The organism is Pseudalkalibacillus berkeleyi (assembly GCF_021608225.1).
GTDB classification, from domain to species: Bacteria; Bacillota; Bacilli; order Bacillales; family Fictibacillaceae; genus Pseudalkalibacillus; species Pseudalkalibacillus berkeleyi.
In genome coordinates, this window is record NZ_JAKIJS010000001.1 from 115,344 (window position 1) to 230,686 (window position 115,343).

118 protein-coding genes, 1 pseudogene and 1 other annotated feature (2 of these 120 cut by a window edge) are annotated in these 115,343 nt (G+C 39.8%); of the genes and pseudogenes, 85 read left to right on the plus strand and 34 right to left on the minus strand.

Features of this window, described 5'->3' with window-relative positions; translation table 11 throughout:
- The 5 genes from L2716_RS00645 to L2716_RS00665 form a co-directional block, all read left to right on the plus strand.
- Positions 1–502, plus strand: partial view of a sugar ABC transporter ATP-binding protein gene (locus L2716_RS00645; RefSeq protein ID WP_236330515.1) — the 3' portion only. 989 nt of this gene lie to the left of the window's left edge; the window shows 502 of its 1,491 coding nt (coding positions 990–1,491); its start codon lies beyond the left edge, outside the window; the stop codon is at positions 500–502.
- The gene (rbsC, locus tag L2716_RS00650; protein ID WP_236330516.1) at positions 495–1,448 is read left to right on the plus strand and encodes an ABC transporter permease subunit; all 954 of its coding nucleotides are present in this window, start codon (positions 495–497) and stop codon (positions 1,446–1,448) included. The genes L2716_RS00645 and rbsC overlap by 8 nt, the downstream gene beginning before the upstream one ends.
- Before the next feature lie 10 nt (positions 1,449–1,458).
- Positions 1,459–2,397 (plus strand): ribose ABC transporter substrate-binding protein RbsB, encoded by a 939-nt coding sequence (gene rbsB, locus L2716_RS00655; protein WP_236330520.1) that lies wholly within the window; start codon positions 1,459–1,461, stop codon positions 2,395–2,397.
- Between the two features lie 211 nt (positions 2,398–2,608).
- Positions 2,609–4,729: a HelD family protein gene (locus tag L2716_RS00660; RefSeq protein ID WP_268963913.1), complete on the plus strand. Its 2,121-nt coding sequence runs from the start codon at positions 2,609–2,611 to the stop codon at positions 4,727–4,729.
- Between the two features lie 68 nt (positions 4,730–4,797).
- Positions 4,798–4,977, plus strand: coding sequence for a hypothetical protein (locus L2716_RS00665; protein WP_236330523.1), 180 nt, complete (start codon positions 4,798–4,800; stop codon positions 4,975–4,977).
- Between the two features lie 40 nt (positions 4,978–5,017).
- Here the strand turns inward: L2716_RS00665 and L2716_RS00670 are convergent, their stop codons facing one another.
- On the minus strand, positions 5,018–5,662 hold the full coding sequence (locus L2716_RS00670) for an SDR family oxidoreductase (protein WP_236330525.1): 645 nt from the start codon (positions 5,660–5,662) through the stop codon (positions 5,018–5,020).
- 270 nt (positions 5,663–5,932) lie between these two features.
- Here L2716_RS00670 and L2716_RS00675 point away from each other — a divergent pair, with 270 nt between their 5' ends.
- The 16 genes from L2716_RS00675 (at position 5,933) to paaX (ending at position 20,452) form a co-directional block, all read left to right on the plus strand.
- Positions 5,933–6,670, plus strand: a complete 738-nt coding sequence (locus tag L2716_RS00675; protein ID WP_236330529.1) for an MBL fold metallo-hydrolase — start codon at positions 5,933–5,935, stop codon at positions 6,668–6,670.
- A gap of 19 nt (positions 6,671–6,689) precedes the next feature.
- Complete coding sequence (gene lplA / locus L2716_RS00680) at positions 6,690–7,685, plus strand: lipoate--protein ligase (RefSeq protein WP_236330532.1); 996 nt, start codon at positions 6,690–6,692, stop codon at positions 7,683–7,685.
- A 210-nt stretch (positions 7,686–7,895) separates the two neighbouring features.
- Positions 7,896–8,255 carry a hypothetical protein gene (locus L2716_RS00685; protein ID WP_236330534.1) on the plus strand — a complete coding sequence of 120 codons (360 nt, stop codon included), beginning with the start codon at positions 7,896–7,898 and terminating at the stop codon, positions 8,253–8,255.
- Positions 8,256–8,579: 324 nt separating this feature from the next.
- Positions 8,580–9,893 carry a phenylacetate--CoA ligase PaaK gene (paaK, locus tag L2716_RS00690; protein ID WP_408005315.1) on the plus strand — a complete coding sequence of 438 codons (1,314 nt, stop codon included), beginning with the start codon at positions 8,580–8,582 and terminating at the stop codon, positions 9,891–9,893.
- 84 nt (positions 9,894–9,977) lie between these two features.
- A complete protein-coding gene (paaA, locus tag L2716_RS00695) occupies positions 9,978–10,946 on the plus strand; it encodes a 1,2-phenylacetyl-CoA epoxidase subunit PaaA (RefSeq protein WP_236330540.1) in 969 nt (322 codons plus the stop codon).
- Between the two features lie 20 nt (positions 10,947–10,966).
- On the plus strand, positions 10,967–11,323 hold the full coding sequence (paaB, locus tag L2716_RS00700; protein WP_236330544.1) for a 1,2-phenylacetyl-CoA epoxidase subunit PaaB: 357 nt from the start codon (positions 10,967–10,969) through the stop codon (positions 11,321–11,323).
- Positions 11,323–12,108, plus strand: coding sequence for a 1,2-phenylacetyl-CoA epoxidase subunit PaaC (paaC, locus tag L2716_RS00705; protein ID WP_236330546.1), 786 nt, complete (start codon positions 11,323–11,325; stop codon positions 12,106–12,108). The genes paaB and paaC overlap by 1 nt, the downstream gene beginning before the upstream one ends.
- Before the next feature lie 57 nt (positions 12,109–12,165).
- Positions 12,166–12,675: a 1,2-phenylacetyl-CoA epoxidase subunit PaaD gene (paaD, locus tag L2716_RS00710; protein WP_236330550.1), complete on the plus strand. Its 510-nt coding sequence runs from the start codon at positions 12,166–12,168 to the stop codon at positions 12,673–12,675.
- A gap of 19 nt (positions 12,676–12,694) precedes the next feature.
- Entirely contained in the window at positions 12,695–13,003 is a 309-nt protein-coding gene (locus L2716_RS00715; RefSeq protein ID WP_236330553.1) for an EthD family reductase, read from the plus strand.
- Positions 12,996–13,772: an enoyl-CoA hydratase/isomerase family protein gene (locus L2716_RS00720; protein ID WP_236330556.1), complete on the plus strand. Its 777-nt coding sequence runs from the start codon at positions 12,996–12,998 to the stop codon at positions 13,770–13,772. Before L2716_RS00715 ends, L2716_RS00720 begins: the two co-directional genes overlap by 8 nt.
- Positions 13,773–13,784: 12 nt before the next feature.
- Positions 13,785–14,558 carry an enoyl-CoA hydratase-related protein gene (locus L2716_RS00725; RefSeq protein ID WP_236330559.1) on the plus strand — a complete coding sequence of 258 codons (774 nt, stop codon included), beginning with the start codon at positions 13,785–13,787 and terminating at the stop codon, positions 14,556–14,558.
- Positions 14,559–14,791: 233 nt separating this feature from the next.
- Positions 14,792–16,309 carry an aldehyde dehydrogenase family protein gene (locus tag L2716_RS00730; RefSeq protein WP_236330562.1) on the plus strand — a complete coding sequence of 506 codons (1,518 nt, stop codon included), beginning with the start codon at positions 14,792–14,794 and terminating at the stop codon, positions 16,307–16,309.
- A gap of 264 nt (positions 16,310–16,573) precedes the next feature.
- A complete protein-coding gene (locus L2716_RS00735; protein WP_236330565.1) occupies positions 16,574–17,446 on the plus strand; it encodes a 3-hydroxyacyl-CoA dehydrogenase in 873 nt (290 codons plus the stop codon).
- Positions 17,439–18,644 (plus strand): acetyl-CoA C-acyltransferase, encoded by a 1,206-nt coding sequence (locus L2716_RS00740; RefSeq protein WP_236330567.1) that lies wholly within the window; start codon positions 17,439–17,441, stop codon positions 18,642–18,644. Before L2716_RS00735 ends, L2716_RS00740 begins: the two co-directional genes overlap by 8 nt.
- Positions 18,645–18,664: 20 nt before the next feature.
- Complete coding sequence (locus L2716_RS00745) at positions 18,665–19,441, plus strand: enoyl-CoA hydratase-related protein (protein ID WP_236330571.1); 777 nt, start codon at positions 18,665–18,667, stop codon at positions 19,439–19,441.
- 141 nt (positions 19,442–19,582) lie between these two features.
- Positions 19,583–20,452 carry a phenylacetic acid degradation operon negative regulatory protein PaaX gene (gene paaX / locus L2716_RS00750; protein WP_236330574.1) on the plus strand — a complete coding sequence of 290 codons (870 nt, stop codon included), beginning with the start codon at positions 19,583–19,585 and terminating at the stop codon, positions 20,450–20,452.
- 337 nt (positions 20,453–20,789) lie between these two features.
- Here the strand turns inward: paaX and L2716_RS00755 are convergent, their stop codons facing one another.
- Entirely contained in the window at positions 20,790–21,323 is a 534-nt protein-coding gene (locus L2716_RS00755) for a gamma carbonic anhydrase family protein (RefSeq protein WP_236330577.1), read from the minus strand.
- Positions 21,324–21,436: 113 nt separating this feature from the next.
- On the opposite strand from L2716_RS00755, the gene L2716_RS00760 reads away from it, so the two are divergent.
- From L2716_RS00760 to lpdA, 9 genes are all read left to right on the plus strand, one after another.
- Positions 21,437–22,384 carry an NAD(P)H-dependent flavin oxidoreductase gene (locus tag L2716_RS00760; protein ID WP_236330580.1) on the plus strand — a complete coding sequence of 316 codons (948 nt, stop codon included), beginning with the start codon at positions 21,437–21,439 and terminating at the stop codon, positions 22,382–22,384.
- 122 nt (positions 22,385–22,506) lie between these two features.
- On the plus strand, positions 22,507–23,844 hold the full coding sequence (locus tag L2716_RS00765; protein ID WP_236330582.1) for a sodium-dependent transporter: 1,338 nt from the start codon (positions 22,507–22,509) through the stop codon (positions 23,842–23,844).
- A 347-nt stretch (positions 23,845–24,191) separates the two neighbouring features.
- Positions 24,192–24,911: an SDR family oxidoreductase gene (locus tag L2716_RS00770; protein WP_236330585.1), complete on the plus strand. Its 720-nt coding sequence runs from the start codon at positions 24,192–24,194 to the stop codon at positions 24,909–24,911.
- Between the two features lie 221 nt (positions 24,912–25,132).
- Positions 25,133–25,528, plus strand: a complete 396-nt coding sequence (locus tag L2716_RS00775) for a thioesterase family protein (protein ID WP_236330588.1) — start codon at positions 25,133–25,135, stop codon at positions 25,526–25,528.
- A 140-nt stretch (positions 25,529–25,668) separates the two neighbouring features.
- The gene (locus L2716_RS00780) at positions 25,669–26,769 is read left to right on the plus strand and encodes a Glu/Leu/Phe/Val dehydrogenase dimerization domain-containing protein (protein ID WP_236330591.1); all 1,101 of its coding nucleotides are present in this window, start codon (positions 25,669–25,671) and stop codon (positions 26,767–26,769) included.
- A gap of 13 nt (positions 26,770–26,782) precedes the next feature.
- Complete coding sequence (gene pdhA, locus L2716_RS00785; RefSeq protein WP_236330594.1) at positions 26,783–27,850, plus strand: pyruvate dehydrogenase (acetyl-transferring) E1 component subunit alpha; 1,068 nt, start codon at positions 26,783–26,785, stop codon at positions 27,848–27,850.
- A complete protein-coding gene (locus tag L2716_RS00790) occupies positions 27,850–28,848 on the plus strand; it encodes an alpha-ketoacid dehydrogenase subunit beta (protein WP_236330596.1) in 999 nt (332 codons plus the stop codon). Before pdhA ends, L2716_RS00790 begins: the two co-directional genes overlap by 1 nt.
- Before the next feature lie 15 nt (positions 28,849–28,863).
- Entirely contained in the window at positions 28,864–30,135 is a 1,272-nt protein-coding gene (locus L2716_RS00795; protein ID WP_236330599.1) for a dihydrolipoamide acetyltransferase family protein, read from the plus strand.
- Positions 30,136–31,581 carry a dihydrolipoyl dehydrogenase gene (lpdA, locus tag L2716_RS00800; RefSeq protein WP_236330601.1) on the plus strand — a complete coding sequence of 482 codons (1,446 nt, stop codon included), beginning with the start codon at positions 30,136–30,138 and terminating at the stop codon, positions 31,579–31,581. It begins immediately after the preceding gene.
- A gap of 246 nt (positions 31,582–31,827) precedes the next feature.
- On the opposite strand, the gene L2716_RS00805 is transcribed toward lpdA, so the two are convergent.
- On the minus strand, positions 31,828–32,601 hold the full coding sequence (locus L2716_RS00805; protein ID WP_236330605.1) for a TerC family protein: 774 nt from the start codon (positions 32,599–32,601) through the stop codon (positions 31,828–31,830).
- A gap of 126 nt (positions 32,602–32,727) precedes the next feature.
- A complete protein-coding gene (locus tag L2716_RS00810; RefSeq protein WP_236330608.1) occupies positions 32,728–33,282 on the minus strand; it encodes a helix-turn-helix domain-containing protein in 555 nt (184 codons plus the stop codon).
- A gap of 96 nt (positions 33,283–33,378) precedes the next feature.
- Between L2716_RS00810 and L2716_RS00815 the strand changes: the two genes are divergently transcribed.
- The 4 genes from L2716_RS00815 (at position 33,379) to L2716_RS00825 (ending at position 35,607) form a co-directional block, all read left to right on the plus strand.
- The gene (locus tag L2716_RS00815) at positions 33,379–34,095 is read left to right on the plus strand and encodes an AzlC family ABC transporter permease (RefSeq protein WP_236330612.1); all 717 of its coding nucleotides are present in this window, start codon (positions 33,379–33,381) and stop codon (positions 34,093–34,095) included.
- Entirely contained in the window at positions 34,088–34,396 is a 309-nt protein-coding gene (locus L2716_RS00820; protein ID WP_236330615.1) for an AzlD domain-containing protein, read from the plus strand. Before L2716_RS00815 ends, L2716_RS00820 begins: the two co-directional genes overlap by 8 nt.
- 73 nt (positions 34,397–34,469) lie before the next feature.
- Positions 34,470–34,604 carry a hypothetical protein gene (locus L2716_RS18250; protein WP_268964074.1) on the plus strand — a complete coding sequence of 45 codons (135 nt, stop codon included), beginning with the start codon at positions 34,470–34,472 and terminating at the stop codon, positions 34,602–34,604.
- Positions 34,605–34,731: 127 nt separating this feature from the next.
- Positions 34,732–35,607: a Cof-type HAD-IIB family hydrolase gene (locus tag L2716_RS00825; RefSeq protein WP_236330618.1), complete on the plus strand. Its 876-nt coding sequence runs from the start codon at positions 34,732–34,734 to the stop codon at positions 35,605–35,607.
- Between the two features lie 173 nt (positions 35,608–35,780).
- On the opposite strand, the gene phnE (L2716_RS00830) is transcribed toward L2716_RS00825, so the two are convergent.
- The 4 genes from phnE (L2716_RS00830) to L2716_RS00845 all read right to left on the minus strand — a co-directional run bounded on the left by phnE (L2716_RS00830) (position 35,781) and on the right by L2716_RS00845 (position 39,199).
- Positions 35,781–36,581, minus strand: a complete 801-nt coding sequence (gene phnE, locus L2716_RS00830; RefSeq protein WP_236330620.1) for a phosphonate ABC transporter, permease protein PhnE — start codon at positions 36,579–36,581, stop codon at positions 35,781–35,783.
- Complete coding sequence (phnE, locus tag L2716_RS00835) at positions 36,581–37,390, minus strand: phosphonate ABC transporter, permease protein PhnE (RefSeq protein ID WP_236330623.1); 810 nt, start codon at positions 37,388–37,390, stop codon at positions 36,581–36,583. The genes phnE (L2716_RS00830) and phnE (L2716_RS00835) overlap by 1 nt, the downstream gene beginning before the upstream one ends.
- Entirely contained in the window at positions 37,374–38,162 is a 789-nt protein-coding gene (phnC, locus tag L2716_RS00840; protein WP_236330626.1) for a phosphonate ABC transporter ATP-binding protein, read from the minus strand. Before phnC ends, phnE (L2716_RS00835) begins: the two co-directional genes overlap by 17 nt.
- Positions 38,163–38,293: 131 nt before the next feature.
- Positions 38,294–39,199 (minus strand): phosphate/phosphite/phosphonate ABC transporter substrate-binding protein, encoded by a 906-nt coding sequence (locus L2716_RS00845; RefSeq protein WP_236330629.1) that lies wholly within the window; start codon positions 39,197–39,199, stop codon positions 38,294–38,296.
- A 211-nt stretch (positions 39,200–39,410) separates the two neighbouring features.
- On the opposite strand from L2716_RS00845, the gene L2716_RS00850 reads away from it, so the two are divergent.
- The 7 genes from L2716_RS00850 (at position 39,411) to L2716_RS00880 (ending at position 44,864) form a co-directional block, all read left to right on the plus strand.
- Positions 39,411–40,241 carry an HAD family hydrolase gene (locus tag L2716_RS00850; RefSeq protein ID WP_236330632.1) on the plus strand — a complete coding sequence of 277 codons (831 nt, stop codon included), beginning with the start codon at positions 39,411–39,413 and terminating at the stop codon, positions 40,239–40,241.
- Positions 40,242–40,580: 339 nt separating this feature from the next.
- The gene (locus L2716_RS00855; protein ID WP_236330635.1) at positions 40,581–41,399 is read left to right on the plus strand and encodes an ABC transporter ATP-binding protein; all 819 of its coding nucleotides are present in this window, start codon (positions 40,581–40,583) and stop codon (positions 41,397–41,399) included.
- Positions 41,374–42,147 carry an IucA/IucC family C-terminal-domain containing protein gene (locus L2716_RS00860; protein ID WP_236330637.1) on the plus strand — a complete coding sequence of 258 codons (774 nt, stop codon included), beginning with the start codon at positions 41,374–41,376 and terminating at the stop codon, positions 42,145–42,147. Before L2716_RS00855 ends, L2716_RS00860 begins: the two co-directional genes overlap by 26 nt.
- A gap of 211 nt (positions 42,148–42,358) precedes the next feature.
- Positions 42,359–42,733, plus strand: coding sequence for a MerR family transcriptional regulator (locus L2716_RS00865; protein WP_268963915.1), 375 nt, complete (start codon positions 42,359–42,361; stop codon positions 42,731–42,733).
- Positions 42,726–43,190 (plus strand): SRPBCC family protein, encoded by a 465-nt coding sequence (locus L2716_RS00870; RefSeq protein WP_236330643.1) that lies wholly within the window; start codon positions 42,726–42,728, stop codon positions 43,188–43,190. The genes L2716_RS00865 and L2716_RS00870 overlap by 8 nt, the downstream gene beginning before the upstream one ends.
- Positions 43,191–43,339: 149 nt before the next feature.
- Positions 43,340–44,629 carry a M48 family metallopeptidase gene (locus tag L2716_RS00875; protein WP_236330646.1) on the plus strand — a complete coding sequence of 430 codons (1,290 nt, stop codon included), beginning with the start codon at positions 43,340–43,342 and terminating at the stop codon, positions 44,627–44,629.
- A 76-nt stretch (positions 44,630–44,705) separates the two neighbouring features.
- Complete coding sequence (locus L2716_RS00880; protein ID WP_236330649.1) at positions 44,706–44,864, plus strand: hypothetical protein; 159 nt, start codon at positions 44,706–44,708, stop codon at positions 44,862–44,864.
- Between the two features lie 86 nt (positions 44,865–44,950).
- Here L2716_RS00880 and proS read toward each other — a convergent pair whose 3' ends face one another.
- Positions 44,951–46,381, minus strand: a complete 1,431-nt coding sequence (proS, locus tag L2716_RS00885) for a proline--tRNA ligase (protein WP_236330652.1) — start codon at positions 46,379–46,381, stop codon at positions 44,951–44,953.
- A gap of 79 nt (positions 46,382–46,460) precedes the next feature.
- Positions 46,461–46,682 (minus strand) — a binding site (T-box leader).
- 160 nt (positions 46,683–46,842) lie between these two features.
- Between proS and L2716_RS00890 the strand changes: the two genes are divergently transcribed.
- Positions 46,843–47,406: a peroxiredoxin family protein gene (locus L2716_RS00890; RefSeq protein WP_236330655.1), complete on the plus strand. Its 564-nt coding sequence runs from the start codon at positions 46,843–46,845 to the stop codon at positions 47,404–47,406.
- Positions 47,407–47,425: 19 nt separating this feature from the next.
- On the opposite strand, the gene L2716_RS00895 is transcribed toward L2716_RS00890, so the two are convergent.
- The 3 genes from L2716_RS00895 to L2716_RS00905 all read right to left on the minus strand — a co-directional run bounded on the left by L2716_RS00895 (position 47,426) and on the right by L2716_RS00905 (position 51,211).
- The gene (locus tag L2716_RS00895; protein WP_236330657.1) at positions 47,426–48,757 is read right to left on the minus strand and encodes a DUF2254 domain-containing protein; all 1,332 of its coding nucleotides are present in this window, start codon (positions 48,755–48,757) and stop codon (positions 47,426–47,428) included.
- A 143-nt stretch (positions 48,758–48,900) separates the two neighbouring features.
- Positions 48,901–50,259: a DUF2254 domain-containing protein gene (locus L2716_RS00900; RefSeq protein ID WP_236330660.1), complete on the minus strand. Its 1,359-nt coding sequence runs from the start codon at positions 50,257–50,259 to the stop codon at positions 48,901–48,903.
- 91 nt (positions 50,260–50,350) lie between these two features.
- Entirely contained in the window at positions 50,351–51,211 is an 861-nt protein-coding gene (locus L2716_RS00905; RefSeq protein WP_236330663.1) for a CAP domain-containing protein, read from the minus strand.
- Between the two features lie 382 nt (positions 51,212–51,593).
- Here L2716_RS00905 and L2716_RS00910 point away from each other — a divergent pair, with 382 nt between their 5' ends.
- Positions 51,594–52,214 carry a hypothetical protein gene (locus tag L2716_RS00910; RefSeq protein WP_236330665.1) on the plus strand — a complete coding sequence of 207 codons (621 nt, stop codon included), beginning with the start codon at positions 51,594–51,596 and terminating at the stop codon, positions 52,212–52,214.
- Positions 52,215–52,381: 167 nt separating this feature from the next.
- Here L2716_RS00910 and L2716_RS00915 read toward each other — a convergent pair whose 3' ends face one another.
- Positions 52,382–52,468 (minus strand): YjcZ family sporulation protein, encoded by an 87-nt coding sequence (locus L2716_RS00915; protein WP_226548337.1) that lies wholly within the window; start codon positions 52,466–52,468, stop codon positions 52,382–52,384.
- A gap of 126 nt (positions 52,469–52,594) precedes the next feature.
- Between L2716_RS00915 and L2716_RS00920 the strand changes: the two genes are divergently transcribed.
- The 3 genes from L2716_RS00920 (at position 52,595) to L2716_RS00930 (ending at position 54,816) form a co-directional block, all read left to right on the plus strand.
- Entirely contained in the window at positions 52,595–53,584 is a 990-nt protein-coding gene (locus tag L2716_RS00920; RefSeq protein WP_236330668.1) for an aminoglycoside phosphotransferase family protein, read from the plus strand.
- Positions 53,585–53,679: 95 nt separating this feature from the next.
- Positions 53,680–53,910: a hypothetical protein gene (locus L2716_RS00925; RefSeq protein ID WP_236330671.1), complete on the plus strand. Its 231-nt coding sequence runs from the start codon at positions 53,680–53,682 to the stop codon at positions 53,908–53,910.
- A 171-nt stretch (positions 53,911–54,081) separates the two neighbouring features.
- Entirely contained in the window at positions 54,082–54,816 is a 735-nt protein-coding gene (locus tag L2716_RS00930; RefSeq protein ID WP_236330674.1) for a C39 family peptidase, read from the plus strand.
- 72 nt (positions 54,817–54,888) lie between these two features.
- On the opposite strand, the gene L2716_RS00935 is transcribed toward L2716_RS00930, so the two are convergent.
- On the minus strand, positions 54,889–55,356 hold the full coding sequence (locus L2716_RS00935) for a hypothetical protein (protein ID WP_236330677.1): 468 nt from the start codon (positions 55,354–55,356) through the stop codon (positions 54,889–54,891).
- A gap of 356 nt (positions 55,357–55,712) precedes the next feature.
- Between L2716_RS00935 and hutH the strand changes: the two genes are divergently transcribed.
- The 5 genes from hutH to L2716_RS00960 all read left to right on the plus strand — a co-directional run bounded on the left by hutH (position 55,713) and on the right by L2716_RS00960 (position 61,775).
- Complete coding sequence (hutH, locus tag L2716_RS00940) at positions 55,713–57,218, plus strand: histidine ammonia-lyase (protein ID WP_236330680.1); 1,506 nt, start codon at positions 55,713–55,715, stop codon at positions 57,216–57,218.
- A 25-nt stretch (positions 57,219–57,243) separates the two neighbouring features.
- Positions 57,244–58,926, plus strand: coding sequence for a urocanate hydratase (hutU, locus tag L2716_RS00945; RefSeq protein WP_408005279.1), 1,683 nt, complete (start codon positions 57,244–57,246; stop codon positions 58,924–58,926).
- Positions 58,927–60,201, plus strand: coding sequence for an imidazolonepropionase (hutI, locus tag L2716_RS00950; protein ID WP_236330687.1), 1,275 nt, complete (start codon positions 58,927–58,929; stop codon positions 60,199–60,201).
- On the plus strand, positions 60,179–61,129 hold the full coding sequence (gene hutG, locus L2716_RS00955; RefSeq protein ID WP_268963916.1) for a formimidoylglutamase: 951 nt from the start codon (positions 60,179–60,181) through the stop codon (positions 61,127–61,129). The genes hutI and hutG overlap by 23 nt, the downstream gene beginning before the upstream one ends.
- Positions 61,130–61,634: 505 nt before the next feature.
- Positions 61,635–61,775 carry a hypothetical protein gene (locus tag L2716_RS00960; RefSeq protein ID WP_236330690.1) on the plus strand — a complete coding sequence of 47 codons (141 nt, stop codon included), beginning with the start codon at positions 61,635–61,637 and terminating at the stop codon, positions 61,773–61,775.
- Positions 61,776–61,924: 149 nt separating this feature from the next.
- Here L2716_RS00960 and L2716_RS00965 read toward each other — a convergent pair whose 3' ends face one another.
- The 4 genes from L2716_RS00965 to L2716_RS00980 form a co-directional block, all read right to left on the minus strand.
- Entirely contained in the window at positions 61,925–62,614 is a 690-nt protein-coding gene (locus L2716_RS00965; RefSeq protein WP_236330693.1) for an ABC transporter ATP-binding protein, read from the minus strand.
- Complete coding sequence (locus L2716_RS00970) at positions 62,611–62,994, minus strand: GntR family transcriptional regulator (protein WP_236330695.1); 384 nt, start codon at positions 62,992–62,994, stop codon at positions 62,611–62,613. The genes L2716_RS00965 and L2716_RS00970 overlap by 4 nt, the downstream gene beginning before the upstream one ends.
- A gap of 3 nt (positions 62,995–62,997) precedes the next feature.
- The gene (locus L2716_RS00975) at positions 62,998–63,798 is read right to left on the minus strand and encodes a hypothetical protein (RefSeq protein WP_236330699.1); all 801 of its coding nucleotides are present in this window, start codon (positions 63,796–63,798) and stop codon (positions 62,998–63,000) included.
- 181 nt (positions 63,799–63,979) lie between these two features.
- A complete protein-coding gene (locus tag L2716_RS00980; protein ID WP_236330701.1) occupies positions 63,980–65,359 on the minus strand; it encodes a Glu/Leu/Phe/Val family dehydrogenase in 1,380 nt (459 codons plus the stop codon).
- A 288-nt stretch (positions 65,360–65,647) separates the two neighbouring features.
- On the opposite strand from L2716_RS00980, the gene L2716_RS00985 reads away from it, so the two are divergent.
- On the plus strand, positions 65,648–67,363 hold the full coding sequence (locus L2716_RS00985; protein WP_236330705.1) for a S8 family serine peptidase: 1,716 nt from the start codon (positions 65,648–65,650) through the stop codon (positions 67,361–67,363).
- 115 nt (positions 67,364–67,478) lie between these two features.
- On the opposite strand, the gene L2716_RS00990 is transcribed toward L2716_RS00985, so the two are convergent.
- Positions 67,479–68,498 (minus strand): acyltransferase family protein, encoded by a 1,020-nt coding sequence (locus tag L2716_RS00990; protein WP_236330709.1) that lies wholly within the window; start codon positions 68,496–68,498, stop codon positions 67,479–67,481.
- A 207-nt stretch (positions 68,499–68,705) separates the two neighbouring features.
- Between L2716_RS00990 and L2716_RS00995 the strand changes: the two genes are divergently transcribed.
- Complete coding sequence (locus L2716_RS00995; protein WP_236330712.1) at positions 68,706–69,623, plus strand: DNA-3-methyladenine glycosylase family protein; 918 nt, start codon at positions 68,706–68,708, stop codon at positions 69,621–69,623.
- Between the two features lie 45 nt (positions 69,624–69,668).
- On the opposite strand, the gene L2716_RS01000 is transcribed toward L2716_RS00995, so the two are convergent.
- Positions 69,669–70,556 carry a peptidoglycan-binding protein gene (locus tag L2716_RS01000; RefSeq protein WP_236330715.1) on the minus strand — a complete coding sequence of 296 codons (888 nt, stop codon included), beginning with the start codon at positions 70,554–70,556 and terminating at the stop codon, positions 69,669–69,671.
- A 430-nt stretch (positions 70,557–70,986) separates the two neighbouring features.
- On the opposite strand from L2716_RS01000, the gene L2716_RS01005 reads away from it, so the two are divergent.
- From L2716_RS01005 to L2716_RS01025, 5 genes are all read left to right on the plus strand, one after another.
- Complete coding sequence (locus L2716_RS01005; protein WP_236330717.1) at positions 70,987–71,304, plus strand: hypothetical protein; 318 nt, start codon at positions 70,987–70,989, stop codon at positions 71,302–71,304.
- A gap of 90 nt (positions 71,305–71,394) precedes the next feature.
- Positions 71,395–71,559 carry a YtzI protein gene (gene ytzI, locus L2716_RS01010; RefSeq protein WP_236337761.1) on the plus strand — a complete coding sequence of 55 codons (165 nt, stop codon included), beginning with the start codon at positions 71,395–71,397 and terminating at the stop codon, positions 71,557–71,559.
- Positions 71,560–71,700: 141 nt separating this feature from the next.
- The gene (locus tag L2716_RS01015; RefSeq protein WP_236330720.1) at positions 71,701–73,086 is read left to right on the plus strand and encodes an N-acetylmuramoyl-L-alanine amidase; all 1,386 of its coding nucleotides are present in this window, start codon (positions 71,701–71,703) and stop codon (positions 73,084–73,086) included.
- Positions 73,087–73,252: 166 nt separating this feature from the next.
- Complete coding sequence (locus tag L2716_RS01020) at positions 73,253–74,422, plus strand: MFS transporter (RefSeq protein ID WP_236330722.1); 1,170 nt, start codon at positions 73,253–73,255, stop codon at positions 74,420–74,422.
- A gap of 73 nt (positions 74,423–74,495) precedes the next feature.
- The gene (locus tag L2716_RS01025) at positions 74,496–75,008 is read left to right on the plus strand and encodes a DinB family protein (RefSeq protein WP_236330726.1); all 513 of its coding nucleotides are present in this window, start codon (positions 74,496–74,498) and stop codon (positions 75,006–75,008) included.
- A 72-nt stretch (positions 75,009–75,080) separates the two neighbouring features.
- Here the strand turns inward: L2716_RS01025 and L2716_RS01030 are convergent, their stop codons facing one another.
- The 3 genes from L2716_RS01030 to htpX form a co-directional block, all read right to left on the minus strand.
- On the minus strand, positions 75,081–75,560 hold the full coding sequence (locus L2716_RS01030) for a BsuPI-related putative proteinase inhibitor (RefSeq protein ID WP_236330729.1): 480 nt from the start codon (positions 75,558–75,560) through the stop codon (positions 75,081–75,083).
- Positions 75,561–75,639: 79 nt separating this feature from the next.
- Positions 75,640–75,978, minus strand: coding sequence for an ArsR/SmtB family transcription factor (locus L2716_RS01035; RefSeq protein WP_236330732.1), 339 nt, complete (start codon positions 75,976–75,978; stop codon positions 75,640–75,642).
- A 135-nt stretch (positions 75,979–76,113) separates the two neighbouring features.
- Positions 76,114–76,992, minus strand: coding sequence for a protease HtpX (htpX, locus tag L2716_RS01040; protein WP_236330735.1), 879 nt, complete (start codon positions 76,990–76,992; stop codon positions 76,114–76,116).
- A 205-nt stretch (positions 76,993–77,197) separates the two neighbouring features.
- Here htpX and L2716_RS01045 point away from each other — a divergent pair, with 205 nt between their 5' ends.
- The 6 genes from L2716_RS01045 (at position 77,198) to L2716_RS01070 (ending at position 83,397) form a co-directional block, all read left to right on the plus strand.
- Positions 77,198–77,944, plus strand: coding sequence for a DUF1836 domain-containing protein (locus L2716_RS01045; RefSeq protein ID WP_236330738.1), 747 nt, complete (start codon positions 77,198–77,200; stop codon positions 77,942–77,944).
- Positions 77,945–78,075: 131 nt separating this feature from the next.
- Positions 78,076–79,293, plus strand: coding sequence for a DUF2157 domain-containing protein (locus L2716_RS01050; RefSeq protein WP_236330740.1), 1,218 nt, complete (start codon positions 78,076–78,078; stop codon positions 79,291–79,293).
- The gene (locus tag L2716_RS01055) at positions 79,290–79,802 is read left to right on the plus strand and encodes a GDYXXLXY domain-containing protein (RefSeq protein WP_236330742.1); all 513 of its coding nucleotides are present in this window, start codon (positions 79,290–79,292) and stop codon (positions 79,800–79,802) included. The genes L2716_RS01050 and L2716_RS01055 overlap by 4 nt, the downstream gene beginning before the upstream one ends.
- Before the next feature lie 80 nt (positions 79,803–79,882).
- Entirely contained in the window at positions 79,883–80,239 is a 357-nt protein-coding gene (locus tag L2716_RS01060) for a cyclic-phosphate processing receiver domain-containing protein (protein ID WP_236330745.1), read from the plus strand.
- A gap of 65 nt (positions 80,240–80,304) precedes the next feature.
- A complete protein-coding gene (locus L2716_RS01065; protein ID WP_236330748.1) occupies positions 80,305–81,528 on the plus strand; it encodes an MFS transporter in 1,224 nt (407 codons plus the stop codon).
- Positions 81,529–81,843: 315 nt separating this feature from the next.
- Entirely contained in the window at positions 81,844–83,397 is a 1,554-nt protein-coding gene (locus L2716_RS01070; protein WP_236330751.1) for an ABC-F family ATP-binding cassette domain-containing protein, read from the plus strand.
- 343 nt (positions 83,398–83,740) lie between these two features.
- Here L2716_RS01070 and rnz read toward each other — a convergent pair whose 3' ends face one another.
- Positions 83,741–84,673, minus strand: a complete 933-nt coding sequence (gene rnz / locus L2716_RS01075) for a ribonuclease Z (RefSeq protein WP_236330754.1) — start codon at positions 84,671–84,673, stop codon at positions 83,741–83,743.
- A gap of 163 nt (positions 84,674–84,836) precedes the next feature.
- Between rnz and L2716_RS01080 the strand changes: the two genes are divergently transcribed.
- The 9 genes and pseudogenes from L2716_RS01080 to L2716_RS01120 all read left to right on the plus strand — a co-directional run bounded on the left by L2716_RS01080 (position 84,837) and on the right by L2716_RS01120 (position 96,177).
- Positions 84,837–85,478 carry a toast rack family protein gene (locus L2716_RS01080; RefSeq protein WP_236330757.1) on the plus strand — a complete coding sequence of 214 codons (642 nt, stop codon included), beginning with the start codon at positions 84,837–84,839 and terminating at the stop codon, positions 85,476–85,478.
- A 280-nt stretch (positions 85,479–85,758) separates the two neighbouring features.
- The gene (locus L2716_RS01085; protein WP_236330760.1) at positions 85,759–88,155 is read left to right on the plus strand and encodes an immune inhibitor A domain-containing protein; all 2,397 of its coding nucleotides are present in this window, start codon (positions 85,759–85,761) and stop codon (positions 88,153–88,155) included.
- A 169-nt stretch (positions 88,156–88,324) separates the two neighbouring features.
- Positions 88,325–89,295, plus strand: a pseudogene (locus tag L2716_RS01090) (S66 family peptidase).
- Positions 89,296–89,304: 9 nt separating this feature from the next.
- Positions 89,305–89,745, plus strand: a complete 441-nt coding sequence (locus tag L2716_RS01095) for a GNAT family N-acetyltransferase (protein ID WP_236330762.1) — start codon at positions 89,305–89,307, stop codon at positions 89,743–89,745.
- Positions 89,746–89,823: 78 nt separating this feature from the next.
- Complete coding sequence (locus L2716_RS01100) at positions 89,824–90,708, plus strand: TIGR01777 family oxidoreductase (RefSeq protein WP_236330765.1); 885 nt, start codon at positions 89,824–89,826, stop codon at positions 90,706–90,708.
- A gap of 14 nt (positions 90,709–90,722) precedes the next feature.
- Entirely contained in the window at positions 90,723–91,349 is a 627-nt protein-coding gene (locus tag L2716_RS01105) for a hypothetical protein (protein ID WP_236330767.1), read from the plus strand.
- A gap of 344 nt (positions 91,350–91,693) precedes the next feature.
- The gene (locus tag L2716_RS01110; RefSeq protein ID WP_236330770.1) at positions 91,694–93,595 is read left to right on the plus strand and encodes an endonuclease MutS2; all 1,902 of its coding nucleotides are present in this window, start codon (positions 91,694–91,696) and stop codon (positions 93,593–93,595) included.
- Positions 93,596–93,613: 18 nt separating this feature from the next.
- Entirely contained in the window at positions 93,614–94,162 is a 549-nt protein-coding gene (locus tag L2716_RS01115; RefSeq protein ID WP_236330773.1) for a GNAT family N-acetyltransferase, read from the plus strand.
- Positions 94,163–94,524: 362 nt separating this feature from the next.
- Positions 94,525–96,177, plus strand: a complete 1,653-nt coding sequence (locus L2716_RS01120; RefSeq protein ID WP_408005280.1) for a M4 family metallopeptidase — start codon at positions 94,525–94,527, stop codon at positions 96,175–96,177.
- 53 nt (positions 96,178–96,230) lie between these two features.
- Here the strand turns inward: L2716_RS01120 and yfkAB are convergent, their stop codons facing one another.
- Entirely contained in the window at positions 96,231–97,352 is a 1,122-nt protein-coding gene (gene yfkAB / locus L2716_RS01125; protein ID WP_236330776.1) for a radical SAM/CxCxxxxC motif protein YfkAB, read from the minus strand.
- Positions 97,353–97,430: 78 nt separating this feature from the next.
- A complete protein-coding gene (locus L2716_RS01130; RefSeq protein WP_236330779.1) occupies positions 97,431–97,895 on the minus strand; it encodes a GNAT family N-acetyltransferase in 465 nt (154 codons plus the stop codon).
- A gap of 119 nt (positions 97,896–98,014) precedes the next feature.
- On the opposite strand from L2716_RS01130, the gene L2716_RS01135 reads away from it, so the two are divergent.
- Positions 98,015–99,010: a zinc-binding dehydrogenase gene (locus L2716_RS01135; protein ID WP_236330782.1), complete on the plus strand. Its 996-nt coding sequence runs from the start codon at positions 98,015–98,017 to the stop codon at positions 99,008–99,010.
- A 504-nt stretch (positions 99,011–99,514) separates the two neighbouring features.
- Here the strand turns inward: L2716_RS01135 and L2716_RS01140 are convergent.
- Positions 99,515–99,811 carry a DUF3784 domain-containing protein gene (locus tag L2716_RS01140; protein ID WP_236330785.1) on the minus strand — a complete coding sequence of 99 codons (297 nt, stop codon included), beginning with the start codon at positions 99,809–99,811 and terminating at the stop codon, positions 99,515–99,517.
- 141 nt (positions 99,812–99,952) lie between these two features.
- On the opposite strand from L2716_RS01140, the gene L2716_RS01145 reads away from it, so the two are divergent.
- The 8 genes from L2716_RS01145 to L2716_RS01180 all read left to right on the plus strand — a co-directional run bounded on the left by L2716_RS01145 (position 99,953) and on the right by L2716_RS01180 (position 106,207).
- Complete coding sequence (locus tag L2716_RS01145) at positions 99,953–100,144, plus strand: hypothetical protein (protein WP_236330788.1); 192 nt, start codon at positions 99,953–99,955, stop codon at positions 100,142–100,144.
- A 147-nt stretch (positions 100,145–100,291) separates the two neighbouring features.
- Positions 100,292–101,173 (plus strand): patatin-like phospholipase family protein, encoded by an 882-nt coding sequence (locus L2716_RS01150; RefSeq protein WP_236330791.1) that lies wholly within the window; start codon positions 100,292–100,294, stop codon positions 101,171–101,173.
- 103 nt (positions 101,174–101,276) lie between these two features.
- The gene (locus L2716_RS01155; RefSeq protein WP_236330794.1) at positions 101,277–102,200 is read left to right on the plus strand and encodes an STAS domain-containing protein; all 924 of its coding nucleotides are present in this window, start codon (positions 101,277–101,279) and stop codon (positions 102,198–102,200) included.
- A 123-nt stretch (positions 102,201–102,323) separates the two neighbouring features.
- Positions 102,324–103,715 carry an alkaline phosphatase gene (locus L2716_RS01160; protein WP_236330798.1) on the plus strand — a complete coding sequence of 464 codons (1,392 nt, stop codon included), beginning with the start codon at positions 102,324–102,326 and terminating at the stop codon, positions 103,713–103,715.
- Between the two features lie 272 nt (positions 103,716–103,987).
- Entirely contained in the window at positions 103,988–104,713 is a 726-nt protein-coding gene (locus L2716_RS01165; protein WP_236330800.1) for a DsbA family protein, read from the plus strand.
- A complete protein-coding gene (locus L2716_RS01170) occupies positions 104,703–105,110 on the plus strand; it encodes a disulfide oxidoreductase (RefSeq protein WP_236330805.1) in 408 nt (135 codons plus the stop codon). Before L2716_RS01165 ends, L2716_RS01170 begins: the two co-directional genes overlap by 11 nt.
- Before the next feature lie 111 nt (positions 105,111–105,221).
- Complete coding sequence (gene nfsA, locus L2716_RS01175; protein ID WP_236330807.1) at positions 105,222–105,980, plus strand: oxygen-insensitive NADPH nitroreductase; 759 nt, start codon at positions 105,222–105,224, stop codon at positions 105,978–105,980.
- A 71-nt stretch (positions 105,981–106,051) separates the two neighbouring features.
- A complete protein-coding gene (locus L2716_RS01180) occupies positions 106,052–106,207 on the plus strand; it encodes a hypothetical protein (RefSeq protein WP_236330810.1) in 156 nt (51 codons plus the stop codon).
- Between the two features lie 47 nt (positions 106,208–106,254).
- On the opposite strand, the gene L2716_RS01185 is transcribed toward L2716_RS01180, so the two are convergent.
- Positions 106,255–106,797, minus strand: a complete 543-nt coding sequence (locus L2716_RS01185) for a flavodoxin family protein (RefSeq protein WP_236330812.1) — start codon at positions 106,795–106,797, stop codon at positions 106,255–106,257.
- 264 nt (positions 106,798–107,061) lie between these two features.
- Between L2716_RS01185 and L2716_RS01190 the strand changes: the two genes are divergently transcribed.
- Positions 107,062–109,185: an ATP-dependent Clp protease ATP-binding subunit gene (locus tag L2716_RS01190; protein ID WP_236330815.1), complete on the plus strand. Its 2,124-nt coding sequence runs from the start codon at positions 107,062–107,064 to the stop codon at positions 109,183–109,185.
- A gap of 52 nt (positions 109,186–109,237) precedes the next feature.
- Here the strand turns inward: L2716_RS01190 and L2716_RS01195 are convergent, their stop codons facing one another.
- Positions 109,238–109,978 carry an ABC transporter permease gene (locus L2716_RS01195; protein WP_236330818.1) on the minus strand — a complete coding sequence of 247 codons (741 nt, stop codon included), beginning with the start codon at positions 109,976–109,978 and terminating at the stop codon, positions 109,238–109,240.
- The gene (locus L2716_RS01200; RefSeq protein WP_236330821.1) at positions 109,975–110,886 is read right to left on the minus strand and encodes an ABC transporter ATP-binding protein; all 912 of its coding nucleotides are present in this window, start codon (positions 110,884–110,886) and stop codon (positions 109,975–109,977) included. The genes L2716_RS01195 and L2716_RS01200 overlap by 4 nt, the downstream gene beginning before the upstream one ends.
- 269 nt (positions 110,887–111,155) lie before the next feature.
- Between L2716_RS01200 and L2716_RS01205 the strand changes: the two genes are divergently transcribed.
- Together L2716_RS01205 and L2716_RS01210 are read left to right on the plus strand one after the other, a co-directional pair.
- Entirely contained in the window at positions 111,156–112,061 is a 906-nt protein-coding gene (locus L2716_RS01205) for a DMT family transporter (protein ID WP_236330823.1), read from the plus strand.
- Positions 112,062–112,086: 25 nt separating this feature from the next.
- Positions 112,087–112,431 carry an NIPSNAP family protein gene (locus L2716_RS01210; protein WP_236330826.1) on the plus strand — a complete coding sequence of 115 codons (345 nt, stop codon included), beginning with the start codon at positions 112,087–112,089 and terminating at the stop codon, positions 112,429–112,431.
- 267 nt (positions 112,432–112,698) lie between these two features.
- On the opposite strand, the gene L2716_RS01215 is transcribed toward L2716_RS01210, so the two are convergent.
- The 4 genes from L2716_RS01215 to L2716_RS01230 form a co-directional block, all read right to left on the minus strand.
- A complete protein-coding gene (locus L2716_RS01215) occupies positions 112,699–112,872 on the minus strand; it encodes a hypothetical protein (protein WP_236330829.1) in 174 nt (57 codons plus the stop codon).
- A gap of 68 nt (positions 112,873–112,940) precedes the next feature.
- Entirely contained in the window at positions 112,941–114,401 is a 1,461-nt protein-coding gene (gene hpaB / locus L2716_RS01220; protein WP_236330832.1) for a 4-hydroxyphenylacetate 3-monooxygenase, oxygenase component, read from the minus strand.
- Positions 114,402–114,530: 129 nt separating this feature from the next.
- The gene (locus tag L2716_RS01225) at positions 114,531–115,115 is read right to left on the minus strand and encodes a GNAT family N-acetyltransferase (RefSeq protein ID WP_236330835.1); all 585 of its coding nucleotides are present in this window, start codon (positions 115,113–115,115) and stop codon (positions 114,531–114,533) included.
- Positions 115,116–115,247: 132 nt separating this feature from the next.
- Positions 115,248–115,343: the final stretch of a hypothetical protein gene (locus L2716_RS01230; protein ID WP_236330839.1), read on the minus strand. The gene runs 789 nt beyond the window's last position; the window shows 96 of its 885 coding nt (coding positions 790–885); the start codon falls outside the window, past its right edge; the stop codon is at positions 115,248–115,250.

The following is a 115,343-nucleotide window of genomic DNA, read 5'->3' on the forward strand; positions in this document are numbered from 1 at the left end:
TATAACAGAGGATAGAAAAGATGAGGGTCTTGTACTTGATTTTTCAATAAAGGATAACATTGCGTTGCCTAGTCTTTTCAGTTTTACTCAAAAGGCCATCATTAATGAAAAAAGCGAGAGAGAATACGTAGAATTACTGATCAAGAGGTTAACGATTAAAACTGAATCTGCACAGACTAAAGCTAAGAATTTGTCAGGAGGTAATCAACAAAAGGTAGTCATTGCTAAGTGGATTGGAATTGGTCCTAAAGTGCTCATACTTGATGAACCGACGAGAGGTGTCGATGTAGGGGCAAAGCGAGAGATTTATGAGCTAATGAATGAACTGACAGATAGAGGGGTGTCGATTGTGATGGTATCATCAGAGCTTCCTGAGATTTTAGGGATGAGTGATAACATTCTCGTTGTTCACGAAGGAATGATAGCTGGAGAGATTACTAGAGATGAAGCTTCCCAGGAAAAAATTATGACATTGGCGACAGGAGGTCACCTAAATGAATAACGTATTGAAATCTAATCACATCGGGAACGCAATGCAAAAGCTTGGACCATTGGTCGGGCTTCTTGTCCTTATGCTTACCGTTACAATCATTAATCCAAGCTTTATTGAACCCTTGAACTTATTGAATCTACTAAGACAGGTAGCGATTAATGCTCTTATCGCTTACGGGATGACGTTTGTCATTTTGACTGGTGGCATTGATCTGTCTGTAGGGTCGATTCTCGCATTATCCAGTGCATTGATGGCAGGGATGATGGTTTCTGGTATTGATCCAATCCTAGCGATTCTTATTGGATGTCTACTTGGTGGCTTAATGGGCATGATCAATGGCGTTCTTATTACGAAAGGGAAAATGGCACCATTTATTGCAACACTTGCGACCATGACAATGTTTCGTGGGTTAACACTCGTGTATACAGATGGAAATCCGATTTCAGGACTTGGGGACAGCTATGCTTTTCAGTTGTTCGGCAGAGGATACTTCTTTGGTATTCCTGTACCAGCCATTACGATGTTCCTTGCCTTTGTCGTTCTATGGGTTATTTTACATAAGACCCCGTTCGGCCGTAAGACATATGCAATTGGCGGAAATGAAAAGGCTGCTCTCATATCTGGAATTAAAGTACCCCGTATAAAAGTGATGGTTTATTCTCTTGCCGGGTTGCTCTCAGCACTAGCAGGAGCGATTCTCACATCAAGGTTAAACTCCGCACAACCGACAGCTGGGACAACTTATGAGTTAGACGCGATTGCAGCTGTTGTACTGGGCGGTACCAGTTTATCTGGTGGGAGAGGCCTCATTATCGGCACTCTCATCGGAGCACTCATTATTGGAACATTAAATAATGGTTTAAATTTGCTCGGAGTATCTTCCTTCTTCCAGATGGTTGTAAAAGGTGCTGTTATTATCATTGCTGTACTAATAGATCGAAAGAAAGCGGCTTAGGAGGATTATAATGAAGAAAACACTATTATTCATTCTTAGTACGTCACTTCTACTACTTAGCGCATGCTCACTTCAACCACCTGAATGGGCGAAATCGAATAAAGAAACAGATCTAGAAGACATTAAAGTAGGATTGTCTGTCTCAACATTAAATAATCCTTTCTTCGTCTCCATTCAAAAAGGTGTACAAGAAGAAGCAAAAGCCCAAGGTATGGAAGTTATCGTAGTGGATGCACAAAACGACGCTGCCAAGCAAATAAATGACATTGAGGATCTGATTCAACAACAAGTAGATGTTCTTCTAATCAATCCAACGGACTCAACAGCTATTTCAACTGCTGTTCAATCGGCGAATAGCCTCGGTATTCCTGTAGTCACACTAGATCGTTCTGCTGAAAAAGGTGACGTCGCAACGCTCGTCAGCTCAGATAACGAAAAAGGTGGGGAGATGGCAGCTCAATATGTGTTAGAACAACTTGGTGAAGGAGCGAAGGTTGCTGAGTTAGAAGGCGTTCCTGGAGCGTCCGCTACTCGTGAGCGAGGAAAAGGTTTTCACAATATTGCGGATGAGAAATTAGAGATAGTCGCAAAGCAAACAGCCAATTTTGACAGAACAGAAGGGCTGAACACGATGGAGAACATTCTTCAAGGCAATCCTGATGTAGAAGCAGTCTTTGCGCATAACGATGAAATGGCAATTGGTGCTTATCAGGCGATTCGAAGCTCAGGAAAAGATATTCTCGTAATTGGCTTTGATGGAAATGAAGATGCGATCAACAGTATTCAAGCAGGCGATTTAACGGCAACAATTGCCCAGCAGCCCGAAAAGATTGGAAAGCTTGCCGTCCGAGCTGGGGGAGATGTATTACAAGGTAAAAAAGTAAAGCGGACAATCCCTGTTCAATTAAAGTTAGTGACAAATGAAAATGTCTCAGACACTAAGAAATAAAGGTTCAATTACCTCGTAAACGTGGGTATTTACTTCATTATGAATGTTTGACGAAAGGGGCTTACCTGAAAAGGTACGCCTCTTTTTTTAGTCACACATATTGTTTACCAGCATATTTCCTATTTTGAGTATTGTGATTCTTCCCATTCTTTGGTAGAATCTTTACTCTGTCTGTTTTTTCAGATAAATAAATAAGAGGGGGTAACTGATCTTGAGTAAAGAGAATCAAAGTGCCTTTGAAGTAGAGAAGCAGCAACTCAATAAAATTGCTGCAGAAATAAGCGATCAGTTAGATCGGTTAGGTAAAATCCCACGATACTTCGGTGATGACATTACTGAGCAAGCGATAGATGATCGTCGCGAACAAATGAAGAAGAATTTACAGATTGCTGAGTCTGAACCTTATTTCGGACGACTCGATTTTCAAGAAGACGGGAAGAAGGGGCCTGATGAGCTCTACATCGGAAAGGTCGGTGTATCGAAGGACGCATCAAATGAATTAATGGTAATTGACTGGCGTGCTCCTGTAGCAAGTCTTTTTTATTCGTTTAACGGTGGTGAGGAGGACATCCATTATGATTCACCTGAGGGCTTAGTGGAAGGAGACATTCATCTGAAACGGAATGTCGTCATTCGGAAGGCAAAGTTACAACGGGTCGTTGACTCCTATGTAAAAGGTAGTGATGAATCAGGTGGAACAGATGAGTTTTTACTTTACCGACTTGGGGATAAGAAAGATAATCGCTTAAGAGATATCGTTTCTACGATTCAAGCAGAGCAAAATCATATCATACGAGCGGAGAAGAATAAGCCACTCATCATTCAAGGGGTTGCTGGCTCTGGGAAAACGACTGTCGCATTGCACCGGCTAGCTTTTCTTCTTTATCATTACAGAGATTATATGAGTGCAAATCAAATGGTGATTTTCGCCCCGAACAGAATGTTTTTAGATTATATATCAAACGTTTTACCTGAGCTTGGTGTAGGAGGCATTCAACAAACAACCTTTCCTGAATGGGCACATGAAATTTTTGGTAGGAAGTTTCGAGTGAGAGATGATACAGCTGATTTAAGCGAGTATTTTTCAACTCACTTACAATTTAAGAACCGTACGAATGCAGGTAAGATCAAAGGGGCTTTAACGTTCAAGTCCATGATTGATGAAGCCTTTTCCTTATATGAACAGAACCTCATTCCAGCTGAAGACTTTGTTTTATGGGATGGTTGTAAAATAGACCGGAAGCGAATAGAGCAGTGGAATGAGGAACAACGTCACTTTCCAACGAAAATACGTCGAACTAAAATACAAAAGAGATTGAAAGCTTGGATCAAGGAGCAAGTTGAAAATCAATTGCCTCATGAGAGAAAAGAACGAAAGAAGACAGCTGACAATAAGCTAAGAGCATTTATGAAAGCTTGGCCAGATTATGACGCTTTCTCTTTCTACAAAGAATTATTTAAGAAATCACATGTTCAAGCATTTGCCCAACCTGTGCAACACGATCTCCCAGAAGAAATAATTGAAGAAACGAGGAAACGCTTGAATAAGAAAGAGGTTACTGCTGAAGATTTACCAGCAATGCTGTGGATACATCAAAAACTGGTAGGAAAGGATAAACAGTTTACTTATCAGCACGTCGTAATAGATGAAGCACAGGACTTTTCGCCCTTCCATATTGAAGTGTTAAAGTCCAATACGATGGAAGATTCCTTTACGATATTAGGGGATATATCACAAGGAATCCACTCTTATAAAGGGATTGATCGCTGGCAAGAATTCATCGATGTATTTGAAGGAAAGAATAGTCAGTACGTAGAGTTGAAAAGAAGCTACCGGTCCACATATGAAATCATTGAATATGCAAATCGAATTTTAGAAAATATGAAACATACGGGCGGGCTAGCCAAACCGGTGTTCCGAAGTGGAGAACCCGTAAAAGAAATTCAATTGGGTCCCGATGAACGGATTGAAAAAGTCACTTCAATTGTAAAGCAGATGAAAGATACTGAGATTGATAGTATCGCACTAGTCGGAAGAACGGCGAAGGATTGTGAGAAACTTTATCACAGTTTGGTTGCTCTAGGTGAAGATGAATGGAAGCTAATTACAGCAGACCAATCTGAATACAAAGGCGGCATTTCGATCATTCCAGTTTATTTGACGAAAGGTCTTGAATTCGATGCGGTTATAATGATTGACGCTGATCGTCACAACTACCAGCATAATGATCGAGACGCTAAGCTTATGTATGTCGGATGTACGAGAGCCCTTCACCAACTCTGGATATTACACGAAGAAGAAATTACTCCACTAGTTGGAATTAAAAATTAAGGTCCAGATACGTCTATGTTTTATATTAAGTCAGAGGGGAAATACCTTTTGAAAAGGAGGTATTATCAATGGCAACTGATAAGAAAGATAAGAAGAAAAGGGAAGAGCCAGATCATACACTTCATGAGGACGAAACGGTTGATCCGATACCTGTTGAAGATCAAAAGCAGGAAGTAAGGGAAGAGAAGCAAAAGGATAAAACGAAGGATGATTCATCAAGTGAAAAGAAATATAGGAAAGATGAATAAATAAAAGCGGCCCCAAATGGGCCGCTTTCTTATTTGGAATTTATACTGACTTCAGTGCCGTTGTGATGTCTTGATCACCGGATAGGATTTCAAATGTTTTACGAGATGTATTTTTGTAATTCAAACATTCCGACATCACTTTCGCTACATCTTCACGTGGAATGCTTCCATTATAATCACCGAGTTTTTCAGCAAGTTGAATACGTCCGTTACCTGCATCATTAGATAATGCACCTGGGCGTACGATCGTGTAGTCCAACGTACTTTCGCGTAACGCCTTATCTGCTTTACCCTTTGACTCGAAATAATGCTTCATATCACCTGAACCATATTCAGGATTATCTGCCCCAACAGTACTGAGCATAATAAATCGTTTAACGCCATGCTTTTCCGCGCTTTTAATAAGATTGATTGCGCCTTGTTCATCAACACTAACAGTTTTCTCTGGTCCTGTTTTAGACCCAGAACCTGCAGCGAAGATGACCGCGTCACAACCTTCCACTGCATGATCAAGCTCACCTTCAAGATCAGCGAGCACAGTTTCTTTCGTACCGAGTTGTTCTAGCTCTGCTGATTGAGTGATATCCCTGATCATAGCAACAGGTTCATGTTGACCACTTTCACTCAAAATTTGTATTATATTGCGACCTGTGCCGCCATTTGCTCCTGCAATAAGTACTTTCATGAATTATTCAAGCTCCTTTCAAGCAAACATAATTATTATGTACCACAATATCGGATATCATAAACGAGTTCAAATAAGAAACAGCGGTATACTATAAAAAACTTGATGAAACCAAGCTTGCGAAGGTTGAATCTTAGTTACGCTTATACTGAATGCGTAAACTTTTCCCCAACGTCGAAATCGCGCCAAAGTGAAAAGTTTATAAACCTTTAAGTAGAACTAAAGACTGATGTCCTATACAATAGGAATAAAATGAGAAGGGTGATTTGCGTGAAAGTGACCGTTGTAGGCTGCTGGGGTGGTTTCCCTAAGAAATTAGAAGCGACATCTGGGTATTTAATTCAAGAAGATGGTTTTAACCTATTAGTGGATTGTGGAAGTGGTGTGCTTTCACAGCTACAATCATACATAGAGGTCGAGGATTTGGATGCAGTCATTTTGTCTCATTATCATCATGATCACATTGCAGATATTGGTCCGTTACAGTTTGCAAGACTCGTGAAGTCGCATACGGGTTCAACTATGCCAGAACTACCCATCTATGCGCACCGGTTCAATGAGACTGAATTCAAGAAATTATCGTATAAAGGTTTTACAATAGGTGAAGAGTACAATCCTGCCGTTCCTATTACCGTTGGTCCTTTTAAAATTTCATTTTTACAGACGAGGCATCCTGTGCCATGCTATGCGATGCGGATAGAGGGGAAAGATCAAACGGTCGTATATTCGGCAGATACAAGCTTCCAAGAGGAATTTATTGATTTTTTCCATGGCGCAGATTTATTACTCATGGAATCTAACTTGTATAAAGGAATGGATGGTGCAAGTATCGGTCACACAACAAGTGAAGAGGCGGGGATCCTGGCGAAGGAGTCCAGTGTCGGCCATCTTGTTTTGACTCATTTACCTCATTTCGGTGACTTGCAACAACTTGTTGATGAAGCTAAAGAACAATTTGATGGACCAGTTACCTTAGCAACAAGTGGGTTTGTCTGGTCTGGTGAGTAAATTATAAAGGAGGATACGAATGTTACTATTTATTGATAATGATCATATAACAGATCCAAGAATTAATTTAGCAATTGAGGAGTATGCACTTAAGCATCTAGATATAAATGATACGTACTTGCTTTTCTATATTAACGAACCTTCCATAATCATAGGGAAGAACCAGAATACGGTTGAAGAGATTAATTCAGATTATGTGAGAGAACATGGACTACATGTTGTCCGCAGACTTTCAGGTGGAGGTGCGGTCTACCATGATCTAGGTAATCTCAACTTCAGCTTTATAACGAAGGATGATGGAAACAGCTTTCATGACTTCAAGAAATTCACGGATCCGGTAATCAAGGCTCTACACAAACTTGGTGTGCCAGCAGAATTAAGTGGACGGAACGATATCCTTGTTAACGGAAAGAAAATTTCAGGTAATGCTCAGTTTTCAACGAAAGGTAGAATGTTCAGTCATGGTACGCTCATGTTTGATTCTGAAATTGAAAACGTCGTCTCCGCGCTTAATGTGAATATGGATAAAATAAAGTCTAAAGGCATTAAGTCCATTAGAAGTCGAGTAACGAATATTCGTGAACACTTAGACGAAGATATGACAGCTGAAGATTTCAGAGGAACATTGTTGAAGTATTTATTTGAAGAACAAGAGGAAATTCCACATTACTCACTGACAGATGAGGATTGGAAAGCTATTCATAAAATTTCTGAAGAACGGTACCAAAACTGGGATTGGAATTACGGAAAATCACCTAAATTCAACGTGAAGCATTCGCACCGATTTGAAGGCGCTGGCCAATTGGATGTACGACTGGATGTTGAGAAGAACATCATCCAGCACTGTAAAATTTATGGCGATTTCTTTGGTGTCGGGGATGTGGAAGACGTAGAAAAGAGACTTGTTGGCGTACGTTACGACCGAGAAGAAATCTCCAAAGCCATTGGTGATTTAGAGATCGGACACTACCTAGGAAAAATAACACGCGAACAATTCTTAGATCTCTTACATTAAATTCTAAAGAAACGACCACTGAATAGTGGTCGTTTTTTTTTGTAAGTTGACCTTTCAACAACCTCGGAACCATACAAATGCATGATTATCTAGAAAAATTGGGTTTTATCTAGAAAAATGAAAAACGCACTGTACGCACTTAAATAAATGAGGCACATCCATCCACTAGGTGAATATCATGGTTATTGTGAAAGAAAGGAGTGGATGATGTTGTCAGATAACAAAAGACCACCAAAAGACGTGAGGCATGGTTCGTCTTCCAAAGAGAAAGAAATGTATGATATGTGTAAATCCTATAAAATGTACCACGTGCTAATAGAGACAAAAGATGGGGAGCAATTTGATGCAATTGTAATGGATGTCAAGAAAGATCAGGTTGAATTACTTGTACCCGAAATGATGGAACCTGAGTCATATAGTCGGATAGGAGAGCCAAACGAACGACAACCACGATACCGAAGATTTGGAGGACTGTTGCTACCCTTAGCAGGAATAGCAGCGTTGTCACTCATCCCATACTATCGACCGTATCCATATTACGGATATCCGTACCCATATCCTTACTACTAATACTCCCTCATTGCAGGGAGATTTTTTTAGTTCAAATAATGAATGGTGCTAGTAAACGGTTCCTGGATTAGAGAACTGTCAGGTGTACTTAGGAAATTCAGTACTTTCATACTATAAAGAAAATGCCCCACCAAGGAGCAGAGGGGACACTGAAATTCTCAACTTTGTTGATAAAAATTTGAATATGATATAGGTAAGGTGTCTGACACTTCAATAATTGACAAGAAAGCGCTTTCCTTATAAGCTTTTTGTATATCAGTTTTGTGTGAGTTCGATTTTTTTTCGTTATATAAGGGAGGCGATGGTTTGATATACAATGTCGAAATGGAAACGATGGAAATCAGTCAAAAAGAGCAGTTACAGTTAGAACGTTTAAAGAAGACAGCAGAAACGGTTTATGAGAGGGTTCCTTTTTACAAAAAGAAGTTTGAAGATTCAAACATTACACCCGATAAAATCAGAAAAATTGAGGACTTGAGAAAGTTGCCCTTCACTGTAAAACAAGACTTACGTGATCATTATCCGTTCGGGTTATTTGCGGTAGATCAGAAGGAAGTTGTTCGATTACATGCATCTTCTGGCACGAGTGGTAAACCAACCGTCGTCGGTTATACGAAAAATGACATTAACCTATTCAGTGAGGTTGTGGCGAGATCGATTGCAGCAGCCGGAGGTATTCCAGGTAACGTCCTTCACAATGCTTACGGATATGGTCTTTTTACAGGTGGGCTAGGGTTGCACTATGGATCAGAGCAGCTTGGTATGGCAACAGTACCCGTCTCCGGAGGCAATACATCAAGGCAAATTCTTCTCATCGAAGACTTCAAACCACAAGTCATTTGTGGAACGCCTTCCTACATTTTAAATATTGCTGAAACGATGGAGAAAATGGGGAAGGACCCAAGAAAAACAAGCTTGAAGTACGGTATTTTCGGTGCAGAACCATGGTCTGAGGAAATGCGACAAACTTTAGAGGAAAAGCTCGACATTAAAGCTGTGGATATATATGGGCTGAGCGAGATCATCGGACCAGGCGTTTCAATTGAATGTCATGAAGCACAAGACGGACTACATATTGCAGACGATCATTTCTATGTTGAAGTAATCGATCCCGACACACTCCAACCAGTAGCAGATGGTGAGTATGGGGAACTTGTATTCACAAGCTTGACGAAAGAAGCATTCCCGATTATTCGATACCGAACGGGAGATATCGCGGCAATAAACCGAGAAACGTGTACATGCGGAAGAACTTCTGTCCGGATGACGAGAGTGAAGGGCCGTATAGATGACATGCTCATTATTCGTGGGGTGAACGTGTTCCCATCTGAAATTGAGAACTGCTTATTACAATTAGAAGAAATCGTGCCTCACTATCAAATACAACTTAAGAAGAATGGAACAATGGATCAGGTAGTATTACAAGTCGAAGTGAGCGACGCCACATACAATCACTGTCTGAAAGACATGAATCATGTAAGCCTCGATGAGCTGAAAGCTAAGATCCAACAAACGATCAAGTCTAACTGTCTCGTTTCCATTGAAATTGACATAAAAGAACCGAATTCCGTTCCACGCTCAGAAGGAAAAGCAGTTCGTGTAGTCGACCTTAGAAAAGAAGAAGTGCTTCAGAAGTAACACTTTTGCAAAAATGATTGAAATTATTATAACGATAATCTATAATGACGTTAAATAAACGTAACATTCGGAAGGTGATAATAGATGACTATCGAAACCTCGTTCGATCAGTTGACAGAAGAAGAAAAATACGAGCACTTTCTAGCCCGAATTGATGCGGGTGAGAAGATTGAACCAAATGATTGGATGCCAGATGATTATCGTCAATCGTTAATTCGTTTGATTTCAATGCACGGGATCAGCGAAATTATGGGAGCGCTTCCAGAAAAGGAATGGGTACCGAAGGCACCAACTTTACACCGCAAACTAGCGATTATGGCAAAGGTTCAAGATGAAATGGGTCATGGACAGTTACTCCTACGTGTGGCTGAAGACTTAATGGAACCGCTAGGCATGAACCGAGAAGATATCATGCAGAATTTGTTTTCAGGGAAACTGAAGTTCCACAATGTGTTTCATATGAAAGCGCCTACATGGGGAGACGCTGGAATTATCGCATGGCTCGTTGACGGAGCAGCAATCATCTCACAAAGTATGATGCTGAACTCATCATATGGCCCTTACGCAAGAGCGTTAAAGCGGATCTGTGCTGAAGAGGTCTTCCACGCACAGCACGGCGAAAGTATCATCATGGCACTTGCAGAAGGCACACCTGAACAACGAGAGCTTTTACAAGATTCGTTAAACCGCTGGTGGACAGCACTGCTCATGTTCTTCGGACCTAAGAGTAAGGAAAACGCATCTACTTCTCACGTCGACAAGAATATGCGTTATAAAATACGTGAAAAGACGAACGAAGAACTCCGTCAAGAATTCTTTACGAAATATGTACCTAGAATTTGGTCTCTAGGATTGACGATTCCAGATGAAACCATTCATTTCGATGAAGAGCAAGGCCTATGGGTTTACCAAGATCCTGATTGGAACGAATTCAAGGAAATTGTTACTGGAAACGGACCTCAGTCAAAAGAAAGACTTGCGCTTCGTCAAACATCTTACGAAAACAATCGCTGGGTACGTGAAGCATTGAACCCAACAGCGAAGGTAATCTAGTCAGAGGAGGAGGGATTCCATTGAGTGAGAAAGAGAAAGACGGTTTCTACAGCGTCTATGAGATTTTTAGCAAGAAAACAGACAAAAGCCCACTACAGCATCAATTCAGTCTGTTGGCACCAAATGAAGAAATGGCACTCATCATGGCTAGAGAAAACTTCTTCCGCCGTGAGACGGTAGCAGATATTTGGGTCGTTAAGCGTGACGATGTCCGTGCGATGACACAAGAAGAAAAGGAAATGCTAAAGCGGTTGGAAAACAAAGATTATCGTGAAACTAAAGGTTACGGTTACTTAAAGAAAAAGTGGCGTAAATACCAACAAGAGCAATTTACAGAACAAAATTTGCTTAGTAGCAGCAAGGGAGGAGACAAGTAATGGCAAAAGACAAAGCACTAGTCGAGCTTCTCTATACACTTGCTGACGACGACTTTATCCTCGCGTATCGCGGTTCTGAGTGGCTCGGATTAGCCCCTCACATTGAAGAAGATGTTGCTTATTCATCCATTAATCAAGACATGATGGGTCATGCAGCGAAGTATTACCAAATTCTCGAAGAATTAGGAGAAGGCGACGCAGACGAACTATCGCACCTTCGCTCACCAGACAAATTCAGAAACGCAGTTCTTCTTGAAGAGAAGAACGGTGAAGGGACATACTTGGAGCAGCCTAATTATGATTGGGCATTCGCGGTCGTTCGTAACTATTTTTATTCGATCCATAAAAAGGTTCGCTTAGAATCTTTAAGAAAATCAAACTATGAACCTCTCAGTGATGCAGCGAAAAAAATCAGCATCGAACTCCAATATCACTTAATGCACTGGGAAACATGGTTCAAGCAATTGATGATGAGTAGTGATGAGGCTAAGCGTCGTATGGGAGAAGCTGTTGAGCATTGCTGGAATGAAATGGACGGTATCATATCTCTAGGGCCATTCGCAGATGAAATGGTTGAAAAAGGTTACGTTGCAAGTGAAGCGAGCATGCGTGAGAAATGGCTAGATCATATGAAAAAGACATTCGAACAAATTGGAGCTGAACTTCCAGGTGAACTAGGCATGACAAAAGGAAACGGTCGCCAAGGTGAACATACAGAAGACTTGACGCAAGCATTGAAAACACTTTCTGAGGTGTACGAGACAAACCCAGCTGCGGGTTGGTAGAAAACGACGACATTTGACCCGATTTATAAGATTATGAGTTTGAGAGGAGGAATAACGATGACCGGAATCGAATCGAAACAATTGGTAGATTCAGTTTATCAAGTGCTCCAACATGTTACAGACCCTGAAATTGATTCTGTCAGTATCATCGACCTTGGCATGATTGAGCATGTTGAAATGTCGGGATCTGCTGCAACCGTCTCCGTTTTACCTACATTTACAGGTTGCCCTGCACTAGACATTATTCAGCGAGATATTGTTAACGCTGTCATTGAGGTCGACGGAGTAGAAGAGGTGGAAGTGATTTTTCCATCTAAACCGATATGGACGACTGACCGTATTACAGATCAGGGGAAAGAGCAATTGAAGGAATTCGGAATATCGCCTCCTCCGGCAAACCATACACCAGGAGAACCGTGGGAAATACCTTGTCCATACTGTGGGTCGCTTTACACGACAATGGAAAACTTGTTTGGGCCTACAGCATGTCGCTGTATTCTCTATTGCAGAAGCTGCAAAAATCCATTTGAGGCTATGAAGCCAGTCGCAAATATAGGCGACGAATAAGAGAAAGGGTGTTTATATAATGGTAAAATTGATCGCACTTTATAAGAATCCAGAAAACAAAGAGGAATTCGACGAGCATTACTTCAATACGCATTCTCCAATCACAGCTGAGATACCCGGACTACGAAAAATGGAAGTGACAAAGATTGTCGGCTCACCAATGGGAGCAAGTGACTACCACCTTCTATGTGAAATGTACTATGACGATCACGATGCACTAAAAGCAGCGATGAAGACAGATGAAGCAAAGGCTTCTGGAAAGGACCTCATGGGATTTGCAGGTGATTTAGTAACACTAATGATCGGTGAGGAAGTCGAAGGTGAGTAACACAACGACTATTAAAACGTGGGTTGAGGATCATGTCGGTGTTATTCAACTGAACCGTCCAAAAGTTTTGAATGCGCTTAACCGCCAAATGGTTTCAGAAATACTTGAAACGATGGAAGCTTGGGATCGAGATGACGATGTTGCAGCAATGATTGTAACGGGCAACTCTAAAGTGTTTGCAGCTGGTGCTGATATCGCCGAAATGGCAGAAGACGATTCAATTTCACTTGAATTGCTGAATCAGTTTACCGAATGGGACCGACTAGCTTGGGTGAAGAAGCCAATCATTGCAGCTGTTAATGGATACTGTCTTGGTGGCGCATTCGAATTAGCGTTAAGCTGTGATTTGATGGTTGCCGCTGAAAATGCACAGTTCGGCTTTCCAGAAATCAATCTTGGCGTCATGCCTGGAGCAGGTGGAACGGTCCGACTGACAAAATTGATGGGTCGAGCAAAAGCACTCGAATGGCTGTGGACTGGTGATTACATGACTGCAGAATTCGCTAAGGAAAATGGCGTCGTCAACCGAACAGTTGCACCAGAGCTTGTATTTGAAGAAGCGATGAAATTGGCACGGAAAATTGCGAATCAAGCACCACTATCGGTTCGCATGATAAAAGAGGCTGTCAATAAGTCGGTCGATCATTCTATATATGACGCGATGCAATTTGAACGAAAGAATTTCTACATGCTGTTCTCTTCAGAGGATCAGAAGGAAGGCATGCGCGCTTTCGTGGAAAAACGTAACCCACAATTTAAAGGAAAGTAAGGAGCGGTTTAGATGTTTGAAACAATCGAATACAGTACAGAAAACAATGTTGCTTGGCTTCGACTGAACCGCCCGGATAAATTTAATGCATTCACCGAACAGATGAACTTTGAAATCACAAAAGCATTAAAAGAGGCAGAAAGAGACCAAGATGTCCGCTGTCTTGTAATAACGGGGAATGGTAAGGCGTTTTGTTCTGGAGAAGATTTGGCGGGGGTCAAAGAGGATACGGATCACGCGGAAATTTTACGAAAAAGATATAACCCGATGGTTGAAAAGCTAGCAAGCTTTGAGAAACCGGTCGTTGCAGCGGTAAATGGAGTTGCAGCTGGAGCAGGAATGAGTCTCGCGCTCGCTTGTGATTTTCGGTTAATGTCGGAAAAAGCAAGCTTCATAGAGGCATTCATTAATGTAGGACTTGTACCAGATTCAGGGAACTTGTTCTATTTACCTAGATTAGTAGGTCATGCGAAGGCACTTGAACTCGCAGTCATGGGGGACAAGGTTTCAGCTGAAGAAGCGAAAGACCTTGGACTGGCGAACAAAGTAATTCCATTAGATAGCTGGGACGAAGAGGTTTCTGCATTTGCAGAAAATCTAGCAAACAAACCAACGAAAGCAATCGGATTGATTAAACGCTACTTGCGTAAGAGCTGGGATGCCGACTTGAGTGAAATGCTTGAGAATGAAGCATACGCACAAAGAACAGCAGGCATGACAGAAGACCATGCAGAAGGCGTAAAAGCATTCATCGAAAAACGAAAGCCCGAATTCAAAGGGAAGTAACTTCTTAAACAAGACTATTTGTACAAAACATTAACTATAGCAAAATTGATTTAGCGTAAATTCACGACACTCCAGCGGGATCAGTGAGCCAGGTTTTTAATGGATCTTCGACTAATTACCACCACGTCCTGTGGTGAACGTCGAAGCCAGCACATCCTGTGCAAGTGCTGAAAGGGAGTGAATTTCGCAGAATTCTTATCCTAACTAATTTTACTTGAAGGAGTGACTGAACAATGAGTACAACTAAGGAACAGCAACAATCAACGACTGAAATGAAACGTGAAGCTTACAAAATGATGATCAACGGACAACAGGTAGACAGCGTATCAGGCGACACTTTTACAACGTATAATCCTGCAACAGGTGAAGTACTTGCAAAGGTTGCAAAAGCTGGTACTGAAGATGTTGACAAAGCGGTGGAAGCAGCACGCAACGCTTTCGAAAAAGGAAAATGGCCAAAGTATCCTGTTGGAAAACGTGCACGCGTAATGAACAAAATTGCATCAATCATGAGAAGCCGTTTCAATGAACTAGTAGAGCTTGAAGTACTGAATAGTGGTAAATCATTGTCAGCTGCTCAAGGGCAAGTGATGCAAGCGGTTGAAAACTTCGAATTTTATGCTGGAGCAATCGTTGGACACCGCGGACATGTGAACAACATGCCTGGGCCTTTCACAAACACAGAAACGAAAGAACCGCTAGGTGTTTGTGCGCAAATCATTCCATGGAACTATCCATTGATGATGGCTTCTTGGAAAGTAGCACCTGCAATTGCAGCAGGTAACTCAATCGTTTTGAAGCCAGCAAGCTTGACGCCACTTACGGCAATTATTTTAACAGAAATTTGTCATGAAGCAGGCGTTCCTGAAGGTGTCGTAAACATCGTAACAGGACCTGGATCAACAGTTGGTAATCACCTAGTCGAACATCCTGATGTCGATAAGGTTGCATTTACTGGTGAAACAGGAACGGGTAAAGATATCATGGCAAAAGCATCTGAAACTTTGAAACGTGTAACACTTGAGCTTGGAGGAAAGTCACCTAACATCGTATTTGAAGATGCAAATATGGATGCAGCAGTAGACGGATCTCTATTCGGAATTTTCTACAACACAGGTCAATCTTGTGAAGCACGCTCACGCTTGTTCGTTCACGAAAGCATGTATGACGAGTTCATGGAGAAGTTCGTAGCGAAAACAAAGAAATTAGTTCTAGGTAACCCAATGGACCAAGGTACTCATATCGGTTCAATCATTAGTGAGAGCCAAGTTGAAGTGATTGACGGATATGTAAAAGAAGCTGAAAAGCAAGGAGCGAAAGTTCTAGCTGGAGGCGGACGTGCAAAAGTTGAAGGCTACGAGAATGGTCACTGGTACCTACCGACAGTTATCGCTGATGTAACGAACGACATGAAAATTGCGCAAGAAGAAATCTTCGGACCAGTTGTCGTTGTCATGAAGTATAGCGATGAGAAAGAAGTATTGAAGCTTGCGAACGATACTGTGTTCGGTCTAGCAGCAGCAATCTGGACGACGGATCATGCGCGTGCAAACCGTGTTGCAGCTAAGTTAAAGGCAGGAACAGTTATGGTCAACTCACCATTCTCGGCATTCCCTGGAACGCCATTTGGTGGATATAAGCAATCTGGATTCGGAAGAGAGCTTTGTATTGAAACACTTGACTTATATACAGAAACAAAAAGTGTCATCTCCTATGTTGGAGGCAAGCCGTTAAATCCATTCGGAATTTAACGATAAGTGCGTGTTCAAAATGAAGGGAAAATTGAGCGCACCAACGCCAATTCACCGGACTTTTTGAACATCCTCTATAAGTTGACAAGTAGGCGAGCACCTTATCAGGCTGCTCGCCTTCAATTTTATAGCTCGAATCCTTTTATCGTGCAAAGTCGGAGATTTATCGATCAAAACTCTGATTTTATCGTGCAAAACTAAAGATTTATCGATCAAAACTAAAGATTTATCGATCATATGTTCATTTGAGGGAGTGGAAAGAGCATGATTAAGAATATTACTGTCATTGGTTCAGGCGTCATGGGTAGAGGAATCGCTTACGTCTCAGCTGTAGGTGGCTATCAAACGACGTTAGTGGATATATCCGAGCAAGCGCTCGCTAGTGCAAAAACCGAAATCAATGCCATTTTTGAAAAAGGTGTCCAGCGTGACAAGATTTCTCAAGAAGATGCAAACGCTGGCATGGAGAGAATGCGCTATTCATCAAGTCTTGAAGAAACTGCTGCTCATTCAGATATGATTATTGAAGCCGTACCTGAAAATATCAACATCAAAAAGAATGTGTTCGAAACCATCGATCAGCATGCCCCTGACCATTGTTACTTTGCGACGAATACTTCAACAATGAGCCCAACGGAAATTGCGGCATTCACGAATCGTCCTGGAAAAGTAATTGCCATGCATTTCTTTAACCCAGTACATAAAATGCCGCTTATTGAAATCATTAAAGGTTTAGATACTTCTGAAGATACAGTGAAGATTGCCAATGAAGTCGCTTCAAAAATGGGGAAAGAAACGGTTACAGTCAATGAGTTCCCTGGTTTTGTCACGAGCAGAATCAGTGCACTCGTCGGTAATGAAGCCTTTTACATGCTACAAGAGGGTGTCGGATCTGCTGAGGAAATTGATAAGGCGATTAAGCTCGGACTCAACTATCCGATGGGACCATTTGAGCTTGGAGACCTCGTTGGACTTGATACACGATTGAACAATTTGACTTACCTACATGAGACACTTGGTGAAAAATATCGTCCGTGTCCACTGCTTGTTAAATATGTAAAAGCAGGACGAATTGGCCGCAAGTCAGGCATGGGCGTATACGATTACACTGATCAAGGAGGAAGCAACAATGCGTGAAGTCGTTATCGTTGATGCTGTCAGAACACCGATCGGACGTTATAAAGGTGCACTAAAAAACATCCGACCAGATGATCTTGGAAGTATCGTCATCAAAGCATTATTAGACCGAAATCCTGATCTTCCGAAAGAGCAAATTGAAGAAGTTATTTTTGGTAATGCAAACGGAGCTGGAGAAGAAAACCGAAACGTCGCACGAATGTCAGCTCTACTCGCTGACCTTCCTGTAGAAGTTGGTGGTACGACAATTAACCGTCTATGCGGATCAGGTTTAGATGCAGTATCATACGCAGCTCGTGCTGTCATGGCTGATGAAGGGGATATTTTTATCGCAGGTGGAACGGAAAGCATGACCCGCGCACCATTCGTGATGGCGAAACCTGATAAAGAATTTCCGCGAGGCAATATGGAGATGTTTGATACGACGATCGGTTGGCGCTTTGTGAACCCAGCTTTAAAAGAGAAATTCGGAACAGACAGTATGCCTGAGACGGCTGAAAATGTTGCAAAAGATTACGGGATTTCACGTGAGGATCAAGATCAGTTTGCCTACGATAGTCAGATGAAAGCAAAACGCGCTATGGAAGAAGGGCGTCTAAAGGACGAAATCGTACCCGTCACATACAAGGACCGGAAAGGTAATGAGATCGTTGTAGATACAGACGAGCATCCCCGTCCGACGAGCTCTTTAGAGAAGCTTTCTTCATTAAAGCCGCTCTTTAAAGATGGTACGATAACTGCAGGTAATGCATCTGGAATTAATGACGGTGCTTCGGCACTCCTGATTATGAGCAAAGAAAAAGCGGATGAATTAGGGTTAAAACCGATGGCAAAATACGTAACTTCAGCTACTGCTGGTTTAGAGCCAAGAGTTATGGGACTTGGTCCAATCCATGCATCCCGAAAAGCATTAAAACGTGCAGGTCTTTCTTCAAGTGATCTGGGACTCGTTGAACTAAACGAAGCTTTTGCTTCTCAATCCCTCGAGTGCATCCGTCAGCTTGAACTTGATCCATCTCGTGTCAACATGAATGGTGGAGCGATTGCTTATGGTCATCCACTTGGCGCAAGTGGCGCACGGATTTTAACGACACTATTACATGAAATGCGCAAGCAAAAAACACAATACGGACTTGCAACGATGTGTATCGGAGTCGGACAAGGAATTGCTGCAATCGTCGAAGGCTACAACGATTAATCAACCTAGGAGGAATAGCTATGTCATCCATTTTATATGAAGTGAAAAATTACATCGCATACGTTACATTAAACCGTCCAGAAGTTTTGAATTGCTTTAACTTTGATACGTTGAAGCATTTAGGTGAGGTAGTTGAAGAAATTCATCATAACCCAGAAGCACGTGTTGTAATTTTTACAGGTGCAGGTGAAAAAGCGTTTAGTGCTGGCGCAGACTTGAAAGAACGAAAAACGCTGACTGAAAATGAAGTACGCCGTAATGTGACTAAAATCAGAGACGTATTTACAGCTGTTGATAAATTACCTCAACCTACGATTGCCGTTATGAACGGGTATGCGTTCGGTGGCGGATTTGAGCTTGCACTTGCTTGTGATTTCCGCATTGCAGTTGAAGATACAAAAATGGGATTAACTGAACTTGGTTGGGCGATCATTCCTGGTGCTGGTGGAACGCAACGACTACCACGTCTAATCGGACAAGCAAAAGCGATGGAGCTCATTATGACAGCGAAAAAAGTTTCTTCTGAAGAAGCGCTTCGATACGGAATCGTTAACGAAGTCGTATCTTCTGACAAATTGATTGAAACAGCAGAGCAATGGGCAGAAAGAATGTTAAGTAATGGTCCAATTGCTTTGAAGCAAGCTAAGTATGCGATTAAACAAGGAATGAATGTCGATTTAGAGACAGGATTGAACTTAGAAGCGAAGGCATACGAGGTGACAATCCCAACGAAAGATAGAGTTGAAGCACTTGTTGCGTTTGGTGAAAAGCGTCCACCAGAATTTAAAGGAGAATAAGGGGTCAAGTTGGTCATCCTTTTCGCCGTTAAACAGTTAAAGATTGAGAGGGTCCATGATATTTAGTATCATATAGAGATAATTTGAGATTGAATCGGAAAAGGGATGAGCAAGATGCAAAACAGTTTGAACACGCGATCAATGATTTTTACATTATACGGTGATTATATTCGTCACTATGGCAATGACATTTGGATTGGAAGCTTGATTAGATTGCTCAAAGAGTTCGGTCATAATGAACAATCTGTTCGAGCGGCAATTTCGAGAATGAACAAACAAGGTTGGGTCATTGCTGAGCGTAAAGGAAACAAGAGCTATTACCGGTTAACTGAACAAGGGGTTTTAAGGATTGAAGAAGCCGCAAAGAGAATCTTTAAACTCCAACCGGAAACTTGGGACGGCGAATGGAGAATGTTCACATATACGATCCCTGAAGAACAACGCCATATTCGCGATGAGCTAAGGAAAGAACTTGTTTGGAGCGGATTCGGGTTACTATCTAACAGCTTTTGGATTTCACCGAATAAACAGGAAAAACAAATTAGAAAAATGATTGAAAAATATGAGATAGAAGATTATGTACATTTCTTCGTTTCCGAGTATAAAGGGCCACACAAAAGCGAAAAGCTCGTTGAGGAATGCTGGGATTTGAATGAAATCAATGAGCGTTATGAAGATTTTATTAAAACGTATAGTCAAAAGTATGTCATGGATAAGAACAAGATTGAAAAAGGCGAAATGACCGATGGAGAGTGTTTCGTAGAACGAACGAAGCTTGTTCATGAATATAGAAAGTTCTTGTTCGTTGATCCAGGATTACCAGAACAACTCTTACCGAAAAAGTGGTTAGGAGACTATGCCGCAAGCCTATTCAGTGATTACTATAAGGCACTCGCTCAACCAGCAAGTCGATTCTTTGAGGATGTATTCAGCGAAGGTAACGAAGTGAAGAACAAAGATAAGAAATACGATGCATTGAATCATCCATTGATCATTGAGAGTAATAAGTAAATCAGAAAAAAGGGGCTGAATAACAGCCCCTTTTCTTTGAAACGATTTGGTTGAGTCAAGTTTTCTTTATACTTGATTGGATAACTTTTCATCGAGAAGAGATGTCGACGTGGTTGAAAAGTGCAGGATACAAGTATAAGTGCACAAGCTGGTTGCTCCGTGAGAATTAGCATCGCACGAAGAAAAAGTTTGCTTTTTCGAGGAACTAGGGTTCAACCTGCGCTTAGCGCTTGGCTGAAGCTAAGTTTGCTTTACACTTGATCTATATCACTTTTCAGCTAGTTGTAAATCGACGTTGGTGAAAAGTGTAGGAAACAAGTATAAGTGCAACTAGGGTTCAATCAGCGCTTGCGCTTGATTTCACCAAGTTTGCTTTAAATTCTTTTCCTTTTTGTTCGTACGTATCGATTGTTAATTGGATGAGTTCTAAGTCTTCATCTGTTAATTCTCTAATTACTTTTCCAGGTGAGCCCATAACCATCGTTCGTGGCGGAATTTTTTTACCTGGAGGAATAAGCGTGTTTGCGCCAATAAAGGCAGACTCACCAATTTCAGCTCCGTCAAGTACTGTTGCCCCCATACCAATTAATGCACCTTTTCGAATTGTGCATCCATGAAGGATGACGTTATGCCCGATGGATACCTCATCTTCTAGTATGAGGGGATACTCTTCGTATAAGTGACACGTAGAATTATCTTGGATGTTACAGCGCTCACCGATGATGATCGGTGCTTCGTCCCCACGGACAACTGTGTTAAACCAGACACTGGAATTTTTGCCGATTGTGACGTCACCGATAATATGTACGCCTGGAGCGATAAAGACGGAATCATCGACCTTCGGAATTTTACCGTTATACGGATAAAGCATAGAATACCTCCTTGAAAACGTTTACTAAAGTATAACATATGACGGAATCGCAACACTTCTCAAGATAATTGAACATCTTGAAACAAAGGTTCAGGTAGAAAGGAGTATGTATCATGAATCAAGTCACAAAAGCATTAAACATTAAATATCCAATTATTCAGGGGGGAATGGGGAATGTATCCAACGCCCCCCTAACAGCAGCTATATCTGAAGCAGGAGGATTAGGTACACTTGGTATCGGTACAATGCTGCCTGATGAAATCGAGACATTGATTAAAGACACGAAAGCGCTGACGGATCAGCCTTTCGCGATCAACATCCCACTCAGTGTTTCACCTGCAGTTAAGGAAACGGCAATGCTCATTTTTGAACATAAAATTCCTGTCGTTGTTTTATCTGCGGGCAACCCAGCGCCTTTTATCCCAAAATTCAAAGAAAAAGGTGTCACCGTTATTTGTGTAGTAGCTTCAGTCAAGCATGCTATGAAAGCTGAACAAGCGGGAGCCGACCTTATCGTTACGGAAGGGTATGAAGCAGCAGGGATTAATGCAACTGAAGAATCGACAACGATGACTTTAGTGCCTCAAGTCGTTCGTGCCGTCAATATTCCTGTTATCGCTGCAGGTGGCATAGGTGATGGAAAAGGACTAGCTGCAGTGATGGCCCTCGGTGCATCAGGCGTCCAAATGGGGACAAGATTTATTGCTACTCAAGAGGGTGCATTCCATGAAAATTACAAGTATAAGCTGATCGAAGCTACGGATACAGACACGATGATTGTCGGTCGTACATACGGAAAAATCCGTAGATTACTCAAAACTCCATATGCACAGGAGCTATTAAAGGATGAAGTGGAAGGTGCTGACCTACAAACCTTTGCAAATAAAACGACAGAGGACTATCACAGAATAGGTGCAGTAGAGGGAGACTTTGAGCGAGGCTTTATTAACTCTGGTCAAATTGCTGGATTAATTAAGGATATCCCTACTGTAGAAGAACTGCTCAATAGAATGATGAAGGAGGCGAAACAGTCGCTTACTTTGATAGAACGAAATTTGTAAAAAGAATTTCACTTTAGTGCTTAAAAGCTTTGGTGCGAAAAAATTTCCTCTTGTTTCTTAGAAGCTTTTTTGTTACAACTAATTATTAATACAGTCATTCATAGAGAAAAGTGGAGGTACTTATGGCACAACAGGAACAATGGACGTCAAAACTTACATTCATACTGGCAGCGGCCGGTTCTGCAATCGGACTCGGCGCAATCTGGAAATTCCCTTATGTAGCTGGTACTAGCGGTGGAGGAGCTTTCTTTCTCGTATTCTTACTTTTTACATTACTTGTCGGATTTCCATTGTTACTTGCTGAATTCGTTATTGGTAGAAGCACACAGAAAGAGGCGATCTCAGCATATCGTTCAATTGCACCAGGGTGGTCTTTCATTGGCCGAATCGGTGTGTTCACAGCATTCATTCTATTATCCTTTTATAGTGTAATCGGTGGTTGGATTTTACTATACTTCGGTGCGAGTATAACCGGATACGTTTCAAGCGTGGATAATTACGAACAACTCTTTGGCACGATCATTTCAAATCCTTGGACTGCGGTTGGTTCTCAACTTGCATTTATTCTTCTAACCATTTTTGTTGTATCAAAAGGGGTAAAGGCTGGAATTGAAAAAGCAAGTAAGTGGATGATGCCAGCATTATTCGTCCTATTCATCGTGTTAATTGCACGTTCTTTAACGCTAGACGGTGCGATGGAAGGGGTACGTTTCTTCTTACAACCAGACTTTTCGAAGTTAACGTCTGAAGGCGTCTTGTTCGCACTAGGGCAATCTTTCTTCTCTCTAAGTCTAGGTGTATCTGTAATGGTAACGTACAGTTCTTATCTTTCAAAAACAGAGAGTCTAACGAGATCAGCAGCATCGATTGTTTTCATGAACATTTTTATTACAGTACTTGCAGGATTAGCCATCTTCCCAGCTGTGTTTTCGCTAGGATTTGAACCAACAGAAGGACCAGGCTTACTATTCATTGTACTGCCTTCGGTCTTTGCTGAAATGCCTGGCGGAATGATTTTCTTTGTTGTGTTCTTGGCATTATTCTTGTTTGCGACCTTAACTTCAGCATTTTCGTTGCTTGAGATTATTGTTGCGTCTGTATCTAAAAATTCTGGTGAACGTAGATCTAAAGCAGCTTGGATTGTCGGCTTAACCATCTTTGTTGTCGGTATACCTTCTGCATTGTCTAATGGTCTACTAGCTGATGTTACTTTATTCGATAAAACGATCTTTGATTTACTGGACTACTTAGTCAGTAACATCATGCTTCCGATTGGTGCACTATTAATTTCAATCTTTGTACCTTTGAAAATGAAGCGTGAAGTACTGATTGCAGAATTGACGGATGGTAGTAGTCGTGGCAAGAAGTTTTTAGCATTATGGCTACTCATCTTGAAATATTTCGTCCCAGTATTAATTCTCATCGTATTCTTGGATGCACTTGGTGTATTCGGAGGATAGATTGAAGTGGAAAAGAGCAGCTCATTCGGCTGCTCTATTTTTTCGTAGTAAAATAGATTTGAATTCCTCAAGTCCAATCAAAAGTTCCACAAGTGAAGGCAGAAGTTCCACAAGCAGAAGCGAAAGTTCCACAAGTGAAGGCAGAAGTTCCACAAGTAGAAGCGAATCTTCCACAAGCGGAAACGAAACTCCTATGAATGAAGTTATATCTTGCGTGTTTAGCGACCAGAAAACAAATAAATGCGCTACACCTTCAATTAATTGCTTCAATTCGAATGTTTAAGTGGGTTTGTAGTACAATAATGGGGTACATCTAGAATATGCATGATCGGAAAGGGGAACAAATTATGCTTAATGAAAAAGTAGCAGTCGTTACCGGTGCATCAAGAGGTGCGGGGAAAGCTATCGCAACTCGTCTGATGGCAGAGGGCGTCAAACTTGCGATAATCGGATCATCCGAGCAAATTCACGAGACATCTAAAGAGTTAAACGAAAATGGTGGAGAAGTACTCAGTCTTCAAGCAGATGTTTCTGATGAACATCAAGTGAAAGAAGCATTTAAGAAAACTTTAGATCATTATGGGAAGATTGATATACTCGTCAATAACGCTGGAGTTGGGTTCTTTAAGACAGTTGAAGAAACGACTACAGAAGAATGGGACAAAGTATTCTCTGTCAATACGAAAGGTGTCTTTCTTACAACAAGAGAAGTACTTCCGTCTATGAAAGAGAACAAATCAGGAACGATCATAACGATTTCTTCTGATGTAGGAAGAAGAGCAATACCAAATGGATCAGCTTACACAGCTACGAAATATGCTGTACAAGGCTTCATCGGGTCTGTTGCTCAAGAAGTGCAGGAATACGGCATTCGAATGGGAACAGTAAACCCAGGAGCAATTGATACGTATTTTGCAGATTCTAACCAAGGTGAAACACATAAGGAAGATTGGTTGAAGGTCGATGACATTGCAGAAGCGGTTTGTTATATGGCTTCAGCAGCTAAGCATATGGTTGTTGACGAAATTATGTTACACCCACTTTCACAAGAATATCCACGATCATAACAAAATTCATATTCCAACATGAAATGACTCGACGCATATATTCGAGTCATTTTTTTATGGAAAAAACCCTTAAGGAGTAAGAGTTTAACCTCTAAACATGAATCGACACTACATTGCTTTTTATTTAACAAAATGATATTATATCGTTAAATAAACGTCATATGTAATATGGATAATATCTATTATAAATCGTACATATCGAAGTATAGGAGGCGGGAAGAATGAAGCCAGGTATGGAAGTTGGACAACAAGCTACAATTCAGGTAAAAGTAACGCCTGATATGTTTGCACAATTCGAAGGAAATATCGTCCATCCAGCATATTCGACAGTATCGATGGTTTATCATATGGAATGGGCTGCTCGTCAGATTATCTTACCTTTCTTAGAAGAACATGAAGAAGGAATCGGTGGCGGAGTCTCAGCAAAGCACCTCAACCCTACACCAGCTGATAGCGAGATTTCGGTCATTGCGACCTTAAGAGAAGTCAAAGGGAAAGCAGTCATTTGTGACCTTGAAGTTCGAAACGAAAAGGAAAAGGTTGGCGAAGGTGAAGTCACACAATATATTTTACCTAAACAAATGATCCAAGAGAAAATTGAATCAATGAAAGTATAGTGTTTTTTTTTAGAAGGTGTATGAAAGCGTTTACCTATTATTTATCGAGTCAGCTTTTGCGATCTTAATAGGCTTTGTGGTTTGGTTTGCGCTAATTTGTTTGAATGTTTGAAAGATTACTAGTATTGGGGGATGACATCATGTTTGAACGGATTAATGGACACGAGCAATTACTGTTTTGTAATGATGAACATACGGGGTTAAAGGCAATCATCGCGATACATAATACGACACTTGGACCTGCGCTTGGCGGTTGTCGTATGAGACCGTATAAAACAACTGATGAAGCGATTGAGGATGTCCTACGTCTATCCAAGGGAATGACATATAAATGTGCAGCTGCAGATGTTGATTTTGGTGGAGGGAAATCAGTGATCATCGGTGATCCATTAACAGACCGTACACCTGAAATGTTCCGTGCATTCGGACAATTTGTTGAGTCGTTGAATGGTCGTTTTTACACAGGGACTGATATGGGAACGACGCCTAATGACTTCGTCCATGCGCTTAAAGAAACGAACTGTATTGTCGGCGTACCGGAAGAGTATGGTGGAAACGGTGATTCATCTATTCCGACTGCTGAAGGTGTTCTATACGGGTTGAAAGCGACGAATAACGTTCTGTTTGGATCTGAGGACTTAAATGGAAAAACGTATTCTATCCAAGGACTAGGGAAAGTCGGTTATAAAGTAGCCCTACAGCTCTTAGAATCCGGCGCAGACATTTATGTAACAGATATCAATGAAAAAGCCATTCGCCAAATTGCCGATCAAGCTGAAGGCTTGAAAGGTAATATCAAGGTTGTTGAAGGCGATGAAATATACAGTGTACCAGCAGATGTCTTCGTTCCTTGTGCACTAGGTGGAGTCATTAATGACGAAACGATCGAGCACCTCAAAGTGAAGGCAGTTGTCGGGTCCGCAAATAACCAACTGTTGAGAGATGAGCACGGTAAGTTCCTTCAGGAGAGAGGCATTTTGTACGCACCTGATTACATCGTCAATGCGGGTGGGCTTATCCAGGTTGCTGACGAGCTGTATACGCCGAATAAAGCACGTGTATTAGCAAAGACAAGAGCGATTTATGACACGCTTATGGAGATTTATACACAGTCTAATGAAAACTCAATTTCAACAGCAGAAGCTGCAAATCAATTCTGTAATGACCGTATTGAAAGTAGACGTAAGCGAAACAGTTTCTTCAGTCATGATAAACGACCTAAATGGAACGTACGTAACTAAGGGGGAATAGTAAATGGAAACGCAATTTCCGATGAAACAAATCTTAAATGAAGATGGAGTCGTTGTAAACTCTGAATATGAAAGCCAAATGACAGAGGAATTGACGAAAGAACTTTATATCAAGATGTTAAGAGCGAGAATGTTTGATCGTAAAAGTGTGAACTTACAACGCCAGGGACGTATAGGCACGTATGTACCATTTGAAGGACAGGAAGCTGCTCAAGTTGGGAGCTCGCTTGTCCTTGAAGAAGGGGACTGGATGTTTCCAACATACAGAGATCATGCGGCAACGTTAACGTATGGACATTCAGCACGTAATCTATTTTTGTACTGGAAAGGGTATCCGATGGGATGTGTCCCACCAGAAGGAAAGAACATTTTCCCACCGGCAGTTCCGATTGCTTCTCAACTCTTACATGCAACGGGAACAGCATGGGCTGAACAGCTGAAAGGAACGGATCGTGGTTCAATCGTCTATTTCGGAGACGGAGCAACTTCAGAAGGAGACTTCCATGAAGGTCTCAATTTTGCGAGCGTTTACAATGCACCGGTGGTATTTTTCAACCAAAACAATGGATTCGCAATTTCTGTACCTATGGAAAAACAAATGAAGTCAAAGACGATCGCGCAAAAAGCGGTTGCCTATGACATACCTGGCGTCCGTGTAGACGGAAACGATATTTTTGTCGTTTACTTTGAAACGAAAAAGGCGATGGAAAATGCTCGTCAAGGAAATGGTCCGACATTGATCGAAGCGGTGACATACCGATACGGAGCACATACGACTGCTGATGATCCGAGTAAATATCGCGACCAAGAGGAAAGTAAACGTAGACGTGAAACGACAGACCCTTTACTTCGTCTAGAACGATATTTGAAAAACAAAGGATACTTTGAAGAAGCATGGAAAACGAAAGTAGAAGAAGAGATTACGAAGGAAATTGAACAAGCAGTTGAAGATATGGAAGCATTCGGTCCTGCAGAACCGACTGATATGTTTACGCATGTATTTAAGAAGCCGACTTGGTCTGTTCAAGACCAGCTTGATACGTTCAAGGCACGTGAAAAGGAGGAAGTGTAATGAGTACAGCAGTTAAAACGCAGAAACTGACAATGGTACAAGCGATCACGGATGCAATGGCAACGATGATGCGTGAACACGATGACGTGCTTGTACTTGGTGAAGATGTTGGTAAGAACGGAGGCGTTTTCCGAGCTACTGACGGTCTTGAAGCTGAATTCGGAGATAAACGAGTGATCGATACACCGCTTGCCGAATCAGGGATTATCGGGACGTCAATCGGACTTGCGATGAATGGCTTCCGTCCAATTGCTGAAATGCAGTTTCTCGGATTTATCTATCCAGCTTTTAACCAAATCATGACGCATGCTTCTCGTATTCGGTCACGTACGCTTGGACATTTTACCGTACCAATGGTTATTCGTGCGCCATTCGGAGCAGGTGTAAGAGCACCTGAAATTCATTCTGACAGTGTGGAAGCCCTATTCACGCATATGCCAGGTATTAAGGTTGTCATTCCTTCAAACGCATATGATGCAAAAGGTCTCCTGATTGCAAGTATTGAAGATCCTGATCCTGTGTTGTTCCTTGAACCGATGCGTTGTTATCGCTCGCACAAACTAGAAGTCCCTGAAGAAAAATATACAGTTGAAATAGGTAAAGGCGCACGCCTACAAGAAGGTGAAGACGTCACATTGATTGCTTGGGGTGCAATGGTAGACGTTATCAAAAAAGCAGCCAAAGAAATAGAGGAAGAAGAAGGCGTGAAATGTGACGTGCTCGATCTTCGTACATTGTACCCAATGGACCGAGATTTGATTTCAGAGTCTGTGCAAAAAACAGGCCGTGCTGTCATCGTACACGAAGCACCGGGTACAGGTGGAGTCGGAAACGATGTCGTCTCACTGATCAACGATACTTCATTCCTACACATGCGTTCTCCAATTAAACGTGTGACAGGGCATGATACGCCAGTTCCGATGTGTGCAATTGAAGATGATTATTTACCAGATGCGAATCGAGTCAAGCATGCGATTATGGAAACCATTCGTTTCTAAGATAGGAGGAAAACAATGAATGAAGTAAAGCTCCATGACATAGGTGAAGGGATTACCGAAGGGGAGATTACGCACTTTCATGTTTCTCCAGGAGATTCAGTGAAAATCGATCAGCCCCTCGTTGAAGTCCAAACAGACAAAGTTACTGCTGAACTTCCATCGCCGGTTGCAGGTACGGTTAAAGAAATCCTTGCGTCAGAAGGCGATGTCGTTACTGTCGGTACCACGATTATTTTAATTGAGAAAGAAGGCAGTACAACTGAAACACCATCTAATAAAGAGACTGGAGAGAATCGACCAAAACAAGATTCTCCAAAAGAAAAGAAAGAACAATCTAGTAATGCTGTTCAAACGATGACGAGATTAACACGAAGAGTGTTAGCCGCTCCATATACAAGAAAAATAGCACGGGAAAATCAAGTAGATATTGAGCAGGTAAATGGTTCAGGACCAGGAGGACGCGTCACCGAAGAGGATGTCTATCAATATATGAACGGGGGACAAATTCAAACTGACGCTGAGTCTGTATCTGAAGAAGCGAGCACTACACCAGTTCCACAAGCTGTTCATCCTAAGGTCGAAGCTAGTGAAATACCATTTAAAGGTCGCCGTAAACAAATTGCACAGAAGATGACGCAATCACTGTATACGATCCCACATGTGTCACATTTTGATGAAGTAGATTTAACGAATCTATTAGATTTGAAAAAGTCACTAAAAGATGCAGACCCAGATGGATCTAAAGGTATGAACGTTTCACTCGCAGCGTTTTTCGTAAAAGCCATTCAGCTTGCAATGCGAGATTATCCAATTTTCAATGCTAAATTAGATGAAGAAAATGAAGTCATTCGTTTAGAAGGCGAAGTGAACATGGGTCTTGCAACAGATGCTGATGATGGTTTAATCGTTCCGGTTGTAAAAAATGTAGAGCAAAAATCGATTGCAACCATCAATCGAGAGATGAAAGAATTAATTCAAAAAGCAAAGACAAACAAGTTGAAGCCATCGGACATGAAGGGTGGCACATTTACGATTAGTAATGTAGGTCCACTTGGTAGCACAGGTGCAACACCGATTATCAACCATCCTGAGGTCGGATTGATGGCTTTCCATAAAACGAAGAAAATGCCAGTCGTCATTAATGATGAGATTGTGATTCGCTCAATCATGAACGTATCAATGACGTTCGATCACCGAGTTGCTGACGGTGCAACGGCTGTTGCATTTACAAACAGGTTCATGCACTATATCGAAAACCCTGCAGCAATGACATTGGAGCTGATATAAATGGTAGTTGGCGAAGTGATTCAAGAGCGCGAACTAATCATCGTAGGTGGAGGTCCAGGTGGTTATAACGCTGCAATTCGTGCAGCTCAACTAGGTTTAGAAGTGACGCTAGTTGAAAAAGGTGAGCTCGGTGGAGTCTGTTTAAGTAAAGGGTGTATCCCATCCAAGCTTTTCGCACATACAGCTGAAAAACTTTCTGATTGGAAGCATATGCAGCAACTCGGGATTGAAGCAGGAGAACCCAACTTTAATATGGCTCAGCACCAGAAGTATATGGACCAAACCGTTACAGGGTTACAAAAAGGCGTACAAGCCCTTTGTAAAGCGAACAAAATTGAAGTCATCAATGGTTCGGCGTCCTTTATGACAGGCAACCGTATCGGAATTGAAACTGGTGACACATTCGAAATGTATAAGTACGAAAAAGCGATCGTTGCTACTGGGGCGAAACCATTTGTCCCTGAAAGTGTTGAATTAAGTACGGATCGTGTTTATAGTGCACAAGATATTTATGCCATTGAAGATGTTCCGGAACATCTTGTCATTTATGGTTCTGACTATATTGCTTTAGAAGCAGCGACAAGCTTCAATGCTCTAGGTGCGAAAGTGACATTAGTACTTGATGCCGAATCAGATTTTGGATTCGATACAGAAATCAATAAAGAACTAAACCGTGTATTGAAGAAATCCAAAGTAAAAGTAATCAAAGAATGTTCGCTTGAATCTGTTGAGGCAGAGAAAAACAACGTGACCTTACACGTGTTAAAAGATGGAGAGAAGTTGACCGTTGAAGGGTCACACCTCCTTGTTTCTACAGGTTTCAGGCCGAACACGAAAGACATTGGGTTAGAGCCTTTTAAACTTGAAACGGATGAAGAGGGATTCCTTGTCGTTAATGAAAATAGTGAAACGAGTACAAAAGGGATCTATGCGGTTGGAGATGTTACGATCGGTCAGTCGCTCGCGGTAAAAGCCATTAAGCAAGGTAAAGTTGCTGCAGAACATTGTGCTGGCCAAATCAGCGAATTAAATCTGCGATACATCCCGACAGTCGTTCATACGTCTACACCGATTGCTTACGCAGGGCTTTCAGAAGATGAAGCTGTGGCTGAAGGGTTTGAGGTGACGACTGGACAATTCTCTATGTCAGGGAACGGCTTTGCCGGTATTAAAGGGAAAAAAGAAGGATTAGTCAAGATTGTTAAAGACAGTAAAACGGACTTGTTACTAGGAGTCCATATGATCGGTCAAGGTGCAGTCGAGATGATTTCATCCGGTGTGACTGCCCTCGAAATGGCAGCACGTGATGAAGATATCCTGTATCCATTCTATCCTCACCCGAGCTTTAATGAAGGATGGCTCGAAGCGCTAGAAAGCATGACTGGAACAGCCATACACATCCCGCCAAACAAACAACAGAAAAAAGACGCTCAACCAGTAGGATGAGCGTAATAAAGAGGGTGACCCGAAAGAACTTTTTCGAGTCACCCTTATTTTATAGAAAAAGTATGTTCAAGCCATCATCAAATCGCATTTATCGTGCAAGATTGCGATTTTATCGTGCAAGACTGCAATTTTATCGTGCAAGATTGCGATTTTATCGTGCAAAACAGCAATTTTATCGTGCAAAACTAAGACTTTATCGTGCATTTAGTATAAAAGTCCTCTGTATCATGAAAGATTCAAGCATCTTCATGAATGATTTTCTTGATATGATTTCTTTGAAGGTGCAAACCATCCGAGTAAAGCAATTCCAACGAGTACGCCGTAGAAAATCAAACTCCAAACTGTACTATGAGGGAAGTGATGGTCTAATACCCCAATATCCTTGTGCGCAAGTGTAATGACTGCTAGCTTAACGCCAACCCAAGCTACAATTGCATAGGCTGTCGTTTCTAGAGCTGGTCGCTTTTCTAATAGTTGCACAAACCAGGTGGCTGCGTATTTAATCAAAACAAGTCCCGCAATTCCACCGAGTACAACGATGATGAATTGGCCGCCATCCATCCCACCGAAATCTCCGAGCGGGGAATCTGGTAGACCAAGAGCTAACGCAACAGCAGCAAGAATAGAATCTATCGCAAATGCTAGGTCTGCTAAAGCGATTTTCCCTACAGTTGGCCAAAAACCTTTACCAGCAGCTTCTTCTTCCTCTTCTGTGTGTATGTTTTCGTTCTTCTTTCCGAATCGAGCTTTGATCACATGTTTAAGGCCTAAGTATAGTAGATAGGCTGCACCTATTGCCTGTATTTGCCAAACATTCGCAATGAAAGAAATAGCGAAGAGGGCGATAAATCGGAATGCAAAGGCCATAAAGATTCCATATTTAATTGCCTTTTCTTTTTCATCGTCTGGTAGGTGCTTAGCAATCACCGCTAGGACAAGTGCGTTATCCGCGGATAGTAAACCTTCCAGACCTATTAAAATTAATAACGTCCATCCGTATTCTAATAAGAGTGACTCCAAAAATAGTGCTCCTTTCTAAATCAGCAGATAATCTAATTAAAATAAGTCTTACACCATAACTACTCTTTGTCTATCTTCCCTCTTTTTAACTATCTAATTCCTAAATGTCAAAAGGAGGATCACATTTTATGTGTAATGGACGATTACATACAGTTCACAAGCTTCTGTAGTCTGATTTACATACTTATGGTGATAATCAGCTGAAAAGCGAAAAGCTTCACCAGCTTTCATTGTGTGTGGCGTATCCTCAACAATTACGCTCATTTCTCCATTATGTACGAGCAAGTATTCCTCTACACCTTTGATATGAGCAGGACTTTCATATTCGCAACCAGGTTCCAATTTTACCGAATATATTTCAAAGTTACGCTTCGGTTCTGTAGGAAATAGAGTGTGTACCAAATATCTTCCTTCGTCTTCAAGTAGCGGATCAATCTGCTCGATCGATACTTTTGAAAATTTAGGCGCTTCTTCCTCAACAAAAGAAGAAAATGAAACACCAAGTCCCGTCGCAATCTTCCATAATGTACTGACAGTAGGGCTTGAAGTGCCACGCTCGATTTGACCGAGCATCGCCTTACTTACGTTCGTCAATTTTGATAATTCATCCAAGCTCAACTTCCGTTCAGATCGGATGATTTTAATTTTTTCACCTATCATACGATTCACGTCATGTGACATTTTTAAATTCTCCTTGACTGTGTATATGCTATAACATACAATACATACAATATATCATACATAATCAATTTACAAAAGTTTGGAGGTTAGGGAGCAATGGGAGTTGTAGCAGCGGAACACCAGTCATCATCTCTATTTCGACGAGGTGTACAAAAGGGGAGTAGTATTGCAATAGGCTACATGCCAGTCGCCTTTACTTTCGGGTTACTTGCAAAAAGCTCAGGACTTAATTTATTCGAAACAATCAGTATGAGTGTTTTCGTCTTCGCAGGTGCTTCCCAATATATCGCTCTAACGTTAATTGCTGCAGGTATTGGTGGATTTGAAATTATCCTTACTACTTTTATCGTGAATATTCGTCATTTATTGATGAGTGCATCAATCAGTGAAAAGTCAGCTGACGAACCTAAATGGAAGAAAGCGTTATACAGTTTTTTCGTTACAGACGAAACATTTACGTTAGCTGCCGTTCAGAAGGGTAAAATTCATTCTTCATATATGATTGGCCTCGGTATTAATGTATGGACGAGTTGGGTTTCGTTTTCAGCGATTGGATTCTTAATCGGTTCTGGACTTCCTTCTATATTACAAGAAAGTATGGGAATCGCGCTATACGCTTTATTCATTGGCATTCTTGTACCAAGTGCACGAAAATCTATGAAAGTCATTTCACTGGCGGCAATTGCAGCTATTTTAAATAGCATTTTAACGTTTACGACTGGGTTGTCAACGGGCTGGACGATCATTTTATCGACGCTTGTAGCTGCAGTTGTTATTGAGATTGTTTGGAAGGGGGAGGTTGTCGATGTTTAATACGTATATTTGGATTATTCTCGGTATGGCAGTCGTCACATATATCCCGAGGATGCTACCACTCGTCGCTTTTCAAACCGATGGTATTCCAACGTTCTTAAGAGGTGTGTTGAAAAATGTTCCTTATGCCATTTTGGGGGCATTGATCTTCCCTGGTATATTAACCTTTAATGGGGAAGTTTGGATGGGGATTTTAGGTGCTCTGACTGCTTTTGTAGCGGCCTATTTTGGTGCTAGTCTTATTGTCATCGTCATATGCTCAGTCAGTGTTCTAAGTGTATTAAGTTTCCTATTCCCTTAACATAAACTTTACTTTACCAATAAGTGAGAAAGATGTATATTGAATTTACTCCAAAAAATTGAGGTGAATCATTATGATGTTACATTTGTTTCGCTATGTAGTGATTGGATTCTTTTCAATAACAGCCATGTCATTAGTCGCCTTCCAAGCCGTGGAGATCTTTCAAGCATTTATGGAAATCTTTTTTACAGATATGAAATCAAAATAAAACGTTTTCATAAAGAGCTGAAATTAGGCTCTTTTTTCTTTTTTCATTTATAATCATCAGTTTTGTTTCTTAGAGGACCAATTTGGGAAAAATAAAAAAACAATACTTAAATAAAGGACAGGATACTATGAAACTAATTGCAATTGATATGGATGGTACACTCGTAAATAACAATACAACAATTAATGAAGAAAATGTCCAGGCGATCAAACAGGCACAAGAAGTAGGGATTCACGTAGTTGTTGCAACGGGACGTGCGTATAATGAAGCGGTGAATCCAATCCGCGAGGCTGGACTGAACCTCCCAATTATTGCGATTAATGGAGCGCAATTCAGATCTACGGAAGGCGAAATCAAGAACAGTATTACGCTCTCTAAAGAAACGTACTATAGAGTAGATGAATTGCTCGATCATTATTCAATGTATTATGAGCTGTATACAAATAAAGGGACATATAGTAACGATCCACAAATGGCGATCGACATCATCGTTGATATCATTAAGAGTGCAAACCCTGAGGTAACAGAGGAACATGCACATCGACTAGCTGAATACCGTGTTAACAACGGCAGTATCCATTCGGTGGATGAATACCATTCAATTGTAGAGGACCCAGAGGTTGAGATCTATAAGTTGTTAAGTTTTTCTCGAAATGAGAAAAATCGATCCAATGCTTTAAATGACTTTTTAACGTTTAATGATTTAGCGGTGAGTCGTTCGGCGGAAGCAAATATTGAAATTACACATCGAGATGCTCAAAAGGGGATAGCAGTAAAAAATTATGCTGATGAACTAGGCATTCCTATGAGCGAAGTTATGGCAATTGGGGACAACTACAACGATGTTTCGATGTTTGAGCTCGCTGGATATAGTGTTGCAATGGGGAACGCAGAGGAAGATATTAAGAAACTCTGCTCGTTTACGACAAAAACGAACGATGAAAGTGGAGTTGCGCATGCTATTCAGACGTTTATGCGGAAAAATAAAGTCATTCAGAGCTAAAATGAGGCTGAAGTAAGTGATTAGCACTCTAAAATGGTTATTATCTAGAAAAATAGAAAATTATCTAGAAAAATCCGAAATTATCTAGAAAAAACCAGATTTATCTAGAAAACCTCAAAACGGCCTCCATAATTCATAATGAAAGGGAGTGACATCGCGTCACTCCCCTTTTTTTATACGATTCTTTTTCTGATTGCTGTACTGAAATAATCAATAATACTAACAAAGATGATGATAACGAGTAGAATCATACCGACTTCATCCCAGTTTCGGTTACGAGATGAGATGACGAGTAATGTTCCGATTCCACCAGCACCGATGATACCAAGAATTGTGGAAGCTCGAACATCAATTTCAAAACGATAAATTGCATAAGACATGAACTCAGGAATAACCTGAGGCATGATACCGTAAAAGAAAGTTTGTATCTTATTTGCTCCGTTCGCTTCCATCGCTTCAACGACGTTCATATCAATTGATTCGATAACTTCTGAATACAGTTTACCAAGCATACCGACTGAGTGAATCGCAATGGCTAGAACCCCGGCGAATGCACCAGGACCAATCGCAACAACAAAGATCAATGCGAGTAGAATTTCAGGAAACGTTCGGTCAGCATTCAAAATCCATTTGCCTAACGTGTTGAGAAATGGATTTCGGTTAATATTAGATGCTGCGAAAAATCCGAAAGGTATGGCTAAAATGGCAGCCATAAATGACCCTGTAAATGCGATGAACAATGTTTCCATCATATATTCCATAACTTTTTCTGCGAACGTAAAATCTGGGCTGAAAAGTTTTGGAATGACGCGGTCAAAGTTAGTGATTGTTCTTTCACTGAAAATCCGACCCCAAGGTATTTCAATAGTAGCAAATGCCCACACATACAGTGCGATTAACCCGATGCTAATGGCGATATTACGAACTACTTTAATTGGACTTTTCTTTGGTTTAGGAGGTACATGCATGTTCATTATACGAGTCGCCCCCTTAACTTATTGCTTATGTAGTCGATGATGACAACTACTACGAATGTAATCACAATGATTGTACTTACATTTTGATAACTTAAGAAGTTTATTTGTTGTCTGAGAATCAATCCGATTCCACCTGCACCAACGAAACCTAGCACAACGGATGCACGCACGTTAATTTCAAACACATATAATGTGAATGATACGAATTGAGGTAAGACTTGAGGAACGACAGCGTACCAAATGACTTGAAGTGTATTTCCGCCGGATGCTCGGATTGCCTCTAATGGATTCATATCAATCGACTCAATCGTTTCACTAATCAACTTCGCAAGAATTCCTAACGAGAAAATGATCAATGCGAGGATTCCTGGAAATACGCCAATTCCGAATAATCCAACGAACACCACAGCTAAGATCAGTTCTGGAATTGTACGCATAATATTTAAGAACATTTTCGTCACATTGTATAAAAATTTATTGTGAACAATATTATTCGCTGCGAGTAAACTAAACGGTATACATAAAATGCCGGCAATAGTCGTAGCGATCAATGCCATCTTAATTGTTTCAAGCAGCTTGTCCATAACAACATTCGAATATCCCCAGTTTGGAGGGAACAGCTGGACAAACATCATCCAAACATTCTTAAAGAAATCGGCGTCAAATCGAAGAATGGATGAATTAGTCATTGCGGAACTGAAAATATAAAGCCCTATGACAACGAGTAAAATAATATTCATTCGTAGTTTTGCTTTACTTGAAACTAAGCCAGTTGGAACTACATTCGTATTAAGGGGTTTGGTCATTGTCTTCCTTGCCCCCTCGAATATCATCTTCTTTAATCGGACGGCCGTAAATTTCCTCAAACGTTTGTTCATTCACTTCACTTGCAGGACCATCAAATACGATTTCACCAGAACGCATACCGATTATTCTATCTGCATATTCCATAGCCATGTCGATAAAGTGTAGGTTAACGATAGTCGTAATATTATCTTCACGATTAATTTTTTGTAAATATTTCATGACCTGATGGGAGGTAGGTGGATCTAAACTTGCTACCGGCTCATCAGCTAAAACGACAGATGGTTGTTGTGTAAGAACACGCGCAATGGAGACACGTTGTTGTTGTCCACCACTTAATTGGTCTGCTCTTGAATAAAGCTTTTCTTCAATATTGACGCGTTTTAAGCTTTCGTAAGCAAGTGCCATATCTTCTTTAGAATACATGTTCATAATACTCTTCATCGTACCAGTATGACCGAGGCGACCAGAGATGACGTTCTTCATTACTGTAGAACGTTTTACAAGATTATAGTTTTGAAATATCATACCGACTTTTGTTCGAAGTTTACGAAGGTCTTTTCCTTTATATTTTAATATATTTGTATCATCAACGAGTAGTTCACCATGTGTCGGCGTAACCAGTCGGTTGATACTTCGAATGAAAGTGGATTTCCCTGCGCCAGATAGACCTACAATGACGACAAATTCACCTTCATTAATTTTCACATTTACGTTTTTCAATCCTTGAGTACCGTTTGGATATACGAGTGATAAATCCTTAAATTCTATCATACTTACTCCCCTAACATGAATGTGTTTATTTTTTAGTAGATGAAGAGGACTCTTTACTACTAATAAAGCTATATTTGTGTAGAAAAAAAGGGAGAAGGCTAGCTTCCCCCTGTGCTAATTTGTTATAAATACTAGTTGTCTAGTAAGTTCGTGTCTTTAAATTTCTCGTAAGTATTTCGAACGACATCATATTCACTGTCTTCAGCTTCAATGATCGCATCCCAGCTGTATACTTCATTCATTACTTCAATCATTTCTTTATCGTCATTGAAAGATAGGAATGTTTCTTTAATCTTCTTTTTCCACTCATCAGATAGATCTTTTGTTACAGAAATCGTATCGTTTGGAATGTCAGACGTGTATTCAATAACTTTTAATTTGTCCTTAACATCTGGATAGTCTTCTTCAATAGTAGAACGGGCATCGTCAAAAGTAGTTGCTACATCAGCGTCACCTTCATATACAGAGATCAAGGCGTTATCATGGCCACCAGCTTCAATCGTGTTCGAGAAGAAACCAGATTGAACATCCTCTACATTAAACTTGTCCATGATTTGTGCAGCTGGGAATAGGAATCCACTTGTTGATGTTAAGTCAGGAATTGCCCATGTCTTACCCTTCATGTCTTCAAGTGATTCAATGTTAGAATCAGCATGAACGACATATTGTGCTCGGTATGTACCGCTACCAAAACGCTCAGACTTTAAAATAACTTCTACACCGTGTTTTTCATTTGCAAGAACATAACCGAATGCAGGTAAAAATCCGATTTGTACTTGATTGCTTCCCATTGCCTCAACAAGAGCTGAGTAACTTGTCATAAGCTGACCTTCAACTTCAACACCAAGCTCCTCACTTAGCTTATCAGCAAGTGGTTTAACAGTGTCTGCAATTTCGTCAGAATCTTGTGAAGGGACAAATCCCATAATGATCTTTTCTGGATCTTCCCCAATAGAACCACTGTCACTACTTGTACCACATGCAGTCAATCCAATTGCCAGTAAAGCAGCAAACAAAAGCGCAATTACCTTTTTCATTCCCATTTCCCCCTAGAAAGTTTTAGAATGTTTTGATTCATTGACCCTATTATCCTATAATTCTACAAACTTTTCCATACTCATTTCCAAAATATAAGTAATTTTTACATATTAATGCTGAAATAGGTCATACTAATCAACTTTGCTATCTATAAAAAGAACAATTATAATGACAAAGAACAAAGGTCAGTACAAAGTGAGGGATATAAAAATGAAAGATTTTTATTCGGATTACAAATTGATCATCTTTGATCTTGACGGTACTTTATATGAAGATACAGATCACTTTGATCACTACGCGTCACTATTAAAAGAGAGAGTTGCACTTGAACATCAGGAAGATTTTATAGCCGATTATATAGCAATGAAAAAAGGTGCTCATGCAGTTGGTATTGGTAAGGCGTATGATGCCGTACACGATTCAGTACTAACGCTAGATCCACTTACATTGAAAGTGACTCATGTGCAAAACTGGGATGGATCAGAATGGGATCAAGAGAAAGTCAGAAGTACATATAAGGATGATCTCACGTTTGATTTCGAGAACATTATCGCGGTCGGTGATGGGTGGTGGCTTCCGTACTCTTCAGCTAGACACCATGGTGTTTCAGTAGAAGATACGTATCAATGTTATACGAGAACGAAAGATTTCATGGTCACGGATGACTTCCAACTGACGAAGACACCTGGGTTGAAAGAGGGTTTATTAAAGTTAAAAGAAGAGGCAGAAGTCGTACTTGTCACGAATAGCGAGGAAGACGATGTGCAACGACTCTTGTTGGAGTTAGACCTAGATGAAATCTTCCCTGAAATTGTACCGCTTGCACAAAAACCTGTCCAAACAAAGGAAATATTTCAAAATCTAATGAAGAAATACGGTGCAAGTCCTGGGGAAACAATCTCCATTGGTGATAACTTAATCAATGAAATTGCACCTGCTTTATTACTAGGTATGAAGACCATTTATATTCAGCCGACAGGCATCGAATTAGAACATGACAACTTGAAGGTCGTGAACGGACTAGAAGAACTGTTTAAATAAAATCCTTTGTTTGAGAATCATGTTTTTTTACTATTTTATTGTAGTGCAAGGTGCTCGAGGTCGCTTCGATTCATCACATAACACCAAGAACGTGTTATTGTGATGAACCTCCAGCGCTCTACACACCTTACCACGGCGATCACGCTTTTCGTGATTCCGTGGTCTTTTTTTTTCAATTATATTGATAATGATTCTCAAATTCATTGACAGTCATTCTCAATTGCAATAAACTTAAGGCAGTGCAATTATGAATAAGGCTCATTGTTCACGCATAACCTTTCTTGGATGAACAACATCAAGAAGGTCCAAATACAGAGCTATTAAAAAGGGGAGAAAAACATGTTTTCTCTTGAAACGAAAGATATTACACTAGCTTATCAAGATACACCTATAATAGAAAATTTAAATTTAAAGATACCTAAAGGAAAGATTACTGTTCTCATAGGAAGTAATGGCTCTGGAAAATCAACCTTGTTGAAAGCGCTTGCGCGTTTGCTGAAACCGAAGTCTGGTAACATTATCATTAATGGTAAAGATCTTCACCAATCTTCAACGAAAAAGGTTGCACGGCAACTTGCGATATTACCACAGTCCCCAGTTACACCTGAGGGTTTGACGGTGATTCAATTAGTGAAGCAAGGTAGGTATCCTTATCAAACGTGGCTTCAGCAGTGGTCAAAAAAAGATGAGGAAGCCGTTCGATCCGCATTGGAAGCGACACACTTACTCGAGCTACAAGATCGTCCCGTCGACTCATTATCTGGCGGGCAGCGACAGCGTGCTTGGATTGCTATGTCGCTTGCGCAAAATACAGAAACGATTTTACTTGATGAGCCAACGACCTATTTAGACCTTGCTCATCAAATTGAAGTACTTGATTTGCTATTCGATTTGAACCAAAACGAACAGCGGACGATCGTCATGGTGCTTCATGACTTGAACCTAGCATGTCGTTATGCAGATCATATCGTTGCTGTCCATGATAAAGGTGTTTATGCAGAAGGTGCGCCAGAACGTATTATTACGCCTGAACTCGTGCAAGATGTGTTTGGATTACAGTCCCAAATTTCTTATGATCCTATGTTTGGTACACCTTTATGTATACCTTGTGGGAAGGGTAGGAGAGTGAACCATGACATCCGCCGTGCAAATGCATAATCAATTTGAATTTCTACAGGAACATTATCGTCTAACAAAAAGCAAACCTTCTGATGCTTCAGGACTTTCTTCAGAAGATTTGTTACATACAAGTGAAGTCATCAAGTTTATTGATGATGAACTCATCCCATTGTTGAATGCACCGAGTAGATTGGTTGCCGCTTCACAGTTCTCGAAAAAGTATGCGTTCCTTATTACCGTGCCGTTCTTTTCGAGTTTCACCCTTTTTGATCAAGTGTTAAATATTGATATTGATCAATGTAGCGTACAACCTGACTCGAAAAAAGGTTTCAAAGGCCCACGATTAATGCTGAAGAGTGAGCGAACTTCACCTACTGCAACTGATCGTGAAGGTGCGGTTCACAACGCGATTGAAAAGGTGTTTAAAAATCATGTTCGATTAGTCTGGGAACGATTAAATGAAGCTGCTTCCGTACCGATGCCGGTATTGTGGGAAAACACGGCAATTTATATTTACTGGCTTTACGAAACTAGCCTACTAAAGCATGATTTGGTTGCACAGCGAAAGATTCAAGAGGATTTTGATTTGTTACTAGAAGCGCCGGGTGAATGTTTTGGTTTAAATGAAAATCCATTGAAAAAGTTCCATCATGAAAAAAGAGAACTTTTGAAAAGTGCACCGCTTGTTCGTGTCCGTAAGACATGTTGTTTATATTATGAAGTGAACGAAGAACGTAAATTTTGTAAAACCTGTCCAAGATGTTTATCAGGATACACAGAATCATAAAAGTAAAGACTCGCAAGCGACTTTAACTCGAAGTCACTTGCGTTTTTTTACGTTTAAATAAAAAATTGGAAAAGGAAATGAAAGATTCCTATTGAATTCATGAGATAATGATAAGAGAAGACGAGAAAGCACATATTCGTGAACAAGATTAACTAAAAAGTTGGACAAAGATTAAAAAATATTGTTGACCTTGTGGTGCACAACACGGTTTATGATTATTTGTGAGGTGGCAATCGTGTATAAGGTTAGTGAGTTTTCAAAAATGACAGGGTTGAGTAAGGAAACATTACGGTATTATGCGGAGATCAAGCTTCTTGAACCCGTTTATATCGATCCTGGGAATAAGTATCGGTATTATGATAATGGGTCCTACTTGGTTGCACGGCTTCTCGTCTATCTAAGAAAATTTAATTTTACCATTCAAGAGATGTTAACGGTCGTTAATGATGAATCGTTTGATAATCTAGAAGGTTTAATTAGAGAAAAACGACAAAACTTAGTAGAAGAGATGAATCGGTTACAATCCATTATTGAAGAGATGGACGAATTTTTTGAATTAGGAATAGGAGATGAAGATCATGATTAAGTGGGAAGAGGAAAGAGTCATACCTGTGAACATTGAAGTAATTTGGAATCTGTTTGAAATTGAAAACTTAAGCCGAATCATGCCTGGCGTTGTGGAGACGAAGGTGCTAGAGAAGAAAGAAGGAGTTGTCGGGTCTACTTATCAACAAAAATATAAGGAAGGTAAGCGTGTTGAAACTTATATTGTTGAAGACCTTGAGCATGAGGACACACCAGAGAAGAAGCATAATAAGTCTGGATTTACATTGGCGAAAGCTTTTGAGATTGAAGCGTCATTTACATTGATTAAATTAAATGAGAATGAAACGAAGTTCATTTACACAGGACAGAATAAAGGAGTGAATTTCTTAGGGAAGACTTTGTTGAAGCTAGGTGGGAAAAGAAATAACCAGAAAGTTGTCACTGACTTTATGGACAGAGTTGAAAAAGAATCAATCAAAGAGGGTAATGCAAAGTAATCTTGTAAACAGGATAACTTAGAAAAGTATGATGAAGGAGCTTGGGGATGCCAAGCTCCTTTTTATACATAAACTTAATGGTACAACTGTTCTAATCGTGGACAAAGGTTATTACAATAATAATGGACAATCACAAGAGGGGTGAATGTATGAAAAAGTCGATTTGGATCGGATTGGGTTTTCTTCTATATGGAGCGCTAATTTCCTGGTATTTGTTTATGGGTGCGGATACATCCATACCAACCCAATACGAGGGGACGGAAGCCGATCCATCTGTATTCATGTCTGAACGGCAACTTGAATTGAGTCATGATTTTTCTAGAATTAAGCAATGGCTATATTTCTTATCTGTGCCATTTGAGTGGGTGATTTACCTCGTAGTACTTGGATTTGGTTTATCCAAATGGTTCAGAACGAGGGCAATGGAAGTTACACGTTTTTCAATCATTCATAATTTGATTTATGTTGTGCTCTTGTCATTGATTGCTTTCATTATGAGTTTACCGATTGATTACTATAGTTACACCGTTTCGTTGGATTATCAAATTTCAATCCAACCCTTTTCGGATTGGATGAGAGATAAAATCATCTCATTTTGGATCAATACTTTATTCTTGTTTGTCATTGTCCAGACGCTATATTGGCTAATGAACAAATCGGAGAAAAGATGGTGGCTGTACGGATGGCTTTTATCCGTCCCATTCACATTATTTATCTACTTCATTCAACCGATTTGGATCGATCCACTTTATAACGATTTTTATCGACTGGAAGATAAAGTACTTGAGGATAAAATATTAGCATTAGCTGACAGAGCCGACATTTCGGCCGATCGGGTTTATGAAGTGAATATGTCTGAGAAGACAAATGCATTGAATGCATACGTAAATGGTATCGGTTCAAACCTTCGAATTGTTCTTTGGGATACGACCTTACAAAAATTAAGCGATGAAGAAGTTCTATTCGTCATGGCCCACGAAATGGGACACTTCGTCAAACATCACCTGTACTGGAACTTAATCGGCTCAATCGTAACTTCATTCTTAGGACTCTGGATTGGATCAAGAGTGTTCAACTGGATGATTCGAAAGTGGGGTCATCATTGGGGAATTGAGAAACCTACTGATATTGCTTCATTGCCCGCTTTACTCCTTGTTTTTTCAGTGTTATCGTTCATGGCGAGTCCAGTTGAAAATGCGATTTCAAGAAATGCTGAGCATTCAGCAGATGAATACGCGATAGAGATGACAGAGGATTCTAAGGCTGCAGTTGGATCTTTCCAGCAACTTGCGGTATCTGGACTAAGTGAAGTACACCCACCGTTACTCGTTAAGTTATTTTTATACGGACATCCTACTATGCTTGAAAGAATTACGTTTCTTGATCAATGGGAGCAAAAGACAACCAAGAATGAAAAAATAGAGGAAGAAGAAAAATAATAAAATCCCAATCATGTTTCCTGCTCTTCATATAAGGGAATAACCCAAACAAGAACATGATGAGAGGGGTGGTCCTATGGATCGTCATGATGAAATGGACGTTCGTGAAAAGAAAGTTGAAAAGAAGCAAGATTCTAGCATGGTAGCATCAACTTTCATCAAATATGCGACATACTTAATTATTTTCTTCGGTATTCTTTACTTTCTCATTAACTACATTTTACCGATGTTTTAAGATGAAAAGGAGTGACTTCAACTTTGAGCGGTTATGGCTCAAGTGAGGTCACTCCTTCTTTACTAGCTAAGAAAGTAGAAAGCAATTTAATACGCTTTTGCCCAATACACCATTTCCTTTGCTTTTTCTCCACAACATACGCATTGATCAGATAAGCTTTCTTGCTCGAATGGGATACAGCGAGAGGTTGCGGATGTTTTTTCTTTAATCTGTTCCTCACAAGATGTTTCACCGCACCACATCGCTTTAATGAATCCACCATGGTTTTCAAGTTTATCTTCGAATTCTTCAAACGATAAAGCAACAGAAGTTCTCTTTTCACGTAGCTTTACAGCTTTCCGGTATAGGTTGTTTTGAATTTCCGCCAACAGCTTAGTGATTGTTGTGTCGAGCTCATTCAACGGAATGAAAACTTTTTCCCCAGTGTCACGGCGGACTAAAACGACTTGCTCTTTTTCAATGTCTTTTGGTCCAACTTCTAGGCGAAGCGGAATTCCTTTCATCTCATATTCGTTAAATTTCCATCCAGGCTTTTTATCGCTAGCATCGATTCCGACTCGAGCAATACTTGAAAGCTTTTCTTTTAAATCATATGCAAAGTCAAGAACGCCTTCTTTGTGCTGGGCAATCGGTACAATCATCAATTGAGTCGGCGCAATTTTTGGTGGAATGACAAGACCTCGGTTATCGCCGTGTACCATGATCATCGCACCAATGATACGCGTAGTTAGTCCCCAAGACGTCTGATGGACAAACTGTTGTTCACCATTTTGATCCGAGTATTGAATGCCAAATGCTCTTGCGAATCCATCCCCAAGATAGTGAGAAGTCCCTGATTGAAGCGCTTTACCGTCGTGCATCAGACTTTCAATCGTATAAGTAAAATCAGCACCTGCAAACTTTTCCTTTTCCGTCTTTTGTCCTTTCAGAACAGGGATAGCGAGGATGTTTTCACATAGGTCTGCGTAAACGTTCAACATTCTTGTCGTTTCTTCTTTAGCATCCTCGGCATCTACATGACAAGTATGACCCTCCTGCCAGAGAAATTCGAGTGTGCGAAGGAAAGGACGAGTCGTTTTTTCCCAACGAACAACATTAGCCCATTGGTTATAAAGCTTCGGTAAATCTCGATAAGAATGAATAATGTTTTTATAATGTTCACAGAAAAGAATTTCTGAGGTCGGACGGACGCATAAACGCTCTGTGAGCTCTTCGTCTCCACCATGAGTGACCCATGCTACTTCAGGTGCAAACCCTTCAATATGGTCCTTTTCACGTTGTAGCATGCTTTCAGGAATGAATAGAGGCATATAAACATTCTCATGTCCGGTTTCCTTAATCCTGTGATCGAGTTCATTTTTGATATTTTCCCAGATGGCATATCCATAAGGACGGATAATCATGGAACCTCGTACGCTGGAGTAATCAACTAGATCCGCTTTCTTAACGACATCTGTATACCACTGCGCAAAATCATCTTCCATAGCCGTAACTTCTTGCACAAAACCTTTACCCATTTCATCACCTCGTTGATTATTTTTTCATTAAGTATTAGTTCCCGTAAATAGTGTAAAAACAAAAAAAGCCTTAATCCCAAAAAGGGACCAAGACTTTGGCGGTACCACCCTACATTTATAAGGCAGCAATGTACCTTATACGCTCAAATCATGATAACGGCTCATTGCCGCTGTATCTTAGTTTATGTCGATACAGAACTCTGAGGTAGGTTCAAATGCTAGTCAGTAGAAACCTTTCAGCAGTCGGTTTCCTCTCTAATAAAGACTTCATCACTTTACTGATCCTCTTCATCGCTTCAGTTTGTGTTTCAAGTAATATAATCCGGTTCGAAAAATATGTCAAGAGAATATTTACAGGTTACCCATTTTTTTCAGAATATATAAGAAATTTTGGATGCTTGTTCATTATTTCGAAATTTATTACTTATAGTATAGTAATGGACTACATTTGAGGTGATTAGATGAAAAGAATGAAGTGGCTAGTAATATGTGGGTTGCTCATAGGCTTAGGTGCACTAGCCTGGGCAATTCCTAATAAAGTGGAGCAATCCAGACAACAAGTTGAGACAATTAAAGCATCTAAAGTAGCTGTCACGACAGTTGCGGCAATAGGAAGGGACGCGCCTGATTTTAAGCTCCAAGCTTTGTCAGGAGAGGATGTTCGTCTTTCAGACTTCAAGGGGAAAACAGTAATCTTAAATTTTTGGACGACCTGGTGTACCTATTGTAAGAAGGAAATACCAGAACTCATCAATTTTCATCACCTTTACAAAAAAGAAGAAGTTGTTGTCATTGCAGTCAATTTAAGTTCTGAAGAAGAGAACATAGAAAATGTCGCGATGTTTGCAAAAGAATTTGAAATCCCATTCTTAGTCCCACTCGATAAAGAGGGGGAGGTAGGGAAAGCCTATCAGATCATCATGATTCCAACGACTTTCATCATCAATCCAGAAGGGAAGATTCAAAATAAAATTATGGGACCGGTAAAGCTTGATCAGCTTAAACAGCAGCTAAAGGGTTCGTAATAAAAGAAAGCACAATATATCAAAGGCGGAAGTTTTCTTTCGTATGTCCTGTGTTTTTAGCGAGTTCTTCCATCTTTCCATTCAAATACTGGTGATCGAGCTCGATTAAACTAGTACGGTCAATTCCTTCTCCTACGGCCTTGGCAAAATTCCAAATCGTATCTTGAAGTTTGCTTTCACTTTTCTCGGCAATCAAGGTTAAAGCTTCAATGATAGAAGCAAGAACCGATACATCCTGGCGCGCGTAGAACCGAATTTGGTAAAAGGTTTTATATAACACATGGGAGAAAGTATGCGATCTTAACACGACTCTTAAATTTTTATCTTGATCGAAAATGTAAGGTTCTTCTATGGATTCTTCCGCAAGTCGAGAAAGGACCTTACCAAGTCTTTGAATACAATTAATAGCTGTTTGAGGATCATTGATGCCAGGTGAGATGGCTCTTAGCGCAATTTCAGTCAGTTTCTGAATCCCAAATTCAATGTCTTGCTCAGTTGTCCGTTGCCCACCAATCCGAAATTGTTTTCGGTAATCTTCTACTTTGTACACCCGATCACCTAGTGACCAATAGGAAAAGAGCGGTGTCCCTTTATCAACGTAATCACCGATGTTCCTCTCCATACGGATCAGTAGGTCGTCTTTATGAGCATGTTTAACGATGGAATCAATATCGATAAATTGTATGAATCCTGATCGATTTGATACAACTAGTTGATGTGCGTTTAATTTGTATTCTTCACTCTCCCAGTCCGACCAAGGTGATGTGGATGAAGAAGTGAGCTGAGCATGACCTTCTTTACGACTTTTAAGAATTGCTAAGCAATTATCAGTAATATCTTGTATGAGGTTACTAACCTGTATCCATGTACCAACGTGATGAATGAAATAAACAAAGAATCCTAAGCAAAGTGCAGATATAGATACTGACATAATTGGGACGAGCATGAACACCTTCTGATCGGCCATATTCATCCAAAGCATAACTAATACGAAATATAGAAATGATCCTACAAAGATGCCTAACACTCTTCTCGTTACCATATCGCTAATGAAATTGTTCAATGTACGAGGGGAATATTGAGATAAATAAGTAGATAACAATACCATAATCGATGAAAAGGTGATGGCGGTCATCGTTAAGATTGACGTAGCTAGGGCACTTAAAATAATTTGAGTGGTTTCCCTGTCAGTGACCATGAATCTTGGCAAATAGGATTGCGCACCTTGTTTGTCTAGATAAATATCAAAACGGACCGAGGCATAGGCCAATATGAGGGAAAACACACTATAGAAAGCTGGCAAATACCAAAAGCCTTTTCGTATTGAATGAATGAACGTTCTCGTATACATCATTTCGCCACCCAAAATATCAGTAAATTGTTTGATTCATGTTTGTAATTATCTTACCTCATAAAGCAAATTCCTATGAAATACGAAAAGGGCAAACACTGCATTCATTATTTATAAAAAAAGATGACCTACGAAAGGTCACCTCAACTCTTCTTCAACTTCACTTGTTCATATTCGCTTTCACAATTCGTAGACTTCGCAAGTCGTTCAACCTTCTCATTGATAAAGTCTTTGTCCCAGTCTAGCAAGACGTCCTTTTCAATGCCATCAACAAAGTATTTTGTGAAATCCCATATCGCTTTATGAACAGCACGATCCGTAGGATTTCGTTCAATAATTCCATGTAAAACGGATAAAGTAGACGCACAGACAGAAACATCCTCACGAGCATAGTGTCTGATTTGATAAAAGGCTTTGTATAACAGTTCCCTGTAGGAATGGATGTCGATTATGACTCTAAGCTCATCGTTTTCATCATAATAAAACGGTCTAGGAAAAGCGGTATCACCCAATTCAGCTAAAATTGACCCGATACGGTTGATGCTATTTATTGCAGTATGTGGGTCATTAATACCTGGGGAGATCGCGCGTAATGCGATTTCCACCAACTTTTGAATCCCAAATTCAACGTCTTGAACGGTATTACGTTCAGTTCCGATTACAAAACATTCTTCATAACTCTCTAGGTATTCCTCCTCTGAGGAAGACCCTTCGATCACAGAAAAGAGGGGCGTATCTTTTAAAATATAGTCTCCAATTCGTCTTTCCACTTTGAGCGTTTCATTTCTACTCTTGGCTTTATCGATAATAGAGGAGACCTTGATCATTTGTAAGTAACCCCCCTCAGAAGAAAGAACCGTCAATTTATCAGACCTCTTGATCTGTTGGAGATCTTCATGAGCAGATAATTTTTTCGTGTGTGTATTTGAACTTTCATCAATTAAATGGAAGCTTTCTTTAATGGTTCTGAGCGTTCTAGTTGATATTTTATCTATGAGATTGTTCACTTGCGTCCATGTTGCTACATGGTGGATGAAAAATACGAAAAAGCCGAGTGAAACAATCGCCCAGACGACAGCAATTCCAGGTGCGATGAACAATTTCTTATCACTGACATCCTTTATGAAGAGCAGGATTAACAATGAATAAATAAATGCGCCAGTAAATACGCCCAAAACTCGTTGGGTGACGATATCACTAATAAAGTCTTGCAACGTTCTTGGAGAAAATTGGGAAGAATATGTAGTTAACACGACCATAATTGAAGAAAATGTTATAGCGGTCATCGTTAATACAGAAACTGCAATTGCATTTAATATGGTTTGTCCAAGCTTAACATCTGTCAAAAGAGCGTCAGGTACATAATCTCTAATTTGTTCAATGGAAACTGATTTTTCAATAATAACACTGATGATTGATAAGAAAATCGCCAAAGTTCCATAAAACGTTGGAAGGAACCAAAAGCTATGTCTAAATTTAATCCAATATTCATTAAGTTTCATGTAATCCATCCTTCGAATTGTATATCTTACTTATTCCCAAAAAGAAGAAGCATCAACCCGATTGGGCGATGCTTCATTTTGGAGTTGTACTTTACCCAGTAAATGCTTGTGTGAACATCTTACCATATGGTCCACCATCTACAATACCGATACCAATTTTCGTATATTGGCTACCAAGAATGTTCTTGCGGTGACCATCAGAGTTCATAAGTGATGTGTGTGCACCTTGTACTGAACTATTACCAGCAATGTTTTCACCAGCCGTTTGATATTCAATGCCAAATTGGTCCATCATATCGAAAGGTGATCCGTAAGTTGGTGAGTTATGATCGAAATAATTGTTGTCGATCATGTCTTGAGATTTTACTCGAGCCATTTTTGTTAGTTCAGGATCTGCCTTCAACGGTGCAACACCAGCTTTTTGACGCTCTTGATTCACGAGGTCAAGCATTTGTTGCTCATCAGCTGTTAATTGAAACTCAGCTTCTGAAGTCGTTTCTTGTTTATTCGCTTGTTCTGATTTTTGAGTTGGTTGTGGTGTAGCTTCTTGCTGTTGTGCTGGTTCCTGTGCTTTTTCTTGCTTTTGTTCAGGTTGTTTAACCTGTGGTTTTTCTGCATCTTGCTTAGGTGCTGGTTGTTCAGCTTTAGGCTCCTCAGCCTTTGGTTGCTCAGCCTTTGGCTCTTCCTTCTGTGGTTCAGATTGCTGAGCGTCTCCTTGATTTAAAGCCTTTTGAAGCTTTTCTTGAATTGATGCATCCAACTGAATATTATTTTTATTTAGAATGTCTTGAATGAAAGAGTTTAGTTGTTCTTGGTCGATCTGAACTTGACCATATTGCTTATATACATGAACTTGTGCGTCTGTATTGTTTGTTGAAGCTTCACTTACACCTGCACTAGCACCAAGGATGGATGCAGATAGTAAAGAAGTAACGAGAATTTTTTTGATCAATGTTCCTACCTCCTAATTTTTAGTTACATAGACACATTTCGCTTTTGTCTCAAATAGGGTGGGGGTTAGGGAACAATTGGTAAATAACGAAGACTTGCACTGCATGTGCTGACTTCGACGTTAGCCACAGGACGGACTTGCACAGGAGGTGGCTGGACTTAGGCGAAGGTCCCCTTATCGAAAATCCTTTAAGCATCGTAAGTTTCGGGGTCTCGATTTGGCTGTTGTCGTTCTATTCACTATTCATCTAACAGCAACAATCTTTAATAATTCAGCTAAAATAAAAAGAAATTAGTGTATGATAAAAGTAAATTTCCAACGGAAACTGCAATTCCTTTTCGAAGACTATATAAAAGTAGGTGGAAAAGAGGAGGGTCTCAATTTGTATCCAGAATTGGAAAAGTATAATCAAATCAAACAACAATATGAGAAACAGCTATCTCGTTTAAAATTAGATCAAAACGATTTAGAGGAAGAAAAGGAAACGATGTTGAATCAATATGAGGAATTGCTTTCCAAAGTCAGTGCCCAACAAAAAGCACACTCTCCAGATCGTGAAAGTTTGACAGGCCTTCGGTCAGAAATACAACAGCTAACTGAGGAGCTCGGTGATGTAATGGAGGAAAGTTCTCATCTTTCTCGTGCCCAGAAGGAACGGTTAAATGAATGGATGAGTCCATTAGAAAAAGGGCTTGAACGAGAGGTACTTGCAGCAAAGCAACATTTGAAGCTGAAAAAGGAAGAATTTCAACAGTACCGTAGTGAAATGCTCCTTCTTTTACAACAGGTTTATGAAATAGAAGAATACATACATGAAATACATCACTCATATTCTGAAGCTTGTGCAGAATACTTGTCTAAACAAGATAAACAAAAGTTACAACTACAAGCGATCGATGTCCGGCAAGATGCTAAGCAAATGCTCGAAGAACTTCAAGAGGATCTCGATTATGTAAGTGAAAACGGGAAAATGCCTGAATGGTTCAAACGAAAGGTGAAGTAAAGCTGAAACTGATGAAAATAGTGCTAAATGTTATATCAAAAAAAAGTGAGAGGCCACAACTGGGGGGAGTCGTGGCCTCTCGTCCGTACAGGATTGGAAGGGTAATAGTAAATTACATACGCAGCGTTTGTAATCAACTATATTGGAATAGGGGAAGTACAATAGGATTAATATACAAACGCTGTACCTACAATAATTAACAAGATAAACAATACTACGATTAAAGCAAATCCGGCACCGTAAGAGTAACCCATGCTAACACCCCCTTCGAAACATGTCTCCAGTGAGAGTTTCCTCACATTAATACAATATGCATATAATGTGTGGTTGTATGGACAAGTGAATTAGGACATTAATGGAATTTTGGAGGAGGAAGAGCCTTGTTACATCCGACAACGTGGGCAGAGTGGAGAGGAATGTATACAAACCTAGACCTCTGGACGCCAATAATAAAAGAAATATTGAAGCATGAAGGAATCTCATTCAATCACATTTCTGTATCCAAGCACCCTGGAACACATGCAGTCTTTCAGATCGATGATTCATACATACTAAAGATTTATACACCGTTAGCGCCGAACGACTTTCCTATAGAAGCCTCAATCTACAACTCATTAGCCCATTCTGATAAAGCGCATCTGTTTCCTTTAGTGATTGGACAAGGTGAAATCGATTGTCCGTCTCTATGGAATTATTTGATTATTACGATGATTAGTGGATCACCATATCGTGAAATTGAACCACTGATGACAAAAGACGAAAAAGTTCAGATGTCCAAGAAATTGGGCACTACAATAAAGAAGTACCATTCAGTATTGTGTAATAACGTACAATTATCAAAATGGCCTTTAGAACCTAATCAACAAAGGGTGAAAAAAGAGCTATTAGAGATAAGCCAGCTGAGTGACAAGATTATAGATAAAGTCATTGCTTTCTTAAATGATGATCGACCATCTCATCAATCACCATTGGTTACTGTTCATGCGGATGTGACAGAGGATCATGTTTTTTTGACAAGAAAGGACCAACAATGGGTGATGACAGGATTAATTGATGTTGCGGATAGTAAACGCTCGATTAGCCTTTTGGAGTTCCCTGCAATTTGGTTCGAGCTTTTTAAAGGGGACAAAGAAATGATGCAAGCGTTTCTGAACACGTATGATTCAAACATATTGTGGAATGAAGAGACAAGAATGTCATTCATATATATGACGTTGGTTCATCAATTCGGGATAGACATGCTTCAATTGGTACTTAAACGGAAAAAGATCACATCAGTCCATACACTTGAAGAGTTATTTGAGTTAATGTGGCCTCAGTCGTTATTCATGAATCAATCTGATAGTGCTATTTCAAAAGAACATATTTAGGTCTAAATACTCCTTTTTTAAACAATATGTTTGAAAAAAATTATATTCGTGAATAGTTAAGTAACGAACATATTACAAAAGGGGAGTTTTTACGCATGAAGAATATCATTACGGGTATCATTTTAATTGCACTTAGTTTTATTAGCTTTAACTGGTGGGATGGAGTAGTCGGGTCAGCAAGCATTGTAGAATCCCAAACATCCTTATTCGTATACATATTGCCTTATGCAGCATCATTCGTATTTGGAATGGTAGGTTTAACGACAACTCTAAACGGAATCAACACATTTCGTGATAACGAAACTCAATCACAAGAAACAGCCTAAACGAAGGCTGTTTTTTTCATTTCATTTAATCTTGAATGTTGTAAGCAAACGGTCGATATGAGTGGTAAATATGCAATATGAATGTTGGGATGTTTACCATTAATTCATATGATTCCGGAGGATGAATCAAGGAAACGATAAACATACATCCCGAATAAATGGGGTATGATAATGAGGAAAATTTCTACCGTGATGCTTTGTGCAGTTGTACTATCAGGGTGTAACAATGCAGTGACAATCTCAAAAGATTCGTTGCAATCTTCTTCCGTTGTCAGTCAAGCTCAGAAGGCGAATCAACAGGTAAACAAGCAGGTCATGTTAAATGTACCTCTCGTGAAGCAGTTACCTGAGCTACCTAGGGGATGTGAAGTGACCAGTCTTTCTATGCTCCTTCAATATGCTGGTGTGAAGGTTAACAAAATGACATTAGCAAAGGAAGTAGCAAAAGATTCCACTCCTTATAAAGAGAAAGATGGAAACATTTATTTCGGGAATCCTAATCATGGATTTGTTGGTAATATGTATGACAAAAGGAAGCCAGGTTACGGCGTATATGATCAACCGATCGCTGAACTTGGTGAAAAGTACCTTCCTAAAAGAATCATCAACCTGACTGGATCAGATTTTAATGAGGTGATCGCTCATCTTCAGAATAAAAAACCTGTGTGGGTCATCAACAATACGTCATTCAACCACTTGCCCCCTCAACATTGGGAAGAGTGGCACACTCCACAAGGAAAAATGAAGATCACCTACAAAGAACATTCAGTGCTTATAACCGGTTTTGATGAAACGTACGTTTACTTCAACGATCCATTACTAGGTGTTAAAAATCACAAGATACCGAAAGAACAGTTTCAAAAAGGATGGGAACAAATGGGGAGACATGCGATCACGTTTAAATAAGACAAAAACAGACCAGAGATGGTCTGTTTCTTTGATACTTTAGGCTATTTATAATTCCAATATACCTGTCGTTTATTTATTAGGTTGTCCACTAAATCGAGATAATTGTTCTCGAATAAATTGTTTCGTCTCTTCAGAATCAGCGGAAGCATAGGAGTCCAGTAATTCGTTGATTTGATCTTGTCTGATACCATTACTCCACATGACATAGGAACGATATTCAGTACTCTTCAAATATTTCTTTAGCATATTGTATTCAGGACCAAAATAATAAGTCAGATCACAATGGAATTCAGTAAAATCCTTTAGATCAACAGCAAGGATGGTGTCATCTAACAGGTACATACTCGCACTTTTCTTTCTCATTAAGATGGGTACTGCATATAGCTCATGCTCGTCTAATACACCATGTGATGTTGGTAGGAATAAATAAGGTGTATGATCAATATCTAATCCTACAAAAAAATCAGCGGCAGATTCGTGAATAGTAGGCTGGCGTAACATCGTACATTGAACCATTAATCGTTGAGTTTCAATCATTTCGGCTCCCCCTCAATTTTTCGATTATAAGTATCAACAGAATGTCCACATACACGGCCTTTTATACATTTAAATGGAAGTTTAATAGAGTTCAGTGACAGCTTGTCCAATTTCAATGGTCATTGACAATAGCTCGTGATAACGTTTACACTAAGAATACTATTAGAGAAGTGAGAAAATTATGAAAGAAGTTGAGAAAAATGCGAGATTTATTTTTGCATTGGGATCACTTAAGCGCAAATCATATACTAGAAAGCAAGCCGTTGTCCGGTTGAAAAAATCGGGACAGCGGCTTTTTTTGTTGGATTTTATCTCGCTAAATTGGTAGTGCATTAGGAAAAAGGGGGTAATCATACTTGATAACGTTAACGGGAAATACGTTGACCTTAAAGGATATTTATCATGTTTTGTATGAAGGAGAAGAGGTTCAAGCCTCAAGTGAAAGCTTAGAAAATGTTAAAGTGAGCCGCAAATCAGTTGAGAAAATTCTTTCTGATCATAGGGTTGTTTATGGAATAACAACAGGGTTTGGAAAAATGAGTGACGTATGGATTGCACCTGATCAAGTTGAGGACCTCCAGCTGAACTTAATCCGAAGCCATGCTTGTGGGATTGGAGAACCGTTCCCGGAAATCGTCAGTCGTGCGATGTTGTTACTTCGCGTCAATGCATTATTAAAAGGATTCTCTGGTGTACGAGTCGAGGTTATTCAACAGCTCATAGATTGTCTGAACAAAGGGATTCACCCAATCGTTCCTCAACAAGGTTCACTAGGCGCAAGTGGGGATTTAGCACCGTTGTCACATCTTGCACTTGTTTTATTAGGTGAAGGTGAAGCTTTTTATAAAGGGGAGCGCATTGAAGGAAAGGAAGCATTACAAAGAGAAAATCTTGAACCGATTGTGTTAAGTGCTAAGGAAGGTCTCGCTCTGATCAACGGAACACAAGCGATGACGGCGATGGGAGTTGTCGCATATTTGGAAGCTGAAAAGCTCGCTTATCAATGTGAGCTCATTTCGTCTATGACGCTTGAAGGATTGAGAGGGATTTCTGACGCATTTGACGAAGATATCCACCTTGCAAGAGGCTATCCAGAACAAGTCGGGGTCGCCCAGCGGATTCGGATGTATATCAAGGAAAGTGAGCTCATTACTGAGCAAGGGGAAGTGCGGGTTCAAGATGCATACTCGTTAAGATGTATCCCTCAAGTACATGGTGCGAGCTGGCAGACGTTGAACTATGTTAAAGAAAAACTCGAGATCGAAGTCAATGCTGCGACTGATAATCCATTAATTTTCGATTATGGGAAAAAAGTCATATCAGGTGGGAACTTCCATGGTCAGCCAATTGCTTTAGCAATGGATTTCTTAGCGATTGCCGTCGCAGAGCTTGCGAATATTTCTGAAAGACGGATCGAACGTATGGTCAATCCTCAGCTCAGTGATTTGCCAGCCTTTCTTTGTGCAAATCCTGGTGTCGAATCAGGCGCAATGATTTTACAATATGCAGCAGCTTCACTTGTTTCAGAAAATAAAACGCTCGCGCACCCAGCTTCGGTCGATTCAATACCGTCGTCTGCTAACCAGGAGGATCATGTCAGCATGGGAACAATCGGTTCCAGGCATGCTTATCAAATCATCCAAAATACGAGATACGTCTTGGCGACGGAATTGTTCTGTGCGATGCAAGCTGTCGAGTTTAGAGGAATCGATCAGATGGCGCCAAGAACGCGTAAAGCCTATGACCATGGCAGAAAGGTTGCCGCAAGCATTACAGGAGATCGTGTCTTTGCTAAAGACATTGAAAAGCTGTCCAACTGTCTAAAAGAAGATCATTGGAATGGCATACTCATCACTCAATAAATCTGAATAAAAAATAGATGGAGGAATGAACATGAAGAAAATCCAAGCGCCTAGAGGTACAGAGTTGAACACGAAAGGATGGGTTCAAGAAGCAGCTCTACGAATGTTGATGAATAACCTGGACCCTGAAGTAGCAGAAAACCCTGATGAATTGGTTGTTTATGGAGGGATCGGTAAAGCTGCGCGAAACTGGGAAAGCTTTGATGCGATTGTCAATTCATTAAAAACTTTGGAGAACGATGAAACGTTGATGGTCCAATCCGGAAAGCCAGTAGCAGTGTTCAAGTCTCACGAAAATGCGCCACGTGTATTAATTGCAAATTCGAATCTAGTTCCAGCATGGGCGAACTGGGAGACGTTCCGAGAGCTCGAAAATAAAGGGCTCATGATGTACGGTCAAATGACGGCGGGAAGCTGGATTTATATCGGTACACAAGGAATTTTACAAGGTACGTATGAAACGTTTGCTGAAGCAGCTCGAAAGCACTTTAATGGTACGCTTGCCGGAACATTAACGGTCACTGCTGGCCTTGGCGGTATGGGTGGTGCTCAACCACTTGCTGTCACAATGAATGATGGGGTTGTTATTGCGGTTGAATGTGATCCGCACCGAATTGAGCGAAGAATCGAAACACGTTATTGCGATACGAAGGCTGACTCCCTTGATGAAGCGTTAAAGCTTGCGAAAGAGGCGATGGCGAAGAAGGAACCGTTATCAATAGCACTACTTGGTAACGCGGCTGAAATTTTACCGGAGCTCGTTAAGCGTAATGAAATTCCTGATCTCGTAACGGATCAAACGTCTGCACACGACGTGTTGAATGGCTATCTTCCAATCGGATTCACGCTAGAAGAAGGGGCAGAGCTAAGAAAACGAGATGCCGACACGTATATACAAAAAGCTAAAGAAAGCATCAAGCAGCATGTCGAAGCAATGGTTGACCTCCAAAAAGCAGGCGCAGTCACATTCGACTATGGAAACAACATTCGACAAGTAGCGAAGGATGAAGGATTTGAAGAGGCATTCGCATTCCCAGGCTTCGTTCCAGCGTTCATCCGACCGATGTTTTGTGAAGGTAAAGGACCTTTCCGCTGGGTTGCTCTTTCAGGTGATGAAAAGGACATTCACGCAATTGATGAAGCGATTTTACAAGAATTTTCCCATGATGAGCATTTATGCAAATGGATCAAAATGGCGCAAGAAAAAGTGGCATTTCAAGGACTACCTTCACGTATTTGCTGGTTAGGTTATGGAGATCGTGCCAAGCTAGGAAAGATCATCAATGAAATGGTCGAAAGCGGGAAAGTGAGTGCCCCAATCGTCATTGGTCGTGATCATCTTGATTGTGGTTCCGTTGCTTCTCCTAACCGAGAAACGGAGGCGATGAAGGATGGTAGTGACGCAATTAGTGACTGGCCGATATTGAACGCTATGATTAATGGCGTCAATGGTGCAAGCTGGGTATCTGTCCATCACGGTGGTGGAGTAGGTATGGGCTATTCACAACACGCTGGAATGGTAATCGTTGCTGACGGTACGAAGGAAGCTGCAGCTCGACTTGAGCGCGTGTTAGCATCTGACCCTGGAATGGGTGTAGCGCGTCATGCTGATGCGGGTTATGAACTTGCAGTGGATACTGCTAAAGAAAGAGGAGTCCGCATCCCAATGTTAGAAGTGGACAAAGTGAGCGAAAGGAGTGGCCAATAAATGAAAGCAGACTTAATTTTGAAAAATATAGGTCAATTATTAACGATGGATGGTTCAGAAGGCGTTCGAAAAGGCGAAGCGATGAAAGAAGTCGGCTTGATTGAAGATGCGGTTGTCGTTGTGAAAGATGAGAAGATCATTTTTGCTGGAGAAGCTAATGAAGCGCCGACAGTTGATGCTTCTGAGGTAATCGATTGTAACGGGAAACTCGTGACACCTGGCTTAGTTGATCCGCATACGCACCTTGTTTTCGGTGGTTCTCGTGAGCATGAGCTGGCACTTAAACAACAAGGTGTACCGTACCTTGAAATATTAAAACAAGGTGGTGGGATTCTGTCCACTGTTCAAGCGACACGTGAAGCAGATGAAGAAGCGCTATACGAAAAAGCATCCTTCCATCTTGAGCGGATGTTAAGCTACGGCATTACAACGATGGAAGCAAAGAGTGGATATGGTCTCGATGCAGATACAGAGCTTAAGCAATTGCGAGTCATCAAGCGATTGAATGAAACGAAGGAAGCGGACATTGTCTCCACATACCTAGGAGCACATGCGATTCCGAATGAATACAAAGGACGGTCAAAGGAATTTTTAGATGAAATGCTGAATTTGATGGAAACCGTTAAGGAGCAAAATTTAGCAAAATTCGTAGATATATTCTGTGAGACTGGCGTTTTTACAGTCGAAGAATCTCGTGAATACTTGACAAAAGCTCGTGAAATGGGCTTTGACGTAAAGATTCATGCGGATGAAATCGACCCACTAGGTGGCACGGAAATGGCATGCGAAGTAGGCGCTGTTTCTGCTGATCACCTTGTCGGAGCGTCAGAGGAAGGGATTCGCAAGCTTGGAGAAACGGACACGATTGCAGTCCTATTACCTGGAACGACATTTTATTTAAATAAAAACGAATTCGCTAAGGCGCGCGAGATGATTGAAAGTAATGCAGCAGTTGCACTTGCTACTGACTTTAATCCAGGAAGCTCACCGACTGAAAACCTACAGTTGATCATGAACTTAGCTGCGTTAAAATTACGCATGACGCCTGAAGAAATTTGGAATGGTATTACCGTGAATGCAGCATATGCGATTGGTTGTGGTGACCAAGCAGGAAAAGTGGTTGAAGGAAGAAAGGCTGACTTAGTTATTTGGGATGCGCCAAACTACTTGTACGTTCCATATCACTACGGTGTTAATCACGTGAGAACGGTCATCAAAAGCGGGAAAACCCTTTTTGAAAGGGGAGAGCGGGTTGGCAAAGTTTCCGTATCTTAAGTCGGCTGGAGATGCCGGCTTTAAAGACAGCTATGTTGTAAAAGCACATGAAATTGTAAAACCTTGGGACGGGGAAAGTAAGGTAGGAGGCATCGGGTTGATGGGCGCTCCATTATCAAAGCCATCGATCAGTTTGTCAGGAGCGTCGCAATCACCTAGCGTCATTCGTCAGATGTTCTCTTCGCTTTCTACTTACGCGATTGAAGAGGAGAAGGATTTGGAGAATGAGCGGATTACAGATTTTGGCGATGTAGAAATGCACCTTACGAACATTCCAGAATCCCATAACCGAATCTATGAAACTTTTACGCATGTGATGAAAGAGCAACCTGAGATGGTACCCGTCATACTTGGGGGCGATCATTCAATTAGCTATCCGAGTATTAAGGCTTTTGCAGAAAACAAAGAAAGAGTTGGGATTATTCAGTTTGATGCACACCATGATCTTCGTAATCGTGAAGACGGTGGAACAGGTAATGGCACGCCATTTAGAGCATTAATTGAAGAGGGTGTGATTCGAGGAGATCAACTGATTCAAATCGGAATCCGCAATTTTTCAAATAGCCGTCCATATCATGAATATGGAAAAGAGCAAGGCGTTACGGTGTTCACGATGAAAGATGTGAGAGAGCAGGGAATGACTGAGCTTTTACAAAAGTCGATTACACAGTTGAAGTCGAAGGTCGACGTCATCTATATTTCTCTTGATATGGATGTGCTCGATCAAGCATTTGCGCCAGGGTGTCCTGCTATCGGACCTGGAGGCATGACGAGTGATGATTTGCTTGAAGGCATTCGTATGCTAGCAAAAGAGCCGATGGTACAAGGTATGGATATCGTAGAGATTGATCCAACGGTAGACTTCCGTAACATGACAACGAAACTAGCAGCTTACGTCATATTGACGTTTATGGTGAATAGAGGTTAAGAAGAGACCTGAGAATTTGGGAGAGTATTTTGCCCAATTCTCAGGTTTTTTGGATGGAATGGGTGCTCGGTGGCGAGAGAATGTGTCTGCGGAGCACTCAAAGAGTTGGAATGGGTGCTCGGTAGCGAGGGGTTGTGTCTACGGAGCACTCATAGAGGTCGTATGGATGCTCGGTAGGGAGGGAATGGGTCTACGGAGCACTCATAGAGTTGTTTTTCAATCCGCGGTAGGAGCGAAATCCGAATATGGCGGACAGAAAGAGGTGGATTCGATCCGCGGTAGGAGCGAAAACCGAATATGGCGGACAGAAAGAGGTGGATTCGATCCGCGGTAGGAGCGAAAACCGAATGTGACGGACAGAAAGAGGAGGATTCGATCCGCGGTAGGAGCGAAAACCGAATGTGACGGACAGAAAGAGGTGGATTCGATCCGCGGTAGGAGCGAAAACCGAATATGACGGACAGAAAGAGGAGCATTCGATCCGCGGTAGGAGCGAAAACCGAATATGGCGGACAGAAAGAGGTGGATTCAATCCGCGGTAGGAGCGAAAACCGAATATGACGGACAGAAAGAGGTGGATTCGATCCGCGGTAGAAGCGAAAACCGAAAATGGCGGACAGAAAGAGGTGTATTCGATCCGCGGTAGGAGCGAAAACCGAATATGGCGGACAGAAAGAGGAGCATTCGATCCGTGGTAGGAGCAAAACCCGAATATGGCGGACAAAAAAAGGGACAGCTTCATATATCCGAGCACAAGAAAAGCTCAGAGCGATCACCTCTGAGCTTTTGAATTAACTAAGCGTATATTTTATTCATCCATTCAACAATCCCCATACCATGTTCACTTCGGAGTTCTTCAACATTATGGTGTCCAATAATGTCGCCACTTTTTATCGCAACGACTTCATCAAGAACCGTTTCGATTTCTCTGATTTCATGGGTCGTGATTAGAACGATTTGATTCTCCAAATCGATAAAGGAGATTAGTCCTTTGACGATAGAATCCCGTACCATAGGATCAAGTCCAGAAAGAGGTTCATCCATTAGAATCACGGGTACTTCTCGGGCAAGGTTCAATACGATCTTCAACCGTCCACGGTTCCCTTTGGACAAGTGCTTTAATTTTGCATTTCGATCTAATTTCATATACGATCGAATATCCTCTGCTTTCTCCTTATTGAAATCTGAGAATTGCGATGCATAGAAATCAATCGTCTGTCCAACATTGTAAAATCCGTAGTATTCGTCAAGCTCAGATAGATAGGATACTTGATTAGCGATTCGTCGATTGACTTCAACACCATTAACTGTAACTGAGCCTTGTGTTGGTTGGATGAGTCCAGCAATCAATTTTAGAGTAGTAGATTTTCCGCTTCCATTCTCACCGACAAGACCGATGATTTTTCCTTTATCCAGCTCTAAATCTACATTTTTTAAAGCGGCTTTTGTCATATATTTTTTTGTTACGTTGTTTAATTTGATCATGAATGTTGATCCCCTTTCTCTTCACGGAGATATTCCTGCAAACCAGCTTCTATTTCACCATGCGTATAGCCCATTTCACGCATTCCTTTTACGAAATGAGAAAGCCTCTCTTGTTTTAGCCGATCGCGCATTTCATTCAATACTTCTTGATCGTCTGTTACGAATGTACCTTGACCTCGTCTTGTCTCCACGATCTTCATCGCCTCCAGTTCTCGGTAAGTCCGTTGAACGGTATTGGGGTTTACGTTGACTTGTAAGGCAAGTTCTCTAACTGAAGGAAGTTTATCTCCAGGTACAAGTTCCCCACGTAAAATTTGTTGATTAATCCGATCAGCCAACTGACTGTAGATCGGTTGAGTGGATTGAAAGTTGTCTGTCATGTCTTACACCTCAACTTTACGTTCGAGCATCCAGCTTGCAACAAGAAACATACCGATTGCAAATAAAATACCGAAGACATATTGACCAATGTAAATACTCATTTCTCCCATTTCAGAGGAAAATTGCCCGCCTTCACTTGTAAAATCAGTATTAATTTCTAGGGATTTCAATAGGTTAGCACCATTGATCTCGCCCCACATCGTAAGTTTTTCGTAAATCCAAGAGTTGGTAAACCATCCATAAATCGTAGAGGAAACAATAACAAAGATGAATGTCGTTACAAAGCTAAGGAAATTTCCCGTGAATCGGTTCATAACCAAGAAGACCATCCAAAAGAATAGGAACCAAATCGCTAAATCCAGTGCAAACATAAAGAAGTGTACGACACCTAGAAATCCAAATTGTTTAATTTGGACCCACGGAACCATATTGGTTAATTCTGGAGACAGGTTTGCAGCAATTAATGTTAGGGATCCGGTAATTAATAAAGTGATTGCCATGAATACTAATCCTGAAACAACCTTTGCTAAGAGAAGTGAGTAAGCTGGAAGTGGATTATGCAACCATAGATGAAGCTTTTTCCGTTCTGCATTCATGCTGAAGAAAAGATAATAAATAAGGTAAAACATTAGCATCCCAGTAGCTGTTATTGAAACACCTACAACTGCTTCCCACGGATAACCTGCTCGATATCCAAAATACGATGCAATTCCAATAATAATAATATAAGCAATGACAGGGATCATAAAGGCTGGTAAACCTAAACGTAATTCTTTTTTCGTCAAACTGAGCCAAGCATTCAATGGAAACCCTCCTACTATTGTGTTTGAGTACTAGTGTACTAATTAAATAATACACTAGTACAAACTTGGTGGTCAATAGATATTTACCTAAATTTTGAAAATGAATTTTTCCAATAAAAAAGAGTCGTCAATAGACGACTCTTAAATTTATGGCTTCCTCAAAAATATGAAAAGCTATTTTTTAGTAAAGCTTTCCTTGTCTAAATAGAATGGTCGATAACTTCATCACAGCGTGGATGTAACAATTTTGGCGTAGTGGAAATGGATCTCCGAAATACTGTGGAAGAATGGTTTCCATCGTACCTTTCATTTTCTTCAAAAGTAGTTTGTTTACTTCGTCCTCACTATAGAACTGGGTTTCACGACCTTGTAGCCATTCGAAATAGGAAACGATTACACCACCCGCGTTTGCAAGGATATCAGGAACGATAATGGTTCCTAGATTACTTAGGTACTGATCTGCCTCTCCGGTAATAGGCGCATTTGCACCTTCTACGATCATTTTCGCTTGAACCTTTTCAACATTATCAGCATGGATTTGATCCTCAAGCGCAGCTAATATCAATACATCTACATCAAGGTAAAGTACATCTTCGCGATCAAGAATATCTGCAGATACATTAGCAGCAGTTAATTGGCCGTCATCTGTAGGGAGATCACCATCATTTTTTTCTGTAAAATCAATTAACGCTGGGATGTCTAGCCCTTTTTCGTTGTAAAGTGTAACATTCCGATCACTAACTGCTACTATTTTATTATTTAAATGCTTACATTCAAACGCTTCAAGGGCAGCAATAGAACCGACATTCCCGAAACCTTGGACAGAGAGTGTCAACGGACGATTTGCATAACTAAGCGCAGTCTTTGCAAATGGGTTATCAAGGGTCGATAGCCAATTCTTCTGTTCATTTAAGAAATCATGAATCATATAGCGCAATGTGAAATAAACACCTTTACCAGTCGCTTTTCTTCGACCAAGAGAGCCCCCATTTACAACGCTTTTCCCTGTAAAACTGCCTCGATAAGGCTTGCCTGGTTTAATGCTCTTATATTCTGCCATCATCCAGTCCATTTCTCGATCCCCCGTACCCACATCTGGAGCTGGAATGTCCTTATCTGGACCAATGACATCACTAAAGTAATGGACGTATTTCTCACAAATAAGATGTAACTCTTTTACGGAGTAGTCCCTCGGGTTCAGTACAACACCACCTTTACCTCCTCCAAAAGGAACTTCATGAAGTGCGTTTTTCAGAGTCATTAGAGAAGCAAGGTTTGTGACTTCCTCCTCATTCACTGATTCGTGAAATCGAATCCCACCTTTATATGGTCCAAGCGCATTATTATGTTGCACCCTGAAGGCTGGAATTCGTACAACCTTTCCATCTTCTAACGCAATCCTCAAAAAGGATTTATGTATTTGATTGGGCGTAGAGAGAATAGCGGCTAATGATGTAAATGCCTGTTCACGTGTTTCATCCTGTAGGTCAGGTAGAAAAGTGTCATCTTCTAATAGTGCATCTAGCGAATTCTGAACAATTGTACCTGTTTGGCTCGTCATAAACTATAAAACCTCCAACTGGTCATTTGTATCTATTATAGCAATATTTGTAGTATTCCTTAAAAGATAAGGTCTGAATCATTCGACAATTTAACTTTTGTCGAAAAGATAGTAGAAGCGTCCTCAATCAGAATGAAGATATTGAATTAAGCAGGACATTCCACACAAATATAAAATGCAGTTATTTCCATACATATCCTCATTTCATCATAGGTCTAATGTATTACGATTAAGTAGCAGAAAATTTAAAACATTCAAAAATTGATGAAAATTGAGGGAGGAAAAGGAATGAAGAAGAAACATGTTGTCGCTTCGACAGTACTTGCTACAAGTATGCTTTTTACATCTATCGGAGGTGTAAGTGGTGCAGATTTCGAAAAGAAAGTGTCAAAAAATCCGGTAATGCCTCAAGCAATGGTGAATGTGAATGGTAACAAAGTGTATGACAATCTCGAATCTATGCTTAAAGAGAAATCTCAATCCGACATCATTAATGTCATCATCCAATTCGATGAAACGCTAGGAAATGAGAAAGCACATCAATCAATCCTAAGAAAAGTCGGCAAATTTAAAACAAAGCATAAATTCTCAAAAGCCCTCAATGGGGTAGCGGCATCTATGACGAAAAAGCAAATTGAGAAATTGGAAAAACTGCCATTCGTTAAATCTATTGAATATGATGCTCCAATTCAAGCTACAAATGGCACAGCAAACACTTGGTTTGGAACAGAAAAAGCACGAACGGATTTCGGTCTAACGGGTAACAGTGATGGAAACGTAAATACGTATTCGAAAGATGATCAAGTGGTAGCAGTCATAGATACAGGTATTGACGCCAACCATGTGGACCTTGATGAAGGTAAGGTACTAGGGTGGAAGGACTTAGTGAATAATCGCACAACGCCATATGATGACAATGGACACGGTACACATGTTGCGAGTACTGTTGCTGGTGATGGAGATGGAAATCCAACTCATAAGGGAGTTGCACCAGGAGCTGGCCTTGTTGGTGTAAAAGTTTTAGATAGTCAAGGTAGCGGTAGCATGAGTACGGTAACAGCTGGAATAGACTGGGCAGTAGCGAACAAAGATGTGTACGGTATTGAAGTTCTAAGCTTAAGTCTAGGGACTTCTGCAAGTTCTGATGGGACAGACTCCACATCAGTTGCAGTTAACAACGCAGTAGATGCAGGCTTAGTCGTAACGGTAGCAGCAGGAAACTCTGGTCCTGGTAAGAAAACAATCGGATCTCCTGGAGCTGCAGAAAAAGCAATTACGGTTGGTGCTGGAGCAGACTTAGGAGAAGGTGGGTTCTTCTTAGCAGAGTTCTCAAGCCGTGGTGAAACAGCTGATGGACGGATCAAGCCGGATATCTTCGCGCCTGGTTACAATATTACAGCAGCACAAACGAATACAACGAACGGATACGTCACATACAGTGGGACAAGCATGGCGACACCATTTACAGCTGGTACAATCGCCTTAATGCTAGAAGCCAACAATGGACTTTCGCCAACAGATGTGAAAAACATTCTATCAAACACAGCTGAAGACTGGGGGCCAGCCGGAAAAGATATCGATTATGGTCATGGGCGATTAGATGGTTATGAAGCGATTAAAGATGCAGGGAATTTGAGTGGTACAAATATTGTGACACCCAATCACTTTGCTGAGCAAGACTCACTTGGTGGGACAGGAAGTGAGGATACGTATCAATTCACGGTAAACAATACGAGTTATCCGACAGCCGTTACAATGATCATTCCGAATTGGAAGGCTAGTTGGTGGTTTGGTGGATCACCTGACTTTGATGTATATGTGTATGATCCATCTGGGGTACAAGTTGCAAAAGCAGAAGGTACGAAGCGTCAAGAAACGATTTCCTTCACACCATCAACGACAGGAACGTATACACTCAAAGTTTCATCTTATAGTGGAAGTGGATCCTACTATGTGGATCTAAGCTCAGGAACGAATGGACTGACACAAACATCTAATCAATAAACTTATCTATAACAAAGAGCTGACCTATTATTCATTGAAAAATGAACATAGGTCAGCTCAATTTTTTTGTCGTTATTATTGTGATTTCCTAGGAAATTGTAATTTTCCCTCGATATTAAGAGGCGTCTGCTGTATTTCGTTTACGGTACATCGATTTTTGTAGAAGGCTTGTCCTTAATTCAATTAAAGGTTGAGCTAGAGTCATTATTGGTTTAGATGCTAATGATAACGTGACAACTGCTGCCAATACGACGAATAAAATATAGTTTCCAGTGTCTTGAATGGCATCGTAGAACGGTGTAATAGAGAACAATTTCACGATAAATCCATGTAGCAAATAAACGTATAATGTTCGTCCACCCATATGCGTGAAGAATAGCTTCCTTCTTGGAACGAGTGCCATGAAACTGAATGTAGCAATGAGCATTAATCCATACATAAGCAAACGAATGAGAATTGCTTGTTCAACACCAACTCCAAGTTCTTCATAGGATGATGAAGCCAATAACCATTCTTTCGCTGCTTCTGGAAAGAAGAAATAATAACTAATAAACATCGTAACGAATAAAGTACTTGCGGCTATACGTTTCCTCGTATTTAACAACGCGTAAAAGTGTTCTTTCTTTAAATAATAGCCGAGCAAAAATACTGGGAAAAAGACAAATGTTCTAGATAGACTTAAAAATGTCCCAATATCTTGTACATATCCTGCAATTAATCCTAGTCCAAGAGCAACGATCAAAGGATATTTAATACGAGCGAATATGACTAGTAATACGTTCCATAGGACTAAACTTAGTAGAAACCAAAGCGTCCAATATGGATCAAAGAGCTTAAATGTTTCACTTCCGTTTTTGATCGTGTAAAAAGCAAAATAGATGATCTGAAAAATGAAATAAGGGATCAATATTTTTTTGAAAATGTTTTTCAAGTAACCTTCTTTAAAGATACTCTTCGAGAAAAATCCAGCAATCAATATGAATGCAGGCATGTGAAACGTGTAAATAAAGTTATACACCGTATATAAAACGTCACTATTTGATTTATGTGGACTTATGAAATGTCCAAATACAACGAGAAAAATCAGTATAAATTTTGCATTGTCAAAATAATAATCTCGTTTTTCCTTACCCATAATCTTTGCCTCCAAGTTGTTTAATCATTATTTGTGTTATACATTAAAAACGAAGCATGCTGTGTACTAACATACCCCGTCAGATTATGAATAAACCGTTTGTCATCAAATTTATTCGTTATCGTTATAAATTTATGGAGGTTTGTAAATTACACTTAACAGATGCTACGACTTTGTAATAAATGTAACCATTTGTAGAGGTGAATAATGGAAAATAAAACGAATATTTTGGCAATTGAGGGACCTTTTTCATTTGAAAATACCTTTCAAAAACATCATCGAACGACAGATACTTTAAAGTCCATGGTCATTAAACCGGAAGAAAGCCGTTTCATTAAATGGATAAACTTAGCTGGAAAGCCGTTTCTTTTAGATATTACAGTTGTTAACGAAGAGAATGGAATCTCCATGCATCAAAATCAAAGAGTGGATAAAGACATAGAGCGTGAGCTCCAAACGTTTATGAAGAGAATGTTTGGTACGGACTATAGGCTGGAATCATTCTATGAACATATAAGAGAAAACAGTCATAGAGTCACCCAAGTTACCCACCTTTTTCATGGCATGCGTGTCATTACCAACCCAGATTTATTTGAGACAACAGTAGACACGATTATAGGTCAGCAAGTGAATTTGAAGTTCGCTGCAACATTAAAGGAACGACTGATTCGTTATGCGGGCACAGTCCATCGGTTCGAAGAGGATAATCTTTACATATTCCCTAGTCCAGATCGAGTCGCTAAGCTTGAATATCAAGAACTTCAAGATTTGTCATTTAGTCAACGGAAGTCAGAATATATTATTGATTTTGCAAGACTAGTGTCTAGTGGAGCGATTGATTTAAATGCCCTATGGAATTTATCTAATCAAGAGATTATTGACCATTTGATGCCATTAAGAGGAATTGGAATGTGGACAGTTGAGTGCTTAATGTTGTTCGGACTCCATCGACCGAATGTACTTCCCGCAGCAGATATCGGATTGAGAAATGCAGTGAAGTTTCTATATGATTCGGAAAAACAACCTCAAACTGAAGAGATTCGAAAACTAGCGGAAGAAGAAAATTGGTACCCATGGGAGAGTTACATTACTTATTATTTATGGCAATATTTAAATACGATATGAACATAAAAAAATAGACCTTGCTTCAGCAAGGTCTATTTCTTCTTATTAATCTAAAATTGTTACTTCTACTTGTTGTACGCCAAATTGTTCGGCTTTATCTTGAGATTGCATATATAGGTCAATCTTATTTCCGTTTATAGCGCCACCTGTATCACCAGCAACTGCACGGCCATAGCCCTCTACATATACTTCTGTTCCGAGTGGAATGACATTAGGGTCTACAGCGATCACTTTTTGGTCTGGATTTTTATTTAAATCAATTCCAGTTGCTGTTACGCCTGAGCACCCATTACAGTCAGCAGTATATGCTGTAGCTTGCATAGTCATTGTTTTTTCTTCATCTGCAGCTGAAGCTTCTGCTTCTTCTGGTTCAGAAGTTGTTGTTGCTTCAGTAGATTCAGCTTCTTCTTTAACTGGTTCGGCTTTTTTTGCTGCTTCATTCAAGTTAAATAGTGCTGCTTTTGTTTCAGGACCTGCAATACCATCAACTTGTAGACTATTTTTATTTTGGAAGTTTTCAACTGCTTTTTCGGTTATAGGACCGAAAATGCCGTCCACCTTATAGTTGTAAAGCTTCATTTCAGCCAAATGCTTTTGTAAATGTTGTACAGCCTTACCACGATCACCACGTTCAATCATTTCAGTAGCTTCTTCTAGTACATCTGCTGTTTCTTGATCGACAGTACCTGTTGGCTTAAGATCATAGTCTTTTTGGAAATTCTTTACCCCTGTATGAGTGATACTACCGAAATAGCCGGTAGATTTATCGTAGTTGAAGAATCCTAATTCTTTAAGGTCCTTTTGAATAGTGTGGACGTCCTCATCCCACATGTTCTTCTTTAACGGCTTGTCCAATTCCGCCGCTTGAGTTGCTGTAGGTGCAAGAGCAGCAGTTCCTGCAATAGCAACAGTAAGTGCTAATTTCTTAAACATATAGAAGGTTCCCTCCTTTAAATTGCAAGACGCATCTGTTTTTTTTACGCGTCTTAATTGGACATTCTACTACTTGAGTATGACAATGCAATAATAGAGCAATTACAATGAAGTTACGATTAGAATACAATGGACAAGTGCTTTGTTATTATTCTGAATATAAGGTAAAATAGGTAATAATTTACTATATTAATCCAGATTGTGAAGTGGAGGGGTTGTTCTGAAGAAATTAAACCTACCATCTAAATGGATTTTATCGATTGGGCTTATTAGTTTAATCATCATTGGAATTGGAGGTTGGACAGGCGTTTATCTGTTTAAAAAAGCAGACGGAAATCCAACAACACTAGCTAGTGCGAAGAATAATGGAGATGTTCGTGTCGTTTCGAACGATGCCTTATTTAATGATGAGGGAAAAGAAGAGGAAATTTTGAGAGAAATAAATTTAATGCACACATATTTCAATGAACTGCTTGGGTGGGGAGCTTGGCAAAGTATCGATCCCACAAATAAAGAAGAACAGCTCGGAGATCGTCTCAAGTATATAAGGAAAATACTAGTCCCGGAAACAAGAGGCACACTAAAGAATGATTTGAATAGAGCAGCAGACGGAATAGAGCGTGCCATTGACGAAAACGATACAAAACATTTGCTGGTTACACATAGAATTTTTCATGATCTTGATGTGGTAATGAATGATATTGTTGTTGATGTATATTGGGGTGTGACTGAAACATATGGAAAGTAAAGGTCGCTGTTAAAAAAACTGTCAAGTTTAGATAGTGAATTCCTTTCAATGTCATGTTAAATTTGAAGTTGGAAGGAAGGGATACTATTGATGTTTAAAGTGATGGTTGCATCTATTCTCATCATTATTTTCGTACTTGTGATATTTGTGGCTGCAATAACAAAGGGATATTCATATAAACATACCATTGATCCACTAGAAAACAATCCAAATGTAGATGGAAATGAAGAAGATAAGGATAAGAATGAACAATAAATGCTTAATTTTATAATTTTACTGATGATAAAGGGTGGCTGTATACTTCAGTCACCCTTTTTTTGTATTTGGACAAGCAAAAAATGGAAAATGGCATATATTGTACAAAGGGAATAAAAATGAATTGAAAGTGGTGGAAAAATGGTTACTGTCGTGATTGATCCCGGTCATGGAGGAACTGACCCAGGTGCAACTTATAAGCAATATAAAGAAAAAGACTTTAATTTAAAAGTCGCGCTATTGATCCGTAAGTATCTAATAGAGACCTATGAAGTGAAAGTATTGATGACAAGGTCCAATGATGAAACCTTAAGCTTAGAGCAACGCACAACATATGCGAATAATAAAAATGCAGATTTCTATTTGTCAGTCCATCATAATGCAGCTGGTGGATCTGGTTTTGAAAGTTATATTTATAATGGTTCAATACCGAGTGCAACGAAGGAAATCCAAAGAATTATCCATAAAGAAATTGTATTTACAACAAATAAATATAATGTAAAAGATCGTGGCCAAAAGAGAGCGAACTTTTTCGTGTTACGGAAGACGAAAATGAATGCACTTCTTCTGGAGGTTTTATTTATAGATAACCAAAGGGATTTGCAGTTGATGTTAAATAATCAATTTCTACAGGATGTTGCGAAAGCAACTGCAATTGGATTAGCAAAAGCTCTCAATTTAACAGCAAAGCCGAAACCTCTACCAAAACCTGATCCAAATGCATTGTACAAAGTCATCGCTGGCTCATTTAAAGAGGAAGAAAATGCTAAGCAACGTGCGCTATTTCTGCAAACGAACAAAATTAACTCGTACATTTATCCTGTAAATATTAATGGAACGACTTATTATCGTGTACAAGCTGGCGCTTTCTCACTCAAAGAAAATGCAGATGAGTTAGTTGCACAGTTGAAAAGTATTGGAATTGATGGAGCATTTATCGTAACAGAAGGTGAAGTTGAGCCACCTCCTGTTGAACCGATTACGGGGTATAGAATTATGGGAAACAGCGTGTTGACAGCTTCTTCAATGAATAAAATGATAAAGGTGATAAACAAAAGTGCGCCAGAACTTGCAGATTTGTATTTAGAAATTGGTGAAAAGTATGGGATCAGAGGTGACGCTGCTCTAGCTCAGGCGATACACGAAACGAACTATTTTAGATTCACAGGAACAGTGAAACCAGAACAAAATAACTATGCAGGTATTGGAACAACTGATCCAAATACGCCGGGTGCAAGCTTTGCTTCTCCTCGTGAAGGCGTAACGGCGCATATACAACATTTATATGCCTATGCATCAACAGATCCATTACCACCTGGAGAAAAGTTAGTGGATCCTCGATTTGATTTAGTGACACGTGGGTCTGCTCCAACTTGGACAAGTTTAAATGGGAAATGGGCTGTTCCAGGCACAACCTATGGACAATTAATCCTCTCCATTTATGAGAATATGATTAATTTCGAGCTAGAACAAATTAATCAATATATTGATCTCTTAGAAAAGACAACACAACAGATCAAAGAATAGTGAGCTCCATTGTTGGAGCTTTTTTTATGCTTGGAAAGCATGTTTGTAATGAGGAATCTGGTTTAGCCTATCTATCAAGCAGATTTATCAAAGGTTTGATCGTTAAGTGTTACAATGTGAAATAGTGATTTATCGGTCTTTACCGCAGTAGTTAGGATGAAGTCTATTGGAAAATTGGAAAAGAAGTGCACGTTATCTTTGGCTATGTAATTTCATAATTGTTGCTGCAATGACAATGATACTTCCATTTCTGCCGCTTTATTTAGAGGAGCTTGGCGTGACGAATGAGAAGTCGTTGAGTATTTGGACAGGTGCAATTTTTTCTGCCGCTTTTTTATCGGGTGCCATTATGGCTCCGATATGGGGGATTTTTGCTGATAAATATGGTCAAAAAGCCAACCTTATCCGTGCTGGAATCGGAATGGGGATTCTCACCTTTTCAATGGCCTTTGCAACAGGTCCATGGATGCTCCTTGGCTTACGCTTTTCAATGGGGTTCTTTTCAGGATTTATAACGGTCTCCTTTTCTTACCTATCTAGAATCACACCTAAAGAACAAACAGGAAGTGCGTTAGGTTTTCTTCAAACTGGTGGCATCTCAGGTGGGATTGTTGGTCCGCTTTTCGGAGGCGCATTATCAGATTGGTTCGGATTTCGCCCGGTATTTGCGGTTACCGGCATAAGCATTTTAATCACTTTACTGCTCGTTATTTATGCGATACCGAAAGATCAACCGATGTTGTCTGAGAAAGAAAAACAAGGGACTTTTAAAGACGTATTAACGAATAAACACCTCATTATTTTATTTATTGCCGCATTTCTATTACAAGCAGCGATGCTAAGTACAAACTCAATGATGACCATTTTTGTAAAAACTTTCGTATCGAATAAAGAAAACTTAGCATTGTTAGCCGGGTTCGCTGCTTCCATATTAGGGATTGCAATTATCATTGGTTCTCCATACTTAGGGAAACTTGGGGATCGAATCGGCCATGTAAAACTGCTACCTGTTGTTATGGTTGCGAGCGGTATATTATTCTTACCGCAGTTATGGACAGATAATATCTATGAATTATATGTTTGGAGATTTATGCAAGGCCTACTGCTTGGTGGCGTTTGGCCAGCCATCCAAACGTTAATTCATAAAAAAACACCACCAGACATACAAGGGAGAGCATTTGGTGTAACCTCGAGCGTCCGTTTTCTTGGAAATCTCACAGGTCCATTAATTGGTGGTTGGATATCAGGGAGCTATGTCACAGCATATGTATTTGGATTTGCAGGGATATTGCTGATGGCAGGAGGTCTACTCGTTAAAGTTGGGCTTAAAGAGTGAAGTAGTTTCAGTTGACATCAGAAAATTCTGACGATAATCTTAGAGAGAATAGATGGTAAGGGAGACGGTTTAAATGGAGAATCAAGCGTTGTTACAAATGTTCAATTTTTCTCGCAGTAATACTCTTGCAGGTCTTAAAGCAACAACGGAGGAACAAGCTTTACAGGTTCCCGAAGGCTTTAATAATTCAATTTTGTGGAACTTGGGACACGTTTATTTAGCCGTTGAGGGAATTATGGCACGCCTAGATAAGAAAGATCCAGAAGTGCCTGAAGAGTATAATGATTTCTTTGGTCATGCGACTAGTCCCTCTACATGGGAAAAGGAACCGCCTGCATTAACTGAATTAGCTGATGATCTTGAGTCTCAAATTGAACGAGTTGAAATGCTGTATGGCGATAAGCTAGATGAAAAGCTGGCGGAACCTTTCAAATTGAATGAACGAACTGTATTTGAAACGTATGGCGAAGTATTGAATTTCATGATTTGGCATGAAGGGTATCATCTTGGTACCATCAATGGCATTAAACGCGCGATTGGTATAAAAGATCTCTGGCAACCATTAGAAACGCAGGAATCAAAGTAATACGATTTGCTAAACAAAAAAGATCCGCCCTACATCATGGTAGGGCGGATTCTATTAGTATACAGCATTTTACTATTCAATCGTTTGTTTAAATGTTGTTTCAAATGGGGGCTTAGAGGTGACTTTAAACCGGATCGTGTACGTGCCTGGATCTAATTGAGGTAGAGCGACTGTAAATGCTTTGCTACCACCGGGCTCGATCGTTTCCGTTTTAATAGCTTGGGTGAACATTTTACCTTCTCCCCAATGAAATACCTCTTTACCATTTTCATCTCTAATCCACATGTCATACTGTTGTCCACTAGTAAACTCCATTACTTGTGGGCGTTCAGTTTGATTCTTCAATTCGATTACTGTTTTGTCCTCTTCGAATGAGAGTACATTCAATTCCATTTGACCTGCCACAATCCCATTCCCTTCAGACGGTTTTTTAGGTTGCTCGTTCGCTTGTCCATTTGTAGGCTCTGCTTCTGGTTTCTTATTTGCTTCTTCAGTTCCACAAGCCGCAAGCACAAAAATAAGTCCTAAGATCATGAATACTCGTAACATCATAAAAACCCTCCCTATTTACACAAAAGATGTAGGTGGTTCAATCGTTCGTAGTATAGACGTAACCGGTTAGGCTTATGTTTCATTCATTATTCGATTGTTCAAAAATACATTCAGATTCTATCACCTTAACGAGATCCTTCAACTGTTCTAGAGAGCGCTCTACTTCCAACTTATAATAATTTTGCGTCCCTTTTTTCTCTGAGCTAACAATTTGTACTTGTTTTAAAATTTTCAAGTGATGTGAGATGGTTGGACGGGACATTGGAGAATATTCAGCAATCTCATTCACATTCAATCTTTCGTTTTCAGCAAGTAACAAGATTAATTCCTGTCTAACTGGATCTGCTAACGCTTGAAATAAGGGGATTGCATTTCGAAATGATTCTAAAAATCGCTCTTTATTATGTTTAACATTCATTGTAATCACCATTCGTTCATTAGTTTAAACCTATATGTCTATACTATATCAGCAAGTTTAGATTAGCAAACGAAAAAACGGAACAGACAAGGTGTCTGTTCCGTTCGGTACTAATTTCACTAAAAATTAAATTACTTATTTTGCATGTAATCTTCGAATTCTCTCATCTAAATCAGGGTGTGTTGAGAAAAGCATTTTCTTCTTCCCACCGTTGATTTTCATAGTTGCTAGTGACTCTTGGCGTGTATCGACGCGATTGACGTGAGCGCGAAGAGATTCAAGCGCATGGATCATCTTATCTTTACCTGCCAAATCTGCTCCACCACGATCGGCGTGAAATTCACGGTAACGAGAGTATGCCATGACAACAATACTTCCGAGGATCGAAAAGGCGATTTGGAAGACAAAAATCGAGATTAAATGTACAATCGCTGCTTTGTCTTCATCTACAAGCTGAGCGACTGCCCATGCTGCAATTCTTGATAAGAAGACAACGAATGTATTGATAACACCCTGCAATAAAGTCATCGTTACCATATCGCCATTCGCAATATGGGCAACTTCGTGTGCAAGAACGCCTTCTACAGCATCGTCATCCATGCTTTCAAGGAGTCCACTTGAAACAGCTACGAGAGAGCGACGTTTAGATGGACCAGTTGCAAATGCGTTTACTTCTGGAGAGTTATACAAACCTACTTCTGGCATTACAGTAAGGCCTGCTGCACGTGATAAACGATGTACACGCTCAACTAAATCACGCTCATATGAAGAATTCGGACTATCAGGGTTAATCACTTTTACTCCCATTAATTTCTTAGCCATCCAGCGTGAAATCGCAAGGGAGAAGAAGGATCCAGTGAAACCAATAACAGCACTGAACACCAACAACTGTCCGAACATGATGTTACCATCTGTACCGATATAGTTGTTCACGCCTAACAATGAAAGAATAATCATAATCATTGTAAGGACTAGAACGTTCGTTAAGATAAACAATGAAAGCCGTTTAAACATTTTCATACCTCATTTCAAGTTCATTTGAACTTAATATTGTATAAATTGAGTATAAATTAACTACTAAAATTAATCAAGATAGTAGTCTTCTTATAATCATAATTATTTTATCATTTATTGGAATCAAATTGTTAAAATAAAATTGACGTTATAACTTTTGAAGCGTATGATAAGTTCAAATGAACGGATAAAACGAGGTGAAAACATGCCTTCATTAATATTAACGCGTAAACAAATGGCTGAATTACTTCTATCATTACAATTAGATGGGTGTGCAACTCCCTTAGAAGTGTTAAAACAAGCTTGGCAGGAAATGAATGGAGTTGTTGAAGATGGATTCGCTAATGGTTTGGGTGAATCTTCTCTTCCTAATATCTTTGAAAAAATTATCAAAGGTTCGAGTCGAGAAATCGGTTTTTCAATTAATGAAATTGTCTCTCTAGGCAATCAAATCGAATATAGCAGCTTCTCAACAACAGCTGTACAAAATTGGGTGAAGAGAGATGTACGAAATTTGATTGGCTCACCCCAAAAAGGCAAAAAGTATTCTCTCGAACAAGCAGCGATTCTATTTATTGTTGAGGATTTGAAAAGTACGCTCGATTTTGTTTCCATTAGGAACTTACTAACATTAATATTTAATGATATTGAAGATCGGCATGATGACATCATAGACCCGATCCACTTTTATCATACATATGCTTCTATTTTTGAGGAATTAGATTTGAACGATGATCATGTTGTTGACGTTGATTTCAGAGTAAAGGACGGAAGTAAGGCTGAAATGCTCATTTACGAGAAAGCTGAAGAAAAAATTCAACGACTAGATGACCTTGGCAATCGAGAACAATCCATAGTAAAGAATGCGATGGTCATTGCCACTCTTTCCGTCCAGACATCCTATTTTCAATCAGTATCCAGGCAATTTCTCAATTCTACATTATTTATTTAAAAGTGGTGGTCTACACCACTTTTTTTAGTTAAAAATAAGTGTTGGTTAAATTTCATGTTTAGTGTAAAATTACACTAAACATGAATGGCTCTAAATGTCCATCATAAAGTAGTTAGAAAAGGAGGAAGGTTATGAACGAACGGAAGTGGTTGAAAAGGGAAGGCACTCGATGGGTAGAAAAAGGTCTCATTGAAGAAAATCAATTCGAAGATATCTTATCGTTATATGAGGGAAGGAAAAGCAACAATTTGCTGCCTATATTAGCGAGTATACTGATTGGACTCGGCATACTTACTTTTATTGCTTCAAATTGGAGTGAAATGAGTAACCTGTTGAGGTTTACGCTCATCTGTACAGGTATTATAGGCTTTAACTTGATTGGTATGAATCTTGTTCAGAAAGGCAGCCGTACGTTAGGAACTGCCTGGATCGGAATGGGCACTTTGACCTTTGGGGCAGGTATTTTCCTCGTTGCTCAAATGTTCCATATTGTTAGCTATAACTCAACGGCTTTTATAATATGGCTCGGAATTGGTTTACTTACTTATTATGTTTTCCCGAATAAATACATCTACTTGCTTACACTCGTAATAGGATCTGCAGGGATGATTTATAGTGCTATTTCCTTCCAATCGTTCAGTTTCTTTCTTGCCATTCTTGTAGTTGGTGGAATCGGAATTCTAACATTTAAAGAAAATGAACCATTGTTTTATTACTTTTACTTGTCGGCTGTAACAATATCAAGTATCACATTTCATGTAGCTTATGACCTTATGTATGTATGGATGACACTCTTCTTCCTATTCATGTATGCCGTGAATGAATTCCTCCAGCATGAAAAGGGTAAAAATGCTTTTAAAAATATGAGCATAGTCGGTGTAATCGTCGTAACGTTTATTCATGTGTTCGTATTAGATGATATGATTCGTTATGATGAAGAGATTTTATCTAAACCTATACCATACTTTGCGATACTTCTATTGCTTATTGGCGCGATCACTTTGGTGAAGGTAAAACGTCAAAGCGATCGGAATTGGATTGATTTGCTACTCTTCCTACCTTTGTTTCTTGTCGGAGAAACAGCAGGCGTACTTTACCTGCTCCTAGCGTTTGGCTATTCCTTATCCATCCTTGTACAAGGGTACAAAGTTGAGGAACCCATGTTAATTAATCGAGGGACTTTCTTATTTTTAATTAGCACGCTCGTCGCCTACATTCAATTAGCTTGGGATTTTCTACCGAAATCGATGTTCTTCTTGGCTGGTGGTATACTTCTTTTCGTCTTAAGTTGGTATCTTGAAAAAAGACGAAGAACTTGGTTCCACGAATCGAAGGGTGGTCAATCATGATGAAGAGAAAATGGTTTTACATGTTGATTGCCCTTCAAGTCATGATTTTAGTAGGGATCGCCGGATCTAACTATGTAACCTTACATTATGGAGAACGAATCGTTTTGAAAACTGAACCCATTGATCCTAGAGACCTCTTCCACGGCGATTATGTTACGCTCAATTATGATATTTCAAGAATACCTTTGGCCTCGTGGATAGACGAAGAAATCCCTGAACATAACGAAAAAGTATACGTAGTTCTAAAGGAAGCGGATTCTATTTATAAGGTGAAAAATGTTCACGCTAGTAAACCTAATGTACAAGATGGAGAAGTGGTCCTGAAAGGAATTGTTAAAGGTGTACATGAACAAATGGGTGAACTTTTCTTAAATTATGGAATTGAACGGTATTATGTAGAAGAAGGATCTGGTAAGGGGATTGAAAATAATCGACCAGATAAGGTTTCCATTCGAATTGCACCTTGGGGGCAAGTGACGATTGAAGATTTGATCTACACGAATGATTAGCATATCAATCTTGTACAACTTTGGGGTTTATACCCTTTCCGTGTTATAATGAATAAAAGCCAGCGGGAAGGAGACAATTATTGTCCAAAATTAATGTATTTTTAGACGATGTCCGCCCAGCTCCCGAAGAATATGTACTCGCCTCAGATATGGAAGAATGCGTAAAGTTGTTAAAGGAACAGGATATTCAGCATCTTTCACTGGATCATGATTTGGAAAACAAGATTCGAAATGGATTTATGATCGTCGAGTATATGGTGAAACATCAACTCTTTGCAGAGACCATAACGGTTCATTCTGCTAACGCTGGTGCTGGTAAAAAGATGTTTTATTACTTGAAAGATGCTCAGGAAAATTTATTGATACCTCAAAATGTCAAAATTCATTATCATCCATTGCCGTTGAATTTAATAAATAGAAGGAAAATGCATCCTTAATGGATGCATTTTTCTATGGGGAAGGACCTGGCAACTATATAATGGAGGAGAAAGGAAGCGGTTAGATGGAAGCAACAAGACAACCCTTATGGACGAAACGATTTATATTGCTCTGTGCGAGTAATTTTTTATTTTTTATGAGCTTTTTTCTTCTCTTGCCGACTTTACCAGTTTACTTAGTAGAGAATCTAGGTGCTAGTGAGGATCAGGTTGGACTGATTATGGGCATTTTCACAATTGCAGCTGTATTCGCCAGACCGATTACTGGTTATTTAATGGATTTTAAGAATCAAAAAGCTTTATTTCTTATTGCAATTATCGTGTTCGTTGTTGCGACATTTGGTTATTTGGTAGCCCAAACCGTTCTATTTATCTTCCTTATACGATTTATTTATGGTTTTGGGTTCGGTATGTCTACAACTGCCGGAGGAACGATGGCTGCTGAATGGATTCCTGAAGAACGTAGGGGCGAAGGTCTTGGGTATTACGGGACATTCATCATGGTTGCAATGAGTGTAGGTCCTATAGTCGGTGTATATGTCGCAGCAAAAACGAGTTATCAAGGTATGTTTTGGTTCTGTTTTTCACTATCTTTAATTGGATTGCTTATGGCGAGTTTTTTACCTAATTTCAAGCATGAGAAAAGTAAAAAAGATGCGAGAAAACTTTCTTTGAAAACGAAAGAAGACATGAGCTTTTGGTTTCAAGAACTGATTGAAAAGAAAGCACTACCTGTTTCAGCGGCGATGATGATGATTGCTATCGTATTCGGGGGTGTGATTAGTTTCGTTTCGCTTTATGCAAAGGAGTTAGGGGATGCATCCATAGCGGGTACATATTTTACCTTATATGCAATTGCAATTGTCATCAGCAGACCTTTTGCAGGTAAATGGTTTGATCAGAAAGGGCCAAATCGTTTGATTGCGTTTGGTACACTTTTTTATTTTATTGGCATGATTATTCTCGGATTGGCGATGAATAGCTGGATGGTTTATGCGGCTGCTCTTGTAATCGGAATTGGTTACGGTGTTCTGCAACCTAGTTATCAAGCATTATCGATCCAACTTTCTCCTTCCCACCGTAGAGGTGCTGCGACGGCAACTTTTTTCACATTATTCGATATCGGTGTAGGAATTGGATCGTTTTTCTTAGGTTGGGTCGTTGTTCAGATTGGATACGGAAATATGTTCTTGTTGTCCTCCCTATTTTTAATCGTATCCTATTTTGTTTACTTCCGTTCCGCGCGACCTATGGTGAAAGATGCAAGGTTGGCTTTACAAGAGAAGTGAATTCCCGTAAAATGGAATTCATAACCAATGAAAGGGTGTTGTAACGAGATGATGAATCGATCTGTTGTTCTTTTAATTGTTGTGGCTTGATTAGGGGAGAAGTCTGCCTAATTTTAGAAAGAAGCCATTACAAGACAACAGATCACAACCTCGTTCCCTTTTTCGGCATATGTGAAAGTGCGAATAAAGAAGCAGGGTGTGATTGCACCTTGCTTTTTTTGTTGCGTACAAAAAGTCTTAAATGAACGTTCTAATATGTGAATTCTTCTGTCTTGTGTATGGTCCATTCAATTAAGAGAAGAGAGGGTATATAGTATGAGTATCTTACATGTTCGTGGACTAACACACGGTTTTGGAGATCGAATATTGTTTAGGAATATAGAATTCCGTTTGTTAAAAGGAGAACACGTAGGGTTAGTCGGTGCGAATGGAAGCGGAAAATCAACGCTTTTGAACTTGTTAACAAATGAATTGATCCCCGATGAAGGGGACATTGAATGGCATACTGGAGTTGAAATCGGGTTTTTAGAACAACATCCAGATTTTAATCAAGAAGAGTCAATCAAGGAATATTTGAGGGGGGCATTCTCAAATTTATTCTCACTAGAAGAAGAAATGCTACAAATTACTGAGCGACTTGGTAATGAGAACGTGGAAATGGAAACGATGGAAAGAGATTTAGAGCGACTGGGTATTATACAAGAAACACTTGAAACGCACCATTTTTATTCTTTAGATGCAAAAATTGAAGAGGTTGCAGCAGGACTTGGGATCGCTTCGTTAGGAATGTCCACTCAAACAAGTCACCTGAGTGGCGGCCAACGAACCAAACTGATGCTAGCGAAACTATTGTTAAGTAAGCCTGATGTTTTGCTATTAGATGAGCCAACGAACTATTTGGATGACGTGCACATAGCCTGGCTTCAAAAGTATTTAACGGATTATCCCCATGCGTTCATATTGATTTCCCATGATACATCCTTTATGAACGAAGTGGTAACGGTGATACACCATTTGGAGCACAAGAACCTTACCCGTTACGTCGGAAATTACGTGCGATTTACTGAATCCTATGAATTAAGGAAAAAACAAAACTATCAAGCGTATCTTCGACAACAAAAGGAAATCGAGAAGCTTGAGGACTATATTGCCCGGAACAAAGCGAGGGCATCAACAGCTAAACAGGCAAAAAGCCGAGAAAAAAAACTTGAGAAAATCAACCGGATTGAAAAGCCAGGGAATATGCCTGTTCCACGATTTTCATTTAAAGTATGCCGAGAGCCCAATCTAGAAGTTTTAGTCGCGGATGGATTGAGTATTGGATACAAACATCCTTTGTTTAAAGGTGTGGATTTAACGATTAAGAAAAACGCGAAAATCGCACTGACTGGTCATAATGGTATCGGAAAGACGACAACGATCAAGTCACTTCTTGGGAAAATTGAGCCGTTATCAGGTCAAGTTAAACTGGGGAGTTTCGTCCGTCCAATGTATTTTGAGCAGGAAATGGTCATGCAAGGGAAAGACACAGCCTTACAGTTTGTCTGGTCGAAATTTCCTGATATGCAGGAGAAAGATGTGCGGAAGCAGCTCGCAAGATGTGGATTGAAAAATGAACATATTTATCAGCAAATGAGCACGTTGAGCGGTGGGGAGCAGACGAAGGTGCGGATTTGTGTTCTCATGCTGAAGGAAAGTAATTTTCTAGTACTTGATGAACCTACAAACCACCTTGATATTAGAGCGAAGCAAGCCTTGAAGGAAGCACTTCAAAACTATAAAGGGACAATATTGCTTGTCTCACATGAACCTGAATTCTATGAGGATTGGGTAACAGAAACATGGAATGTAGAAAACTGGATTTCCTAAAATGATGGGGGTGCCCTAAAACATCTATGAAAATAGTTGTATAGGGCATCCTATTTTAGTTGAAAAAAGGGTTAATGTGCATATATCGGTATTATCGTGCAAATATCGAGATTATCGTGCAAATATCAAGATTATCGTGCATATATCCAGATTATCGTGCATATATCGAAATTATCGTGCATAACGGGTAATGGATATCCATTTGAATGAGCAGTTTCAGTGTGAAGTTGAACGTAAGGTTGGAGAAGTGGTACTAAAGAAGGGGGAAGTGCCCCCCGAGCCTAGAAAGTGGACCAACAGACAGAAAAAACGAGAAGCGCATCATATGTGCTCCTCTTTTCTGTTATTCCTTATTCCGTTTTGTCAGTTGAAAAATAGAAAAGTCATGTGCTAACGCTGTGTTAGGGAACACTCTGACAGCACTTTCTAATAGTTCATCAGAACGGTCATGGTAACGAGAGCTGATATGGTTCAGAATTAATCGCTTTACGTTAGCATCCTTTGCAATTTGGGCAGCTTGGTTCGTAGTAGAATGAAAGTACTCAATCGCTTTTTCATCCATTCCTTCGGCAAAAGTAGCCTCATGAATAAACAAATCAGCATCACGCGCAAGCTCAACAGTCTTTACACTAGGACGGGTATCTCCGCAAATCGTAACGATTCTCCCGGGTTGAAGTTCAGTTGTATAATCTGCTCCATTAATTATCCTACCATCATCTAAGGTAACAGACTGCCCTGCTTTTAGTTTTCCATAAATCGGGCCTGATGGAATGCCTTGTTCTTTCAATTTTTCAACTTTTAGACGCCCCGGCTGATCCGGTTCTTTTATCCTAAATCCATAAGAGGGTATGACGTGTTCGAGCTGCCTAACCTCAATACGATAACCATTTTCTTGTTCTATAAATCCATCGTCAATTTCGATGATTTCCAATGGGTATTTTAAATAAGTGCGGCTCGTTTCAAGCGTAACCGTAATGAATTCCTTAATTCCTTTAGGTCCGTAAACCTTTAAAGGGCTCTCTGCACCTTGAAAAGAACGACTTCCTAATACACCAGGTAAACCATAAATGTGATCGCCGTGCATATGAGTAATGAAAATTTTTGATATTTGCCAAAGCTTAAGATTCGTATGTAAAACTTGGTGCTGTGTTGCTTCTCCACAATCAAATAGCCAAACAGTTCCTTGAAGATCTGTCATGAAACGTAGTGCCATCGCAGAAACGTTTCGACCTTTCGATGGAATCCCTGCACCAGTTCCTAGAAATTGAAACTCCATTCTATTCATCCTTTCCCTAACAGTATACCATCTCGATATCAACTTAAAACGGAGGGCTCAATCAGACCCCGGACGGATAGAAAACCAATCTCATGGACGTTACTTGCAAAGGTGGTTTCTCTTAAACTTATGTTAAGAACTTATTGATTGGAGAGATGAATAAATGTTTACAAAGGAAACCGTAAAGAAAGTTATTGAACGATCTAATGAGACTGAGCTGAATGCAACATTAGTAATAGGAACTGGAAAACTTCATATTTCTGGTGGTACCGATAAGATTATGGATGCTAATTTCTCCTTTAAGGGAGAAGGACTAGAGCCTATAGTGGATTATGAAATAAGTGAGAATCGCAAGGGGCAGCTGACTGTTAGTCAATGTTCTTCGAAATTTGCCAATATGTTCAACCCTAAACAAGATTGGCAAATGACCCTTAATGACCAGTTACCTCTATTGATTAACCTTGAGTTAGGAGCCGGAAAATCTAAACTAAATCTATCTAGCTTAAATATGAAAGAACTCAATATTGAAGCAGGGATGGGAGAAACAGAGATTGATCTTACTGGAAATTGGCTGGAGAGTTTCAACGTTAACATTGAAAATGGCGTCGGAAAAACGAAAATATATTTACCCAAGCATATCGGTGTTAAATTGGATGTCGATAAAGGAGTCGGGAAAGTACACGCAGACTATTTTATAAAAGTGGGTAGTAGCTATCAAAACCAGGCTTACGAAAATGCCAAAACAAAAATTGATGTTAAGGTCGATGTAGGAGTTGGAGATGTCATTTTGGAACAAAAAAGCTAAGTAAACAGAAAAAATCATGAGAGATAAATAGGTCTTTCTGCTGTTGTTAATATCAGGAAATTTCTATCTGATATGTTACAAATACTTTATTTTCCAAAATATTTCAATATAATAAGGTGTATCTTACTACAATCATCGACGTAATGCTTCAAAACACTGCAAAAATATGTCTTTATTCCCCTTTTTCTGAATATTTAAACATAATATTTACAATTTTCCGTCAAATTGCTACTATTACTACAAAAGTATTAGTTAACTAATTTGAGGAGGACGTTCATTCATGAATAAGGGGAAAATTACATCTACAGCCTTAGCAGTCATGATGGGGCTGAGCACGCTTACATACGGTGTTGTCGCTTCACCACAATTAGCTGAAGCGGAAAAAGCACGTGAAAGTGTCACGCAACATTACGGGGGATCACCGATCGATCTTGGTATCGCAAATGACGAAAAATTGATTGAGATGCTAAAGAAAGAAGGGACAATTGCACCAAGTGCTAGTCCAGCTGAAGCAGAAAAGGCATTAAAGAAGTTCTTGAAAGAAAAGTCTAATGGCGCAGAGCATGCACATGAAGCGGGAGAACTTCAAGAAGAAGCTCAAGAATCAAAAGAGAAACTGAAAAAAGAAATGAAAGAAAAAGGCATGAAGCCTGGTAAACACAAAAAGAAAAAGAACAAGAAAACCGTAGATGGCATTGAACTAGAAGATTATGATGGGCAAATGCGTACGGATAAAGTCTTGGCAATCCTCATTGATTATCCGGACAAGCCTCATAATTCAATGACGTCAGATGAAACAGACATGTATTACGAAGGTGAGAATGCATACTCTCGTGAACATTACCAAGATATGTTATTTGGTACAGGTGGTTGGACAGGTCCAGACGGGAAAAACTATGTATCTATGAAACAATATTATGAGCAACAATCAGGTGGAAGTTACTCTGTCGAAGGTGAGGTTGCAGGCTGGTACACAGCTAGCAAACCAGCGGCGGAATATGGTGGAAACTACCCAACTGAAGATGGTAGTGATGTAGATGCACGTGGACTAGTTAAGGAAGCGCTGGCTGCAGTTGTTGCAGATCCTTCGGTAAATATTGCTGATTACGATCAATGGGATCGTTATGACTTGGATGGAGATGGGAATTACCTTGAAGCCGATGGTTTAGTCGACCATTTGATGATTATTCACTCTGGAGTTGGTGAGGAAGCTGGTGGAGGTTCACTGGGCTCTGATGCAATTTGGTCTCACCGTTGGAACTTAGGTGGTGTACATGGTTTAGAGGGTACAGAAGCAACCGTTCCTTATTGGGGCGGAGAGATGGCAGCTTACGATTACACGATTGAACCTGAAGATGGAGCCGTTGGAGTTATGGCCCATGAATTTGCACATGATCTCGGACTTCCAGATGAGTATGATACTCAGTACACTGGCGCTGGTGAACCAGTAAGCTACTGGTCAATCATGTCAAGCGGAAGCTGGGCTGGAGATATTCCGGGTACTATGCCGACAGGTTTTAGCCCTTATATGAGAGAAATGCTACAAGGGTCTGCTGTTGTAGACAGTGCAGGAACACAAGGGAACTGGTTAACTGGAACAGAGTTTGATCTAAGTGAAATTGATAAAGAAGGTGTAGAAGTATTACTAGATGAGGGAGCATCAAAAGGTACAAACAATGATGTAGTCAAGGTAACCCTTCCACAAAAAGAAACAGTCGTCAACGAGCCTGCAAGTGGAGCTTATGAGTATTTCTCTGGCAGTGCAGATGATCTACACACGTATTTGAAAAAGACGGTTGACCTTACAAACGCATCGTCTGCTCAATTTAATTTTAAAGCATGGTATGACATTGAAACAGATTGGGATTATGCTTATGTAACTGTGAATGGTGACCCAATTGCAAGTGATATTACAACGAATGAAAATCCGTATGACAGTAATTTAGGAAATGGTATTACAGGTTCTTCTAACGGATGGATTGATGCATCATTTGACCTTTCTGCTTATGCTGGACAAGAAGTTGAAGTAGCAATTGAATATGTAACAGATGCAGCAGTATCAAACCCTGGTTTGTTTGCTGATGACCTATCTGTTGTAGTCAATGGAGAAGAAGTATTCTTTGACGACGTAGAAGGAGAAGCACTATTTACTCTTGATGGCTTTACGAAGAACGATGGCATTAAGCGTTCAGATCATTACTACCTATTAGAATGGCGTAGTCACAACGGTGTTGACCAAGGATTAAAGAACATTCGTCGTGGAGATAGCATCATGGAGTTTAACAAAGGTTTAGTTGTTTGGTACGTTGACAAGAAGTATAGTGACAACTGGACAGGTAATCATCCTGGTGAAGGATTCATAGGTGTAGTCGATGCGGATCAAAAGACAGTTAAGTGGAGTGATGATTCTGTTGCATCTACACGTTATCAAGTGCACGATGCAGCATTCAGCCTTGAGAAGAGTGAGAAAATGTTCTTAGATTACTCTGAACTACTTGGTCTTACTATGAAGGATAACCACACGAAGAAGAATAAAATGTTCAACGATAAAAAGAATTACTTAAATGAAGGTTTACCTGAAGCTGGACGCAATGTTCCTAATTTCGGCTTAAAATTTACAGTCGTTGCGGATAGTAAGGATGGTACAGTAGGAAAAATAAAGTTACAACGTAAATAAGCATCTCATAAACCAACCTCATAAGCTATGAGGTTGGTTTTTTTGCGTTGATATAAGTCTAGTAAGTGTTCACCATACGCATAGACCTGTCTGAGGAAAGATTTCTTTATATCCAATCAAGGAAACTTTTGGTAATATATAGAACAATATATATAAAGGAGAGAAGATGATGTTTTCAGTTAAACTACAACCAGGGGATGAGATCAGAGTCGTTGCACCCGCTACGAGTATGGTGATTATAGACCAGGATGGCAGGAAAAATGCAATCAATAGATTAGAAGAGTTAGGACTAAAGGTGACTTTTGGGAAAAATGTAGAGGAATCAGATGATTTCTATTCATCTAGCATTGAGTCAAGAGTGGCTGATTTACATGAAGCATTTAGAGATCCTAACGTGAAAGGGATCCTAACGGTTATAGGAGGTTTTAACTCTAATCAGCTTTTGCGTTATTTAGACTATGAACTAATTAAGAACAACCCTAAGGTCCTTTGTGGTTTCTCAGACATTACTGCACTAGGATCTGCTATATATCGGAAAACAGGGCTAGTGACGTATTCAGGACCTCATTTTTCGACTTTCGGTATGTTAAAGGGACTGGATTATACAATTGATCAATTCAAAAAGTGCTTGATGTCTGAAGATTCATACGAAATTACGCCTGCAGACTACCGGAGTGATGATGCATGGTACAGAGATCAGGAGAATCGGACATTTTTACAACAAGATGAGTTCAACGTAATACAAAAAGGTACGGCCGAAGGAACAGTAATTGGAGGTAACATTTGTACATTGAACTTATTGCAAGGAACAGAGTATATGCCGAGTTTGAAGGATTCAATTTTATTCGTTGAGGACGATTATATGACGGAGCCTTTGGTCTTTGATCGGGACTTGCAATCCTTGTTACATTTACCTGGAGTATTAAAGCGCTTGTAATTGGACGGTTCCAACAGAAATCTGAGATTACCTTAGACTTACTTAAGAAAGTTATCCAAACTAAAGCAGAGTTAAAAGACATTCCAATCATCGCGAATGTAAATTTCGGACATACACAACCGATTACGACTTTTCCAATTGGCGGACAAGCTAAAATAATTGCTACAGATGAGCAGACAAAAATTGAAATCATTAAACATTGAGGTGAGCAAATGAATATTACAAATATAACTGGAATACCTGATGAGAAAACGATGAACGAAATGCTCCTTTTACATGAGCGCGTATTTGGATATGGTGCGGATGAATTGAGAAATGAGTTAGAAAAGAAGCATAACATCCATATTGCAATTGCTTATGACGAGGCGTCTTTAGTTGGGTACAAAATTGGATATGAACGAAAAAGTCATCACTTTTATAGCTGGCTAGGTGGTGTGGATCCAAATCACCGTAACAAAGGAATCGGTCAGACACTGCTAATGGAACAGCACGATTGGTGTATGAAAAATGGTTATGAAACGATACGGACTCATACAAAAAATAGTTTTAGAAGTATGTTGATTTTGAATTTGAAAAATGGTTTTGATGTTATAGGTACTTTTACAGATCGGAAAGGTGAACCGAAAATCATCCTTGAAAAGATATTAAAATAAATCTATATCGGTCAGGTAAGTTTTGATATACTGTATGTGAATGATTTCACATACTATTTTCAGAAAAGAGATGATGGCATGAAGAAAGTAGTCATTGCTGGAGGAACGGGATTCATAGGTCAGTACTTTCAAAAGAAGTTCGCCGATCTGGGTTATGAGGTCATCATTATTTCTAGAAAGAAACCACATGTCACGTGGGAGGAACCTGATGAAATAAAAGATGCGATAGAAAACGCTGAGATGCTCATTAACCTAGCAGGTAAATCAGTTAACTGCCGCTATCATGCTAAGAATAGAGAGACCATCCTCAATTCAAGAGTTGAAACAACTGAAATTTTAGGGGAAGCGATAATCGAATGTCACAGTCCACCAGAACTCTGGATTAATTCTAGTACGGCAACGATATATCGTCATGCTGAAGACCGCCCGATGACAGAAGAAACGGGCGAAATCGGATCTGGGTTCTCCGTTAATGTAGCAAAGAATTGGGAGGAAGTGTTTTTCAACTTTACATTACCTAAAACAAGACAAATTGCTCTGAGGACTGCGATTGTGTTAGGTTCTGGTGGTGGCGTTATGACCCCATATAAAAACCTCGTGAAATTAGGTTTGGGAGGCATTCATGGACCTGGAACACAAATGTTCAGTTGGATTCATATTGAAGATTTGTTTAATATCGTACTATTTTTGAGAGACAACAATGATTTAAGCGGGGTTTTCAATTGCTCTTCACCAAACCCAGTAACGAATCGAGAATTGATGCGAACATTACGTAAGAAATTAAACAAAAATGTTGGACTACCTGCTCCAAGGTGGATGCTTGAGATTGGAACGTTCTTTTTGAGGACTGAAACAGAACTAGTATTGAAAAGTCGGTGGGTGGTACCAGATCGTCTTGAACGGGTAGGCTATACGTTCACTTTTCCAGCCCTGGATCGTGCATTAGAAGAAAGTCTTTCTTAAATGGAGGAATTCAAATGGTCATTTCAGAACTTGCCTCACAGCTTGATCGTAAAGACGAGCAACCGAATATTGAACTCGCAAGAAGGCTAGTGAATGAAAAGGATTACGCTGGTGTGAAGGAAGTGATCGAAAACCTTTCGAATAAAAATAAGAAGATTCAAAGTGATTGCATTAAAGTTGTGTATGAAGTGGGTGAAATGGAACCGGAAATGATCAGCAATTATGCACTCATTTTCATTGATTTATTGAATAGTCGCAACAACCGACTTGTATGGGGAAGTATGTCAGCGTTATCTACTATTGCAAGTGAAGCTTCAGAAGTATTGATGAATCATGTACAGGAGATCATTTCGGCTATGAAGACAGGCTCTGTTATTACAGTCGATAAAGGTGTGATGACACTCGCAAAACTCGCGTCTGTAAATGAGATGAACAATGAGCGAATCTTCCCAGTACTTATTCAACACTTAGAAACATGTAGAGTGAAAGAGATACCGCAGCATGCAGAAAGCACGTTGATTGCTGTAACGGAACACAACAAAGAACACTTCATAACAACGCTTAAACAAAGAGCGCAATATATGACAGCCCCTCAATATAAACGGATTAAAAAGATCTATAAGAGTTTGAATGTTGAATAGATACTTGAATTAATAGGATACTTACATTATATTAAAGATAGATTTTAATAAAAAGGTGATGCATGTATGTTACTGAGGGTTCTTAACTAACGCAAATTTTGATACAGAGTAATGGGAAGCTCTTTACTTTAAAAAAGAGTTTTCAAAACGACGGGAGACGTATGCCCGTTTTCCATACTCTGATTTGCTTGTTAAGAACACACTCGAACATATAATTCAGATCTATGCTATTTGGTGTAGTCTAATTATTTGTATCGCTTTCGAAAACTGCCAAGCCGCAGGTGACGATGTGTTCACCTGTGGTTTTTTATGTTTCAAAAAATAAATTCAGGAGGATTAATCCATTGAATCACACTACAGAAATGATGTTAGAGTTTAACAAAATTAAAGAACAATTAAGTCAATATACATTATCAGCACAAGGGAAAGCATTAATTGATAAAATGCATCCATATTCGAACAAGCGAGCGATTGAACAACGGTTAATGGAGGTATCCGAAGCGAAGGCTATTCTTCAAAAAAATAGTGTGCCAATCCATGGACTTAGCGGGACAGATCAATTATTAGGTCAATTCAATAAAGGGATTGCCCTCACACCTAATCAATTAGAGGCAGTCTTGGATCTAATAGATGGTGGATTAAGGATTAAACAATTCATGAAGAGGAATGGTTCGCTAGGTCCTACCGTCTCCAGTTATGCAGACTCGATTTACGACTTGAAGGAATTAGGAGAGACGTTACGCTTATCAATACGAAACGGTCAAATTCAAGATCATGCTAGTAAAGAACTTGCAAAATTACGAAAGCAAATATCTACTTTAGAAAGCCGCATTAAGGAAACTGTATATCAAGTCGTTCGTTCTTCTACGAAAAGCAAATTTTTGCAAGAGCCGATCGTAAGTCAAAGGGATGGACGATACGTCGTACCTGTCAAAAAAGAATACCGAAAGCAATTTGGAGGGCAAGTAATAGATGCCTCGGCAAGTGGATCGACCATTTACATGGAACCGAAAGGGGTACAAAAGGATCAAACGAAATTAGCTGAAGTTCGCTCTGATGAATACCTCGAGGAGCAAAGAATTCTTTCAATTTTAACAGGGCACGTTGAAGGTTGCGAACAAGAATTAAGGATCAACATTGAAACAATGGCCCACTATGATTTTATTTTTGCAAAGGCTAAATTCAGTGATGAGATTTCGGGAAATCCAGTTCATATTATTGATGATCCTATCTTGAGGTTAAAAGCTGCGCGCCACCCATTATTAAGAGAAGAAGCCAAACCCTTAAGTTTGGAGCTAGGCTCTTCATTTAAGACGCTCGTCATTACCGGTCCGAATACGGGCGGAAAGACGGTTACTTTGAAAACGGCAGGGCTCATTACGATGATGACTTTATCAGGTTTACATGTGCCAGCATCAAACTCAAGCGAAGTCGGAATATTTGAGTCCATTCTAACGGATATCGGGGACGGTCAAAGCATCCAACAATCATTAAGTACCTTTTCATCGAGATTGACGAATGTGATTGAAATCTTAAAAAGCACAAACCGACGTACGCTCGTTTTATTAGATGAACTTGGAGCGGGTACGGACCCAGCTGAAGGTATGGGACTCGCTATAGCAATCCTTGAACAATTGAATGAAATGGGTGCAAAGACGATTGCGACAACTCATTATAACGATATAAAAACATTCGCAGCTGAGCATCCGGATTTTGAGAATGCTCGTATGGAATTTGATTTAGAAACACTCAAGCCCCTTTATCAGTTGACGATTGGTAAACCAGGGAATAGTCAGGCTTTCCATATTGCACGTAAACTAGGACTACATCCTGTGATACTTGCCAAAGCACATGAGAGAACGTATGGGGAACAGGTTCATTATGACCATGATGCCATTCAAGATCTTCAAATCACATCTGGAGTAGAAAAGAAAATTCACCAAAAGAGAACGGTCAAATCGAATTACAAAAAGGGAGATAGTGTGTTCATTCCTTCTCAAAATCTGAAAGCGATCGTGTATAAAGTAGAAGATGAGAACGGAGAAATCACACTATTTAAGGATGGAGAACTCTTTATGATGAATTACAAAAGAGTGAAACTAGATCTACGAGCAGAACAACTTTATCCAGAAGGTTATGATTTCGATATTCTCTTTGAATCTGTAGAGAACCGAAAAAAGAAAAGATTAATGGAAAAGCGCCATGTAGAGGGATTAACAATTGAATATCCAGACGAAAACGTGTGAAGAAAGTAGGGAAACGAAGTGGAGAAGGTTATAAAGTTTTTAAAAGGTGAGCGCATTTATTTACGTCCAGTGACAAAAGATGATTTGGATTGGCTCTACTACCATACAATGAATGACCAAGAAGGTAGACGATTAACAGGTACTCAAGCAGTTTATAGTCAACAAGGCATTCAGAATTGGTTTGATCGGAATTCGACAGATGACAGCCGAATGGATCTCATTATTTGTTTACAGGAAGGAAATCAACGGATTGGGGACATTGCAATGATGGATATTGATCACCTTAATCGCAATGCAATTGTCCGGATCGCGATTTTTGAAGGAGATAAACTTGGAAAAGGATATGGTACTGAAGCGATGTCATTACTCCTGGAATACGGGTTTGAAGTTCTAAATCTTCATCGTGTAGGTCTCGATGTCTTTGCTTTTAATACTAGAGGCATTAAATCTTATGAAAAACTCGGATTTCAACAAGAAGGTGTCATAAGAGATCAGCTTTATTACGATGGAGAATATCACGACTCAATTTTAATGGGCGTCATGAAGGATGAGTTTCTAAAGAACTAATTGAATACCGCAGTAAGTAAAGGAGATGATCTTCACTTTTCAGGTGAAGATCATTTTTTTGATGAGTCGTTGGGTACGAGAGAGATGTGAACATCAAAGGAAAGTAATTTGTAAATTCCCTCCAATATGCCTAGCTTTGTGTCTTCATGATCAAAACGGTATTAAAGTAATAAATTTTTTGGAGTACCAACAACTTTATTCCTACCACTAAAGCTTTTAACTAAGCTAGATGAATCATTTAAAATGTTCGGTTGACTAGACATAGTACAAACTACCGATATATCTCTGAATAATTTGAATATTTAAAAAGTGTTATGCTTTTTCTCGTAGTCAAAACTAGTATTTTAAGGAGATGTGTAAGTATGAACAAGAAAAGTTTATTAGTAGCAGGATTATCCGTTGGTCTTGTGACAGGATCTTTCGCTCCAAATGCAATGGCACAATCCCCAAAAGAACTAGCACAAGTAGAACTATCTCAGTACATAAATTATGAAAAGGTGGATGCACCAGGATTCAAAGCTGGTCAACTATCACAACCATCTAAATCAGCACCTGAAGAAATCGTGTACAACTACTTTAATGCAAACAAAGATAAATTTAAGATCGGTAAGAAAAATGCGAAGGAATCATTCAAGGTGATGGATGTACAAAAAGATGAGCTTGGAGGAAAAATCGTCCGTTTACAACAAACGTACAAAGGCGTACCTGTCTTTGGTTCTACTCAAATTGCACATGTAACAGATGAAGGTGTTCTGAAAGTTGTCTCAGGTTCTGTCATTCCAGAATTAGATAAACAAAAAACGTTAAAGAAAAAATCAAAGATCAACTCTAATAAAGCGGTTGAAATAGCAGAACATGATTTAGGTTTTGATCCTGTTTTTGAAGATAAGGTAAAAGGAAAAGAAGTCGTTTACATGAAAGATGGAAAGGCCCACTCTGCTTATCTAGTAAACATGAATTTTCTTACACCGAAGCCTGGAAACTGGAATTATTTCATAGACAAGTCGACAGGAGAAATATTACACAAATATAACGATATGCATGATGTAAGTGGTACGAACGAGGTAGGATCCGGAACGGGCGTTTTAGGTAATACAAAGTCACTTCAAACAACTCTATCAGGAAGTACGTATTACTTGCAGGACAATACTCGTGGAGGCGGTATTGAAACCTACGACATGGAGAACCGCACATTTTTCCCTCAATTTTATCTACCAGGAACATTATGGGCTGATAGTGACAATGCCTTCCATCAATCATACGATGCGGCTGCAGTAGATGCTCATCATTATGCTGGTGTCACGTATGATTACTACTTAGGAACCTTTGGTAGAAATTCTTATGATGGAAATGGAGCAACAATCAAATCTTCTGTACACTATAGTGCTGATTATAACAATGCGTTTTGGAACGGTTCACAAATGGTATACGGTGATGGAGATGGGACGACCTTCCAAGAATTATCTGGAGGCTTGGATGTTGTAGCGCATGAGCTAACCCATGCTGTTACAGATACAAGTTCAGATCTCATTTATGAGAACGAATCTGGTGCTTTAAATGAAGCGATATCTGATATATTTGGAACACTTGTTGAGTTTGATTATGGTGTAACGCCTGACTTTGAACTTGGTGAAGATATTTATACACCTGGTACATCAGGAGATGCCTTAAGGTCATTAAGTGATCCGACAAAATATGGTGATCCAGACCATTATTCAAATCGCTATACGGGTACTGCAGATAACGGTGGCGTTCATACAAACAGCGGTATCATCAACAAACAAGCTTATTTATTAAGTGAAGGTGGAACGCATTATGGTGTGAATGTATCTGGAATTGGAAAGGATAAAATGGGAGCAATCTATTACAGAATGAACACTGTATATTTGACGGCTTCCTCCACGTTCAGTCAAGCACGAGCTGCGGCTGTACAAGCTGCTACTGACCTTTACGGAGCTTCATCGCCAGAAGTAAATTCTGTTAACCTATCATTTGATGCAGTAGGTATTCAATAAAAATGAGGGCTGCTCTATTAAGAGCAGCCCATTTTCTATTTGAAGTGAAATTGTTAAATCTTCGATTGTTTAGTTGTAAAGTCTTCTCCAGGGTAATAAGCATCTTTTACAAGTAGATTTGGTCCAAGACATTTAACGGCGGGACAGTGACAATTCACTGTACTTGCTAGCTTACTGTTCATCCAACGTTCGTACACATGTTGGAGTTCATCCGTTTGAATATTTCCGAGGGGCCCACCTTCATCACCAAAATCTGTAACGATCACATTACCGTCAAAGATGTTAACGTTTAACCGTGAGCGTCCATCAGGATCGTTACGTACTGTGACGTTTTCTTCCTTATAAAGACGTTTCAACAGTGCCAAATCATCTGGATGATCACTACAAGGATAAAACGGTAATGTACCGAACAGCATCCAAGTGTTAGGGTCTTTTGTATCCAACAAACGGTGAATACCTTCGCGAATTTCAGGAAGTGTTGCTACTTCTAAACCACTCGCGAAATCACTAGGATACATCGGGTGAACCTCGTGTCGTTGACAACCCATATCGACAATCTGCTTATGAATATCCTCTAAATGTGGAAGTGTTCGTTTATTTAACATCGTTTCTGCAGATACAATGACACCTTTAGAAGTAAGCGCACGAGCATTTTCTACCATCCGCTCAAAATACTTTTCACGTTGTGCGCGTGCAGGCTTCTTCTCCATCATAGCAAAACCAATTTCATTAAAGTCTTCTACCGAACCATAATTATGAGATATATGTAGTACATCTAAATAAGGTGTGATCATTTCGTACCGTTTTAAATCTAAGGTTAAATTAGAATTGATTTGCGTTCGGACGCCACGTTCATGAGCATAACGAAGTAAAGGAACGACATGCTCCTTAACGGACTTCATCGATAACATGGGTTCCCCACCTGTTATACTGATCGAGCGTAAATGAGGGATCTCCTCTAGTCGTTTAATCATCAATTCTACAGGTAGTGAACTGGGGTCCTTCGGTTGAAGTGTATATCCAACAGCGCAATGCTCGCATCGCATATTGCAAATCGTCGTTGTCGTAAATTCCACATTACTTAGCACCATCTGTCCATGTTCTTCAACATCCATATATGCTTCCCATGGATCGTTATCAGGGGTGATTTTTGGTAGACTTGTTTCTTTTAACATATGAAACTCCTTTTTCGTACAATTCTATTCATTACTATAACATGAACAGTCGTACGTACCGTCAGTTCCATAATATTCTTATAATTGATACTGCATGACGATGCTGTTTTCCTCGTATCCTAACCGTTTATATAATGCAACTGCACCCTTATTTGAACCGAATACATGGAGGCCTACATTGTTTGCACCTAGTTCTTTAGATTTTTGATGTAACAATTGAATGGCTTGTGTACCATAACCATTTCCTCGGTATTTAGGATCCATCCAAATCTCGTATAAGAAGACTTGTTGATCCTCTGCACGATATGCATACCATACGATTCCTACTTTGTTTTCCGTTTCATCATCGACAATATGATAGATCCATTGATTCTCGGTTTGTAAACCATCCTTCAACAGTTCATTAAACTGGCTTGTTGCTTTTTCTACAGCCTCTTCTTTAGTCCCCCCATAATTTTCGTGAATACTTTCTGCATATTCGTTGAGAGAGCGTAATCGAAATTGTTGATACGCTTCATCATTCATATCTTTAAAATAAACCATATTACCACTCCTTTTCCATACTCTACCATAAGATGTGAAGCTTTAGAATATTCAGAAGCAAATGAGATGTATGTGACAAGTGAATATGCCATAATGGGTGGAAAAGGAGGAAGATGTTAATGAAAGCACTCGTACATACAAACCCAAAAGGTATGGAAGGTATGAAGCTTCAGGACGTTGAATCGCCTAAATTGAAAAAAGGAGAAGTAAAGGTCCAGTTGAAGGTAGCCGGATTGAATCATCGAGACCTATTTGTTCTACATCGTCACGGAGAGGAAGATCCCCCATTTACAGTAGGTTCAGATGGTGCAGGTGTCATTGTCGAACTAGGCGAAGGTGTTGAAGAAGTATCGGTTGGAGACGAAGTTGTCATTAACCCTGGACTCCACTGGGCCACTAAATCTCCGGCACCACCTGAAGGTTTTGATATTCTTGGATTTCCATCGAACGGAACTTTTGCTGAAGAGGTGATTGTACCGGCAGCGCAAGTGGAACAAAAGCCTGAGCATTTAAATTGGACAGAGGCAGGCGTCTTGCCCCTCGCGGCTCTGACCGCTTATAGAGCATTGTTTACGAGAGGAAATGTCCAGGAAGGGCAACATGTTTTATTACCAGGTGTAGGAAGTGGCGTAATCACATTCATTTTACAATATGCTAAGGCTGTGGGCGCTAAGGTAACTGTTACATCTAGAAGTGAAGAGAAACGTAACGAGGCATTGAAATTAGGCGCTGATAAAGCGATTGACAGCGATTCGGATTGGGAAAATGCACTTGACGGAGAGCAGGTTGATTTAGTTATTGAAAGTGTTGGAGCGGCTACTTTCGATCAATCACTAAAAGTCGTGAAAAAAGGCGGTACGGTCGTCACGTTTGGTGCTTCAGCAGGTGATGAAGTATCTATTAATATTCGTAACTTCTTTTACGGGCAATATAATTTGCTCGGAACGACAATGGGAAGTCATGAAGAATTTAAAGAAATGCTAGCTTTTATCAAAAAGTACAACATTAAGCCTGTTGTCGATCAGATTTATTCTTTAGAAGATTGGCGTGAAGGGTTTAACCGAATGGAAGAGGCAAAGCAATTTGGTAAAATTGCTTTTAAAATCTCTGAATAATAAAAAGAGGCTGAAACAATGGATATTAGTCCGTTGATTCAGCCTTTATTTTTTTCGATTATATTTGGTAATTACCAGTCACGCTCAAGACCATTTAGGAAATCATGTTCCAAATGGATAGAACACCAAAGATAAACGCAACGATCGCAATTGTCCCAGCTAACAAAGGCCGCACAAGGTTCATGAATGTGTTCATATGTATACGCCTCCTTCAAATCATTTTCTTACCTATATAGACGATTGAAATTAAAGAAGGTTTCGCACTTATTACAAATATTACGGAAACATTACGAAAGAACTAGAAGAAATTTTTTTATATTTTTAGGTTTTAAAAAATGTATGCGGGGTATCCTTATACTAACAACCTTTTATCCCCCTAACCCCTAAACCCTAGAAAGAACCTTTCCCGAAATCGGGGGAGGTTCTTTCGTTTTGTGTATGACTTTTTAACTAACTAAATTAAAAAAATGACCCACTTAAGTTGCTAGTGGGCTATCAAAATAACTACACATATTTCATGATGATTTTTAACATAAGCATAGAAGATAAGGATACGAGCACGGCAAGTATGATCCATGCAAAGTTTCCTACTGCTTGTGCAAGAAATGACGTTAAGAAAATCAAAGCACCTATCGCGATCACGTAAAGTCCAGCAACTTTCGCAAGACCTTCTTTATCTGAGATGGAGCTTTCATTGTAATGCTTAATAAGGAAAATATTTTTCTTTAACCAGAATCCAGCTCCCATTAATATAAGAGCCCCACCAATTAAGAAAAATACAATTAATTGCTTTGTTACCATTGTTTGACCACCTTCTAGTTTACTACTTATTACTTTACATAAGGATAGTGACCGTGTAAACGAAATTTTCAGCGAATTAAAAAGTTGAGGTTATAGAATAGAGCAGTGAGGGTATTGAAGAATCATAGGAGGTGCTTGTAAGTGTGGATGTTTATATTGATCCCACTGTTAATCATCTTGATTGTTGTCACTATGAACGCATATCAGAATAAGAAACAATCTGATGTCCATATGAACTCCTATGAACATCAGGAAAGACCAACACAACAAAAAGTAACTGACCGAAATCAAAGCCACGCTAGTGAAAATAGTACAGAACCACCACCCACGTAAGGGGTACAGATATTGAAGTGTGGAAGCGACTGAATTAACATTTTCAGTCGCTTTTTTTTAATAAATGAAATCCAGAACTTTCCTGACGAACCTTAATAATTTTTGATAAACTTATAGTAATTGATAATGTAAGGAGTGGTGTTGGGAATGAATGATACTGGTCTCGTACTCGAAGGCGGTGGGATGAGAGGGGTTTATACAGCGGGTGTTTTGGAGTACTTCTTAGAACAGAAGTTCTACCTACCGTATGTAATTGGCGTGTCTGCAGGGGCTTGTAATGCAGCATCCTATCTCTCACGGCAACAGGGTAGAAATAAGAGAGTAACAATAGGGTTCTCAAAGCACCCTGATTACATATCTTTAAGAAATTACTGGAGAAAACGTCAATTGTTCGGTATGGACCTCATTTTTGATGAGATACCAAATAAGCTCGTTCCATTTGATTACAGTGCATTACAAAATGCGCCTGAAAAATTTGTAGTAGGGACTACAGATTGTATAACTGGAGAACCTGTTTATTTCGAAAAAAATGAATTCCCAGATCAAATTCTGCCGATTCTACGTGCCTCAAGTTCATTGCCGTTTATGGCACCAGTCATTGAATTAGGTAATCGTTGTTTAATGGACGGAGGTATATCTGATCCAATACCGATTCGAAAATCTGAAATGGATGGTAATAAGAAAAATATTGTTATTCTCACGCGAAATGATGGCTACATCAAAAAACGCTCAAAAATGAATTGGATAACGAAGAAGGTATATCCTCAGTATGGCGGACTCGTGAAGAGCATGGATGAGAGGTACCAAGTATATAATGAAACGATGTCCTACATCACTGAAAAAGAACGCGCTGGTGAAGTTTATGTTATTAGACCCATGCAACCATTAAAAGTGAGTAGAGCTGAGCGTAACCCTGTAAAATTAACCGCCCTTTATGAGCAGGGCTATTCTGATGCTGCGCACCATTTTGATGCGCTAAAACATTGGCTTTCAAATACAAATGAAAAAGAAAAGCAAACGGTGCAGTAAAAAATAATTCCCCTTTTTATAAAAATATTCAGAAAATCAAGTTTAAATTAAAAGTAATAGGGTATAAAGAATATGTTAAACATTTTCCCAGGGGGGATAGGTCATGAGTATTGAAGCAATTGCTAAACGAATCTCTGATGAAAAGGAAACCATTGCTCAAAAGACCGCAACAGGTTTGTCCGAGGTCACAGGTGAACGAACGAATCATCATGTTCAAGAAGCACATGAATTGTTAGCAGATTATATTAATCGGGGTCTAACAATGGAAAATGAAGAAGAAACGAAGCAATTGATTATTGAATGGGCAGAGAAAACAAGTTCAAATGCAATCAGTGAACAGCGTCCTTTTAACCAATCCTTTAAAGCCTTCCAGATTTTCAAAGGACAAATTTGGGACCTGGTTGAAGCTCAATCTGAATCAACGACTATTTCAGCGAAGGAAATTTTTTCGATTGTCCGAAAAATCGAAGAAATGGTTGACCAAGCAGCCTATCGATATGTTCGTTCTTTAATTGAAAGTTTCGAAGGCAGAATAGATGAGTCTGAACAAACAATGAGACATGATAAGAAGATGATTGCCGATTTATCTGTACCGATTATTCCATCCATTGTTCCACGTACCATACTCGTTCCAATTGTAGGTCTTTTGACGAATGAACGGTTTGAAATAACAAGGGAAAAGCTATTAAATAATATCGCCAATCAAGATGCCGAATCGATTGTATGTGACTTTACTGGTGCGATTCTACCTGAAAAAGGAAATTTCCAAATTGATGACCTCGCTCATCAGATTGAACAATTGACTAAATCGGTATCGCTGATGGGAGTAGAAATTATTTATGTTGGATTCTCATCACGTCTTGTACAAGAGATTGTCCGAGCAGGTGTAAATATTGAAGCGGAGACATTTTCTACTTTCCGCACTGGCTTACGCTATTTAGCGAGAAAGAAGAAGTGGGATTTATCTTATGAAATCAGTAATGAGAATGAGCAGAATCCTACTTCGATACTAAGTACACGTTTTTAACTGTCCTTCCAAATTTTTTAGAAAACTGCAATTTAATATTCATAAATGTTTATATATCATTAATAAGACCTTAATAACCTCCTGATAAAGTTGTAAATGAATCAACTTTGAGGAGGTTTTATTTTGAAATCATTGACGAAAAAAATAGGTGCAGTCGCCCTAGCGGGTGTTCTGACTACGACAGCGATATTATCTACTAGCATTACTCAAGCGAGTGATGATCAAAATAATAAGAATAATCGAACCCCTAAGAATGTCATCCTTCTTATTGGTGATGGAATGGGATCTACACAGGTCTCTGCTACATCATACTTAAAAGGTGAAGGCTTTAAAGCAGGTCAACTCACAATGGACAATATCGAAAATGTTGGTTTGGCAAAAACATGGGCGCACGATAACACAGTAACGGACTCAGCCGCCGCAGCCACAGCATTTTCTGCAGGTCATAAAACAGACAACGGCGTTCTTGGACAAGCACCAGACCAAGAGCAAGAACATAAAGATGGCGAAAAGCATTTTGATGTAAAGACCGTTCTTGAGTCAGCTGAAGAAACTGGGAAGTCTACGGGACTTGTTACAACGGCAAGAATAACACATGCGACTCCAGCAGCATTTGCGTCTCACATCGATAGCCGTGATAAAGAAAACGAAATTGCTGAACAAATGCTTGATCATGATGTTGAAGTTCTTCTTGGTGGAGGAAAGCGTCACTTTTTACCTGCTGGTGATGAAGAAAGCAAACGAAAAGATGACAAGAATATGATCCGTGCCGCAGAAGAAAAAGGATATACAGTAGTAGAGGATAAAAACGGTCTTAAGAATGCGCAAGGCGACAAGTTATTAGGGCTTTTCAATGAAAGTCACATGACATGGGAAATGGACCGTGAAGAAACAAAAGAGCCAGCACTTAAAGACATGACGACAAAAGCACTTGATCAACTTAAAGGAAACAAAGACGGCTTCTTCCTGATGGTAGAGGGCGGCCGAATTGATCACGCTGGGCATGCTAACTTTCCAGCAGCCAACATGAACGAAACACTCGCTTTTGACGAATCAGTTAAAGCAGCATTAGATTTCGCTAAGAAAGACAAGAATACGCTCGTAGTTGTAACAGCCGATCATGAAACAGGTGGCATGTCGATCGGAGCCAATGGTACTTACGGGTTCAATAAAGACGTCATCCGGAATGTGAAACGTTCTTCTGAATTTATGGCCAGCAAAGTAAACGAAGAGAAGAGCAATATTGAAGATGTACTATCAAAATTTGCAGGTATTGAAGACCTGAAGGAAGAAGAAATCCAAGCAATTAAAGACGCTGAAAAAACCGAGTCTGGCATTGCGAAAGTCATTAGTGATCGTGCCCTTGTAGGTTGGACTACGGATGGACATACAGGTGTCGATGTTCCAGTTTACACATATGGTCCACAATCTGATAAATTTACCGGAACAATCGAAAATACAAAAATTGCAAAAGTAATCGAAAGCGCAATTAAGAAGAAAGATGATGACGACTAAATGAAGTAAACGGACAAGCCTGGAGATTGATCCAGGCTTTTTTGTGCTGTTTTGGCAGGACCTTTTTACTAAAATGATCAGATTAATGCCTGAAATGGTCAGATTATCGAGCGAAATGGTCAGATTACCGCCTGAAATGTCGAGAATTACTGTAAATATGTTTATGAAGTGGAGAATCAGCGTCTGTTTTCTCGGTCGATCATTGCACGTTGATTGACATCTATAGCCTAGTTGGTGAAAAATAGGGATAGTACATATTTAGGAGGAGCATTATGGCGAAGAAAAAGAAGACGACGGTATATAAGCCGCCAAAAAACAGTAGCAAAGGATTCATCATGGCAATCGGAGGCATTTTCGTGCTCGTGGCTGTGTTGTTAATTATTATTGGTAATCAAAATCCTGCACAAAACGACGGATCCTCTAACCATGATTCAACTTCAGGTAAGCAATTGGATGTTACTTATGAAGGGCAGCCAACAGTAGGAGAGAAGGATGCACCAGTTAAATTAGTAGAGTTTTTCGATTTTAAGTGTCCACATTGTGCCGCTTTTGCACAACAAGTTTATCCGCAAATTAAGAAGGATTTCATTGATACTGGAAAAGCGAACATGACGTTTATCAACAAACCGTTCCTTGCGCCAGATTCCATAACGGCAGCAAGTGTTGGAGAGGCTGTCTATAAACAGAATCCGGATGCTTTTTTGACATATTATGATGCGGTTCTTGAAAACCAAGGCGACATGCAAGAGAACTGGGCTACTGAAAAATTCTTAGTTGGGCTTGTAGAAGAAAATGTTGATGGCATCGATCTTGACCAGTTAAAAAAAGATATTGATTCAGATGCTGTAAAAGAAGCAGTTGACCTGGATAGAGAGATGAGTGCGCAAGTCGAAAGCACACCAACCATTCTCGTAAATGGTAAAAAAGTTGAGTTGGATTACGAAGCATCAATTAAACCTGCGATAGAAAAAGCACTGGAAGAAGCAGATGGTCAATAAGAATTTTGGAATCGCTTGGATCATTGCGCTCATTGCGGTATTAGGTAGTCTTTATTTTAGTGAAATAGCCGGCTTTGTTCCTTGTCAATTATGCTGGTACCAAAGGATCTTAATGTATCCACTTGCGGTCATCATAGGGATAGGTCTTTACTTAGATGATCCTAAACTTTCGTGGTATGTGCTCCCGTTTAGTGTAATAGGTGTATTTGTTTCAAGTTATCATTATCTGTATCAGAAGACAGACTGGTTTTCAGAAATAGGCTCTTGTACAAAAGGTGTCTCCTGTTCTGGAGAATACATCAACTGGCTTGGGTTCATTACCATACCATTATTATCATTTACTGCGTTTATGCTGATTACGATTGTAATGATCAGCACGTTAAAAAAAGAAAAATAGAGAGTAAGCCCTGGTGGCTGCTCTCTTTTTGCTTTCAGGACACAATAGTTGTCCTTAATCGGAGTCTTGGATACGATAAGATGAGAATCTAATTAGTTAGGGAGAGTGCAAATGAACGAAACTATTCAAACAATCATGAACCATCGGAGTATACGGGCATTTAAGGATGAGCCACTTTCTGAAGAGCAAATTACAACGATTGTCAAAAGTGCTCAAGCTGCTGCAACATCTAGCTATTTGCAAGTTTACTCAATCATTGGGGTCAAAGATCCAGCAAAGAAAAAGAAGCTAGCGGAACTTGCAGGAAATCAGGAGTACGTTGAGAAGAATGGTCACTTCTTTGTATTTTGTGCAGACTTGAACCGTCATAAAGTCGCAGTGGAAATGGAAGGACTGACAGAAGACGAAGTCGTGGATTCACTTGAATCTACAGAAAAGTTTATGGTCGGTACAATTGATGCAACCCTCGCAGCTCAAAACGCTGCATTAGCAGCTGAGTCGATGGGACTTGGCATCTGCTATATCGGGGGCCTTCGTAACAACTTAGAGGAAGTAGCAGAGATTTTAAAAACACCTGATCGAGTTATTCCATTGTTCGGTATGTGTGTAGGTGTCCCAGATCAGAACCCGGATCAGAAACAGCGATTGCCGTTAGAAAACATCTATCATGTGGATGAATATCAGCAGGACGAAACGAAATTTATTGAGCAATTGGCAAGCTATAATGAAGACATCGGAGATTATTACCGAGAACGTACTCAAGGTGAAAGAACCCATACTTGGACGGAGATCATTGCGACGAAAATGAGTAAACCGATGAGACTTTACATGAAAGATTTCTTAAAGAGAATTAGAATTCCGCTTAAGTAAAGTGAGCGAATACAGTAGCATTGATTCGTTTAAACTACCTTCATATGATAGATGAAATGGAGGCGAGTGAATTGACGAAACGTAAGCAATTGAACGATAAAACGAAGCACCACAATCAAACACCGAAGGAAAGCCTTCCGGATATTGAAATTGCAGAAGAGATCGCAAAAGGTGCAAACAAATTAAGCGAAGAAGATTTACCGAAAAGAGAAAATCAGGAATTTTAAATAAGGAGCTGCTCGAATATCAATCGGGCGGCTCCTTTATGAATTCCTTAAAGTGATTTCAAATGTTCATTAAGTTCTATTGCATATTGAATCGCTTGACGATCGTTCTCAATCTCGCCAGGCTTTCCTGCTTGCCCGATTACATAACCACTAAATTCTAGGTCTATGAAGTCGAAGATATAATTAAACTGCTGTATCAGTGGAAGTGCTTTAATTTTCGGATTGTCCCCACCACAACAAATCACATAGGCTTGCTTCTTGCGCATTTCAGCTTTGAAATCGTACCGTTCATCGCGCAAATTTTGACTAAAGCGATCTACGAAATTTTTCATAATACCTGACATGCCGTACCAATACACAGGCGTTGCAAATACTAAAATATCATGTTCTAAAATGAGATTTACAAGGTGATCATTATCATCATCAACAGGTTTGAATCCACCCGGTTCGTGACGCAGGTCATCTATTGGCTGTATTTGAAGATCTCTCAACTGAACATGTGTAACGTTTAATCCTTCCAATGCTTTCGCGGTCAATTTTTCCGTATTTCCATTAGACCGTGAACTACCGTGTATCGCTAGAATTTTCATATCATATGTACCTCCCCATATCCATAATGTTCCTTTATCATATCGAATACATAAAATCATTGCGAGTGATTAAACTCCGATAAGCACAACGTTTGCGTACCTTTCATTTACCTGTTAGTCTCGGTAACCAATCCACATAAAGGAGAAAAAATTAAAACAAAATACTTGAAAGTCAAAGAAGGTCAAACTATAATAGAATCAAAGGTCAAAGATAGTCAAAGTCAATCTTGATCAAAAATTAACTTATTCAAGGAGGTCATTAATATGCGTTGTCAACACTGTCAAGTAAACGAAGCCAATGTACGAATGACTCTTCACATAAATGGAATGACGAAGCAGATTCGTCTCTGCCCTAAATGCTATAAAGAAATTCAACATGAAATGAAGCAACCAAGTAACATGAATCCTTTTGGTGGAAACGATATGAACGGATTCAATATGGATGACTTCATTGCACAAGCTAATCAATCTGAAGGACAAAAAGGTTCAGGAACAGGTAACAATGGTGGTGGATTACTCGACGATCTAGGACGAAACCTTACCGATGCAGCAAAAGCTGGACTTATCGATCCGGTAATTGGTCGTCATAAAGAGGTTGATCGTGTTTCTGAAATATTAAATCGCCGCAACAAGAACAACCCTGTTTTGATTGGGGAACCTGGTGTTGGTAAAACTGCAATTGCAGAAGGATTGGCTCTGAAAATTGCAAACCAAGAAGCTCCAAGCAAACTGCTTAATAAACAAGTTTATCTCTTGGATGTTTCATCACTCGTTGCCAATACGGGCATTCGCGGTCAATTTGAAGAACGAATGAAACAACTGATTGCTGAAGTGAAAGAACGTAAGAATGTCATCTTGTTCGTAGATGAAATTCATCTACTCGTAGGGGCAGGATCAGCAGAAGGTTCAATGGATGCTGGCAACATTCTTAAGCCAGCACTCGCACGTGGAGAGCTTCAAGTTGTTGGCGCAACAACGTTGAAGGAATATCGTCAAATTGAAAAAGATGCTGCGCTCGAACGTCGTTTCCAACCTGTAACGGTGAAGGAACCTACTGAGCAAGAGGCAGTTGAAATTTTACAAGGATTGAAAGAAAAGTATGAACAATACCACGAAATTCGTTATACAGATGAAGCATTAAGAGCTTGTGTGACGCTATCTAAGCGGTACATTCAAGACCGTTTCTTACCAGATAAAGCAATCGATTTAATGGATGAAGCTGGTTCGAAAATGAACTTAAAGCACGTAGGTACAAGTGCAGATGAAGTGGATGAACGGTTAGCCGTCATTGCAAAGGAAAAGGAAGAAGCAACACAAAAGGAAGACTATGAACGTGCTGCAAAACTTCGAGACGAAGAACTAAAGCTACAAAATCAAATGGATTCAAAGCCAGTAGAAAGACCTGAAATATCAGTTGAAGATGTTCAATATATTGTTGAGGAAAAGACAGGCATTCCAGTCCGTAAGCTACAAAACGATGAGCAAAACAAACTGAAGAACTTCTCAGAGCGACTCGGATCAAGTGTGATTGGTCAAGACGAGGCGGTTGAGAAGGTGGCCAAAGCCATCCGTCGAAGCCGTGCAGGATTGAAATCCAAAGTACGACCAATTGGCGCATTCTTATTCGTAGGACCTACAGGGGTCGGAAAGACTGAGCTAACTAAAACGCTGGCAAAAGAGCTATTTGGCTCTAAAGATGCGATGATCCGTCTTGATATGAGTGAGTATATGGAGAAGCACGCCGTTTCTAAACTGATTGGTTCACCGCCAGGATATGTCGGTCACGATGAAGCGGGTCAGCTAACTGAACGCGTTCGTCGAAACCCATACAGTATTATCTTGCTTGATGAGATTGAAAAAGCTCACCCTGATGTACAGCATATGTTCCTTCAAATTATGGAAGATGGACGCATGACAGATAGTCAAGGTCGTACAGTGAGCTTCAAGGATACAGTGATCATCATGACAAGTAATGCTGGAACTGGCGATAAGAAGATTACAGTTGGGTTCGAAAATCATGGATCTGATGCCGTTTCCGTTCTTGAAAACTTGAGTGCATACTTCAAACCGGAATTCTTGAACCGTTTTGACTCCATTATCCAGTTTAACGAGTTGTCTGAAGATCACTTAATCAAGATCGTTGACTTAATGCTAGATGACATTCGTGAAATGGTGAAGGATGATGAGCGTGAAATTGAAGTAACAGAAGAAGCGAAGAAACGAATTGCATCACTCGGTTACGATCCTCGTTTCGGTGCTCGACCAACCCGACGAGTTCTACAAGAGAAAGTAGAGGATGGTATTGCCGATCTTCTACTTGATGAAGAGAACGTAACGACCATTAAGGTGGATGTCGTTGAAGAAGAAATAGTCGTGAAAAAAGGATAATGAAATTGTAAAAGACCCAGAGCAGATTCTGGGTCTTTTTTTTACAATATATTTATTTCCCACTCCACCTGAAAAATCTTGCCGCGAGGAAGATCGATACAACTGCGATTCCAATCAGTACACCGACTTCGAGCCCATAGTCTGTGATCGGTCCAGTATTCCATGTTCCACGTAACAATTGAATGACGTAATATAACGGTAAAACTTTTGCCACGTATTGAAGGATTGTAGGCATCATATCAAGCGGAAACGTCGCGCCTGATAAGAAGAGCATCAGGTTCAAAAAGAGAGAACTGATTGCTGCAGCTGCCTGCGTGTTTTTTGCAAGAGAGGTCAAGAACAAAGCGAATGGAAAGAAAGCTAAAATACTGATAAGCAATGCAAGTAACGTACTGCCGATGTACTCTGGCAACGTTAAGTCATACATAAGCATACCGAATACCATTAATAATACGGCAGAGATAAAGAAAATCACTGTTCCTTGGAAAGTGTGCGCGGCGAGAATTTTCCAAGGTTGAAGGGGTGTGGATTGATATCTGCGCAAAACCCCTGTTTCCCGGTAACCCGCAAGTACTGTCCCTAACGTGAAAAATGAAGTGGTTACAATGTTTACTCCTATCCAGGAAGGTACATAAAGCTCGGCAAAGGACATGCCGTTCATTTCGTTGCCATTAAACATCGATCCAAACAGCCAAATCATTAATACCGGAAATAAAAACGTCCAAAAAACACTAAGTCGATCACGGAAAAACATTTTAGTTTCTAGCCCAGCAAGCTTCACCATAGCCGTCATGCGGTTTGCTCCTTTTCTAAGTAATGGACGAAAAGATCATCCAAAGTACCTTTCTCAAATTTGAAATGATTCAATGTAACTTCTTTTTCATGACAATACTTGAAAATGTGGTAAGCAGTCGTTTGCTGATCATCGCTGAAAACTTTGAAATGGTTCGACTCTTGCTCAACTCGCAAAACATCTGGTAGTGACAGTAAGTAATCATACTCGATCTCTTCACTTTCAAATGATAAATAGTTGACGGACATTTCGTTTAGCAATTCTTGTGGGGTGTTGAGTGCTTTTAACTGACCACCGTAAATCATCGCAACTCGGTCACATAGCTTTTCAGCTTCCTCCATGTAATGGGTTGTAATCACGATCGTACAGCCTTGATCTTTCAGCAGTTTAATCATTGACCACATTTCACGACGAGCATGTGGGTCTAATCCCATACTCGGTTCATCGAGAAAAACAATTTCTGGTTCGTGCAAGGTTGCTAGTGCAAGTGTGACCCTTTGTTTCCATCCACCTGATAAGTCTTCGAAATTTACATTTAGTTTCTCTTTAAGTCCTAATAGCTCAATTAAATGATCCTTTTGAGTCGTTTTTTTGTAAAAAGAAGCAAATAAGTCGAGTGCTTCTTTTACTTTCATTTTATTTTGGATAGATGTCGCCTGAAACTGGACGCCGATCCGTTTGTTCAATTCTCGAAGCTGTTTGTTCGGAACAAGGCCTAGTACGTCAATTGTTCCGTTGTCAGGTTTCCGGATGCCTTCAAGCATTTCAATGGTAGTCGTCTTTCCAGCTCCATTTGGACCAATGATCCCGAAGATTTCTCCCTTTTTTACGGAAAAAGAAATGTCTTGAACCGCTTTTGTATCCCCATATGTTTTTGACAGGTGCTCAACAGTAATGACGTGCTCCATCATTCTCCTCCTCGTTGATTTATTAATACTGATATTTACGTTTACAAAGGAGGGAAGTTTCATAAAAGTTCGATTTTTGGTCTTGATCGATAAATCTGAGGTTTTGCACGATAAAAGTTGAGTTTTGCACGATAAATCTGGAGTTTTGCACGATAAATCTGGAGTTTTGATCGATAACAACATCAATTATCTTTTATACGAAAGGAATTATTCATATTGTATCGAATTGTGTGGGGTATTCGATTTTTATGAGGTCAGGTGAGGCATCTATGAAAAAATGGGCTTATCTATTCATTGCATTAGGGGCATCTCTTTGGGGTTTAATTGCTATTTTTGTTGAAGCCCTATATACATACGGATTTACAGCATTAGAAATTGTCACACTTCGCGTCACTGTTGCTGCGGTTCTTCTACTCATCATTGCCGCGATTAAGGATGTGCGGTTGCTTAAAATCAACTGGAGAGATAGTAGTTATTTTATCGGTACAGGTATTTTCAGCATCGTCTTTTTTAATTGGTGTCTTTTCACTGCCATTAAAGAAACATCGATTGCAGTCGCGGCCATTTTACTTTACACGGCTCCAGCAATCGTAACGATTCTTTCGAGGTTTTTATTTAAAGAATGGTTTACGGTTCGAAAAGGAATCGCCTTATTAATGACGTTGTTCGGATGCACGTTTGTCATTGGCGTTTTACCTGGCGGAACGAGCAGTACAGTCTCATTCTATGGTGTGCTTGCAGGTCTTGGATCGGGGCTCGGATATGCCTTGTATAGCATCTTTGGTAAGTATGCGTTGAAAAAATATACATCCATCACGGTGATTACGTATACGTTCATCTTTGCCTCAGTTGTATTGATTCCGGTGACAGGATTGTGGAAACAGTCAGATGTTGTATTAAAATCAGGTGTACTTATGAATTCCCTTGGTCTCGGATTAATATCGACAGTGCTTGCATTCATGTTTTATACAGTGGGGCTTCAATACATCGAGTCGAGCAGAGCTTCTATTACAGCAACAGTAGAACCGGTCGTTGCGACGTTAGTCGGGGTCATCCTTTTTAAAGAGCAATTGACGGCATGGCAGATTGTTGGCATCGCTTTAGTCCTAAGTGCCGTGATCGTCGTCCAAGAAAATAAAAAGCGTGTGAAAACGGAGCACTCACTGGTGCAGTAAGGAGAATGACATATGAGGATGAAAGATGTTTTATAGAAGAAAATGTTATATCGTAAAAAAAGAATTCGCCGAAAACTTCAATGATCATTTTCAGCATACAAACCTACCTAACCAACTCAAACATGGTGCTCGTTTGATCGGCCGTTGGATGAAAGATTATTGTGATGATACTGTAGAAATTTTTGCAATTTGGGAATATGACAGTTTCGAGGATTATCAATTGATCGAGGGAAGAGTAAGAAGTGATGAGGCTCATGTAAAAAGGGTTCAAAATTGGTATGAGAAAAATGGTGGAAGAGAGCACGTTTTCAGTGCATACATACTTGAAGTGAGAAACGAAGCACTTGAATCAACGGTTAGTGAAAGTTAAGAGCGATAGCTGCAATTGAATGGTGAGATCAACCAAAGTAATTGGGTCAAAGTCTGAAAGAAAGTTCATTCTATAGACTGAAGAAAATCCATTCTGTTGACCGTTAAGAATAAACATGGAAATGCGTAAACTAAAAGTACCAAATCAAGAAAGGGAGCGGTTTCCATGTTTAACACTTATGAAATTGAAAAGTTGATTATTGAGCAAATTAAGAAGCAACTAAAGAAGTAAGCACATCGAGGGTGTCTGTAACATGTAGCACCCTCCCTAGCTATTCCCAATCTTATCTTCCAGAGCTTCTACCCTTTTTCTTAACTTTGCGACTTCACCATTTTGTTTATGTTTCGATGAGGAAATGCGGTAAGTAATCATAGAGAATATTGAGATGATAAATAATAAGAGTACAATCATGCCTATACCAATGATCAAAAATACACTCATGCGTTACCTCCTTTTTTACAATTCTATCATGAATGATGCATGAAAATTAAAGAAGAAGAGGCTACTGATTATTCAGCTGTCTCTTCTTCTTCGTCTGTTATGGATAGAAACGCTTTAACTCGGTTAAGTTGATCATCACGGTAGTAGTTTAAATACAACCTTTTGGAAAGGCTGAGTGGACCTCCGAAAAAATATTGTTCATACAACGATTGACGCGTTCCGAATGCGCTCATTGAAAGGTCCCATGCAAGCCGGAAGATTTTCACCCGGTCTTCAGCATTTGAATTTGCACCTTGTAAATACTTATCTATATCCTCTCGAATTGGGGAATCAAAGTCCTTTTCACCAGGTATGGAGACAAGTCCACTCGCACCAAGCTTTTGTATAATATCACTGAAAGTCGGATAGATTTTTGCATAATAACATAGTGCAGCATGCAGCGGTTCTTTCGCGGGAGTCATTGTGCCCCATCGGTCTATTTTTGCTTGTATTTCTGAAGACAATACAAGTGCTTTCATCGTTTCAAGCGCAACTATTACATCGGCGACTTTCTCTTGGACGTGATCGTAACCTCCAATATTAATGGTTTGGATCATTAATTGGATTGTTCCTAAGATGAATTCTGTTTTGACAATACAACGATTCGCCACTTGATGAACAGTATGTTGAAAGAAGCTGGATTTGTTATAAATATCGTTTGAGAGCTCTATGTTTTCATAAAAGAAAATATTTTCCCAAGGCACAAGAACGTCATCAAAAACAACGACTGAATCAAGCTCGTCAAAACGAGAACCTAGCGGATGATCGAAGTGAGATTTACCATAGTCAAAAGATTCTCGTGCAATAAATTTGAGTCCTGGAGTATTTGCAGGAATGGAAAATCCATTTGCAAATCTTAAGTCGGTGAGTCCGCCTTGTGGGAAGACGATGATTTCATCTGTTAATCCACCTTGAGTAGCCAACAGTCTAGCTCCACGTATGATGATGCCGTCTTTTGTCTTTTTTGTGATATGTGCAGCAACAGGATCTTCTGAAAAGTCGAATTGAAAAGGTCCCCTATTCACTTGTGGATGAACGAATGTATGGGTAAACGAAAGGTCATTTTTCGTAGCTTTCTTATATAGATGTAGCATGTTTTGGCTAAACTTAGGATCCTGGGAACTTAATAGTTCTGCAGACTGCATGAAGGTCATGAGTATAGTATTTAGATAGTCCGGTGAACGGCCTAATAAACCTCCAGATGATTTTGCCCATTCTTGTATGGCAATTCTTCTTCTTTCAAGGTCCTCTTTCGTTTTTGGAGGAAAGAATGCTAAACCAGCCCTCTCTCCAGAAGGAGTTTTAAAGGACATTTTATCAATCATATCTTTTTGCACTTGTATATCATATAACCTTGCTTTGCTACTAATAATTCCTTTTAATGCTGGGTGTTCAGAAAGCTTTCCGGTAACTTGCTTACCCTCAATCCATATTTCAGGTTTAAGTTGATTAATGCGGTCAATGTATTGTTGACCAGAAATAAGTGCCATAAAATTAGCCCCTTTATCAAACCAATCATACATTTACGATATGCAATTTGCCTGTTTAAGGTACGATTGTTTTCCGTTATTCATGAAAATATGGAAAGTAAAAAGGGGCAAACTTGTATTTGTTTATAGTTAATCAACAAGCATTTTTTCGATTTTATCTTTCACCTTTGTCCACTCATCATTAAGGATGCTGTAATAGACAGTATTTCTTTCGTGTCCGTCATGCATAATTCTAGCCTTACGCAGGACTCCCTCACGTATACCACCAATTCGATCGATGGCATTTTGAGAACGAATATTACGTTCATCTGTTTTTAACTGGACTCTAATCGTAGATAAATTTTCAAAACAATGCTTCAGCAATAAGTATTTGCATTGCGTGTTCACGGGTGTTCTCCAGACAGAGGTTGATAACCACGTCCAGCCAATCTCTAAGTGACGATTTGGCTCAGATATGTCTAAGAATCGAGTGCTCCCGACAAGTTTTTGTTGTTTATGATCATGTATGACGAACGGAAACTCTTTACCTGTTTCCTTAGCTTGTAATGCTTCGTGAACAAGTGCCTCCATATCAGAACGGGTCTTAATATCCTTCGGCATATAATCCCAGATGGCTGGATCATTCCCAGCTTCATATAATGCATCTACATCTGTCATTTCCATTGGGCGAATCGTAACTCTTTTCCCTTCAAGTGTTACAGGTTCAATCCACATCTGATTCCCTCCACAACTAGATTCGTCTACTCACTACATATTCCATCTTGAAGGTTGTATTTCCTTTTGATACGTATCAATTACTGCTTTAAATAAAAAGGTGAGGGCTATAGCGAGCCCTCACTTTACGTCTTATTCTTCAAACGAAGCTTTCATTTCTGTCCAAACCTTTTCCATTTCAGTATGGAATTCTTCTTTTTCGAAGTTAAACTTTTCTTTAAATTCTTC

What these genes read in the sequence shown, in the direction of transcription:
- L2716_RS00745 (WP_236330571.1), top strand. Translation starts at nt 18,665, where the DNA reads ATGTCATCCATTTTATATGAAGTGAAAAATTACATCGCATACGTTACA.
- ytzI (WP_236337761.1), top strand. Translation starts at nt 71,395, where the DNA reads ATGTTTAAAGTGATGGTTGCATCTATTCTCATCATTATTTTCGTACTT.
- L2716_RS01025 (WP_236330726.1), top strand. Translation starts at nt 74,496, where the DNA reads ATGGAGAATCAAGCGTTGTTACAAATGTTCAATTTTTCTCGCAGTAAT.
- L2716_RS01050 (WP_236330740.1), top strand. Translation starts at nt 78,076, where the DNA reads ATGAACGAACGGAAGTGGTTGAAAAGGGAAGGCACTCGATGGGTAGAA.
- L2716_RS00820 (WP_236330615.1), top strand. Translation starts at nt 34,088, where the DNA reads ATGTTTAATACGTATATTTGGATTATTCTCGGTATGGCAGTCGTCACA.
- phnE (WP_236330623.1), bottom strand. Translation starts at nt 37,390, where the DNA reads ATGACCAAACCCCTTAATACGAATGTAGTTCCAACTGGCTTAGTTTCA.
- phnC (WP_236330626.1), bottom strand. Translation starts at nt 38,162, where the DNA reads ATGATAGAATTTAAGGATTTATCACTCGTATATCCAAACGGTACTCAA.
- L2716_RS00930 (WP_236330674.1), top strand. Translation starts at nt 54,082, where the DNA reads ATGAGGAAAATTTCTACCGTGATGCTTTGTGCAGTTGTACTATCAGGG.
- L2716_RS01210 (WP_236330826.1), top strand. Translation starts at nt 112,087, where the DNA reads ATGTTTTATAGAAGAAAATGTTATATCGTAAAAAAAGAATTCGCCGAA.
- L2716_RS00715 (WP_236330553.1), top strand. Translation starts at nt 12,695, where the DNA reads ATGGTAAAATTGATCGCACTTTATAAGAATCCAGAAAACAAAGAGGAA.
- L2716_RS00815 (WP_236330612.1), top strand. Translation starts at nt 33,379, where the DNA reads ATGGGAGTTGTAGCAGCGGAACACCAGTCATCATCTCTATTTCGACGA.
- L2716_RS01080 (WP_236330757.1), top strand. Translation starts at nt 84,837, where the DNA reads ATGTTTACAAAGGAAACCGTAAAGAAAGTTATTGAACGATCTAATGAG.
- L2716_RS00725 (WP_236330559.1), top strand. Translation starts at nt 13,785, where the DNA reads ATGTTTGAAACAATCGAATACAGTACAGAAAACAATGTTGCTTGGCTT.
- L2716_RS00665 (WP_236330523.1), top strand. Translation starts at nt 4,798, where the DNA reads ATGGCAACTGATAAGAAAGATAAGAAGAAAAGGGAAGAGCCAGATCAT.
- L2716_RS00980 (WP_236330701.1), bottom strand. Translation starts at nt 65,359, where the DNA reads ATGACGAGCCAAACAGGTACAATTGTTCAGAATTCGCTAGATGCACTA.
- L2716_RS01085 (WP_236330760.1), top strand. Translation starts at nt 85,759, where the DNA reads ATGAATAAGGGGAAAATTACATCTACAGCCTTAGCAGTCATGATGGGG.
- L2716_RS01185 (WP_236330812.1), bottom strand. Translation starts at nt 106,797, where the DNA reads ATGAAAATTCTAGCGATACACGGTAGTTCACGGTCTAATGGAAATACG.
- L2716_RS18250 (WP_268964074.1), top strand. Translation starts at nt 34,470, where the DNA reads ATGATGTTACATTTGTTTCGCTATGTAGTGATTGGATTCTTTTCAATA.
- paaX (WP_236330574.1), top strand. Translation starts at nt 19,583, where the DNA reads ATGATTTTTACATTATACGGTGATTATATTCGTCACTATGGCAATGAC.
- L2716_RS00825 (WP_236330618.1), top strand. Translation starts at nt 34,732, where the DNA reads ATGAAACTAATTGCAATTGATATGGATGGTACACTCGTAAATAACAAT.
- L2716_RS00670 (WP_236330525.1), bottom strand. Translation starts at nt 5,662, where the DNA reads ATGAAAGTACTTATTGCAGGAGCAAATGGCGGCACAGGTCGCAATATA.
- L2716_RS01015 (WP_236330720.1), top strand. Translation starts at nt 71,701, where the DNA reads ATGGTTACTGTCGTGATTGATCCCGGTCATGGAGGAACTGACCCAGGT.
- L2716_RS00740 (WP_236330567.1), top strand. Translation starts at nt 17,439, where the DNA reads ATGCGTGAAGTCGTTATCGTTGATGCTGTCAGAACACCGATCGGACGT.
- L2716_RS01195 (WP_236330818.1), bottom strand. Translation starts at nt 109,978, where the DNA reads ATGACGGCTATGGTGAAGCTTGCTGGGCTAGAAACTAAAATGTTTTTC.
- lplA (WP_236330532.1), top strand. Translation starts at nt 6,690, where the DNA reads ATGTTACTATTTATTGATAATGATCATATAACAGATCCAAGAATTAAT.
- L2716_RS00990 (WP_236330709.1), bottom strand. Translation starts at nt 68,498, where the DNA reads ATGGGTAAGGAAAAACGAGATTATTATTTTGACAATGCAAAATTTATA.
- L2716_RS01170 (WP_236330805.1), top strand. Translation starts at nt 104,703, where the DNA reads ATGGTCAATAAGAATTTTGGAATCGCTTGGATCATTGCGCTCATTGCG.
- L2716_RS01000 (WP_236330715.1), bottom strand. Translation starts at nt 70,556, where the DNA reads ATGTTTAAGAAATTAGCACTTACTGTTGCTATTGCAGGAACTGCTGCT.
- L2716_RS01135 (WP_236330782.1), top strand. Translation starts at nt 98,015, where the DNA reads ATGAAAGCACTCGTACATACAAACCCAAAAGGTATGGAAGGTATGAAG.
- L2716_RS00765 (WP_236330582.1), top strand. Translation starts at nt 22,507, where the DNA reads ATGGCACAACAGGAACAATGGACGTCAAAACTTACATTCATACTGGCA.
- L2716_RS01130 (WP_236330779.1), bottom strand. Translation starts at nt 97,895, where the DNA reads ATGGTTTATTTTAAAGATATGAATGATGAAGCGTATCAACAATTTCGA.
- L2716_RS01065 (WP_236330748.1), top strand. Translation starts at nt 80,305, where the DNA reads ATGGAAGCAACAAGACAACCCTTATGGACGAAACGATTTATATTGCTC.
- L2716_RS00855 (WP_236330635.1), top strand. Translation starts at nt 40,581, where the DNA reads ATGTTTTCTCTTGAAACGAAAGATATTACACTAGCTTATCAAGATACA.
- paaA (WP_236330540.1), top strand. Translation starts at nt 9,978, where the DNA reads ATGACTATCGAAACCTCGTTCGATCAGTTGACAGAAGAAGAAAAATAC.
- L2716_RS01200 (WP_236330821.1), bottom strand. Translation starts at nt 110,886, where the DNA reads ATGGAGCACGTCATTACTGTTGAGCACCTGTCAAAAACATATGGGGAT.
- L2716_RS00960 (WP_236330690.1), top strand. Translation starts at nt 61,635, where the DNA reads ATGGCGGACAGAAAGAGGTGGATTCAATCCGCGGTAGGAGCGAAAACC.
- L2716_RS00790 (WP_236330596.1), top strand. Translation starts at nt 27,850, where the DNA reads ATGAGTACAGCAGTTAAAACGCAGAAACTGACAATGGTACAAGCGATC.
- paaK (WP_408005315.1), top strand. Translation starts at nt 8,580, where the DNA reads ATGGAAACGATGGAAATCAGTCAAAAAGAGCAGTTACAGTTAGAACGT.
- L2716_RS00915 (WP_226548337.1), bottom strand. Translation starts at nt 52,468, where the DNA reads ATGGGTTACTCTTACGGTGCCGGATTTGCTTTAATCGTAGTATTGTTT.
- L2716_RS00850 (WP_236330632.1), top strand. Translation starts at nt 39,411, where the DNA reads ATGAAAGATTTTTATTCGGATTACAAATTGATCATCTTTGATCTTGAC.
- htpX (WP_236330735.1), bottom strand. Translation starts at nt 76,992, where the DNA reads ATGTTTAAACGGCTTTCATTGTTTATCTTAACGAACGTTCTAGTCCTT.
- L2716_RS00780 (WP_236330591.1), top strand. Translation starts at nt 25,669, where the DNA reads ATGTTTGAACGGATTAATGGACACGAGCAATTACTGTTTTGTAATGAT.
- L2716_RS00760 (WP_236330580.1), top strand. Translation starts at nt 21,437, where the DNA reads ATGAATCAAGTCACAAAAGCATTAAACATTAAATATCCAATTATTCAG.
- L2716_RS00880 (WP_236330649.1), top strand. Translation starts at nt 44,706, where the DNA reads ATGGATCGTCATGATGAAATGGACGTTCGTGAAAAGAAAGTTGAAAAG.
- L2716_RS01055 (WP_236330742.1), top strand. Translation starts at nt 79,290, where the DNA reads ATGATGAAGAGAAAATGGTTTTACATGTTGATTGCCCTTCAAGTCATG.
- rbsC (WP_236330516.1), top strand. Translation starts at nt 495, where the DNA reads ATGAATAACGTATTGAAATCTAATCACATCGGGAACGCAATGCAAAAG.
- L2716_RS00895 (WP_236330657.1), bottom strand. Translation starts at nt 48,757, where the DNA reads ATGTATACGAGAACGTTCATTCATTCAATACGAAAAGGCTTTTGGTAT.
- paaC (WP_236330546.1), top strand. Translation starts at nt 11,323, where the DNA reads ATGGCAAAAGACAAAGCACTAGTCGAGCTTCTCTATACACTTGCTGAC.
- rnz (WP_236330754.1), bottom strand. Translation starts at nt 84,673, where the DNA reads ATGGAGTTTCAATTTCTAGGAACTGGTGCAGGGATTCCATCGAAAGGT.
- L2716_RS00845 (WP_236330629.1), bottom strand. Translation starts at nt 39,199, where the DNA reads ATGAAAAAGGTAATTGCGCTTTTGTTTGCTGCTTTACTGGCAATTGGA.
- L2716_RS00890 (WP_236330655.1), top strand. Translation starts at nt 46,843, where the DNA reads ATGAAAAGAATGAAGTGGCTAGTAATATGTGGGTTGCTCATAGGCTTA.
- L2716_RS00900 (WP_236330660.1), bottom strand. Translation starts at nt 50,259, where the DNA reads ATGAAACTTAATGAATATTGGATTAAATTTAGACATAGCTTTTGGTTC.
- L2716_RS01205 (WP_236330823.1), top strand. Translation starts at nt 111,156, where the DNA reads ATGAAAAAATGGGCTTATCTATTCATTGCATTAGGGGCATCTCTTTGG.
- L2716_RS00770 (WP_236330585.1), top strand. Translation starts at nt 24,192, where the DNA reads ATGCTTAATGAAAAAGTAGCAGTCGTTACCGGTGCATCAAGAGGTGCG.
- L2716_RS00755 (WP_236330577.1), bottom strand. Translation starts at nt 21,323, where the DNA reads ATGCTTTATCCGTATAACGGTAAAATTCCGAAGGTCGATGATTCCGTC.
- L2716_RS00860 (WP_236330637.1), top strand. Translation starts at nt 41,374, where the DNA reads ATGACATCCGCCGTGCAAATGCATAATCAATTTGAATTTCTACAGGAA.
- L2716_RS00810 (WP_236330608.1), bottom strand. Translation starts at nt 33,282, where the DNA reads ATGTCACATGACGTGAATCGTATGATAGGTGAAAAAATTAAAATCATC.
- L2716_RS01035 (WP_236330732.1), bottom strand. Translation starts at nt 75,978, where the DNA reads ATGAATGTTAAACATAATAAAGAGCGATTTTTAGAATCATTTCGAAAT.
- lpdA (WP_236330601.1), top strand. Translation starts at nt 30,136, where the DNA reads ATGGTAGTTGGCGAAGTGATTCAAGAGCGCGAACTAATCATCGTAGGT.
- L2716_RS00795 (WP_236330599.1), top strand. Translation starts at nt 28,864, where the DNA reads ATGAATGAAGTAAAGCTCCATGACATAGGTGAAGGGATTACCGAAGGG.
- L2716_RS00985 (WP_236330705.1), top strand. Translation starts at nt 65,648, where the DNA reads ATGAAGAAGAAACATGTTGTCGCTTCGACAGTACTTGCTACAAGTATG.
- L2716_RS00865 (WP_268963915.1), top strand. Translation starts at nt 42,359, where the DNA reads ATGATTATTTGTGAGGTGGCAATCGTGTATAAGGTTAGTGAGTTTTCA.
- L2716_RS01155 (WP_236330794.1), top strand. Translation starts at nt 101,277, where the DNA reads ATGAGTATTGAAGCAATTGCTAAACGAATCTCTGATGAAAAGGAAACC.
- hpaB (WP_236330832.1), bottom strand. Translation starts at nt 114,401, where the DNA reads ATGGCACTTATTTCTGGTCAACAATACATTGACCGCATTAATCAACTT.
- phnE (WP_236330620.1), bottom strand. Translation starts at nt 36,581, where the DNA reads ATGAACATGCATGTACCTCCTAAACCAAAGAAAAGTCCAATTAAAGTA.
- L2716_RS00995 (WP_236330712.1), top strand. Translation starts at nt 68,706, where the DNA reads ATGGAAAATAAAACGAATATTTTGGCAATTGAGGGACCTTTTTCATTT.
- rbsB (WP_236330520.1), top strand. Translation starts at nt 1,459, where the DNA reads ATGAAGAAAACACTATTATTCATTCTTAGTACGTCACTTCTACTACTT.
- L2716_RS01100 (WP_236330765.1), top strand. Translation starts at nt 89,824, where the DNA reads ATGAAGAAAGTAGTCATTGCTGGAGGAACGGGATTCATAGGTCAGTAC.
- L2716_RS01030 (WP_236330729.1), bottom strand. Translation starts at nt 75,560, where the DNA reads ATGATGTTACGAGTATTCATGATCTTAGGACTTATTTTTGTGCTTGCG.
- L2716_RS00730 (WP_236330562.1), top strand. Translation starts at nt 14,792, where the DNA reads ATGAGTACAACTAAGGAACAGCAACAATCAACGACTGAAATGAAACGT.
- paaD (WP_236330550.1), top strand. Translation starts at nt 12,166, where the DNA reads ATGACCGGAATCGAATCGAAACAATTGGTAGATTCAGTTTATCAAGTG.
- hutU (WP_408005279.1), top strand. Translation starts at nt 57,244, where the DNA reads ATGAACATGAAGAAAATCCAAGCGCCTAGAGGTACAGAGTTGAACACG.
- L2716_RS01150 (WP_236330791.1), top strand. Translation starts at nt 100,292, where the DNA reads ATGAATGATACTGGTCTCGTACTCGAAGGCGGTGGGATGAGAGGGGTT.
- L2716_RS00965 (WP_236330693.1), bottom strand. Translation starts at nt 62,614, where the DNA reads ATGATCAAATTAAACAACGTAACAAAAAAATATATGACAAAAGCCGCT.
- L2716_RS01070 (WP_236330751.1), top strand. Translation starts at nt 81,844, where the DNA reads ATGAGTATCTTACATGTTCGTGGACTAACACACGGTTTTGGAGATCGA.
- L2716_RS01140 (WP_236330785.1), bottom strand. Translation starts at nt 99,811, where the DNA reads ATGGTAACAAAGCAATTAATTGTATTTTTCTTAATTGGTGGGGCTCTT.
- L2716_RS01225 (WP_236330835.1), bottom strand. Translation starts at nt 115,115, where the DNA reads ATGTGGATTGAACCTGTAACACTTGAAGGGAAAAGAGTTACGATTCGC.
- L2716_RS00935 (WP_236330677.1), bottom strand. Translation starts at nt 55,356, where the DNA reads ATGATTGAAACTCAACGATTAATGGTTCAATGTACGATGTTACGCCAG.
- L2716_RS00970 (WP_236330695.1), bottom strand. Translation starts at nt 62,994, where the DNA reads ATGACAGACAACTTTCAATCCACTCAACCGATCTACAGTCAGTTGGCT.
- nfsA (WP_236330807.1), top strand. Translation starts at nt 105,222, where the DNA reads ATGAACGAAACTATTCAAACAATCATGAACCATCGGAGTATACGGGCA.
- L2716_RS00735 (WP_236330565.1), top strand. Translation starts at nt 16,574, where the DNA reads ATGATTAAGAATATTACTGTCATTGGTTCAGGCGTCATGGGTAGAGGA.
- L2716_RS01190 (WP_236330815.1), top strand. Translation starts at nt 107,062, where the DNA reads ATGCGTTGTCAACACTGTCAAGTAAACGAAGCCAATGTACGAATGACT.
- proS (WP_236330652.1), bottom strand. Translation starts at nt 46,381, where the DNA reads ATGGGTAAAGGTTTTGTGCAAGAAGTTACGGCTATGGAAGATGATTTT.
- L2716_RS00775 (WP_236330588.1), top strand. Translation starts at nt 25,133, where the DNA reads ATGAAGCCAGGTATGGAAGTTGGACAACAAGCTACAATTCAGGTAAAA.
- hutI (WP_236330687.1), top strand. Translation starts at nt 58,927, where the DNA reads ATGAAAGCAGACTTAATTTTGAAAAATATAGGTCAATTATTAACGATG.
- L2716_RS01120 (WP_408005280.1), top strand. Translation starts at nt 94,525, where the DNA reads ATGAACAAGAAAAGTTTATTAGTAGCAGGATTATCCGTTGGTCTTGTG.
- L2716_RS01215 (WP_236330829.1), bottom strand. Translation starts at nt 112,872, where the DNA reads ATGAGTGTATTTTTGATCATTGGTATAGGCATGATTGTACTCTTATTA.
- L2716_RS00875 (WP_236330646.1), top strand. Translation starts at nt 43,340, where the DNA reads ATGAAAAAGTCGATTTGGATCGGATTGGGTTTTCTTCTATATGGAGCG.
- L2716_RS01105 (WP_236330767.1), top strand. Translation starts at nt 90,723, where the DNA reads ATGGTCATTTCAGAACTTGCCTCACAGCTTGATCGTAAAGACGAGCAA.
- L2716_RS00925 (WP_236330671.1), top strand. Translation starts at nt 53,680, where the DNA reads ATGAAGAATATCATTACGGGTATCATTTTAATTGCACTTAGTTTTATT.
- L2716_RS00870 (WP_236330643.1), top strand. Translation starts at nt 42,726, where the DNA reads ATGATTAAGTGGGAAGAGGAAAGAGTCATACCTGTGAACATTGAAGTA.
- L2716_RS01095 (WP_236330762.1), top strand. Translation starts at nt 89,305, where the DNA reads ATGAATATTACAAATATAACTGGAATACCTGATGAGAAAACGATGAAC.
- L2716_RS01165 (WP_236330800.1), top strand. Translation starts at nt 103,988, where the DNA reads ATGGCGAAGAAAAAGAAGACGACGGTATATAAGCCGCCAAAAAACAGT.
- pdhA (WP_236330594.1), top strand. Translation starts at nt 26,783, where the DNA reads ATGGAAACGCAATTTCCGATGAAACAAATCTTAAATGAAGATGGAGTC.
- yfkAB (WP_236330776.1), bottom strand. Translation starts at nt 97,352, where the DNA reads ATGTTAAAAGAAACAAGTCTACCAAAAATCACCCCTGATAACGATCCA.
- L2716_RS01045 (WP_236330738.1), top strand. Translation starts at nt 77,198, where the DNA reads ATGCCTTCATTAATATTAACGCGTAAACAAATGGCTGAATTACTTCTA.